General features: G+C 45.7%; 104 protein-coding genes and 2 tRNA genes (2 of these 106 only partly in view). 52 read left to right on the top strand and 54 right to left on the bottom strand.

Going from position 1 to position 115,343, the window contains the following annotated elements; translation table 11 throughout:
* A protein-coding gene (locus HVMH_RS01515) for a phosphoglycolate phosphatase (protein WP_029910651.1) crosses the window boundary here: on the bottom strand, positions 1 to 656 show its 5' portion. 31 nt of this gene lie to the left of the window's left edge; 656 of the gene's 687 nt are visible here — the first part of the coding sequence; the start codon lies at positions 654 to 656; the stop codon falls past the left edge of the window.
* A gap of 197 nt (positions 657 to 853) precedes the next feature.
* Positions 854 to 1,558, bottom strand: a complete 705-nt coding sequence (gene rpe / locus HVMH_RS01510; protein WP_029910655.1) for a ribulose-phosphate 3-epimerase — start codon at positions 1,556 to 1,558, stop codon at positions 854 to 856.
* A 216-nt stretch (positions 1,559 to 1,774) separates the two neighbouring features.
* On the opposite strand from rpe, the gene HVMH_RS01505 reads away from it, so the two are divergent.
* From HVMH_RS01505 to bioD, 3 genes are read left to right on the top strand one after another with little or no spacing between them, the layout of a single operon-like run.
* Positions 1,775 to 2,236 carry a phosphate-starvation-inducible protein PsiE gene (locus HVMH_RS01505; RefSeq protein WP_051623031.1) on the top strand — a complete coding sequence of 154 codons (462 nt, stop codon included), beginning with the start codon at positions 1,775 to 1,777 and terminating at the stop codon, positions 2,234 to 2,236.
* Positions 2,233 to 3,120 (top strand): phosphoribosylaminoimidazolesuccinocarboxamide synthase, encoded by an 888-nt coding sequence (locus HVMH_RS01500; protein ID WP_029910659.1) that lies wholly within the window; start codon positions 2,233 to 2,235, stop codon positions 3,118 to 3,120. The genes HVMH_RS01505 and HVMH_RS01500 overlap by 4 nt, the downstream gene beginning before the upstream one ends.
* A gap of 47 nt (positions 3,121 to 3,167) precedes the next feature.
* Positions 3,168 to 3,863 carry a dethiobiotin synthase gene (gene bioD / locus HVMH_RS01495; protein ID WP_051623032.1) on the top strand — a complete coding sequence of 232 codons (696 nt, stop codon included), beginning with the start codon at positions 3,168 to 3,170 and terminating at the stop codon, positions 3,861 to 3,863.
* Between the two features lie 20 nt (positions 3,864 to 3,883).
* Here bioD and HVMH_RS01490 read toward each other — a convergent pair whose 3' ends face one another.
* The 6 genes from HVMH_RS01490 to tkt all read right to left on the bottom strand — a co-directional run bounded on the left by HVMH_RS01490 (position 3,884) and on the right by tkt (position 11,408).
* A complete protein-coding gene (locus tag HVMH_RS01490) occupies positions 3,884 to 4,102 on the bottom strand; it encodes a hypothetical protein (RefSeq protein ID WP_035629981.1) in 219 nt (72 codons plus the stop codon).
* Between the two features lie 93 nt (positions 4,103 to 4,195).
* Positions 4,196 to 5,260 (bottom strand): class II fructose-bisphosphate aldolase, encoded by a 1,065-nt coding sequence (fba, locus tag HVMH_RS01485; protein ID WP_029910666.1) that lies wholly within the window; start codon positions 5,258 to 5,260, stop codon positions 4,196 to 4,198.
* A 104-nt stretch (positions 5,261 to 5,364) separates the two neighbouring features.
* On the bottom strand, positions 5,365 to 6,807 hold the full coding sequence (pyk, locus tag HVMH_RS01480) for a pyruvate kinase (protein WP_029910668.1): 1,443 nt from the start codon (positions 6,805 to 6,807) through the stop codon (positions 5,365 to 5,367).
* A gap of 185 nt (positions 6,808 to 6,992) precedes the next feature.
* Positions 6,993 to 8,174, bottom strand: coding sequence for a phosphoglycerate kinase (locus HVMH_RS01475; RefSeq protein WP_029910670.1), 1,182 nt, complete (start codon positions 8,172 to 8,174; stop codon positions 6,993 to 6,995).
* 178 nt (positions 8,175 to 8,352) lie between these two features.
* Positions 8,353 to 9,354 (bottom strand): type I glyceraldehyde-3-phosphate dehydrogenase, encoded by a 1,002-nt coding sequence (gene gap, locus HVMH_RS01470; protein WP_029910673.1) that lies wholly within the window; start codon positions 9,352 to 9,354, stop codon positions 8,353 to 8,355.
* Between the two features lie 65 nt (positions 9,355 to 9,419).
* Positions 9,420 to 11,408, bottom strand: coding sequence for a transketolase (gene tkt / locus HVMH_RS01465; protein ID WP_029910676.1), 1,989 nt, complete (start codon positions 11,406 to 11,408; stop codon positions 9,420 to 9,422).
* 354 nt (positions 11,409 to 11,762) lie between these two features.
* Between tkt and HVMH_RS01460 the strand changes: the two genes are divergently transcribed.
* On the top strand, positions 11,763 to 12,203 hold the full coding sequence (locus HVMH_RS01460) for a rhodanese-like domain-containing protein (protein WP_051623033.1): 441 nt from the start codon (positions 11,763 to 11,765) through the stop codon (positions 12,201 to 12,203).
* A gap of 1 nt (position 12,204) precedes the next feature.
* Here the strand turns inward: HVMH_RS01460 and HVMH_RS01455 are convergent, their stop codons facing one another.
* Both HVMH_RS01455 and HVMH_RS01450 read right to left on the bottom strand, forming a co-directional pair.
* On the bottom strand, positions 12,205 to 15,387 hold the full coding sequence (locus tag HVMH_RS01455; RefSeq protein ID WP_029910681.1) for an efflux RND transporter permease subunit: 3,183 nt from the start codon (positions 15,385 to 15,387) through the stop codon (positions 12,205 to 12,207).
* Position 15,388: 1 nt separating this feature from the next.
* Complete coding sequence (locus tag HVMH_RS01450; RefSeq protein ID WP_232087786.1) at positions 15,389 to 16,657, bottom strand: efflux RND transporter periplasmic adaptor subunit; 1,269 nt, start codon at positions 16,655 to 16,657, stop codon at positions 15,389 to 15,391.
* 217 nt (positions 16,658 to 16,874) lie between these two features.
* Between HVMH_RS01450 and HVMH_RS01445 the strand changes: the two genes are divergently transcribed.
* The gene (locus HVMH_RS01445; RefSeq protein WP_029910687.1) at positions 16,875 to 17,453 is read left to right on the top strand and encodes a Tll0287-like domain-containing protein; all 579 of its coding nucleotides are present in this window, start codon (positions 16,875 to 16,877) and stop codon (positions 17,451 to 17,453) included.
* A gap of 13 nt (positions 17,454 to 17,466) precedes the next feature.
* On the opposite strand, the gene HVMH_RS01440 is transcribed toward HVMH_RS01445, so the two are convergent.
* From HVMH_RS01440 to HVMH_RS01425, 4 genes are all read right to left on the bottom strand, one after another.
* Positions 17,467 to 18,447: a cation diffusion facilitator family transporter gene (locus HVMH_RS01440; protein ID WP_232087785.1), complete on the bottom strand. Its 981-nt coding sequence runs from the start codon at positions 18,445 to 18,447 to the stop codon at positions 17,467 to 17,469.
* Between the two features lie 27 nt (positions 18,448 to 18,474).
* Positions 18,475 to 19,746, bottom strand: coding sequence for a multifunctional CCA addition/repair protein (locus HVMH_RS01435; RefSeq protein ID WP_029910693.1), 1,272 nt, complete (start codon positions 19,744 to 19,746; stop codon positions 18,475 to 18,477).
* 132 nt (positions 19,747 to 19,878) lie between these two features.
* Positions 19,879 to 20,073, bottom strand: a complete 195-nt coding sequence (locus tag HVMH_RS01430) for a YgaP family membrane protein (protein ID WP_029910699.1) — start codon at positions 20,071 to 20,073, stop codon at positions 19,879 to 19,881.
* 204 nt (positions 20,074 to 20,277) lie between these two features.
* Positions 20,278 to 21,249 carry an NAD(P)H-binding protein gene (locus HVMH_RS01425; RefSeq protein WP_029910702.1) on the bottom strand — a complete coding sequence of 324 codons (972 nt, stop codon included), beginning with the start codon at positions 21,247 to 21,249 and terminating at the stop codon, positions 20,278 to 20,280.
* Between the two features lie 276 nt (positions 21,250 to 21,525).
* Here HVMH_RS01425 and HVMH_RS01420 point away from each other — a divergent pair, with 276 nt between their 5' ends.
* A complete protein-coding gene (locus HVMH_RS01420; RefSeq protein WP_029910705.1) occupies positions 21,526 to 21,819 on the top strand; it encodes a YcgL domain-containing protein in 294 nt (97 codons plus the stop codon).
* A 176-nt stretch (positions 21,820 to 21,995) separates the two neighbouring features.
* Positions 21,996 to 22,607 (top strand): superoxide dismutase, encoded by a 612-nt coding sequence (locus HVMH_RS01415; protein ID WP_029910708.1) that lies wholly within the window; start codon positions 21,996 to 21,998, stop codon positions 22,605 to 22,607.
* A gap of 78 nt (positions 22,608 to 22,685) precedes the next feature.
* Here HVMH_RS01415 and HVMH_RS01410 read toward each other — a convergent pair whose 3' ends face one another.
* Positions 22,686 to 23,264 carry a TetR/AcrR family transcriptional regulator gene (locus HVMH_RS01410; protein WP_029910711.1) on the bottom strand — a complete coding sequence of 193 codons (579 nt, stop codon included), beginning with the start codon at positions 23,262 to 23,264 and terminating at the stop codon, positions 22,686 to 22,688.
* 603 nt (positions 23,265 to 23,867) lie between these two features.
* Here HVMH_RS01410 and HVMH_RS01405 point away from each other — a divergent pair.
* The 6 genes from HVMH_RS01405 (at position 23,868) to HVMH_RS01380 (ending at position 29,724) form a co-directional block, all read left to right on the top strand.
* A complete protein-coding gene (locus HVMH_RS01405) occupies positions 23,868 to 25,640 on the top strand; it encodes a mechanosensitive ion channel family protein (RefSeq protein WP_029910722.1) in 1,773 nt (590 codons plus the stop codon).
* Between the two features lie 25 nt (positions 25,641 to 25,665).
* Entirely contained in the window at positions 25,666 to 26,223 is a 558-nt protein-coding gene (locus tag HVMH_RS01400) for a thioredoxin family protein (protein ID WP_029910725.1), read from the top strand.
* Between the two features lie 24 nt (positions 26,224 to 26,247).
* On the top strand, positions 26,248 to 26,817 hold the full coding sequence (locus HVMH_RS01395; protein WP_029910728.1) for an NlpC/P60 family protein: 570 nt from the start codon (positions 26,248 to 26,250) through the stop codon (positions 26,815 to 26,817).
* A 159-nt stretch (positions 26,818 to 26,976) separates the two neighbouring features.
* Positions 26,977 to 28,086, top strand: coding sequence for a 3'-5' exonuclease (locus tag HVMH_RS01390; RefSeq protein WP_051623034.1), 1,110 nt, complete (start codon positions 26,977 to 26,979; stop codon positions 28,084 to 28,086).
* Positions 28,087 to 28,102: 16 nt separating this feature from the next.
* Complete coding sequence (hisI, locus tag HVMH_RS01385; protein ID WP_408610131.1) at positions 28,103 to 28,555, top strand: phosphoribosyl-AMP cyclohydrolase; 453 nt, start codon at positions 28,103 to 28,105, stop codon at positions 28,553 to 28,555.
* Between the two features lie 65 nt (positions 28,556 to 28,620).
* Positions 28,621 to 29,724, top strand: a complete 1,104-nt coding sequence (locus HVMH_RS01380; RefSeq protein ID WP_051623035.1) for a GGDEF domain-containing protein — start codon at positions 28,621 to 28,623, stop codon at positions 29,722 to 29,724.
* Here the strand turns inward: HVMH_RS01380 and truD are convergent.
* The 3 genes from truD to HVMH_RS01365 form a co-directional block, all read right to left on the bottom strand.
* Entirely contained in the window at positions 29,710 to 30,750 is a 1,041-nt protein-coding gene (gene truD, locus HVMH_RS01375; RefSeq protein ID WP_232087784.1) for a tRNA pseudouridine(13) synthase TruD, read from the bottom strand. The two genes, HVMH_RS01380 and truD, sit on opposite strands and share 15 nt — an antisense overlap.
* Before the next feature lie 63 nt (positions 30,751 to 30,813).
* Positions 30,814 to 31,260 (bottom strand): hypothetical protein, encoded by a 447-nt coding sequence (locus tag HVMH_RS01370; protein WP_029910745.1) that lies wholly within the window; start codon positions 31,258 to 31,260, stop codon positions 30,814 to 30,816.
* A gap of 109 nt (positions 31,261 to 31,369) precedes the next feature.
* Positions 31,370 to 32,272, bottom strand: coding sequence for a Tim44 domain-containing protein (locus HVMH_RS01365; RefSeq protein WP_029910748.1), 903 nt, complete (start codon positions 32,270 to 32,272; stop codon positions 31,370 to 31,372).
* Positions 32,273 to 32,576: 304 nt separating this feature from the next.
* On the opposite strand from HVMH_RS01365, the gene HVMH_RS01360 reads away from it, so the two are divergent.
* Complete coding sequence (locus HVMH_RS01360; protein ID WP_029910750.1) at positions 32,577 to 32,990, top strand: hypothetical protein; 414 nt, start codon at positions 32,577 to 32,579, stop codon at positions 32,988 to 32,990.
* 126 nt (positions 32,991 to 33,116) lie between these two features.
* Positions 33,117 to 34,073 (top strand): magnesium/cobalt transporter CorA, encoded by a 957-nt coding sequence (gene corA / locus HVMH_RS01355; protein ID WP_029910753.1) that lies wholly within the window; start codon positions 33,117 to 33,119, stop codon positions 34,071 to 34,073.
* 4 nt (positions 34,074 to 34,077) lie between these two features.
* Here the strand turns inward: corA and HVMH_RS01350 are convergent, their stop codons facing one another.
* On the bottom strand, positions 34,078 to 34,659 hold the full coding sequence (locus HVMH_RS01350; RefSeq protein ID WP_029910757.1) for a class I SAM-dependent methyltransferase: 582 nt from the start codon (positions 34,657 to 34,659) through the stop codon (positions 34,078 to 34,080).
* Positions 34,660 to 34,882: 223 nt separating this feature from the next.
* Between HVMH_RS01350 and rep the strand changes: the two genes are divergently transcribed.
* From rep to HVMH_RS01305, 9 genes are all read left to right on the top strand, one after another.
* Positions 34,883 to 36,919 (top strand): DNA helicase Rep, encoded by a 2,037-nt coding sequence (gene rep / locus HVMH_RS01345; protein WP_029910759.1) that lies wholly within the window; start codon positions 34,883 to 34,885, stop codon positions 36,917 to 36,919.
* Positions 36,920 to 36,944: 25 nt separating this feature from the next.
* Entirely contained in the window at positions 36,945 to 38,144 is a 1,200-nt protein-coding gene (locus HVMH_RS01340; protein ID WP_029910761.1) for an iron-containing alcohol dehydrogenase, read from the top strand.
* A 172-nt stretch (positions 38,145 to 38,316) separates the two neighbouring features.
* A complete protein-coding gene (locus HVMH_RS01335) occupies positions 38,317 to 39,237 on the top strand; it encodes an OmpA family protein (protein ID WP_051623036.1) in 921 nt (306 codons plus the stop codon).
* A 25-nt stretch (positions 39,238 to 39,262) separates the two neighbouring features.
* Positions 39,263 to 39,928: a transglutaminase-like cysteine peptidase gene (locus HVMH_RS01330; protein WP_035628944.1), complete on the top strand. Its 666-nt coding sequence runs from the start codon at positions 39,263 to 39,265 to the stop codon at positions 39,926 to 39,928.
* A complete protein-coding gene (locus HVMH_RS01325; RefSeq protein ID WP_029910769.1) occupies positions 39,925 to 41,871 on the top strand; it encodes a bifunctional diguanylate cyclase/phosphodiesterase in 1,947 nt (648 codons plus the stop codon). Before HVMH_RS01330 ends, HVMH_RS01325 begins: the two co-directional genes overlap by 4 nt.
* Positions 41,872 to 41,900: 29 nt before the next feature.
* The gene (locus HVMH_RS01320; RefSeq protein ID WP_051623037.1) at positions 41,901 to 44,081 is read left to right on the top strand and encodes a type I secretion system permease/ATPase; all 2,181 of its coding nucleotides are present in this window, start codon (positions 41,901 to 41,903) and stop codon (positions 44,079 to 44,081) included.
* Positions 44,078 to 45,418, top strand: a complete 1,341-nt coding sequence (locus HVMH_RS01315) for an HlyD family type I secretion periplasmic adaptor subunit (RefSeq protein WP_029910774.1) — start codon at positions 44,078 to 44,080, stop codon at positions 45,416 to 45,418. The genes HVMH_RS01320 and HVMH_RS01315 overlap by 4 nt, the downstream gene beginning before the upstream one ends.
* A 103-nt stretch (positions 45,419 to 45,521) precedes the next feature.
* Positions 45,522 to 46,127 (top strand): response regulator transcription factor, encoded by a 606-nt coding sequence (locus tag HVMH_RS01310; protein WP_051623038.1) that lies wholly within the window; start codon positions 45,522 to 45,524, stop codon positions 46,125 to 46,127.
* Positions 46,128 to 46,136: 9 nt separating this feature from the next.
* Positions 46,137 to 47,480, top strand: a complete 1,344-nt coding sequence (locus tag HVMH_RS01305; RefSeq protein ID WP_029910782.1) for a TolC family outer membrane protein — start codon at positions 46,137 to 46,139, stop codon at positions 47,478 to 47,480.
* Between the two features lie 111 nt (positions 47,481 to 47,591).
* On the opposite strand, the gene HVMH_RS01300 is transcribed toward HVMH_RS01305, so the two are convergent.
* The 3 genes from HVMH_RS01300 to HVMH_RS01290 are packed head-to-tail and all read right to left on the bottom strand — an operon-like array spanning position 47,592 to position 50,083.
* Positions 47,592 to 48,284 (bottom strand): sulfite exporter TauE/SafE family protein, encoded by a 693-nt coding sequence (locus HVMH_RS01300; RefSeq protein WP_029910783.1) that lies wholly within the window; start codon positions 48,282 to 48,284, stop codon positions 47,592 to 47,594.
* A gap of 14 nt (positions 48,285 to 48,298) precedes the next feature.
* Positions 48,299 to 49,831, bottom strand: coding sequence for a YifB family Mg chelatase-like AAA ATPase (locus HVMH_RS01295; protein ID WP_232087783.1), 1,533 nt, complete (start codon positions 49,829 to 49,831; stop codon positions 48,299 to 48,301).
* A gap of 9 nt (positions 49,832 to 49,840) precedes the next feature.
* Entirely contained in the window at positions 49,841 to 50,083 is a 243-nt protein-coding gene (locus HVMH_RS01290) for an accessory factor UbiK family protein (protein ID WP_029910788.1), read from the bottom strand.
* 212 nt (positions 50,084 to 50,295) lie between these two features.
* Here HVMH_RS01290 and HVMH_RS01285 point away from each other — a divergent pair, with 212 nt between their 5' ends.
* Positions 50,296 to 51,363, top strand: coding sequence for a GGDEF domain-containing protein (locus HVMH_RS01285; protein ID WP_029910790.1), 1,068 nt, complete (start codon positions 50,296 to 50,298; stop codon positions 51,361 to 51,363).
* Between the two features lie 5 nt (positions 51,364 to 51,368).
* Here HVMH_RS01285 and HVMH_RS01280 read toward each other — a convergent pair whose 3' ends face one another.
* Both HVMH_RS01280 and argS read right to left on the bottom strand, forming a co-directional pair.
* On the bottom strand, positions 51,369 to 52,100 hold the full coding sequence (locus tag HVMH_RS01280) for an SPOR domain-containing protein (RefSeq protein WP_029910791.1): 732 nt from the start codon (positions 52,098 to 52,100) through the stop codon (positions 51,369 to 51,371).
* Positions 52,101 to 52,110: 10 nt separating this feature from the next.
* Positions 52,111 to 53,892, bottom strand: coding sequence for an arginine--tRNA ligase (gene argS, locus HVMH_RS01275; protein ID WP_029910792.1), 1,782 nt, complete (start codon positions 53,890 to 53,892; stop codon positions 52,111 to 52,113).
* 258 nt (positions 53,893 to 54,150) lie between these two features.
* Between argS and HVMH_RS01270 the strand changes: the two genes are divergently transcribed.
* Entirely contained in the window at positions 54,151 to 55,689 is a 1,539-nt protein-coding gene (locus tag HVMH_RS01270) for a sensor domain-containing diguanylate cyclase (protein WP_029910793.1), read from the top strand.
* 32 nt (positions 55,690 to 55,721) lie between these two features.
* On the opposite strand, the gene topA is transcribed toward HVMH_RS01270, so the two are convergent.
* Positions 55,722 to 58,160 carry a type I DNA topoisomerase gene (gene topA / locus HVMH_RS01265; protein ID WP_029910794.1) on the bottom strand — a complete coding sequence of 813 codons (2,439 nt, stop codon included), beginning with the start codon at positions 58,158 to 58,160 and terminating at the stop codon, positions 55,722 to 55,724.
* Between the two features lie 215 nt (positions 58,161 to 58,375).
* Here topA and HVMH_RS01260 point away from each other — a divergent pair, with 215 nt between their 5' ends.
* Positions 58,376 to 59,272, top strand: coding sequence for an ATP-binding response regulator (locus HVMH_RS01260; protein ID WP_035628946.1), 897 nt, complete (start codon positions 58,376 to 58,378; stop codon positions 59,270 to 59,272).
* A gap of 7 nt (positions 59,273 to 59,279) precedes the next feature.
* Here HVMH_RS01260 and dprA read toward each other — a convergent pair whose 3' ends face one another.
* On the bottom strand, positions 59,280 to 60,398 hold the full coding sequence (gene dprA / locus HVMH_RS01255; protein WP_029910797.1) for a DNA-processing protein DprA: 1,119 nt from the start codon (positions 60,396 to 60,398) through the stop codon (positions 59,280 to 59,282).
* A 109-nt stretch (positions 60,399 to 60,507) separates the two neighbouring features.
* Here dprA and def point away from each other — a divergent pair, with 109 nt between their 5' ends.
* From def to HVMH_RS01205, 10 genes are all read left to right on the top strand, one after another.
* Entirely contained in the window at positions 60,508 to 61,017 is a 510-nt protein-coding gene (gene def / locus HVMH_RS01250; RefSeq protein WP_029910798.1) for a peptide deformylase, read from the top strand.
* Positions 61,018 to 61,025: 8 nt separating this feature from the next.
* Positions 61,026 to 62,003, top strand: a complete 978-nt coding sequence (fmt, locus tag HVMH_RS01245) for a methionyl-tRNA formyltransferase (protein WP_029910800.1) — start codon at positions 61,026 to 61,028, stop codon at positions 62,001 to 62,003.
* Positions 62,000 to 63,319, top strand: a complete 1,320-nt coding sequence (rsmB, locus tag HVMH_RS01240) for a 16S rRNA (cytosine(967)-C(5))-methyltransferase RsmB (protein WP_029910803.1) — start codon at positions 62,000 to 62,002, stop codon at positions 63,317 to 63,319. Before fmt ends, rsmB begins: the two co-directional genes overlap by 4 nt.
* Before the next feature lie 25 nt (positions 63,320 to 63,344).
* A complete protein-coding gene (locus HVMH_RS01235) occupies positions 63,345 to 64,010 on the top strand; it encodes a DUF4390 domain-containing protein (RefSeq protein ID WP_051682472.1) in 666 nt (221 codons plus the stop codon).
* 6 nt (positions 64,011 to 64,016) lie between these two features.
* Positions 64,017 to 66,194, top strand: a complete 2,178-nt coding sequence (locus HVMH_RS01230; RefSeq protein WP_029910809.1) for a sensor histidine kinase — start codon at positions 64,017 to 64,019, stop codon at positions 66,192 to 66,194.
* Positions 66,195 to 66,224: 30 nt separating this feature from the next.
* Entirely contained in the window at positions 66,225 to 67,583 is a 1,359-nt protein-coding gene (locus HVMH_RS01225) for a sigma-54-dependent transcriptional regulator (protein WP_029910819.1), read from the top strand.
* Positions 67,584 to 67,604: 21 nt separating this feature from the next.
* Complete coding sequence (gene trkA / locus HVMH_RS01220) at positions 67,605 to 69,005, top strand: Trk system potassium transporter TrkA (protein WP_029910823.1); 1,401 nt, start codon at positions 67,605 to 67,607, stop codon at positions 69,003 to 69,005.
* A 49-nt stretch (positions 69,006 to 69,054) separates the two neighbouring features.
* Positions 69,055 to 70,506 carry a TrkH family potassium uptake protein gene (locus HVMH_RS01215; protein WP_029910825.1) on the top strand — a complete coding sequence of 484 codons (1,452 nt, stop codon included), beginning with the start codon at positions 69,055 to 69,057 and terminating at the stop codon, positions 70,504 to 70,506.
* A 3-nt stretch (positions 70,507 to 70,509) separates the two neighbouring features.
* Complete coding sequence (locus HVMH_RS01210) at positions 70,510 to 71,121, top strand: class I SAM-dependent methyltransferase (protein ID WP_035628954.1); 612 nt, start codon at positions 70,510 to 70,512, stop codon at positions 71,119 to 71,121.
* 112 nt (positions 71,122 to 71,233) lie between these two features.
* Entirely contained in the window at positions 71,234 to 72,151 is a 918-nt protein-coding gene (locus tag HVMH_RS01205) for a DMT family transporter (RefSeq protein ID WP_029910831.1), read from the top strand.
* 21 nt (positions 72,152 to 72,172) lie between these two features.
* Here HVMH_RS01205 and HVMH_RS01200 read toward each other — a convergent pair whose 3' ends face one another.
* From HVMH_RS01200 to HVMH_RS01170, 7 genes are all read right to left on the bottom strand, one after another.
* Positions 72,173 to 73,093, bottom strand: coding sequence for a lysophospholipid acyltransferase family protein (locus HVMH_RS01200; RefSeq protein WP_051623040.1), 921 nt, complete (start codon positions 73,091 to 73,093; stop codon positions 72,173 to 72,175).
* Between the two features lie 9 nt (positions 73,094 to 73,102).
* Positions 73,103 to 73,792 (bottom strand): tRNA 2-thiocytidine biosynthesis TtcA family protein, encoded by a 690-nt coding sequence (locus tag HVMH_RS01195; protein WP_408610130.1) that lies wholly within the window; start codon positions 73,790 to 73,792, stop codon positions 73,103 to 73,105.
* Positions 73,793 to 74,030: 238 nt separating this feature from the next.
* Complete coding sequence (locus tag HVMH_RS01190) at positions 74,031 to 74,837, bottom strand: heme ABC transporter ATP-binding protein (RefSeq protein ID WP_029910842.1); 807 nt, start codon at positions 74,835 to 74,837, stop codon at positions 74,031 to 74,033.
* A 10-nt stretch (positions 74,838 to 74,847) separates the two neighbouring features.
* Positions 74,848 to 75,879, bottom strand: a complete 1,032-nt coding sequence (locus HVMH_RS01185; RefSeq protein WP_051623041.1) for a FecCD family ABC transporter permease — start codon at positions 75,877 to 75,879, stop codon at positions 74,848 to 74,850.
* Positions 75,876 to 76,775 (bottom strand): heme/hemin ABC transporter substrate-binding protein, encoded by a 900-nt coding sequence (locus tag HVMH_RS01180; protein WP_051623042.1) that lies wholly within the window; start codon positions 76,773 to 76,775, stop codon positions 75,876 to 75,878. Before HVMH_RS01180 ends, HVMH_RS01185 begins: the two co-directional genes overlap by 4 nt.
* Positions 76,766 to 77,806, bottom strand: a complete 1,041-nt coding sequence (locus tag HVMH_RS01175) for a ChuX/HutX family heme-like substrate-binding protein (protein ID WP_051623043.1) — start codon at positions 77,804 to 77,806, stop codon at positions 76,766 to 76,768. The genes HVMH_RS01180 and HVMH_RS01175 overlap by 10 nt, the downstream gene beginning before the upstream one ends.
* 96 nt (positions 77,807 to 77,902) lie before the next feature.
* Positions 77,903 to 79,879, bottom strand: coding sequence for a TonB-dependent receptor plug domain-containing protein (locus HVMH_RS01170; RefSeq protein WP_029910856.1), 1,977 nt, complete (start codon positions 79,877 to 79,879; stop codon positions 77,903 to 77,905).
* A gap of 191 nt (positions 79,880 to 80,070) precedes the next feature.
* Here HVMH_RS01170 and HVMH_RS01165 point away from each other — a divergent pair, with 191 nt between their 5' ends.
* A complete protein-coding gene (locus HVMH_RS01165) occupies positions 80,071 to 80,598 on the top strand; it encodes a HugZ family pyridoxamine 5'-phosphate oxidase (protein ID WP_029910858.1) in 528 nt (175 codons plus the stop codon).
* A gap of 74 nt (positions 80,599 to 80,672) precedes the next feature.
* A complete protein-coding gene (locus tag HVMH_RS01160; RefSeq protein ID WP_029910862.1) occupies positions 80,673 to 81,179 on the top strand; it encodes a ferritin in 507 nt (168 codons plus the stop codon).
* Positions 81,180 to 81,223: 44 nt separating this feature from the next.
* Here HVMH_RS01160 and HVMH_RS01155 read toward each other — a convergent pair whose 3' ends face one another.
* Positions 81,224 to 81,886 (bottom strand): MOSC domain-containing protein, encoded by a 663-nt coding sequence (locus HVMH_RS01155; RefSeq protein WP_051623044.1) that lies wholly within the window; start codon positions 81,884 to 81,886, stop codon positions 81,224 to 81,226.
* A gap of 128 nt (positions 81,887 to 82,014) precedes the next feature.
* Between HVMH_RS01155 and HVMH_RS01150 the strand changes: the two genes are divergently transcribed.
* Both HVMH_RS01150 and HVMH_RS01145 read left to right on the top strand, forming a co-directional pair.
* On the top strand, positions 82,015 to 83,025 hold the full coding sequence (locus HVMH_RS01150; protein ID WP_051623045.1) for a DUF3616 domain-containing protein: 1,011 nt from the start codon (positions 82,015 to 82,017) through the stop codon (positions 83,023 to 83,025).
* Positions 83,026 to 83,156: 131 nt separating this feature from the next.
* Complete coding sequence (locus HVMH_RS01145) at positions 83,157 to 83,840, top strand: outer membrane protein (protein ID WP_029910870.1); 684 nt, start codon at positions 83,157 to 83,159, stop codon at positions 83,838 to 83,840.
* A gap of 50 nt (positions 83,841 to 83,890) precedes the next feature.
* On the opposite strand, the gene HVMH_RS01140 is transcribed toward HVMH_RS01145, so the two are convergent.
* Positions 83,891 to 84,658, bottom strand: coding sequence for a sulfite exporter TauE/SafE family protein (locus tag HVMH_RS01140; RefSeq protein ID WP_029910873.1), 768 nt, complete (start codon positions 84,656 to 84,658; stop codon positions 83,891 to 83,893).
* Between the two features lie 32 nt (positions 84,659 to 84,690).
* On the bottom strand, positions 84,691 to 85,782 hold the full coding sequence (trmA, locus tag HVMH_RS01135; RefSeq protein ID WP_029910876.1) for a tRNA (uridine(54)-C5)-methyltransferase TrmA: 1,092 nt from the start codon (positions 85,780 to 85,782) through the stop codon (positions 84,691 to 84,693).
* Between the two features lie 376 nt (positions 85,783 to 86,158).
* On the opposite strand from trmA, the gene HVMH_RS01130 reads away from it, so the two are divergent.
* The gene (locus HVMH_RS01130; RefSeq protein ID WP_155837672.1) at positions 86,159 to 87,298 is read left to right on the top strand and encodes a YqcI/YcgG family protein; all 1,140 of its coding nucleotides are present in this window, start codon (positions 86,159 to 86,161) and stop codon (positions 87,296 to 87,298) included.
* Positions 87,299 to 87,300: 2 nt separating this feature from the next.
* On the opposite strand, the gene HVMH_RS01125 is transcribed toward HVMH_RS01130, so the two are convergent.
* The gene (locus tag HVMH_RS01125) at positions 87,301 to 88,263 is read right to left on the bottom strand and encodes an AEC family transporter (protein ID WP_029910882.1); all 963 of its coding nucleotides are present in this window, start codon (positions 88,261 to 88,263) and stop codon (positions 87,301 to 87,303) included.
* Between the two features lie 236 nt (positions 88,264 to 88,499).
* On the opposite strand from HVMH_RS01125, the gene metH reads away from it, so the two are divergent.
* The 6 genes from metH (at position 88,500) to typA (ending at position 97,710) form a co-directional block, all read left to right on the top strand.
* Positions 88,500 to 92,210, top strand: a complete 3,711-nt coding sequence (gene metH, locus HVMH_RS01120) for a methionine synthase (protein ID WP_029910886.1) — start codon at positions 88,500 to 88,502, stop codon at positions 92,208 to 92,210.
* A gap of 102 nt (positions 92,211 to 92,312) precedes the next feature.
* Positions 92,313 to 93,755 (top strand): sensor domain-containing diguanylate cyclase, encoded by a 1,443-nt coding sequence (locus HVMH_RS01115; protein ID WP_029910889.1) that lies wholly within the window; start codon positions 92,313 to 92,315, stop codon positions 93,753 to 93,755.
* A gap of 169 nt (positions 93,756 to 93,924) precedes the next feature.
* Positions 93,925 to 94,500, top strand: coding sequence for a rhodanese-like domain-containing protein (locus tag HVMH_RS01110; protein WP_035628958.1), 576 nt, complete (start codon positions 93,925 to 93,927; stop codon positions 94,498 to 94,500).
* A gap of 198 nt (positions 94,501 to 94,698) precedes the next feature.
* Entirely contained in the window at positions 94,699 to 95,187 is a 489-nt protein-coding gene (locus HVMH_RS01105) for a YeeE/YedE family protein (protein ID WP_029910895.1), read from the top strand.
* 11 nt (positions 95,188 to 95,198) lie between these two features.
* A complete protein-coding gene (locus HVMH_RS01100; protein ID WP_081822726.1) occupies positions 95,199 to 95,753 on the top strand; it encodes a DUF6691 family protein in 555 nt (184 codons plus the stop codon).
* A 133-nt stretch (positions 95,754 to 95,886) separates the two neighbouring features.
* Positions 95,887 to 97,710, top strand: coding sequence for a translational GTPase TypA (gene typA / locus HVMH_RS01095; RefSeq protein ID WP_029910906.1), 1,824 nt, complete (start codon positions 95,887 to 95,889; stop codon positions 97,708 to 97,710).
* A gap of 58 nt (positions 97,711 to 97,768) precedes the next feature.
* On the opposite strand, the gene HVMH_RS01090 is transcribed toward typA, so the two are convergent.
* From HVMH_RS01090 to HVMH_RS01070, 5 genes are all read right to left on the bottom strand, one after another.
* On the bottom strand, positions 97,769 to 98,782 hold the full coding sequence (locus HVMH_RS01090) for a c-type cytochrome (RefSeq protein ID WP_081822727.1): 1,014 nt from the start codon (positions 98,780 to 98,782) through the stop codon (positions 97,769 to 97,771).
* Between the two features lie 61 nt (positions 98,783 to 98,843).
* Positions 98,844 to 99,200, bottom strand: coding sequence for a hypothetical protein (locus HVMH_RS01085; RefSeq protein ID WP_029910912.1), 357 nt, complete (start codon positions 99,198 to 99,200; stop codon positions 98,844 to 98,846).
* 83 nt (positions 99,201 to 99,283) lie between these two features.
* Positions 99,284 to 100,324 (bottom strand): zinc-binding metallopeptidase family protein, encoded by a 1,041-nt coding sequence (locus HVMH_RS01080; RefSeq protein WP_029910913.1) that lies wholly within the window; start codon positions 100,322 to 100,324, stop codon positions 99,284 to 99,286.
* A gap of 14 nt (positions 100,325 to 100,338) precedes the next feature.
* On the bottom strand, positions 100,339 to 101,301 hold the full coding sequence (locus HVMH_RS01075; protein WP_232087782.1) for an alpha-E domain-containing protein: 963 nt from the start codon (positions 101,299 to 101,301) through the stop codon (positions 100,339 to 100,341).
* Positions 101,302 to 102,753 carry a circularly permuted type 2 ATP-grasp protein gene (locus HVMH_RS01070; RefSeq protein ID WP_029910918.1) on the bottom strand — a complete coding sequence of 484 codons (1,452 nt, stop codon included), beginning with the start codon at positions 102,751 to 102,753 and terminating at the stop codon, positions 101,302 to 101,304. It abuts the gene before it with no gap.
* Between the two features lie 283 nt (positions 102,754 to 103,036).
* Between HVMH_RS01070 and HVMH_RS01065 the strand changes: the two genes are divergently transcribed.
* Positions 103,037 to 103,645 (top strand): response regulator, encoded by a 609-nt coding sequence (locus tag HVMH_RS01065; protein WP_029910920.1) that lies wholly within the window; start codon positions 103,037 to 103,039, stop codon positions 103,643 to 103,645.
* Positions 103,646 to 103,693: 48 nt separating this feature from the next.
* Here HVMH_RS01065 and HVMH_RS01060 read toward each other — a convergent pair.
* Positions 103,694 to 103,777 (bottom strand) — tRNA-Leu (locus HVMH_RS01060).
* Between the two features lie 4 nt (positions 103,778 to 103,781).
* Positions 103,782 to 103,857 (bottom strand) — tRNA-Phe (locus HVMH_RS01055).
* A gap of 317 nt (positions 103,858 to 104,174) precedes the next feature.
* Between HVMH_RS01055 and HVMH_RS01050 the strand changes: the two genes are divergently transcribed.
* Both HVMH_RS01050 and HVMH_RS01045 read left to right on the top strand, forming a co-directional pair.
* Positions 104,175 to 106,019 carry a methyl-accepting chemotaxis protein gene (locus HVMH_RS01050; RefSeq protein WP_051623046.1) on the top strand — a complete coding sequence of 615 codons (1,845 nt, stop codon included), beginning with the start codon at positions 104,175 to 104,177 and terminating at the stop codon, positions 106,017 to 106,019.
* Entirely contained in the window at positions 106,019 to 106,591 is a 573-nt protein-coding gene (locus tag HVMH_RS01045) for a chemotaxis protein CheW (protein ID WP_029910924.1), read from the top strand. Before HVMH_RS01050 ends, HVMH_RS01045 begins: the two co-directional genes overlap by 1 nt.
* A 201-nt stretch (positions 106,592 to 106,792) precedes the next feature.
* Here HVMH_RS01045 and HVMH_RS01040 read toward each other — a convergent pair whose 3' ends face one another.
* Both HVMH_RS01040 and HVMH_RS01035 read right to left on the bottom strand, forming a co-directional pair.
* Complete coding sequence (locus HVMH_RS01040) at positions 106,793 to 109,252, bottom strand: YbcC family protein (RefSeq protein WP_029910926.1); 2,460 nt, start codon at positions 109,250 to 109,252, stop codon at positions 106,793 to 106,795.
* Positions 109,249 to 110,805 (bottom strand): NADH-quinone oxidoreductase subunit L, encoded by a 1,557-nt coding sequence (locus HVMH_RS01035; RefSeq protein WP_029910929.1) that lies wholly within the window; start codon positions 110,803 to 110,805, stop codon positions 109,249 to 109,251. Before HVMH_RS01035 ends, HVMH_RS01040 begins: the two co-directional genes overlap by 4 nt.
* A gap of 109 nt (positions 110,806 to 110,914) precedes the next feature.
* On the opposite strand from HVMH_RS01035, the gene HVMH_RS11845 reads away from it, so the two are divergent.
* Positions 110,915 to 111,037 carry a hypothetical protein gene (locus tag HVMH_RS11845; RefSeq protein WP_269473357.1) on the top strand — a complete coding sequence of 41 codons (123 nt, stop codon included), beginning with the start codon at positions 110,915 to 110,917 and terminating at the stop codon, positions 111,035 to 111,037.
* Positions 111,038 to 111,124: 87 nt separating this feature from the next.
* Here HVMH_RS11845 and HVMH_RS01030 read toward each other — a convergent pair whose 3' ends face one another.
* From HVMH_RS01030 to HVMH_RS00995, 8 genes are all read right to left on the bottom strand, one after another.
* Positions 111,125 to 112,075 carry a LysR family transcriptional regulator gene (locus HVMH_RS01030; RefSeq protein WP_029910931.1) on the bottom strand — a complete coding sequence of 317 codons (951 nt, stop codon included), beginning with the start codon at positions 112,073 to 112,075 and terminating at the stop codon, positions 111,125 to 111,127.
* 52 nt (positions 112,076 to 112,127) lie between these two features.
* On the bottom strand, positions 112,128 to 112,751 hold the full coding sequence (locus HVMH_RS01025; protein WP_029910933.1) for a BMC domain-containing protein: 624 nt from the start codon (positions 112,749 to 112,751) through the stop codon (positions 112,128 to 112,130).
* Positions 112,748 to 113,401: an RdgB/HAM1 family non-canonical purine NTP pyrophosphatase gene (gene rdgB / locus HVMH_RS01020; RefSeq protein WP_081822728.1), complete on the bottom strand. Its 654-nt coding sequence runs from the start codon at positions 113,399 to 113,401 to the stop codon at positions 112,748 to 112,750. Before rdgB ends, HVMH_RS01025 begins: the two co-directional genes overlap by 4 nt.
* On the bottom strand, positions 113,362 to 113,763 hold the full coding sequence (locus HVMH_RS01015; RefSeq protein ID WP_029910937.1) for a hypothetical protein: 402 nt from the start codon (positions 113,761 to 113,763) through the stop codon (positions 113,362 to 113,364). The genes rdgB and HVMH_RS01015 overlap by 40 nt, the downstream gene beginning before the upstream one ends.
* 216 nt (positions 113,764 to 113,979) lie before the next feature.
* A complete protein-coding gene (locus tag HVMH_RS01010) occupies positions 113,980 to 114,264 on the bottom strand; it encodes a hypothetical protein (RefSeq protein ID WP_029910941.1) in 285 nt (94 codons plus the stop codon).
* A gap of 11 nt (positions 114,265 to 114,275) precedes the next feature.
* Entirely contained in the window at positions 114,276 to 114,536 is a 261-nt protein-coding gene (locus tag HVMH_RS01005; RefSeq protein ID WP_029910943.1) for a 4a-hydroxytetrahydrobiopterin dehydratase, read from the bottom strand.
* Positions 114,533 to 115,081 (bottom strand): ferritin-like domain-containing protein, encoded by a 549-nt coding sequence (locus HVMH_RS01000; RefSeq protein WP_029910944.1) that lies wholly within the window; start codon positions 115,079 to 115,081, stop codon positions 114,533 to 114,535. The genes HVMH_RS01005 and HVMH_RS01000 overlap by 4 nt, the downstream gene beginning before the upstream one ends.
* A 54-nt stretch (positions 115,082 to 115,135) precedes the next feature.
* Positions 115,136 to 115,343 carry the 3' portion of a BMC domain-containing protein gene (locus HVMH_RS00995; protein WP_029910947.1) on the bottom strand. It continues 95 nt past the right edge of the window, so the window shows 208 of its 303 coding nt (coding positions 96-303); its start codon lies beyond the right edge, outside the window; its stop codon occupies positions 115,136 to 115,138.

Here is a 115,343-nt window from a genome sequence, read left to right as displayed (position 1 = left end):
TCCATGAAAGAATCCATGACTGCATCTGGGTTATAGTTACGGATGTCTTCACCATGATTGTACCCGTAAGTCATACAGAAAATATGGAATCCTGCTGCTCTTGCTGCTTTGACGTCTGACTGAGAATCCCCAATCATTAAAGCATTTTCAGGCTCTACGCCCAGCTGCTCTGCGGCATACAGCAACGGCATTGGATGCGGCTTTTTCTCAGCACAAGTATCACCGGAAACCACTACTTCAAAGAAGTCAAAAAGACCTTTATCTTTCAACAGCGGAACGGTGAACGCTTCGGCCTTGTTGGTCACACAAGCCACGCGGTACCCCTGCGCTTTCATCCATTTGATACCGTCAACAACGCCGTCATAAACGCGAGAACGTTGTGAAGTATTGTGTTTGTACAACTCCAAGAAAATCGGATAGGCTTTGTCCATCAAATCCTGATCCGGCATACCTTCCACAGAGTTAATCAAAGCACGTTCTGTCAAACGTTGAACACCGTTACCAACCCAGTCTCTAACCGCATCTTCACCGCGAACCGGCATACCCAGTTGCTTCATCATCTCATCGACACAGTAGGCCAAATCCGGTACGCTGTCAATCAACGTTCCGTCCAAATCAATCAACACAAATCCAGGTTTAATTTTTTCAATCGACATCTTGTTTTCCAAATTATTCGTTAGGTTTGCAACCTACCTCTTATGACTGCTTCTTCTCTGTAAGCAAGTCAGCTGGCAGAACTTTTCTGCCTTGCAAATTCTTTATTGTTTTAATGGCAAAAACGCCAGCAAGGCTGGCGTATCAATAATCCCTTCATACCAAAGGGACGCAATGCGTAGTGAATGCGTTTTGAAAATTAAGCTTTCGCTAGCTCTTCACGCATTTGCTTGATCACCGTGTCATAACGGTTCGCATCAGAAGCATTCGCCTTACCGAAAATACCAGAACCAGATACGAATGTATCGCAACCAGCCGCAGCCACTTCCGCAATATTTTCTACTTTAACACCACCATCGATTTCAAGACGGATGTCACAACCTGACTCGTCAATCATCTTACGAGCCGCTTTCAATTTCTCTAGTGCTTGAGGAATGAATGCTTGACCACCGAAACCAGGGTTAACAGACATGATCAAAATCATATCGATTTTATCCAATACGTGCTCAAGGTAGCTCAAAGAGGTTGCTGGATTAAATACCAAACCTGCTTTACAGCCAGCGCCTTTAATCAATTGCAAAGAACGATCAATGTGCGCAGAAGCTTCTGGATGGAAAGTAATGTAATCTGCACCAGCATTCGCGAAGTCACCAATCAACTGATCAACTGGCTTCACCATCAAATGTACATCGATTGGTGCTTTAACGTCTTCGCGAACCATGAAGTTTTTCAATGACTCACAAACCAAAGGTCCAATCGTCAAGTTAGGAACATAATGGTTATCCATTACGTCAAAGTGAACAACATCCGCACCCGCAGCGATAACGTCTTTTACATCTTTACCTAATTGCGCAAAGTCAGCTGACAAAATGGAAGGCGCAATCCAGTTTTCTTTTTTAGCCATGATTTATATCCTTAGCATTCTAAACTTGTTAAAAAATTGAGCTAATTTTAGCAGAGACGATCAAAATTAACCATGATTTCATGCCCGTTTCGTATAAGTTTCACCCAGGCATTTCAGACTTATGCGATATAAAAGATTCTGATTCAGAAAAACCACCCGATTCCTTTCCAAATTTGTGATAATAAGCGAAAAATTTTTAGGAGCTATGAGAAGCAAATGGAACACTATCCAGGTCTAAGAACCGTCAAGCGCTCAATCCGCATGACGGAAGTCATTGGTCTAATCATTATCGCCATCGCGACCGTTGTTGCAGGCGCGACAGAAGTGATCAGCATGTTTAAAGCCATGAAGGTAACGCTGGCAGATTTGCTACTGATGTTCCTCTATCTTGAGGTTCTGGCAATGGTCGCTATTTATCTTGATTCAGGTAAATTGCCGATCCGTTTTCCACTATACATTGCCATCATCGCTTTAGCGCGCTACCTTATCCTAGACATGAAAAACCTGGAAAGCATGCAAATCATCGCGATTGCGGTGACGATGGTATTGATTGCGGCCACTGTCTTGATTATCCGTTACGGTCATTTGAAACTGCCTTATGAAGACCGTAACAATTTAGAACGCAGCCTTGTGAACAACGAAAAGTCCAAAGACACCCAGCAGGAATCCGACAAATGAAACCTCTGTACGAATCAAACCTAACCAGCCTTCCTTTAATCAACAAAGGTAAAGTGCGCGACCTTTATGATGTTGACGACAAGCACCTGTTGATCGTCACCACAGACCGAATTTCTGCTTTTGACGTGGTGCTGCCAACGCCTATCCCTGGAAAGGGACGCATTCTGACTGAAACTGCGGTTTTCTGGATGAAAAAGGCCGCAGACATTCTTCCAAACCAATTGGCTGATGACGTCACCCTGGCAGATATTCTTACCCCGGAAGAACTTGAACAGATCCAAGGCAGAGGCATGGTTGTTAAAAAGCTTAAGCCACTACCGGTTGAAGCTATCGTTCGCGGCTACTTGGTAGGCTCAGGTTGGAAAGAGTACAAAAAAACGCAAACTGTCTGCGGCATTCCGCTACCGGAAGGACTCAAAAAGGCAGAGCAACTGCCTGAACCACTTTTCACTCCATCAACCAAAGCGGCTGTTGGTGAGCATGATGAAAACATCTCTTTTGAAGAAGTGGTCAAACTGATGGGTGAGGAGCGCGCGCAAAAGGTTAAGGAATACAGCCTAGCCCTTTACAAAATGGCTTCGGAATTCGCTGCCGAACGCGGCATCATCATCGCCGATACTAAGTTCGAGTTTGGTGAAGATGAAAATGGCGTCATCCACCTAATTGATGAAGCATTGACTCCAGACAGTTCTCGTTTCTGGCCAGCTAAGACTTACCAAGTCGGCAAAAATCCAGACAGCTTTGATAAACAGTACATTCGCGATTACTTGGAATCACTAGATTGGGACAAAACTGCACCCGGCCCAGAGCTTCCAGAAGAAATCGTTGATATGACTCTACAGAAATATCAAGAAGCGCAGTCCCGCTTGATGGAAAACCTGTAATTGATAAAAATCTACCAGGTTGGGGTAAAGGCTTAACTGACAAACTCATGAGCAAAACAATCAACCCTACAAATAACAAAGGCTTTTTCATCACGGGCACCGATACCGAAATTGGAAAAACCTTTGTTACTGGCTCGATTGGACACACCCTTTTCACCTATGGCATTCACGCCACACCTCGCAAACCTGTCGCATCGGGTTGTATTGTAAAACCTGATGGAAGCCTCGAATCAGAGGACGCTGCTTTCCTTCACTCAGCCTTCAAAACCACTAACAGTCTAAAGCAAGTCTGCCCTTACCTTTTTGAACAGCCTGTTTCTCCTAAACTGGCAATGGAACTGAACAATTCCTTTTTGACGATTGATGATCTGACTCAGAACTGCCAGACTGACAATCCAGATGAAATGGTTTTTGTGGAAGGTGCTGGAGGGTTCTACTCACCCTTAGCAATAGATGGACTAAACGCTGATTTAGCGGTCAAACTCGGTTACCCTGTAATTCTGGTCGTTGGCGATCGTTTGGGCTGCATCAATCACGCTTTATTGAGCCTTGAAGCAATATCTAGCCGAGGGTTAAGCACTGCTGCAATCATCATCAACCACTTACACCCAACCAATCGTTTTACTCAAGGTATTGAGTCGCTTGTTGAAAGCCCAGTGTTCTACTGCCCTTACTCAGAGAGTCGGGAGCCAAACACGCTAAGCCGTGAACTGGTGAACACTCTCATTCAGAAGAAGCCTTAACTGAAGTTTTAACCGACGCTTTACAGTATTTTCTTCATTTTCAAAAAAATTAATAGCAGCATTATTCCTAGCACTGCCGCCAACAGCATTAGAGGCCAAAGCTGTCCAGCAACTTCCCATCCTGTTGCAATGACAACAGTCTGATTACCCACCTGCTCACTCAACGCCATATCACTCACAACGACATCAGAGTAGTACAACAGTAGAAGTGCCAACGCTAGAACGATTCCAACACACATAGCTTTCCCTTTTTATTTTCCAGAAACAAAAAAGCCCGATAAAATCGGGCTTTTTCAGGCTTAATCAAAAGCGATTAACAAGTTAACCGTTGATTAATTAACGCGTTGATCCAAAGAACCAGAAGCGTAACGAGCTTGCATTACTTCAAGACCAACAGACTTGATCTTAGCAGCATGACCCGCACAACCGAATGCTTCGAAACGTGCTTTACAGATTTCCATCATTGCGTTTTCAGCAGCGTTGAAGAACTTACGTGGGTCGAAGTTAGCTGGGTTGTCATGCAAGTGCTTACGGATCGCACCAGTAGACGCCATACGCAAGTCAGTATCGATATTAACTTTACGAACACCGTGCTTGATACCTTCAACGATAGCTTCAACAGGAACACCATAAGTTTGCCCCATGTCACCACCGTAGTTGTTGATGATTTCCAACCACTCTTCTGGAACAGAAGAAGAACCGTGCATTACGATATGAGTATCAGGGATACGCTTGTGGATTTTAGCGATTTGGTCGATTTTAAGAACATCATCAGATGGCTTAGAAGTGAACTTGTAAGCACCGTGAGAAGTACCAACCGCAACAGCCAAACAGTCAACGTTAGTATCTTTAACGAACTGTGCAGCTTCTTCAGGATCAGTCAAAAGCATTGAGTGATCTAGTTCTTCATCAGAACCGTGACCATCTTCTTCACCCATCTTACCAGTTTCTAGAGAACCTAGACATCCAAGCTCACCTTCAACAGAAACACCGCCAGCGTGAGCGATCTTAACAACTTCAGCAGTGATGCCAGCGTTGTACTCGTAAGAAGCAGGAGTCTTCATGTCAGACATCAAAGAACCGTCCATCATGACAGAAGTGAATCCAGATTGGATTGCACGCAAACAAACACCAACATCAGAACCGTGGTCTTGGTGCATAACAACTGGGATGTGTGGATACATTTCAACCGCAGCTGCAACCATATGACGAAGCATTGGCTCACCAGCATATTTACGCGCACCAGCAGAACCCTGAAGGATAACTGGTGAATCACAAGCATCCGCAGCACGCATGATAGCGCGAACTTGTTCCATGTTGTTTACGTTGAACGCAGGCATACCAAAGCTGTTTTCTGCCGCGTAGTCCATCAATTCACGAAGTGTAATCATCGCCATGTGCGAGACTCCTCTATTAGTTTAAAAGTAAATCGTCGTATTTTAACAAGCTTTATGCCTGTTAAAAAGTTAAAAAAATTAAGGTTAAAACCTGCCAGGCTTTCTTAAGGCAGTTTTACAATTTCCATTTGGTTGGTTCCACCCATTTCGCCTCTTGCTTGACCGCGGGTAAGAATCACTAGATCACCTGACTTAGCAGTGCCTCTAGCAACCAACTCTTTCAAAATGTTTTGCTGAACTTCTTCGTCCGTCATTCCAGTGTAGTCAACACTTGTTGGATAAACACCGCGATACAAAGTCACTTTTCTACGAGTTTCAATGTGTGGTGTCAACGCGATAATTGGAATACCGGAACTGATACGAGACATCAACAATGGCGTGTTACCAGACTCAGTCAGGGTAGCAATACACTTCACATCAAAATGGTTCGCTGCATACATTGCTGCCATTGCAATTGTTTCATCAACAGCAGTGAAAGATTCATCCATACGGTGTGTTGAAGAACGTACGGTACGGCTCTTCTCAGCTTCATGCGCAATGTTTGACATGGTTTGAATAACCAAACTAGGAGAATGTCCTGTAGCCGTTTCTCCAGACAACATCACAGCATCTGTACCATCCATAACCGCGTTAGCAACGTCAAACACTTCTGCACGAGTTGGAATCGCGTTTTCGATCATGGTTTCCATCATCTGCGTAGCAGTAATGGTGACACGGTTCAATTGACGCGCGCGCTTGATCATTTTCTTCTGAAGTGCAGGTAACTGAGCATCACCAACCTCAACACCAAGGTCACCACGTGCAATCATGATGACATCAGAAGCCAAAATAATGCTATCCAATGTAAAGTCATCATTAACTGCTTCAGCACGCTCGATTTTCGAAACGATACTACAATGCAAACCGGCCTTTTCTGCCAAGCTTCTGCAATATTCAACATCGTCAGCAGAACGCGGGAAAGACAGTGCCAAGTAATCCGCTTGAATTTCAGCAGCAGTTAAAATATCTTCTTTGTCTTTATCTGTCAGTGCAGAAGCAGACAAACCACCCCCCAACAAGTTGATACCTTTGTTATTGGAAAGTTTCCCACCAACAACAACAGTACAAAGAACGCGCTCACCTTCAACCGCATCAACATCAAGCACAACACGACCGTCGTCTAGCAACAAACGGTTACCTGGCTTAACATCATAAGGCAAACTCTTATAAGTCAAACCAACTTCGTTTTTGTTACCTTGATGTGGGTCTACATTATTGTCCAATGCAAACTTAGCGCCCGGATCCAAAAAGATCGCGCCTTCCGCAAAACGTGCAATACGAATTTTCGGCCCTTGCAAATCGACAAGTACACCGACTTCTCTGTCCAATTTAGCCGCAAGTTCACGAACTCTTGCTGCTCTTTCAATATGCTCTTGAGGGTTACCATGCGACATGTTGATACGTACTACATCAACACCAGCCTTAATCATTTTCTCCATTTCGCCTTCGCGATCTGTAGCAGGCCCTAAAGTTGCAACGATTTTGGTACGTCTTAATCCAGATGACATTTAATTTTTTTACCTCTTACTTTTGATCCATTTCTATTCAGAAAGCAAGATGACTCGAAAAATACACACCATCCAATCTGATCGAGGTTTATTTTCCGAGACACCCTCTCGCCTTTCTAAAATACCATGGATGCCTAAATGAATGAAAATGGTCAACCGTATTTTCGGTTGACCATACAAAAAAATTACTTCTTAGCTGCGTTTTCCAACATTTCAACAGCTGGCAGTTTTTTACCTTCCAAGAACTCAAGGAAAGCGCCACCACCAGTAGAGATGTAAGAAACTTTATCAGCGATATCGTATTTATCAATCGCCGCCAAAGTATCACCGCCACCAGCAATAGAGAAGGCTGAAGATTCGGCAATCGCCATAGAGATTGCTTTAGTACCTTCACCAAACTGGTCAAACTCAAATACACCTACTGGACCGTTCCAAACAACTGTTCCAGCGTTTTTGATGATTGTCGCCAATTCTGCTGCAGAGTCAGGACCGATGTCGAAAATCATATCATCATCAGCAACATCCGCTACGTTCTTAGTTTCAGCAGCAGCTGACTCAGAGAATTCTTTACCACAAACAACATCAGATGCTAAAGGAATAGCTGCACCACGTGCTTCCATGATTTCGTTCAACTTCTTACAAGTAGGAATCAAGTCAGATTCTGACAAAGATTTACCAACATTGTAGCCAGCCGCCTCGATGAAAGTGTTAGCGATACCACCACCAACAACCAACTGATCTACTTTCTCAGATAAAGACTCAAGAACAGTCAACTTAGTAGAAACTTTAGAACCACCAACGATTGCAACCATTGGACGCGCAGGACTGTTCAACGCTTTACCAAGTGCATCCAACTCAGCTGCCAACAAAGGACCTGCACAAGCTGTATCAGCAAATGCACCTGCACCATGCGTAGACGCTTGAGCACGGTGAGCTGTACCGAATGCATCCATAACGTAAACATCACAAAGTGCTGCATATTTTTTAGACAAAGCTTCGTCGTTTTTCTTCTCACCTACGTTGAAACGTACGTTTTCAAGTAGAACAACTTCACCTTCTGCTACATCAAAGCCACCATCTAGGTAGTCTTTAACCAAGCGAACTTCTTTACCCAATTTAGCGGAAAGATCAGCTGCAACTGGCGCCAAAGAGAATTCTTCAGCATATTCACCTTCGCTAGGACGACCCAAGTGAGACATCAACATTACTTTTGCACCTGCTTCAGCAGCCATTTTAATAGTTGGTAGTGAAGCACGGATACGCGCATCAGAAGTTACTTTCCCATCCTTGACTGGCACGTTCAAATCTTCACGGATCAATACGCGCTTACCAGCTAGGTTTAGGTCAGACATCTTAATAACAGACATAGTGTGTCCTCTTTTAATGTTTAAACATTACCTTCGGTCAAAAAGGCAACATTGGATTTTAATGATAAGTTTGAAATATTAAATTTACATTTCAGCACTCAAAAAAATACTGAAGTGAAAACTCAATAATAGAAAGGCGAGATAAAACTCTCGCCTTTCTGGAGTCTACAACTTTAAATTAGTTGCTTCCTACGTGCTCAACAACGCGCATCATGTTACAAGTGTAACCATACTCGTTGTCATACCAAGCAACTACTTTAACGAAAGTAGAATCTAGAGCGATACCCGCTTTAGCGTCAAAGATAGATGGGTGAGAATCACCACGGAAGTCAGTAGAAACGTTAGCTTCTTCTGTGTAACCTAGAACACCTGCTAGCGCACCTTCAGAAGCTGCTTTCATTGCTGCACAGATTTCGTCATAAGAAGCTTCTTTTTCCAACTCAACAGTCAAGTCAACAACAGAAACGTCAGAAGTAGGCACACGGAAAGCCATACCAGTTAGTTTACCGTTAAGTGCTGGCAACACTTTACCAACCGCTTTCGCCGCACCAGTTGAAGAAGGAATGATATTCTCAAGAATACCACGACCGCCACGCCAGTCTTTAGAAGAAGGACCATCAACTGTTTTTTGTGTTGCAGTTGCAGCATGAACAGTAGACATCAGACCACGCTTGATACCGAAGTTGTCGTTAAGAACTTTAGCAACCGGCGCCAAACCGTTAGTGGTACAAGAAGCCGCAGAAACGATTGCTTGACCAGCGTATTCGTTGTGGTTAACACCATATACGAACATTGGCGTGTGATCTTTAGAAGGCGCAGATTGAACAACTTTCTTCGCACCAGCGTCAAGGTGAGCTTGGCAAGAATCTTCAGTCAAGAAGAAACCAGTACATTCGATAACTAGGTCAGCACCCACTTCATCCCACTTAAGGTCAGCAGGGTTACGCTCAGCAGTGATACGGATAGTTTTACCGTTAACAACAAGGTTACCGTCAACAACAGAAACATCACCGTCAAAACGACCGTGAACAGAATCGTACTTCAACATGTACGCCAAATATTCTGGATCCAACAAGTCATTGATAGCAACAACTTCGATGTTTTTGAAATCTTTTGCTGCAGCACGGAAAGCCATACGACCGATACGACCAAAACCGTTAATACCTACTTTAATTGTCATTATTATTACTCCTAAATTATGCCGACATCATCGCTGATGCCGACCTGAGTTTCATTTAACTAAAATTATTTACCAAGAACCTTGTTCGCAGTCGCAACAACGTTTTCAACTGTGAAACCAAACTCTTTGAACAGATCACCAGCCGGTGCAGACTCACCGAAGCTCTTCATGCAAACGAATCCACCATCTAGGCCAACATACTTGTACCAAGAATCCGCTACACCTGCTTCGATCGCAACACGCTTAACACCAGGAATCAATACAGAATCCTTGTAAGCTTGATCTTGCTCGTCAAATGCATCTGTACATGGCATTGAAACAACACGAACGTTCGCGTTCATTGCTTCAGCTGCTTCAACTGCCAAACCAACTTCAGAACCAGTCGAGATAAAGATAATGTCTGGCGTACCAGCGCAATCTTTCAATACATATCCACCTTTCTCGATGTTTTTAACTTGCTCAGCAGTACGCGGCATAGGCGTCAAGTTTTGACGAGAGAATACCAACGCAGTTGGCGCGTTGCCACGCAACATAGCCAATTTCCAAGAAACTGCAGATTCAACTGCATCACATCCACGCCAAGTTTGGAAATTAGGGATCACACGCATAGTTGCCATTTGTTCTACTGGCTGATGCGTAGGGCCATCTTCACCCAAACCGATTGAGTCATGTGTGAAAACATAGATCGTACCGATCTTCATCAATGCAGACATACGCAACGCGTTACGCATGAATTCCATGAACATGAAGAAAGTACCACCATAAACTTTGAAACCACCATGAAGAACCATACCGTTCATCATGTGAGCCATACCGAATTCACGAACACCCCATGATAGGTAGTTACCGTTCGCATTAGCATGGTTAACTTTAACGGTACCAGACCAGTTGGTCAGGTTAGAACCAGTCAAGTCAGCAGAACCACCGAACATTTCTGGTAGTAGTGGACCCATTGCTTCGATTGCGTTTTGAGACGCTTTACGAGAAGCGATGTTTGGCATTTCTTCTTGAGTCTTAGCGATGAACTTATCCATCTCAACTTCAAAGTTTGCAGGCAAATCACCCGCCATACGACGCTCAAACTCAGCTGCTTCAGCTGGGTATTCAGCACGGTAAGCTTCAAACTTAGCATTCCAAGCCGCTTCATCAGCCGCACCTTGTGCTTTGTGATCCCAACCATCGTAAATCTCTTGTGGAATAACGAATGGCTCGTATTCCCAACCTAGATTTTCACGCGTTAGTTTGATTTCTTCATCCCCTAGAGGCGCACCGTGACAGTCATGCGTTCCACATAGGTTTGGTGAACCAAAACCGATTGTTGTACGAGTACAAATCAATGTTGGCTTACCAGTTTCTGCTTTAGCCGCTTCGATCGCTGCATTAACAGCATCAGCATTGTGACCATCAACATCACGGATAACGTGCCAGTCGTAGGATTCGAAACGACCTGCAACATCACGCTCCATCCAGTCAGAAATGTGACCATCGATAGAAATATCGTTATCATCCCAAAAGGCAATCAACTTACCTAGACCAAGCGTACCTGCCATTGCAGCCGATTCGTGAGACAGACCTTCCATCAAACAACCGTCACCCATGAATACATAAGTGTTGTGATCAACAATTGTGTGACCAGGCTTGTTGAATTGCGCGGCCAAAGTACGTTCTGCAATCGCCATACCTACAGCATTGGTAATCCCTTGCCCTAGAGGACCAGTTGTTGTTTCAATACCATCAGCATAACCGTACTCAGGGTGACCCGCTGTTTTAGCATGCAACTGACGGAAGTTTTTAATGTCTTCCATGCCCAAATCGAAACCGGTCAAATGTAGCAATGAATAGATCAACATTGAACCGTGACCGTTTGACAATACGAAACGGTCTCTATCCGCCCATTTTGCATTGGTTGGGTTAAATTTCATGTGGCTATTCCACAGTACTTCGGCAATATCCGCCATACCCATTGGGGCACCAGGGTGACCTGATTTGGCTTTTTGTACTGCATCCATACTTAGTGCGCGGATAGCATTTGCAAGTTCTCTACGAGTTGGCATTGACAACTTCCCTCAAGTTAAAAAAATTCGGTATTAGCAGGTAATGATTTGAACCATTAAACTTTACGTAAAAATTCGACCTATTCGTTTAATCCAAAACCGCTTTGTAAAAATTTGGACGGACATTTTCGCTCAAAACACAAAAATCATCAAGTTTTCTTATTCATTGGTCAATCTAATTTAATTTATTGACATACCAACAAAAAACCCTGAATCCATCATTTATCAAGGCTACTTAGTTCATGTCACGTATATGTCACAAAAATATGAAGTTTTTTTATCATTTCCACGATTTACGGCAGACCTATTTTTTTGCTAGATTGGTGGTGACCACTCACCCGACAGGAGAACATCATGAACGCATCATTGAAATCATTCGTAGCGGAAGCTAAATCACATATTCGTGAAGTCGATTGCGAAGCGGCAAAAGACCTTATCAACCAAGGTTACAAACCATTAGATGTCAGAGAAGCTGCCGAATATCTGGATGGAACCATCCCAATGGCATTGCATATTCCACGTGGCATGCTTGAACCTATGTGTGATCCCGAATTTGCAGGACACAACCCCAAACTGGGTGATTTGAACCAGCCATGGTTGATTTTTTGCCAAAGTGGTGGAAGAGGAGCCTTAGCTGCCGACACCATGCAAAAGATGGGATACACCGACGTAGTGAATCTTGCTGGCGGCTTTAGCGCATGGAAAGAATCTGAGGGAGAAACTTTCTGTCCTCCTATCGAAAACGGATTAATCCGATGCGACCATCCTTGGAACCCAGGTTCCCCCAACAACTAACCTATGCATCCTGAGGTTTTGGGCGGCTAGTCAGCCGCTCATGAACCTGCTCATACAAAGATAGTACACTTGGAATCACCAATAGAATCAACAGGGTCGAGAACATCAACCCAAATGCAATCGCAGCCGCCATCGGTATCAAGAACTGCGCCTGTAATGAGGTCTCAAACAACAGCGGAGTCAGACCAGCAATAGTGGTCAACGAGGTCAAGAGTACTGCCCTCACACGCTGTACGGAAGCTTCTTCCAACGCCTGATTGATTGCCATTCCCTCTTCCCGAAGCCGCTTATAAAAACTCACCAAGATAATTGAATCATTCACCACGATTCCGGACAAACCAAAGAAACCGAACAACGACAAGATGGTCATATCCAATCCCATCCACCAATGTCCAAGGATCGCCCCCACCAAGCCAAATGGAATCGCCAGCATTACGACCAACGGCCAACCATAGGATCCGAACACCCACGCCAACACAATGTAAATGGTGGTTAACCCGATTAGCAGTCCGATTTTCATGTCACCCAATGTTTTTTGCTGATTGGCATTCTGCCCTTCAAACGAATAGCTGAAACCATATTTAGCGACTAGCTTAGGCATGGTGTTTTGTTCCAACTGCGCCAAAATGCGGTTGGCATTGTTTCGAGTTTTATCAACCTCACCAATGACATTTACCGCCAAACGTCCATCGACATGACGCATGACATCAAACCCTTGCTGGCTCTTCCAATGCACCACCGACTTAAGCAATACTCGCTGACCATCTGGCGCCGTTACCATCATTGAGTCCAATGTCGCCAAGCTCTTTTGCTCATCTCTTGGATATTGAACTCTAACTTCTACCTCATCTTCGCCTTGTGTAAAGATTTGCGACAAGCGCCCCGAGAAGGCATCTGAAAGCTGCTGTCCTAAACCTGTGTAGGTAAACCCTAGCGCTTTACCTTGTGGAGTCAATTCATAAACCAACTGGTCACGACCATACGGCAAATCATCCCGCACACCACTCACACCAGGAATTTGATCCAACACCTGCTGAATTTCCAGCGATGCTTTTTTCAGCTGCTGAGGGGCAACCCCCCACATACGGACATCTAAATCACTACCCGGCGGCCCGGCTCTCGGCGCTTCTATCGACAAGACATCCAATCCCGGAACCGTTCCCGCATTTTTTTGCCACTCTCTGATAAATTGAGCATTTCGAGTTTTACGATGATCCGGCTCTGCCAATTCAACATTCACACTACCGAAATTTGCACCCTTCTCAGTACTTGACTCGTTGTAATGAACAACCGCAACCTTAACAATTCCCCGCTCCAATTCCTGTTCAGTTTTCAAAAGCGCACGATAGACTTGATCCACATAATTCGCCGTCACCTTTGCAGGTGTCCCCGCCACAAAACGAATGTCTGCCGTTAATTTGGTCGATTCAGGCGATGGGAAAAACACAAAGGCCATTCGTCCCCCTGCCAATAAACCTATTACAAAAATCATCATCGCCAGCGTGATGGAAATCGTAATCGCTCGATGGCTTAACACCCAACGAATCACCATTCTGAACTGACGCTCACGAAAATGATCAATGGCACGGTCAAGTCGATAACGAATACTGCCCGGCTCAGCAGGTTTTATTTTCTTGAACGCGTGCTTCAAGTGCCCGGGCAATACCGTAAAACTTTCAAACAAAGAGGCGATGATAACCGCAATAATCACCAGAGGAATCGCAAACAGGATTTTCCCCATCTCTGCGCCAATCATCATCAAAGGTACAAACGCCGCAATGGTTGTGATAGAAGATGCCGTCACTGGTGCGAGCATTCTATGCGCACCGCCTTCTGCGGCTTGTAGATCAGGCTCGCCAGCTTCATGATGCGCCAATGCATCCTCGCCGACCACAATGGCATCGTCGACGATAATCCCCAGCGCCATAATCAGACCGAACAGGCTGACCATATTGATACTGCCGCCAGCCAAATACATGATCATCAAAGTCGCCATGAAAGAAACCGGAATCCCCACGGCAACCCAAAAGGCTACACGACCGTTCATGAATATATACAAAATCAAGATAACCAGCACCAAGCCGCCGACACCGTTATTCACCAACAACATAATCCGCTGATTGACCAACGACCAAGTTTCATCGTAAACCTTGATTTTTACCCCTTTAGGCAAAGCTGGCTCAGTTTTCGCCAACCACTTTTGCATGATCTCAGAGGACTTCAAAGTATCGCCGCTTTCCGAGCGCATCAAACGCAACTCGATTGCTGGGTGCCCATCCACCATCAGGAAAGGCGCATCTTTAACCGGACGTTTTTCCACGTCCGCCAACTGCCCCAATGTGATTTTCTGCGTGTCATTGGAGATTACCGTCATACGGTTAAACTGTGTTTCAGTGCGTCCCTGATGAATTGCACGCAAGTCACGAACACTGTCATCATCTCCCACAGAACCTGCTGGAATATCCTTACTCATGGAAGCAATTCGGCTACTCAACTGATCCAAGGTCAGTCCATACTGCTCCAACTTATCTTTGGAAATATTGATGGCCATCTCATCTGTTGGCAATCCAACAAACTCGACCTTATCAATCCCTTTATCCAATAGTTGACGCTCAAACTCTCTTGCTAAGTAGCGCAACTCTTTCAAATTACTGTTATCACCAATCAGCAGCAACCTAGCAACTGGCTCATAACGGATAATCCGCTCAATAATCGGCTTTTCGGCATCTTGCGGTAAGTTACGCAACTCACTGACCTTTTGATTGACCTGATCAACCGCTTCGATCATGTCAGTGCCTTCCTTGAACTTCAGCGTCACCACCGACACACCTAATGCCGAAGTTGAAGTCATCTCATCCAGATTATCGATATTCCTCAAAACCCGTTCGACAGGATCGGTAATGGAACGTTCAACATCCTCACCATTCGCACCCGGCCACACGACTCTAACCTGGGCGTAATCAAGCTCAAAATTGGGAAAGAACTGTACATTGAGTTTCAACAACGCGACGATACCCATCAAAATCATGATGAACATTAAAAGATTCGGCGCGACTTTATGACGCGCGAACAAACCGATAAAACCGGTGGACTTGAATTTTTCGTGTTTAGGGTGGTAGCCGGAAAAATCCTCAGGATGTTCATCCGGCCTTTTTAGGTGCTCAAATTCCGATGATTGCGTCATGTTACTGCCCCATCACCGACACGTTGAGTCCGGTAATCGCATTTGGCAAATGCGTCGTCGCAAGTTGGTCGCCGTTTGCAACATCACCTTTCAGCAATACCCAAGTTTGCTGATTGACCTTGGTTTCACCCAATACCTCGACCGTTCTACGCTCCAACATGCCATTTTTGACGATATAAATTCGGTTCGAACCATAAAGCGCAGAATAAGGCGCGGCAAACCCATTTGGAATCGCTTCGCGCTGAAGATTGACTTGCAACAAATCCCCTGGTCTTACACTAACAAGGTTGTCCGGCAGTGCGAAATAAGCATCCAAACCACTGGTTGACGCTTCGCCAGCCAAACGTTTCAAAGGCAATTTATAGCGCCCACCATAAGCGACATACTCGGCATAGTATTGATTACCCTGTTGCATGGCGTGATAAATCTTCTTCACTTCGGATACAGGAATTCTGGCTTTCAGCTCCAAACTATTCAGCGCGTAATAACTGACCAATGCCGCACCGACACCAACTCTATCGCCTGCAGATACGGACAACTTGGCAACGCGCGCATCATAAGGTGCAATCACCACACCGCGACTACGATTGATCTCCGCCTGCTTTAAGTTAGCCTTTGCTTTCTCCAACCGTGCTTTTAGTTGAGTGACTTTCAGCTTGTTTTCTTCTACCGATAAATTTGCATTGACCACCGAAAGCTTTTGTTTCAACAACGCTTCTTTGGTGATATCTAATGTGGACTGGGAAGCTAGATTCTTTTTAATCAATTCTTGATTACGCTGCACATCGGCTTCGCGAATCGACAAGACTTTTTTCTCGTTATCCAACTTTGCCTGATTCGACTTATAGGCAAGCGCCTGCAACTGTAGCTGGGCTTGAGTGTCTTCAACATCGGCTTTGGCGATTTGGTAAGGCAACTCAATATCCGCATCTGACAAGGCGACGAGGGTTTGACCTTTTTTCACTTCGTCACCATCTTTCACCAATGCCTGCTCTACAACACCTGCAACTGGAGAAGAGGCCGTTACCAATGCGTTAGATTCAACGGTTCCAAATAATGATTGAACCGGAACAACATCACCCAACGAAATGGTTCTGGCTTCAATCGGCCAGACTTTTTGCTTGATTTCGACAGTAGGTGGTTTGGGCTTAGTACTGACCATGTAACCGACAATCAGAAACACAAATACCAGAATCAGAATCGCTATAATCCCGTTCTTCAAACTTGAATTTTTAATTTTCGGCAATCCCACAGCGACTTCCTTCTTCATCGAACCACATTAACAAAACCGCTAAAACCTACTTTTAGCTATGCTGCATTATAACGATTAATCATCGAAAACCCAGAATTCAAACTTTGGTTTGACTGAATTCCCCGTGTTTCCATAGTGTTTCAAGGATTGAAAAAATAGACTTAAATTATGCTGACTATCAATTAATTAATTTATAGATAAACCGTTCTTCAGTCCTGAAACATAAGGAGTCAGCATGAAAACACAAACCTTCGTCAGTGCAACGCTTATCTCTCTCAGCTTGGCAATCCCTTTTGTTGCCTATGCTCAAACCGACACGCAAAAACTTGACCAACAGAGCCGAGGGCTTGCAAAAGAATTTCTTGGAAAGCTCAAACCTGAACTCATGCACGCCATGAAAAATGGTGGTCCGGTTCATGCCTTGTCTTTCTGCAACACCAAAGCACCGGAAATTGCCGCAAACCTTTCCAAGTCAAGTGGGTGGCATGTCAATCGTGTCAGTTTGAAACCTCGTGGTGCATCAGCGACACCAGACAAGTGGGAAGTGGCGGTTCTAAAGGATTTTGAAGCGCAAAAAATGGCAGGGATTCCTGTCAAACAAATGGAATACAGTGAAGTCATCAAAGTGGATGGCAAACCGACCTATCGTTATATGAAGCCGATTCCAACAGGTGCAGTTTGCTTGACCTGCCACGGCACGCACATTGCGCCAGCAGTCAAACAGAAACTAAATGAACTTTACCCTCATGACAAAGCCGTCGGCTTTAACAAAGGTGATATTCGCGGCGCATTCAGCTTCTCGAAAACCCTTTAATGCAAACCGGCAATCAGGCCTTAGCGCCTGATTGCTCTTCAGTTTGCGACTCTGCTTGACTATCCAATTCTGAAACAAAGTCTTCTCGGTTTTCCATTTCCCACTGGTGATGTTCCGGATCGTCACGAATACTAACAGGCTCTTGGTGAATCAACACATCGGCATTCTCAAAGGCCTCAACTAACGACCGAGTAACTTCTTCAGTAATATGATGGGCATCCACCAAACTCAAGTGATCATCCAACTCCAAATCCAATTGGATAAAAATCGTCGGCCCTGATCGGTAAGTTCTTAAATCGTTAAACCCTTCCACATCTTCATGCGCCAGCACGATATCACGTATTTGATTGCGAATTTCTTCCGGCAGCTCATGATCCAACAACTGGTTTCCAGACTGTTTTGCCAGCACAATCGCCTGCCATCCAATCCAAGCACCAATTAACAACCCTAAGGTGGAATCAATCCAACCATAAACAGACAACAATAGCCCCAATAAAACTGCCAGGTTGGCTATCCAGTCTGAAAAGTAATGCAATGCATCCGCTTCAATCGCTGTGGAGTTGGTTTTGCGAACCACGTACTTTTGGAACATCACCAGCAAAGTCGTCATCAACAACGACAGTAGCATTGCCCATGCACCGAATTGAGGATCCTGCACTTCAACCGGATCAATCAAGCGTTGCAAAGCATGAATCACCAAATAAAGTGCTGAACCGGCAATAAATACACTTTGCGCCAGCGCCGCCAGCGGCTCCGCCTTGCCATGACCAAATCGGTGCTCGTGATCCGCCGGCTCTTGCGCCAAACGCACGGCAAACAAAATCATCAGTGAGGCAACGATATCGACCGCCGAATCCAACAGCGACGCCAAAATCCCTACCGACCCAGTTTCAACCCAAGCCAACGCCTTGATCACTAGCAAAAACACAGCAACAGACACCGACGCATAAGTTGCAATCCTTACCAGCCTATATTCTTTGATCTGTTTATCCAATGTTATTCCCCCCAACCTGGCAGATTTTCACGCGTTTGTAGCACTGTCTACTTTTGCTGCATAATCAGCCATATAGGCTTCAATCAGTTCAATTCTTTTCCGCTCAATGGCTTCTGCAATTTCAGCACCCTGAACACCGGTCGCCAAAATGGCTTGATTGTCGACTTGGCTACCCGCTTTAGCCAACGCCAACCAAAATGCTTTTTGTGGATAAGGCCTGTTTTCAAACCCTAAACGCCCTCTCGCATCCGCTTCACAAGCCGTCAACAACTCCGCCAACTCATCAGTTTGTTTGAAGGCTTTGGTTAAGTTCAACAGCTTCAAACAAGTCTGCGGTTTTAAATGCGGTTTGCCTTCCGAATCCAGCACCTTGTGGGCAATGCCATGATACTCCGTAACCTTCAAGGCAAAGCTCAATGTTTGCTTTGGCAAGCGATAACGCTCCGACATCGCCTTCACCAAAGGCAACCCGGCTTTTTCATGTCCATGGTGTTTCGGCCAAAGTTCTTTAGGGGTAATGCCTTTGCCCAAATCATGAACTAGAGCTGCAAAGCGGACATTCAAACTATCCGACAACTCCGCCGCCACATCCAACACCATCATGGTATGAATCCATACATCCCCTTCAGGGTGATATTGAGCCGGTTGCGTGACATTATGCAGCTGATAAAGCCCGGGGAACAAAACCGCTACAGCACCGACCTCATCCAACACCTCAAAGAAAATACTCGGCTTAGAGGTGTTAAGCGCCTTGGTCACCTCTTGCCACACGCGCTCTGGGGTCAAATCAGACAACTCACCGGAGCGCACCATCTCCTGCATCAAGACACGAGTTTCTTCTGCCAATGTAAAACCAAAGGGCGCAAGCTTAGCAGCGAAACGTGCAACTCGCAGCACTCGCAAAGGGTCTTCTACAAACGCATCCGAAACATGGCGCAGTACTCTGCCTTTTAGATCTTTGACACCACCATAAGGATCAATCACCTCACCTTCATCTGATTTGGCAATGGCATTGATCGTCAAATCCCGACGAATCAAATCATCTTCTAAAGTAACCGAAGGGTCGGCAAAAACTTCAAAGCCGTGATATCCCTTCCCCGCTTTGCGCTCAGTTCGAGCCAGTGCATATTCCTCCTTGGTACTGGGATGCAAAAAGACGGGAAAATCTTTTCCAACCTGTTGAAACCCTTTATCAAGAAGTTCTTGAGGCGACGCACCAACCACAACCCAATCGTGCTCATGAGGTTTCAATCCAAGCAATTCATCTCGAACCGCACCGCCTACCAAGTAAATTTGCATTCGTTACCCTTTATGTCGCAAAGCATTGTTATCTTATTAAATTATAAAGACAAAAAAACCTAGTCATGGACTAGGTTTTTATTTTTTGCCTGGCAACTTAATCTCAGGCAAATAATTTTGCGAATGCCAAGCCTATGACTTGTCTTCCGTTTTACAGGTGCTTGCGCCAAACAATAGATACGCCGGACACCATCCCATAATTCCGGTAATCAATGGAATCAAGCCAATAAGCGCCCACCAGCTGCTCATACCCATACCAATCAACAGTATGATAATACCGACAAGAATCCGTAATTTTCTATCAAGTCCACCTACATTACATCCCATTTTAATGCTCCTTTGGCTGAGACCTTCATCTATTACTTTAATGAAAAAGTGTTCGCGTCAAACACGACTCACCTGTCGTTATCATATACCAAGTTTTAGAAAAGCCTCAACGAAAACCCGATGTCGTTTTATGAATGAACCCTAAAGAAGTAGACATAAAAAAAGCGCCAATGGCGCTTTTTCTTGCTTTAGAAGCTTATCGACTTAAACCAAGTCATCTGTATTTCGCCCAGCTTCCTTACGGAAGAAATGATAACGATCACGAACTTTTGTCGGCAACAAGTATGCTGACAATACTTGCTCTAGGCTACGAGGAACAAATCCGAACCGGCTTGAGAAATCATTATCCGTCACCAAGTCAATTGCCAGCATTTCCAAAGATACCGAGCTCACCGATTTAACAGGTGCCAACATACCGAGCTTCAACATAAACTTCGCATTCAGCTTGCACATTGGGAAGACCAATGCAGATTCTTTCCCCATCAACTCTGCAACCAATTCTGCCAGCTGGCGCACTGACAGACGCTCTTCACCCGCGATTTCTACTTTTTGACCATAAGTAGCACTGTCGTTTAATGACGCTACCAACGCTTTTGCAAACTCATCCACAGCCAATGGCTGCACCATTGAAGAAGCGTTAATCACTGGCAAAATGTTGGTCAGAGTCAATTGCTTACGGAAAAGCGTTGTCACCATATCCCCTTCCCCTAGCAACAGACTGGAACGCAAAATGGTGTTTTGGGTATTGGCAATCGCCAACATAATCGCATCTGACTCGCCCAACTGCTGCAAACGCGTATTTTCCGCGCGGGTAGCATCAGCACCAATTTGAGACAAAGAAACCACTCTTTTTGCCTGAGACAGCTCAATCGCTTTCTTCACTTTTTGATTGGCTACCACTAAGTCCTTACTTGGAAGCGCTTCGACACCCGCGGTCAAATCCGCCAAAAGGTTCACTACGGTATCGCAGTTCTCGAATATGCCTTTCAATAAAGCTTCGTCTTGGTAATCTTTGATGGCAAACAACTTCGTGTTCGGGAACAACGCGTAATCACGGAAACGTTCAGGGCGACGCACGCCGACGCGGACTTCATAGCCTTGCTTCGACAGCTCATTGACAACCGAACGCCCTACGAATCCCGCGCCACCTAATACTACGACCCTTTTCCCAAACATGTTATTTCCTTTGCTCTTAAAACTGACCTTCACTTTTTATAGAAAATCTCTACAAACACCCAACCGAAAACAGCTTATTTTTGTATTCTTTTTCACTGCAGCGGGCAAAAAGCGGCGAATAAGCATAAAAAAATCAAAGGTTAAGGTCAAGAAATTATTCGCTCAAAAACGTCCACAACATTCACTTTTTGGCGCAAGACCGTTAAAATACCGCCTTTGTTTTCATAGAAGCTTGCGTAGAAACTAAGCTCGACCACCAATTGCTAAGGAATGTTCATGACACAAACCGTCTCCGCTTACAAAAGTCCTAAGAAACAGGAACTTTATCTTTACGTGCTAAAAGAAAAAGGGCTGGATGATTTGCCACAAGAGTTTTTTGTGATGTTTGGTGAGCCCGAGCACGTCGTCGACTTTGAGCTTACTGTCGACCGAAAGTTACCTCGCGCGGACGCAAAAGAAGTGCTTGAGCATATCGCTACCAAAGGCTACTACATGCAAATGCCACCTAATGAAGTCGAAAAGCTATCGGATATCGCACCACCTCCTGAACACTTGGACAACATCTTTTAAAGCTCAACTAACGCAGCCACTTATCCATTCGGACAAATAACCAAGGGTTTTACTCGGTTATTTGTCCTGACGATATTTACAATCGAGATTAACTCGCTAAAATAACCAATTAGTCATTCACCTTTGTCTAAAAACTTTAGGCAAGATAAACAAACCAAACAAAAAAGGACAGACACATGGCTTTTACGCTTCCAGATCTACCTTATGATTATGATGCTCTTGAAGTTTCCATCGATGCTCGCACCATGGAAATTCACCATACAAAACACCACAACACCTATATCACCAATCTAAATAACGCGATTGCTGGTACAGAAAACGAAGACAAGTCTCTTGAAGAACTTTGTGCGAACGCTGGCTCTATCTCTCCAGCTGTACGTAACAACGGTGGTGGTCACTGGAACCACTCTTTCTTCTGGAACATCATGACTGGTGACAGCATGGGCACGCCAAAAGGCGCGTTGGCTGATGACATCAATACAACTTTCGGCGGCTTAGACGCTATGAAAGAAAAGTTCAACACAGCTGGTGCAACGCGCTTCGGTTCAGGTTGGGCATGGTTGACAGTCTCTGCTGACGGTAAGTTGGAAATTTCTTCAACGCCTAACCAAGACAACCCGCTAATGGACGTTGCTGAAGTAAAAGGGACGCCAATCCTAGGTCTTGACGTTTGGGAACACGCTTATTACCTACGTTATCAAAACCTTCGCCCAGCTTACATGCAAGCTTGGTGGGATGTTGTTAACTGGGATAAAGTTTCTGAACTTTACACTGCTGCAAAAGCTTAATCGCTTGAGCACCAACAAAAAAACCGGCATTTGCCGGTTTTTTTATGTCTCTCGAAAACTGATGTCTATTGATTTGCACTAGATCGCCAAGTTAGCCATGGTCGTTGCAAAAATCTTTTCCGACAAATAATCTATCTGATGATGTTTTTGCTCCACCGCCGGCAAGTAATCCCTCATGCCATCCACCTGTAAATGAAAAAGAATTAATCCCAGCAAAGATGTGATCACATAATGATGATCTGCATTCGGGTTAATATCCGCCAACACCGCTTCCAATTGTCGACAACTTTCCGATAAAGCTTTTTCCGCCAGGAACTTTAACTTGTCAGGGTCATTCTGCACCAATTCCCTCAAAATTAATCGGCGAAAAGTCATGTTCTCAGACATTCTTTTCACATTTAAGGCAATCATCTTCTTAAGCTTGTCTTCAGGTCTTTCGTCCCCTGAAAGCACCGAACAAACCTCAGAGTTGTGATGATCACAAACCGATTTTAGCGTCGCTTCATAAAGACTTTGTTTATCTTTGAAGTGGTTATATAGCGAAGAAACGGTATGTAACCCTGCTGATCGCGCAATTTCTCTCATTGAGACCGCTTCGTAGCCCTCTTCTGAGAAAAGATCTGTAGCACACGCCAATATGCGATCATAAGCACTCATTCACAATTACCTTTAATTTAAACACTGACATTATTTTACTCGAAACTTTCCCCTGAATGACTTTCGTTGACGCTCTTTAAGAAAGATCCAGTTTTTCTCAAACCTCTTCGCTTTGTTGCACTTCAATGGAAGTAAATAGCGTCTTGTCATAGACCCACTTTATGCCTTAAAAAAAATTTAAATTTTGTTTACCCTTGCAATTTTCCGCCTTAAACGCAAGAATAGAAACGAACGTTTGTTCTTTAACCATCAAAAGGCTTATCGTTATAACAATAATAAGGCCTCAACCTTTACTTTAAGCCATGATGTTTGATGAACAGGCATTTGTTGACTGCAAAAAAACCGCTTCAATCCTGTGTTTGAAGTATTTGCTTTTTTGCACATCAACAAGACGCTGGTTCCCCAGCATCACTATCATTAACATTAGCCGCTGTTCCTGTCATTTCAGCGGTTTTTTTTTTTGCTCTCGCCACACCCTAAAGAAAATCCCAACCAGCCAACGCTGAACTTTCCCGCCTAAAAACTAGACTGAGGAATAAGATTTAAGGTATATTTTGGCTAAGAATACGTGTCATTCTAAACTTTTAGCCAGGCTTAAAACTTATGCAGAAACAGCGTCTTTTTCTTCTTTTAAAATTTTTTGTCGCTGTCATTTTCTTAAGTATTTCACAGCAAGCTTTTTCCGACTCCGAAACCACTATCAAAGAAGCCGTTGAGACCCAACAACGCTCTCAAGCATTATTGAACAAAACCGATAGCGGAAAACAAAAAATCCGCCCAGGCAGCACTCCCTTATCGACGCTCTTAACCATGACCGACCTCGTCAAACAAGGCAAGTACGATGAGGCATCCAAATACCTCGATATGCGCTATCTGCCTCCCAAAGTTAAGAACGTCGGTGCAAAAGAGCTTTTAAGACGTCTTATCATCATCTGGCAACAGCAAAATTTGCTGGATTTAACCGCTATCAGCAATTCGCCAGATGGCGCTCAAAATGACGGACTACCCTCTTACCGAGACCTGATGGGCTACATCAACAGTTCTCAAGGAAAAGTCCCCGTCTATTTACAGAAAATCACTGACCCTACGGTTGGCTACATTTGGAAAATATCCAACCAAACCTTAGTGCAGATTCCTGCTTTGTGGGCAGAGTTCGGCTATCCCGACTGGGCAACATCCGTTTCCAGTTACCTGCCTGAATTCAAAATTTTCCATATGGAAAATTGGCAGTTTGTCAGTGTCGTTGTCATTGTTATTGTCAGTTGGTACCTGATTAAACTACTCACCAATCTGCTTGGTTTTATCTGGTTGAGACTTTACCCTGAAAAAACAGCCTTCCACCACTTCTTAACGGGCGGCCTGCGCTATGCCATGACCATGTGGGCGATACAGTATGGCGTCAGCAAACTCGGGCTATCGCTTCAGGCAAAGGTCATATTTGCATCCGGCATATTAGACTACCTAGCCATCATGTTCCTGATACTGGGCATCATCGAATTAATTGCCCAACGCTTGACCAACAAGCTGAATGAAAAATTCTCACGCGCTCTGATTCGCCCTCTCTCCACAACGGTAAAAGTCTTAGTCGTCATCGTCTTGATTCTAAGCTGGCTAAGTGATGCAGGCTACAGCTTAACCACCGTATTAACCGGGTTGGGAATTGGGTCTTTAGCCATTGCCTTGGCGGCACAAAAAACACTGGAAAACGTTTTCGGTGCCTTTACGCTCTATATCGCCCGCCCTATTAAACCGGGAGATTTCTGTCAGTTTGGCGACATCACCGGCACCGTTGAGGAAATCGGCTTGCGTTCTACCCGCATCCGCAAACTCAATCGCTCCATTGTGCACGTGCCCAACTCAGTTTTCGCCTCGAAAGAACTGGAGAACTTCGCTGAGATTGACCGCAGGCTTTACAAAAGAGAACTACGCGTTCGCCTTGACACCACATCAGAACAACTTCGTCTGTTGCTGATTGCGCTGAGAGAACTAATTATCTCTCATCCAAAAACATTGGATATCGCCGCCAGAGCAAGATTTGAAGAAATCGAACGCGATGCCTTCCTGATTGTAGTGAACGCATACGTCAACACCAAGTCTTTGCCGGAATTCAAAGCAATTGCGGAAGACTTAAACTTCCACATTCTCGACATACTGCACAAACTCAATATTCGCCTTGCCACACCGGAACAACGCATCGTCATTACCAGGGCAGAACCGATTCCAGAAGCCGTTCAAAAAGAAGCCGAAGCGAAAATACAAGCATTGATCGAGCAGGAAAAACTGCCCTTCCCGAACTTCTCGGATGAAGAAAAAGCAGCAATCAAAGACACCTTAGCCTACCCACCGGAAGGCAGCCCGAAAAAAGAACCCGAATAATAAACGATTAACACAGGAGAAACCAATGGTCAGTTTGACGACCCCAGTTTGCGATTTCAACCAACCCGCTATTGATTTCAGCCTACCAGGAACAGATGGTCAGACTTGGACGCTAGAAAAAGCAAAAGGTGAAAACGGACTGTTGGTAATGTTTATCTGCAACCACTGCCCTTATGTGAAAGCCATTCAAAAACGATTGGTGGAAGACACGCGTATTTTGCGTGATGAATACGGCATTAACAGCATTGCTATCATGAGCAATGACCCGAACGAATATGCAGAAGACTCTTTTGAAAACATGAAAGCCATTGCAGAACAGTGGCAGTTCCCTTTTCCGTACGTCCTTGACGAAACACAAGGGGTTGCCAAAGCTTATGGGGCTGTTTGCACGCCAGACTTCTTTGGCTATAACGCCGAGTTGAAACTGCAATACCGAGGTCGTCTGGACGAATCCCGTAAAGAAACTTCTCCTGAAGGGGTACGACGAGACCTGCTTAAAGCGATGATGCAAGTCGCACAAACCGGGCAAGGCCCGCTAGAGCAAATTCCATCAATGGGTTGCTCCATCAAGTGGAAAGCCTAAATGGAAAATACGATGATTTAAACCATGCTGGCACGTTTACCGCACTTCGGAAAACTTAGCGCCCTCCTTGCGCTGGCAGCCTTACAGTCGCTCTGGCTCGCCGGCTGTGCCAGCACACCGCCCAAACAAGTCGGTTACCCGATTCACCACACCCAAAGCTATCCGAAACTCAAAACCAACTTTGCCAATACCCAAGCAGTAAAGAAAAAGCTGCTGCGTGAATACTCCCAATGGAAGCAAACACCCTACCGTTATGGCGGGGAAACCAAGAAAGGCATTGATTGCTCGGCTTTTGTCCAAACCACTTTCAAACAACAGTTCGGCTTAATCTTGCCCAGAACCACCAAACAACAAGTGACGGCCGGGCACTACGTGCCCATGTCAAAACTGCAACCGGGTGACGTGGTGTTTTTCAACATTGGACTCGGCGTTTTCAATAGCGGACACCACAATGGCATTTATTTGGGCAACCACCACTTTATGCATGCTTCCAGTAGCGAAGGCGTCACCATATCCAGTCTGGACAATGACTTTTGGCGGCGACACTACTGGACAGCCCGACGCATAGGCACCTCTCTTGCCCAGAAGCCTTGACCCCAACCTGGCAGATTTTCAATACCTTCTGCAGTAACCTTCCTCGACAACAAAAGGTCACACAAAATTTCATAAAGCTGACACAGACTAAGCGTTTCTCGCCACAGTCGAAACTGGTACAATACGGCCTTTATCTTAAAATCTTTTAACTGAGAAACAATGAACACAGAAACGCCCGCGGCAAAAAGCGCTAGCAGCAATGCGCAACTCATTTTTATCGACAAACGCAATCAACCGATTAAAGAATATATTGTTGCGGTTGCCGCCTCTGACGGATTGGATATCAAGGGTATTCAAATCATTGCTTCGCCAGCTAAGGGTGAAAAAGCGCTATTAAGTGCAAATTTGAGAATTCCATCACTGGAAGCATTGGATTTCAAAGACACGAAAATCGTTGATTCAATCATGCAAAACCTGATTGTCAATGAAGACGTCTTGAGCGTGGAAGCCTTCATTGAACGTGCGAGTGACGATGAAGAAGTTCGTAAATCCTTAACGCGCTCCATCAAAAAAATTCGCAGTAAGTTAGCAGACTTGGTGGGCGAGTTTACCTCTTCAGAAGTCATCAACCTGTTGCAAGAACGTCGTAATGACGCGCAGTTCAAGTTGAAAGAGCAGGATCAAGAACTCAAAGGCAAGAAAGTCTACTGTATTGACATCGAAGCCACTGACGTTTGCACCAGTGATAACGCGGATGTGATTCAGGTTTCCATTTGTGATTTGGAAGGTAACGAGATTCTGAACCAGTTGATCAACCCTGGCTATGACATTCCGGAAAACGAAAAACACAACATCACCACAGAGATGGTGAAAGACGCGCCGTTCCTAGCGCAAGCATGGGACAAAATCCATCAAACACTGATGGATGCGGATGTGGTGTTGGCTTACAGCACAGAGTCTGATTTTGCTTACTTGCAAAAAAGCGCCGAGAAAAAACTGCTGACTTTCGAGTTGGACTATAACTTGTGGTTGGATGTCGCCAAACTGGCAACGGATTTGGTCGGGGCGCTACGCTGGCAGTCGGAAAAAATGTATTGGTTCTACAAAACCCCTAAACTGACCGATGCTTATGAAAAGATTTTAGGCAAACCTTTTCCGGGAGATGCGCATGATGCTTTGGCAGATGCTCAAGCGACCGCGGAATTGTTCAACGCCATGTTGGTGATTGGCCGCAAATCGCAAATTAAAGCCAAAAAACCGGAACCGGTGAAAAACACGATTTCCAACAACCTGTTCGCAGCCGCTTTCGCGCAAGCAAAACGCAAGTAAGCTGGCGAACCGAGGAATAACCATGACGACGACTTTTAAATCATTGGAAAAAGCGCACCAAGGCGATCAATTCGTCTGGGACGACCTCAAGTCTCAACTCAAGTTTGACGATAACGGCTTGATTCCGGCCATCGCCCAGCAGTATGACACTGGTGAGGTGTTGATGATGGCATGGATGAATATGGCCTCTATCGAAGAAACGTTGAAGACAGGTCGCGTCTGTTACTGGTCTCGTTCACGTCAGTCTTACTGGCGAAAAGGCGAAGAATCAGGACAAATCCAACTACTGAAATCCATGCGTTTGGATTGTGATGGCGATACTATTTTATTGTTAGTTGACCAAACAGGGCCTGCTTGTCATACCGGCAGAAAAAGCTGTTTTTATACTGAAGTATCGACGTCATCGGCAACCATCTTGACGGATCCACTGATTAGTCCGGACGAGTTGTACGCCAAACACAAAGAATAAAAGAGCATTACAAGACTAAGCGTTACAACGTAAAATAGACATAAAATTGAAAATAGGCTTCAATCATGCAAACTGAGAATATGACTCCATCGAGTTTTATCGACTTCAAGGTTGGTACGCTGAAGCTGATTCTCATTCTAGCAACCCTAATAAATCTAGGGTTTTCGGCTTTTGTGTTTTTCGGCTTGCTGCCTGATGAAAAGCTGATGGCTTGGACCAACTTAGCCTTCAGTGTTGAAACCCTGTGGCTTTACCACTCTCTGCGCCGTCGCCCAGAAAGCTTACACTCGATATCGACGGTTCTGGCCTTTTCAGGACTCGCATTCTTCTGCTTGATGGCGCTATGGGTGCCTGACAACAGTTTCCGATTGATTTGGTTTCTGCCTCTTACCATTTTCAGTTTTTTCTTTACCAATGCCGTGATTGGTCTGATGATTCTCTTGCTGACCCTATGCTTTATTTTATTGTCGCAAACCTATATTCCTAACTATCTGTCGCAAGATGCTTTGTCTTCCTTGCTGCTATGTCTGATTGCCGCCGCAATTCTTGCACACCATTTCAGCAAACAGATTTATGCTTACGAAACGGCTATTGCTGAGCAAAACCAACAACTTCAGCAACTGGTCACACACGACCAAATGACAGGCGTTCTGAACCGCCAAGGTATGTTGGAAGCCTCCGGACAATATTTCAATCTTGCGAGCCGCCACTATATTTCTGCACTCTGCTTGGTGGTTTTCGATATAGATTTCTTCAAGTCAATCAATGATAACTATGGACATCTAATGGGAGATAAATCCATCAAGCTTGTTGCCAAGCTGGTGACAAAAACCCTAAGAAAAAGTGATTTGATTGCGCGCATGGGCGGCGATGAATTTGTTCTGCTATTACCGGAAACCAATGCACGCCAAGCCGAAAAATTAATGAAGAAAATTCAAATGGTGTTGTCTGACAACCCGATAGCCATCGGCTCTGAAGTCGTGCATATCCGCTTCTCAGCAGGGATTGCCCAGCTTAGCCCCCAACACGCATCCTTTAAAGAACTGTTCAAGTCTGCGGATGAAGCGCTTTACAAGGCAAAAGAAAAAGGACGAAATCAGTTTTGTCTGGCACCGGATAAGACAGAAGACGCTGAAGATGCTACGGCGCAGCAATCAGGAAGCGACTGAGACCACTTCTCTCACCACCATGGTGGCATAAGAACCCGCCGGTAGCGTAAAGGTCAACACTAAATCTGATGCACCTTGCCACTGCCAAGATAAATCTTGCGGCAGCGCACGCAATGCACGTCTCTCCTGATTCAACCCGACCTTTTCCAAGCCCTGCTGCCACGCCGAAAAATCCGCCATGACTTTTTGTTCCAGCGCAGCAACCTGCCCGGTCGCCAAGCTTCTCCCACGCCCGGTCATCATGCCTGTCGGGTGAATATCCAACTCTGCGATTCGACACTGAATATCTGCATCAACTTCATTTACAAAACATTTCTTTGACCCTTGAAGCTGAAAGACATCCCCCTCAATAGCCAGGTTCCAATTACCTTGTCGGATGCGTTCGCTCAGTTCAATATTGAACATCCATGAACGTGCCGCTGACAGATAAAGCGATTTTTGATGACGCTTAGGGCGTATTTCTCCCGAAAACAATCGTGAAACCTGCACAAGATTTTGCATCTCAATACCGAAACGTTGCTCACCAAAATAGTTTGGCACGCCTTGCGACTGTATCGTTTTTAAACGGCCTTCAATAGTGTCTTTATCGCCTTGCACTTCAGTTAAACGCAGTTCAAACCGATTGCCACTCAAGCCGCCTGTTTGCAACTTACGATTATGCCTTACCGCCTTAAGCACCTTTACCCCTGGAATTGCCAGTTTTGAAAAGTCAGGGTCTGCCTTACCCGGTAAGTGACAACTCATCCACTGATAAGTCACCGCTTGACGATCTTTCTTACCTGCCACCCCCATTTCTCGGGAAGTGACGCCAGCAAAAGCCGCCAATTGCTTCATCACCCAATCGGTGTTTTGACCAATCTTTTCAACCCACAACCACAGGTGCTCACCCTCGCCACTTAGCTCGTAGGCGATTTGCTCTTCCACCCTAAAATCTTCTGGAGACCACTTTAAAACAGCTGTTTCCTGAGGTTCACCATAAGCGAAGGCGAGCATTTTTATATCGAATTGAGTAGTGTCAGTTATCAATTTACGTTCCTTTATGACACAAAAAACCCGGCTAAGGCCGGGTTCGTTAACCAGTGTCGGCAATTATAGATTTTTAAACAATGCCTGAGCGATTGGTTTTCCTTTTCCTTCCGGTTTGTCGTCATATACCTGGATAAGTATTTGGCTGATATTGCCTGGCGTCATGTAATCTTTGATCATTTGACGGGCACCCACCGGGGAATCCTTATTGATGTAATTATACAGGTTTCTCAACATACACTTGTTATCAGGATCCGACGCCAGTGGACGTAGCATGTTGCCACCTTCAAGCTTGAAGTTTTGCTGAGTGATGATAATGACTTTGTGATAGTACTCTGAAGTAAGCGGTTTATCGAAACAGATTTGGAGCATACGGTCGAAGTTACCCGAACCACGATCAATATTGTCGACCAACTTTGCTGAAACGATTTTCACCGGATCTTTCGAACAGGCCGTTAAGGTCAGGAACGACAAGGTCAGCAGTAGAAGCATTACCTGTTTTACTTTCATCACGAATCCCTCTTGATAATTCGGTCAAAGCCGCTTGGTTGGCAGCACCGATGTTACCTTAACAAAAAAAACCGCTCTTTTGAATTTTTGATTTGTTTTAGGTGCGTGCTCAGCTTACCTGCTGAATACCCGCGATCTGCCAATCACCTTCGCCTTGAAGCAGGCGACGGATATGCCACACCTCATTGAAAGCATGCGCAAAGCCGCCTTGCTCTTCAATAATAAATCCTGAGAAACGCACACTAACAATGAAGTATTCGTTTTCAGTTGCCATATCCACGATATCGGCACGTAGCTCATCAACCTGAGTGAAATTTCCAGCCATATCCATGCCCTCCATCTCACCCTCAAGCGCGACTGCCAACTCAGGAGAACAATAGGCGCGAATCTCCGTCATATCCTGTACATCCCAAGCTTTTTGAACTTCAACAAAGTGATGTTTGGCATTTTCCATAAAACTGTCTTTGTCAAACCAGCTTGGCGCTTCATCCACTGCTTGAGCATTTTCGGAAAGTGCAGAACCCATTATCGACCCTTGTTGATAAGCAGGTTCTGGAGTTTGCCATTCTTGGTGAGCAGTCTTTTCATAGTGATTTGGCTGATACATTGGCTCATCATACTCCCGCTGCTGACTGCTATACACAGGCTGCTGACGTCTGCGGAACAGGCTCATCAGCACCATTGCAACCAAAATAAACACCAAAATATCGAAAGGCTGGATACCATGGAAGCCGTCGCCAAAAAGCATCGCCGCCAGCAATCCACCGGCTGCAATCCCTGCTAGAGGCCCAAGCCATTTAGATGCGCCCGTTGCCGGTCTTTGACCATAAGGGGCTTGTTGAGGTTTTGCTTGCTGAGCGTTCGAAGAACTTGGACGCTTTTTGTACTGTTGCGGTTCCAGCTTTTTCGAGTAACCGAAATTCCCACCAAAACCGAATCGCTTCGCTTCCGCCACTTGCGCAAAAGCAAGGAAGGAGACAAGTGTCATCATAAGTACCAACGTTTTCTTCATTTTATATTCCTCTTCGAACATCTAGCAGCAGGCTAGCTTACTCGTTTTGCTAACAAAATCTACCAGGTTGGGGGCTTTTTCTAAAAACTGTCATATTTTCCCCAACATCACTTAAGGCTTCATGAAAAATAATACGTAACTTTTCATACAAAAAAACCTATAAGATTCAACAAATTAACACAAAGATACCATAAAAAATGTATGATATATGAATAGAGTTAAAAACTCCGGCCAGTCACAATATAAAAATCTAAATATAACACTACGCACATACGATTAGCGATAGTCATCTATCGAGGTGCTTATGATGGATAGTTTAGAGAAACTCAAACAACTCCGTAAAGAACATACGGACACCATCCCCTTCAAGTCACTCATCCAGTTTGAGAAATGGGCGGATGAAGTTTACCCGCTATTAAAGTTCAACGATCCCTTAGCGCAACGCTTCAATCGGGCACGGCTAAAAGCTGCATTGGATTTACCTTACGGCCCAACACAAAAATCCATTGATCAAGTCAACATCGCTATTGATACCGTCAATGAAGCCATCAAAGAACTCGAAGCCATGCCACATTCTTTTTTCAGCAGAGAAGGTAGTTTTCGAACAAAGTGGCGCGCAAGACTTCATAGTCACCCAATTCTTGTATCATCCACGGTCGGGCTGATATTTTTTATATTAGGTATCGGGGTTATGCTTGCATTTGCTTGCAAAAACTAACATCACCCAGCTTAACTTCACCCACACTCAGCCTTAAATCTGTTTAAATACAGCATGACTTCAACAGTCTAAGATTTTCTAATTTCCGGTTAACCGAAATATTGTGACTTCTTTAGGATTCTCGTTATGCTCCGCTTCTTTAAAATAGACCAAGGTATCATTCGCGACATCACCTTCCAACCTGACACGCCACCAGCCGAACTGGTTGCCACCGCCAATTGGATTGATGCCCATGACCCGACGGATGAAGAACGTGAACTGATTAGTGGCCTACTTAGAATCGACCTACCGGAAAGCGACGAGGTGAATGAAATTGAAGACTCCGCACGTTACTTCATCGACAGCGCGGGGCTCCATGTTCACTCACTTTACCTCAGCCCTTCGGAAGGACGCTACACCACAGAAACCGTTGCTTTTATCCTGCAAAGCAACCGCCTGATCTCTATCCGCGAAGCGGATATCGTTGATTTTCGTCTTTTCCGCCTGCGTGCCCGCAAAGAACAAATCGTGTGCGCCAACGCACAAGCGCTATTCATTACACTGTTGGAACAAAAAGTCGAGAACCACGCAGACTATCTGGAAGACATTCATATTCAATTAGAGAAAGTCAGCTATGCGGTTTTGGAAGAAGGGAGTTCGGAATACGAAGCTTGCATCGGTAAATTGGCAAGACTGGAAGACTCCAACGGAAAAACTCGCCTGTGTCTGATGGATGCACAACGCGATATTTCATTCTTGATTCGCCATCTAAAAACAGAGAAGAGTCAGGATAAAACCCTGAGAGAAATCACTCGAGACATCGATACTCTGATGTCCCACTCCACCTTCCTGTTCGACAAAATCAACTTTTTGATGAACTCTACTCAAGGTTTCATCAACATTCAGCAAAACCAAATTATCAAGATTTTCTCGATTGCCGCAGTGGTTTTCCTCCCGCCTACGCTGGTGGCAAGTATCTATGGCATGAACTTCAAGCACATGCCTGAGCTCGACTGGCTGCTCGGTTACCCTTGGGCGATCGGATTGATGATTTTGGCCGGCTTTGCGCCTTACTTTTATTTCAAGCGCAAAGGTTGGTTATAAGCGATTAAGATTTAACGCAACGGGAAATAGTGTAGTCTTTGCCTTGTTTGACCTTGTCATAGTTGCCGAATACTTCCATGAAGTTACGCTTCATGTATTGTCTCAGTCCATTAATGGTCACCACCACGAACTGACCGCCCGGCGCTAACTGCTGATGCACATCATGCAGAATAATCGATAGCATTTCCTTACCGACTTTTGCCGGAATATTGGACACTACGGTGGTGAAAACCTTATCTTTCGGCACGGCACTTAATCCATTCGATAAATATGCCTTTGCGTGACTCAGACCATTTTGCTGCGCGTTCTTATTGGCATAATCCACCGCAACGAAATCCTTATCGACCATGTGCACTTCGCCTTGCGGCGCACAAGCTGCGATGGTCAGGCCAATTGGTCCGTAACCACAACCGATATCCAACGCCACTTCGTCCGGCTGAATATCCAGGTGTCTCAACAACAAGTCGGTACCCGAATCGATTTCTCGTGGCGAAAAAATGCCCCAAGTTGAGTTAAAGGTCAAACCATGCCCTTTAAGTTCCGCTTGAAACTGAATGTCTTTTTTAAGTTCGTCGATTGTGCTCACTATCGTTGCCCCGATCTGTCCTGATGCAAATAACCATCAAATTCACGCTTAAACTTTGCGCTAGCTGATAAAATATTTACCCATAAAATTCATTGTAAAAACGGTGGCTAAAAATGCCGATTTAATGCCGTTTCCCGAAGTTATCGGAAATTATACAGGATTCATCGTTCACAGCTTGATTCATCGAAATCATCATTAACGAGCTTTTTACTAGTCACTAGGTATGCATTCACTCAATAAACGTCAATTGGAAGCTGTTCTCCATGTCCACACCCCCGCTTTAGTGTTGGCAGGTGCTGGCTCCGGAAAAACGCGGGTAATCACCGAGAAAATCGCGCACCTGATTCGCAAGCATGACATCAAACCTCACAATATTTACGCCTTGACCTTTACCAACAAAGCGGCGAGAGAAATGAAGGAGCGTGTCAGCAAACTTCTGAAAGACGACCCGTCGAAAGGCCTGAATGTATCGACCTTCCATAACCTTGGACTGAATATCATCCGCCAGGAATACAAAGCACTGGGTTATAAGTCAAACTTCTCGATTATGGACGCAACGGATACCCGTCAAATCATCAAAGACTTGCTGAAAAAACAATCGCTAGACGAAGAAGCCTTGGAAAACGCACAATGGGATATTTCCAACTGGAAAAACGCGCATATTTCGCCACAACAGGCGTTGGAGCAAGCTGAAGACAACCTACAGCAAGCACGTGCGATTTTGTATGACCTCTACCAGCAGCAACTCAAAGCCTACAATGCGGTGGATTTTGATGACCTGATTGGATTACCGGTTCGACTGTTTGACGAAAATCGCGAGATTCTTGATAAGTGGCAGAACAAAGTCCGCTATTTATTGGTCGATGAGTATCAAGACACCAATGCGGCGCAGTACGCGTTGGTAAAACAATTGGTCGGTATCCAAGCGCGCTTCACCGTGGTAGGCGATGATGACCAATCCATCTACGCTTGGCGTGGTGCCCAACCGGAAAACCTGTCATTACTGAAAGAAGACTTCCCGAATCTTGAAGTCATCAAACTGGAACAAAACTACCGTTCGTCAAACCGCATCCTGCAATCAGCTAACGCCTTGATTGCCAATAACCCGCATGAATTCGAGAAATCGCTTTGGTCAGAAATGGGGATGGGGGACATGCTTCGTGTCATCGCCTGTAATAATGAAAACCATGAAGCGGAACGTGTTATCTCCGAAATCATCGTCCATAAATTCAAGAACCGCACCCAGTTCAAGGACTATGCAATTCTGTATCGCGGGAATTTCCAATCACGATTATTTGAGCGTGCGTTGCGTGAGCAAAACATTCCTTACAAGCTATCCGGTGGACAATCTTTCTTTGATAAAACGGAAATCAAAGACCTATTGTCTTACCTGAAACTGATTGTAAACCCGGACGATGATGCCGCGTTTTTACGTGTGGTCAACACCCCTCGACGTGAAATTGGCGCCACCACCTTGACCAAACTGGCAAGCTACGCCACACAACGTCATGTAAGTTTGTTTGATGCCACACAAGAACTCGGCTTGAGCACGGTGCTGGATGAAAAGGCACTAAAACGCGTGAGCTATTTTGGCGACCTTGTTCTTAAGTGGATTAAAGACTCGGAAACTTTGGCGGGGACGGAAGTCATCGAGTTCATTCGCAAGCTGAATGAAGACATTGAGTATGACAACTGGTTGCGCGAAACCTCCAACACACCAAGACAAGCGGAAAAGCGCATGGAGAATACGCGCGATTTGTTCCAATGGATTGAGCGCATTATCGACAAAGCCAAAAACGAAGACGACGAAGACATCATGCTCAATAAAATCGTGTCCTACATGACTTTGATGGACATGCTGGAACGGAATGAAGAAGAAGTCGAGCAAAATGAAGTGACCATGATGACCCTTCATGCCTCTAAAGGTCTTGAATTCCCACATGTATTCCTCATTGGTATGGAAGAAGAATTGTTGCCACATAAACAGAACCTGGAATCTCCAGGCTTGGAAGAAGAACGACGCTTGGCTTATGTGGGCATTACCCGCGCGCAAAGAAGCCTGACCATGACCTATGCGAAAAAACGCCGTAAATATGGTGAAGAAATGCGCTGTGAGCCTAGTCGCTTCTTGAGCGAGTTACCGGAAGATTTGCTTGATTGGGAAGGCAAACCGGGTGTTGAAATTTCCGCCGAAGAAAAACTGGAAAAAGGCAATGCCGCACTAGATAGCCTCAAGGCCATGCTGGCCTCAAACGGCTAAACTCAACACGACAGGAGTAGACAAAATGATCGCCCCCTTTCAAATTGCGCAAATTCCTGAAATCCATTTTGGCTGGGGCTGCCGACAAGACTTGGCGAAGAGTTTGTCGGAATATGCATCTGTGGTATTAATTTCCAGCCGCACCCTAGCCCAACCTGGCAGATTTTCAGCGGATTTACTCACTCAACTTCAAGAACAAGGGACACGCGTTGCGTTGTTTCTGGTTTCCGGCGAACCTTCACCGGACATGGTCGACAACATCGTTGAAGGCTGCCCTAAGAATGCACAAGCCGTCGTCGGCATCGGCGGCGGGAGCGTTTTAGATACCGCCAAAGCGGTCGCTGGACTGATTCCCTCTGGCAACTCGGTAATGAACTACTTGGAAGGCGTCGGCAAAGGTGAACCGTTTGATGTGGACACCCTCCCCTTCATCGCCGTGCCGACCACCGCGGGAACCGGCAGTGAAACCACCAAAAACGCGGTATTGTCGAGACTGGGGCAGTTCAAGAAATCTTTCCGAGACAACAAACTCCTCGCTAAAAATGTCTGGCTCGATCCAGAACTTTTGGTAAGTTGTCCACAACCAGTACTCTACAGCACTGGCATGGATGCTTTTACCCAGCTATTAGAATCCTACACTACCCTAAAAGCAAACCCGATAACCAATGCGCTTGCTTGGCAAGGCATGACACTCTTCAAAGGCGCATTCGAATTATTGGAGAGCGCTTCAGACGCTGACAAGGAAACCGGCTATGGCAACCTGATGCTAGCTGCTAGCTTATCTGGAATAACACTGGCTAATGCCGGATTAGGCGCAGTACACGGTTTAGCAGGTCCAATCGGCGCCTTTTTTGAAGCGCCGCACGGTATCGTTTGCGCAAGGTTACTGGCTCCGATTACTACAGCAAATATCGAAACCCTACAACAGCAGGATGATGCATTTTCTCAAGCGACACGCTATAAATATGCCCGAATCGGTCGCCTGCTTTCAAACAAAGATGGGCTTGAACCAACCGCCGCAACCCTTGAAGACGATTTATCGGATTTAATCTTAAACTTACAACTTCTAACAGAACGTTACGCACCGATCTCCTTATCAGAATATGGCATTACGCCATGCCAATTCGATCCGGTCATCGAAAACTGTCGTTCGGGAAGCATGTTAGGAAATCCCGTTGTACTGTCTGATCAACAACTACAAAATGCGCTTTACCAAACACTATGAATAAAAAACCTTATAAATTAAGCATTTACTCAAAAAAATCGCGTAAGATAAAATCACAAATTTATCATTACAAGAAACTTTCTGTGGCACGTTATGCAAAACACTGGATAGCGTTCGTAGTTTTCAGTAGAATTGTGGGCAATATGTCTTTTATTTAGGTATAAAAATAATTATGTTACGCACACTTCCTCTCATCGCCCTCTGTGGGTTACCTTTTTTCGCTTATGCCCAAGATGCTGAAAACAATTATGCCAACACTCCCGCAATGCAAACTCTCATGGATGACGGTGAGCATACGAAAAAAGATGTTGAGGAATATAAGGATTTAGACCAAGACGGCGTACCCGATAAAGACGATTTCTGCGCCAACACCGCCAAAGGCACGAAAGTAGACAAACATGGTTGTGAGCTAGACAGCGATGGCGATGGTATTTATGACAAAACGGATCAATGCCCTAACTCCGCGCCAGGTGTATCTGTCAATTTCCTTGGCTGTGAAGGGGATGAAGATAAAGATGGCGTGCTAGACAGCAAAGATAAATGTCCGGGCACGCCATTAGGCGTTAAGGTCAACCAATATGGTTGTAAGATCGACAATGACAAGGATGGTGACGGCGTTCTGGATTCGATTGATCAGTGTCCTAATACGCCTAAAGGCTATATCGTTAACAAATATGGTTGTCCGCCACAAACGAAGGTTACCATCCAAATCACATTCCCAGTAGGTTCATGGAATATTCCATCAACCCAAAAAGAATTGTTGGAAAGAGAAGCCAGTAAACTGAAAGAGCTACAGCCGGATGAAGTGGTATTAATTTCCGGGTTCACAGACAACAGCGGTAAAGCTGACACAAACATGAAACTGTCTTGGGAAAGAGCCAACAGCGTTAAGGATTACATCCTGAACAACTTCAGCTATCCGAAAGATAAGTTCTATATCATGGGGATGGGGGAGCAGAGCCCTATCGCCTCAAACGCCACCAAGGAAGGTAGAGAGCATAACCGACGCATTGAATTCCAAGTTCTAAAAATGGATAAATTGTCGCCGATAGCTCGTCACGAAATTCCTCCTGAGATGCGTTTGAAGAAGTAATCAATATTGAGGAAAGGCTAGCGGGATGCAACGGTTAATTTTTTGGGTGGGATTGATAGCACTAAGCTTGTACCACATCAAGTTAGCCGACGCATCCGGTGCCCCCAGCGTTGTCAGTAACGCCGAGATTCAAAAGGTTAACCAAAAATACGGCATGCTGGCTGCCAACCGCCTAAAAGCCTGGCAAAACTTGGTTAATGATGCTTATGGCAAACCTGAAAGGCTGCAATTGAGCATGGTGAATAACTTTTTCAATGGTGCCAAATATGTTTCCGATGAAAAAAACTGGGGGAAACCAGATTACTGGGCAACCCCGATTGAAATGCTGATAAAGGACGCCGGTGACTGTGAGGATTACGTGATTGCAAAATACTTCACACTAAGGGCACTTGGCATTTCAGATCAAAAGCTTTATTTGACCTATGTTAAAGCCATTCGACTCAAACAAGCACACATGGTTTTAACCTACTTCAAGACCCCAAAATCTATCCCTCTTGTTCTCGATAACCTCAATACCCAAATTCGAAAAGCAACACAACGCCCTGACCTGCTCCCTATCTACAGCTTTAACGGTAGCGGACTCTGGCTCGCAAAACAACGCGGCAACGGACAAGCAGTGGAAGGCGGTAATAAACAACTCGAACAATGGCAAGCGCTGCTCAAAAAATTAGATAAGAGGAGTTCATCATGAGCTTAAGCAAGCAAATGATTTTATTCATCGCTGGCATGTTGATGATATTGTTGGTAGGCACATTTATCCTAAATTTCAACAACACCAAAACCTTCTTGGAACATCAACTGGTCTCCCATTCACAGGACACTGCTACCTCTCTTGGCTTATCCCTAAGTTCAGTTGCTGATGGTGAAGATACCTCTTCCATGGAAACCATGATTAATGCGGTTTTTGACCGAGGCTACTATTCCATGATCGCGCTTTATGATGTTGATGGCAAAGTGATTTACGAGCGAACCAACTCAGATAGCATCCGAGGCATCCCGAACTGGTTCATACACCTTATCCGTATTAAGGCGCCCATGGCACAGTCCCTAGTCCAAACAGGATGGATTCCTGTCGGAAAGCTAAAAGTTGAAAGTCATCCAGGTTATGCCTATATCGAACTATGGAAAACCACTCTTACTCTAACCATATGGTTCGTTATCGCAGCTGTACTTGCTATCGCTCTAGCGATTTATGCCCTTAGAGTTATGCTCAATCCACTCAAAAAACTGGAACAGCAAGCAGAAGCTATTGTTAAAAAAGAATACTTGTTGCAAGAAGACCTGCCCAACACCACAGAATTCAAACAAGTGGTTTCGGCAATGAACACCATGGTTCATAAGATGAAAGATGTTTTCGACCGTGATGCCAAAATGTCGGAAAAACTACAAAAGATCGCTTATCAAGACAGTGTTACCGGTTTATCAAACCGCTTGCACTTTGAGATGAACATCGACAGCTTAATCGACCCTAAAAGTGAAGCGCTACCAGGCGCTATGGCATTGGTTCGCATTCAAAATCTGAAAGACATCAATGACGAATTTGGTTACCCGATTGGAGACAAATTCGTGAAATTGCTTTCAGCCAAGCTTATCCAACACCTTAATTTCAAGCAAATGCTCAATGCACGTTTGAATGGTACTGAGCTGATATCGGTTATGCCTAACTGCCGTATAGAAATCGTCATCAAACAAACAGAAGCGTTTTTAACTTCCGTAAATGACATTTTATCCGAACTGAACATGCCGGAAGATTACCTCAACATCAACATCGGCATCATTCACTATGAGCCAGGTCAAACCCGTGGTGCACTGCTTACCAACCTTGACATAGCGGTAACCGAAGCTGTGCAGAAAGGTCGAAACACCTATTGTTACACTGCAAACGAGGATGAACATACCGACGAACAGATATGGCATGACATCATTGAGCGAGCAATAAAAGACAATCGCTTCGTATTGTTCCAACAAGGTGCCTACTCAGCAACGCGCCAAGTTCACTCCAGCGAGCTACTCATTCGCATGAAGGATGATAATGGAGAATTACAGTCCGCTGGTTTCTTTATGCCAACGGTTATTCGCCTACATAGAGAGAGTGAAATTGACCGTCTGGTCGCAGAATTGGCAGCAAGTTTTATTACCTCTTGCCCTCACCAAATCGTATCAAGACTGTCCATCAACTTGAGCGGGGCAACATTGGAATCGGCGAAAGAACGCGAAGGCCTGCTCGAACACATCAAAATGCATGATCCTAAGCATTTCTCGTTTGAAGTTGCAGAAGACTTGATTTCGGACAGCAATAGTCAAACACGGGATTTCTTGAAAAACTTGAGTAAACAAGGGTATGAGTTCGGCATTGATAACTTTGGCTCACAGTTCACGAAACTGGCATTCCTTCAAGACTTGCGTCCTGACTTCATCAAACTGGATATGTCATTCACCAACGTCATTGAAAAAGATGAGCAAACCCGCTCTTATGTCGCCAGTGTTGTCGATATGTGTACCAGCTTAGACATTTTGATCATTGCCATGGGAATTGAAAGTGATGCACAGCGACAAGCTTTTGAAGCGCTTGGTGTCACCACTTTCCAAGGATATCTGTATGGCGCGCCTAAACCGCTATTCTCCCCACAATAAAAAAGGTATACTTTAGGACAATCTATACTATGTCGAACACCGGATCGAACGCATTGAAAACGGAACAAACCGAAAGCCAGGATCTAGATTTTCACGATCCCCTGCTTGATTGCTTGGTCCTTTACTGCAAAACGCAGGGACAAAACCTTTCAAGCCATGCTCTCGTAGCAGGTTTACCTATCAGCGACGGCGAACGACTGACTCCAGAATTATTCATTCGAGCTGCCGAACGTGCCCAAATCCATGCGAAATTCGTTCAGCGTGAGCTTGCCGACATTCCAAACCTCGTCATGCCTTGCATTATTAATCTTAAAGACAATCAAGCATGTATCCTGGAGTCCATATCCGGCAGTCAAGCCAATATCATCATGCCGGACATGGGCGGCAGCCTCAAAACAGTTTCGTTAAAAGCGCTGGAAAAAGATTACTTGGGCTATGCCATCTATCTAGGCAAGAAAGTCAGCCAAGCCAACAAAAAAGACAGCTTGGTCAAAAAAAATGAGGGGCATTGGTTCTGGCACACCTTCTGGGACAACAGAACCATTTATCGCGACGTCATTATCGCTTCTGTCGTCATCAATATTTTCATACTCGCTAACCCGCTGTTCGTCATGAACGTATACGACCGCATTGTGCCGAACAATGCCGTTGAATCGCTATGGGTGTTGGCGCTCGGAATCAGTGTCGTGTACATGTTTGACTTGTTGCTCAAGTCACTGCGCTCTTATTTCCTGGAAATCGCCGGAAAGAAAAGTGATGTCATTATGTCGGCTAAACTCTTCGAGCATACGCTTGATTTGACGATGGAGAATCGCCAAGGTTCCATCGGTGCGTTTGCCAACAACCTAAAAGAATTTGACAGCATCCGTAACTTCTTCACCTCCGGCACCATCGCGTCTATTGTTGATTTGCCTTTTGTCATCATCTTCTTATTGGTAATCACCTACATCGCTGGTGCCATCGTACTTGTTCCTATGCTGATTATCATGATTATCCTACTCTACAGTTTGATTATGAAAGATCGCATCATGAGCAGTATTGAAGCGACCTATGAGGCATCTGCACAGAAAAACGCGGTACTCATCGAAACCCTAACCGCCATTGAAACCATCAAGGCTCTTGGCGTTGAAGCACGCTCACAATGGAAGTGGGAACAGGCTGTTGGTGAGATCGCCAAAGCCAGCATCAAATCCAAGATGATGCAAAGCTCAATTGGCAGAATGACCGGATTCATGCAACAAATGAGTACCGTTTTCATCGTACTGGCCGGGGTATATTTAATCAAGAACGGTGACTTGACGATGGGGGGCTTGATTGCAACCGTTATGCTAAGTCAGCGCGCTATCGGCCCGATGGGACAATTTGCAAACCTTACCGCGTCCTACCAGCAAACACGCACCGCCTTGAATTCTCTGAACGACCTGATGAAGAAGGAAACTGAGCGCCCAATTGGCAAGCGTTTCATTCAACACCCTGTTTTCAGCGGGAAAATCGAATTCAACAATGTTACCTTCACTTACCCAGGCGACTCAAAGGAAGCATTACATGAGGTTTCCTTCAAAATAGAAGCTGGTGATAAAATCGGGGTAATTGGTCGAGTCGGCTCAGGAAAAACCACCATTGAAAAGCTGATTCTTGGCTTTTACAAACCGGACAGTGGCTCAATCCTGATTGACGGTATTGATATCACCCAACTTGATCCAGCAGCGTTGAGGCACAACATCAATTATGTCCCGCAGGAAGTAACGCTCTTCAGTGGTGACGTTAGAGAAAATATTGCCTATAAAGCACCCTATATTGAAGACGACTTGATTCTACGTGCTGCAAAACTTGCGGGGGTGGATGACTTCATCAAAACGCACCCGTCTGGATACGGCTTAATGATCAACGAAGGCGGAACTTCATTATCCGGCGGTCAAAGACAAAGCATCGGTGTTGCACGTGCACTGCTATTACCGGCTCCAATTTACTTATTCGACGAACCGACCAACGCGATGGATTCAAGCACAGAAATGACGCTTATCCAGCGCTTAAAAGAAAATACGATTCAGAACACGATGATCGTCGTTACTCATAAGATGAGTATTTTGCAGTTGGTAGACCGCTTGATTGTTTTGGACAACGGTAGACTGATTGCTGATGGTCAAAAAGACACGGTTCTAGAAGCCTTGAAGTCAGGACAATTGAATAAACAACGGGTAGATGCATGAAGATAACAAAGCAACCTGACGTATCTGAATCCGATTTGGAGTTCATGTCCAGCTTGAGCCAAGCTGCACTGGAAAAACCAACCATCAAATCCCAAGTTTTGGTGTGGTTGATCTTTCTGGTGATTGTCTTTTTGATCGTTTGGGCAAGTTTAACAACACTAGACAAAATCGTGAGAGGGGAAGGCAAGGTTGTACCTTCCAGCCAAATTCAGGTTGTACAGAACCTGGAAGGCGGTATCGTCTCCAATATTTTCGTAAAAACCGGTGACAAGGTTCGTAAAGGCGAAACCCTTCTTAAACTAGACAACACCCAGTACGCCAGTAGCTTTGGTGAAGCGGAAACACAAAAATATGATCTTCAGGCACAATCTGAGCGTTTGAAAGCCGAGGCATTTGACCGACCATTCATTGAAAAATACCCTTCTGACGACCCTAGCGTAGTCAGAATGTTTGACCGGGAGAAAACGCTCTACCAGAACCAGCTAAACCAACTTGAAACCAATATACACATTCTTGAGCAGCAGATAGTGCAACACCGCTCTGAATTAGAAGAAGCGCAAAACCAAGCTACACAGCTTAAAAAATCCTACGAACTTCTGGAAAAAGAAATCAAAATCATGGAGCCTTTGGTTCGAGAAGGTATTGCTTCGCAAGTGGATTTATTGAAAACCAGACGCGATGCCAACGATGCTTACACTAAACTGCAATCAACTCAAATTTCCATTCCAAAACTACAATCGGCAGTAAAAGAAGCGGAATCAAAACAAAAAGAAGCTAAGCAGGACTTCCAAAACAAAGCGCAGGAAAAACTGAATGAGGTTTTGGCCAAACTTGAGCAGATTGAAAACTCGCAAACCGCCATTGAGGACAAGGTGCGTCGTACCAATATCCGCTCACCGGTTAATGGTGTGATCAACCAGTTGATGGTTTCAACCATCGGTGAGGTCGTCAAACCGGGTAGTGATATTATCAAGATTGTACCAAACGATGCTTCATTGGTGCTGGAAACCAAAATACTGCCTTCAGATATCGGATTTGTTTACCCAGGCCTGAAAGCGAAAATTAAATTTACCGCCTATGACTTTGCAATTTATGGCGGCTTGGAAGGGACTGTTGAAAATATTTCTGCGGACACTATCGTCGATGATAAAGGTAACAGCTTTTACATCGCCCGCATTAAAACCAACAAAAACCATTTGGGAACGGACAAAAGTCCGCTCTATTTGTTGCCAGGCATGCAGGCAACGGTGGACGTTGTAGTTGGAAAACAAACTATTATGGACTACTTGATTAAACCGATCATCAAAGCTAAAGATCTGGCTTTACGTGAATCTTAAGTTTTTTTAATATACGGATAAAAAAAATCGGTACAATAGGCGCATTTAGTCAAATGATAGTAAAAATACTTAACCCGTAGATTAGAGTCAAAGTAATAGAGACATGACGCACTTACTGCTATATACGACTGACGAAAATATCGTCAACAACGCATCCATTGCAGCAAGCCGTGACTGTGAAGTTGTCTTTGATTTGGAAGAAGTGTTAAGTTATTTGCCGACCGAAGTCATGCTATTAGTGGCATTGAATGAGCGCATGCAGCAAGCACAAATAGAGTCCTTGATTGAAAAAGAATATCCAATTATTCTACTCTCCAACCTTCCTACATCGGAAGAGGCATTGGCATGGTTCGCGCTAGGTGTTAAGGGTTATCTTAATCTATACGCAAATGAAGAACGAATCCGTCAAGCAATTGACGCAGTTCAATCCGGTAGCATTTGGTTGGGGCAGAGTGTAATGCAAGCGCTTATCACGCAAGCTACCAGTCAACCAAAGCGTTCTGAAAGCTGGAAAAAACAAGTGACAGAACGTGAAGAAGAAACATTGAAATTGGTCATGCTAGGCTTAAGCAATATGGAAATTGCAGAGTCAATGCATATTAGTGAACGCACTGTCAAAGCACACATCAGCCATTTATTGGAGAAGTTTTCCGTCAAGGATCGATTGGCGCTGGTACTGTGCATACAAAACTGGCAGGATGAAAATTAGAAACAATCCATGAGATTCCAAAACGCACTTATCTATTTACATCTTGGCTTGTTATCAGCTGGTCTACTCACGAGTCCATCTGCACATGCACTGACCCTAAAAGAGGCGATTGAAGATGCCATCGTCCACAATCCCGAATTCCGTAAAGAAGTCAAAGCCTTCCGCGCCACTCAAGCACAGGTTCGTTCTGCAGAAGGTGGTTACTACCCTAGCATAGACCTCAGTGCCGGGATAGGTTATGAAGAAGTCAAACAAGGCTATTCAGGTGGCATCGACAACCAAGGCAACGGACTTGAACGTCAGGAAGGTTCCATCAAACTGACACAAAACCTGTTTCAAGGCTTTGCGACACAAGAAGAAGTCAGACGTCAAAAATACCGTCAAGATTCTGCCGCTTACAAAGCTCAAGCCGCTGCAAACACGGTCGCATTGGATATGGCAACTGCCTATATCAACCTGCTAAAAGAAAAAGAACTGTTGAAGCTAGCGAAAGACAGCTTGGACACTCACCTTAAAATTCATGATCAAATCCTGAAGCGTAACCAAGCAGGGATTGGTAACCAAGTTGAGGTTGACCAAGCAGAAGCGCGTCTTGCCTTGGCACAATCCAACCTCGGATCAGAACAAAACAATTACTATGATGCTTTGGCAAAGTTTCAACGCATTTTGGGTCGTCAGCCGGACAACTCGCTAATCAAACCAAAATTCAAATACACTCTGCCTCAGTCCTTGGATGCTGCAACCAAAATCGCCATGCAAAACCATCCGACTCTAGAGTCTGCAAATGCGGATGTCGCTGCGGCCCGAGCACAATATGACGCCAGTGATAAGAACTACTATCCAACCATCAACCTTGAAGTGGAAAAGACGTTTAACAACAACCTTTCCGGCATCAAGGGCGAAAACGACTATATGCAAGCGATGTTGCGTTTGAAATATAACCTGTACAACGGGGGGCGCGACTCGTCGGAAGTTAAGAGAACCTCATCGGAATACATGCAAGCAACAGAAGTGCGCAACAACAGTCGTCGTCAGGTGATTGAAAACCTGAGGTATGCTTGGAACGCCTACCAATACATCGGCGATCAAATCCCTTATATCAACAAACACATCAAGCTAACGCATGAGACATTGGTCGGTTACCGCAAGCAGTTCAACTTGGGGCGCAGATCACTACTGGATTTACTGAACACGGAAAACGAATATACCAGTGCCCTGCGTACTTTGATTAACAATGAAGCGGATGAACTGATTGCCAAATATCGCATTTTGGCGGCGACAGGTGAGTTGCTGAATGTCTTATCCATTCAATACAGCTTTGTTGATGCTGAAAAGCAATACGATAACGAATAATCCTTCCCCCCCAACCTGGCAGATTTTCTCGCCTTACCCTTTCGGGCGGCGAGCGCTTCATTTAATCAAAATCTACCAGGTTGGGTTTCTTAGTACGCCATGTGATTTCAGTTATGAAACGTGTACTGACACTGCCAACCAGATTTGCCACGCCCCCATCAGCATAATTAGAAAACCTGCCGCACGTCTCACTCGCTGATTACGCGACAAGCGTGTGAAGAAAAATGCAAAAGACCCCATCAATAGCAGATTTGGCATCGTTCCCAACCCAAATGCAATCATGACAGCGGCACCTTGTAGCGCACCCCCAGCCGAAATCGCCATAATCACCATGCTATAAACCAAACCACATGGCAACCAGCCCCAAATCATGCCATATAGCCAAGCCTGAGGAATCGTTCGCACCGAAGTCATTTTGGAAACCACTGGCTGAAGACGCTTCCAAATGAAAGTCCCGAGCTTTTCAACCACCACCACGCCATTCCAGATGCCCGCAACATATAAGCCCAACGCGAGCATGAATGCACCAGCAAAAATCTGCAATGCTTGCTGTGCCGGCAAGAAAGTCGCTAAAGAAGTTACCGTATGTCCTAACCAACCAAACAAAGCACCGATTAGCGCATAACTCGTCACCCGCCCTAAATTATAGGCGAGCTGATACGGAAACATTCGCCACAGGCTCAATTGCACCTCGGGACGAAGATTAAAAGATAAAGTGCCGACAACACCACTACACATCCCCAAACAATGCACACCGCCAAGGAAGCCAACCATCAATGCGGTGAACAGCAAAGACTCGTGCATCAGCTATTCCCCCTTCATGACAGTTTATCCAGTTTACGGTACGATAAGGCTTCCGCAATATGCTTGATACTGACAATATCATCCTTTGCCATATCGGCTAAAGACAAAGCCACACGCAGCACTTTATGATAACTTCTGGCTGACATACCAAGTTGATTCACCGACTTCTCCAGCAATGCCAAAGACGTGCTATCGGGCTGAAACAGTTCATTCAACTCCTGAGGCGTCAGTTTTGCATTAAGTTTGCCTTGGCGGTTCAGTTGCCTTTGCTGACACTCAACGACTCGACTTTTAACTTCTGCCGAGGTTTCCCCGGACTTTTCAGCCGTTTGACTCAGATGTTGAAACTCGACTGGCGACACTTCCAGGTGGCAGTCAATACGATCCAGCAAAGGCCCGGAAATCTTCTTTAGATATCGGTTAATTTGCTCGGGGGTATCAGTACAACGTCCCAGGGGGTCATCACTGAAAAATCCTGATGGACTAGGGTTTGTCGCACACACGAGCTGAACATCCGCTGGATAAGACACCTGCTGGTTAACTCGCGAGATTTCAACGCGTTTGGTTTCCAATGGCTCTCTCAAAGCTTCAAGCACATTACGATTGAATTCCGTCAGCTCATCCAAAAACAACACCGAGTGGTGCGCCAATGATAAAGCTCCCGGTTTTGCAGTCGCCCCTGAACCGCCCCCCACCATGGATGGTGCCGTTGCCGTATGGTGAGGATGAACCAACATGCGTTTGAAAAAATCTTTACCATTTACAGGCTTGCCTGCCAGAGAACGAACTACCGCAACTTCTATCGCCTGCTGTTGTGTTAAATCCGGCAGGAGCGTAATCAATCGGGACGCCAACATACTTTTACCGGAGCCCGGCGGCCCAACCATCAACAGCGAATGACCACCAGCAGCACAGAGTTCCAGCACACGTTTAGCTTGAAATTGCCCTTGAATATCTGCGAGATCTTCATGATAGTTCCAATCACTCTCGTCAGAGGATGCCATCTCTTGTGGCAAATGGAGATCGCCGGATGCTGTCAAAAATGCACTGACTTCCAATAAATGACTGGCGGCTAAAATCTCCGCGCCTTCTATTACAGCAGCCTCTTCAAGATTGTCCTGAGGAATGATTAACGTTTTTCCAGCTTGCTTGGCTTGAAGTACGGCTGACAAAATGCCGTCAACGCGACGGATTTCACCGTTCAGCCCTAGCTCTCCAATAAGTTCTAATTTGGATAAATCCAATTGCGTATTGAGTTGGCCTGATGCCAATAAAATGCCGGTTGCAATTGGTAAGTCATAACGACTTCCCTGCTTGGGCACATCAGCAGGCGCCAGGTTGACGGTAATACGTTTAGGAGGGAGTTGAAAACCGCTACTCAACAGTGCAGAGCGGACACGGTCTTTACTTTCTTTAACGGCAGCTTCGGGAAGACCAACCAAAGACAACTGCGGCAAGCCGTTGGTAACATGTACTTCAACTTGTACCACAGGCGCTTCCATACCGGAAAGAGCGCGGGTTTCCAGTGTGGCATACTGCGTTAACACAACCCGTGTTTACTCGTTATTTTCGAGTGCGTCGACCTTTGCTTCCAAAGCTTCGAGCTTTTGTCGGGTCTTGGCTAACACGGCAGTTTGGATATCAAATTCTTCTCTTGAAACCAAATCCATTTTTTCAAAAGCACGGCTCAAACTTGCCTTGAAATTTTTCTGAGCCTGTTCCGGCAATTCACCAAATCCCTGTGGCAACACTTTTGAGACGGTTTCCACCAAAGATGCAATTTGTTTCGAATCCAGCATAGTGTCTCCAAATTGAGGATGACGCCGTGAGCAGAATGTCACGACATAGAAACTAAGCTAGAAACTATACTCGAATTTTTCCTCTAATACCATTAGAATCGGCCAACACCTTGACCAATCGTCCCTTACGCAAAAGCGCTCAAATCTGTTTCTATACAAAGCGTTTTGTGTAAAATAGAAACATAAATATTATTCGTAATCTAAGGCACATCATGTTACTTGATATTAACGACGCACCTGAAAAATCGATTCGTATCTTTGGGCAGTTAATCGATATTTTTGAAGAACAGTCGATTAACCCAACGCCGTTGAATTATTTTATCTGGTACGAATATTACAAAGGGGATAATCCGAAATTCCGTCAGGAGATGGATAAAATCCTGAGTGACCCTTTTGGTTATAATGACCGCCTCGGTCGTCGCCTTTATGACGAATATTTCGCAGATGACGACGACTCTGCCGACAACGAATTCGACAAAGCCCTCAAACGCTTAATCAGCCTTGTCATCAAGAAAATGAACATCTGGAGCGACAAGCTCGCCCAGCAATCGGAAGAACTCGATAAATTCGCCACCTCACTCAATGATCCGAACATTGATGCCGCTACCCTGAAAGAGCTGACTCATACCGTTCAAAGCACTGTCACCTCAATGCAGGAATCGAGCGCGGATTTACAAAAAGAATTGATGTCCAGCAATGAGGAAATCACACGCTTACGCAAACAGTTGATTGAAGCACGTGCGCAAGTGATGCTGGACGAGCTGACTGAAGTAGGTAACCGCAAAGCCTTCAATATTGCCATGGCGGAAATGATGGACTCCGCTCAAGCGAGCGGTAACCCTGAAAGTTTAGTATTAATCATGACCGACATCGATCATTTCAAACGTTTCAATGACAACTTCGGGCACTTGGTAGGTGACAGCGTGTTGCGTTATTTCGCCAACACCATGAAGAAAAGCAAACTGGAAAATGAAACCATCTGCCGCTACGGCGGGGAAGAGTTCGCCGTTATTCTGTCGGATTCAGACCTTGAGTCTGCTATGGAACGCGCAGAGTCGATTCGTCACAACATAGAAACCGCAAAATTGAAACGTAAAGATTCCACCAAAGAGCTAGGGTTAATCACTGCCTCTTTCGGGATCGCGACTTACAAAGGTTTGGAAGAGACAGTAGACGAATTCATCAAACGTGCAGATGACGCACTCTACCTTGCCAAAGAACAAGGTCGTAATCAGGTTAAAACTGAACTGGATTTAGAAGCGCAGCAAGCGGCTGAATAGCGCACTTACTGACTATCGGAAGAGGCATCCGCCTCTGATTGATTCCCAGCGGATTTAGCGTCTTTATCCGCTTGGGGATCACTGGTTTGCTTAGCGCGAATCAACAAAGTATCCACCCCCAGCTTTCTCAACTCATTTCGCTTGCGGTTCATCACCAATCGATCGGTAAAAGGCCCCAAACGCAAACGGTAATAGGTTTTACCTCTAGACTGAATACTGGTCACTTGAAGCACCTGATCATACCCAGCCAAACGCTTCTGTTCTTTTAGTGCAGCATCTGCTTCTGTGAAAGTACCTGCTTGAATGTAGTATGGTGCTGGTAATTCGATTGAGATGGGTTCTGCATTGACCACCACTTCAGTTTTTGCCAATCCCTGATAAAAACTATAGTGAATCTTAGGATCATTATCTGCCGGTTTTTCAACCACCGTCGCTTCAAAGACTTTTTTCTCAGCAGATTTTGCAACCGGTTCTTTTTTGATATCTTCTGTTTTTTCGCTCACCACCAACGCTGCATTAGCGCCGCTTGCCTTAGTTTCGTTCGACTTCACGCCTTTATCGGCGAAATGTTGAACGACAAAAAAACCACCCAGCAAGCCTACCGTCACAACCAATGCCATCAACCACACCCATTTCATAGGTGAAGAAACAGGCTCGTCAGTACGAGCCTCCACCTGAGAGCGTCGCTGATAAGGCTGCTTGGCGATATAGTGTTTTTGCTTGTAATCTCTGGCCATGGAAAGCGTATTACATACTTTGTGGCGCGGACACGCCCAATAGTCTCAAACCGTTTCTCAATACTTGTCTAACGGCAGCAATCAACACGAGTCGAGATTGACGCAAAGCATCATCTTCCACCACAAACTGACACGCGTTGTAATAGGAATGAAGGCCATTCGCCAAGTCTTTCAAGTAATAAGCGACTTGATGAGGCTCATAAGCCTGCGCTGCACGTGCAATCACTTCAGGGTACTTCGCCAACTGCGTTGCCAAATCGGTTTCGTGCTCTGATGTCAGCAATGTAAAATCCGCCAGGTTGGGGTCAATAACGACCGAATAGCCTTTTTCCTGCGCCTGCTCAAATACACGGCAAATACGCGCATGGGCATATTGGATGTAGTAAACCGGATTGTCGTTGGATTGGGATTTTGCCAAATCCAAATCAAAGTCCATGTGCTGCTCCGACTTACGCTGTACGTAGAAAAAACGCGCCGCATCCGAACCAACCTCTTCTCTTAACTCACGCAAGGTCACAAACTGACCGGAACGCGTGGACATCGCCAGCTTTTCGCCTCCACGATACAAAATCGCAAACTGAACCAACAAGACTTCCAAGGCATCTGGATTGGTATCCATTGCCTGCATCGCCGCTTTGACACGCGGAACATAACCGTGGTGGTCGGAACCCCAAATATCAATCAACACATCAAATCCACGCTCAAGCTTATTGAAGTGGTAAGCGATATCCGATGCAAAATAGGTTTTCAAGCCATTATCACGGACGACAACGCGATCTTTCTCGTCACCATATTCGGTTGATTTAAACCACAAGGCACCATTCTGCTCATAGACTTTACCGGCAGCCTGCAATTTTTCCAATGCAGCATCAATCACACCAGAATCCATCAGCGAACGCTCGGAGAACCAGTTATCGAATTCCACACCAAACTCACCCAAGTCTTCACGGATATCAGACAAAATAACAGTTAGTGCTTGCTGGAAGACGATTTCATATTTGTCAGCACCCAACAGGCTTTTCGCTTTCATGATCAAATCATCGATATGCTCTTCTTTGTCGCCGGAGACAACATTACCTTCTGCATCCTTGACTTCATCAGCTGCAACGCCATCGAACACGTCACTTGCTTCCACCTTAAAGGCTTCTCCGTGCTGATGCACCAACTCCTGTGCTATCTCGATAATGTAGTCGCCCTGATAACCGTTGCTCGGGAACTTCAATGTTTCACCAACCTGCTGCAAATAACGCAACCAGGTTGATGCTGCCAGAATATCCATTTGACGTCCGGCATCATTCACATAGTATTCTCGCGAAACGTTATAACCAGCTTCCGACAATACATTGGCGACACTTGCCCCATAAGCCGCACCACGACCATGCCCAACATGCAAAGGCCCTGTTGGGTTGGCGGAAACATACTCCAGCAGTACCGAGCGTCCATTACCGACATCACATTTACCGAAGGTGTCCCCTTTTGCCAAAACGTCTGCCACAACATCGAACTTCGCCGTTTCCTGAACGAAAAAGTTGATGAACCCAGGGCCCGCGATTTCTACCTTTTCCACCACATCAGATGCCGGTAACGCCTCGATAATCAGATTAGCGACCTCTCTAGGCGGCTTGCCGACAAGCTTGGTCAACATCATCGCCAAGTTGGTGGCGAAATCACCATGCGACTTGTCTTTGGTGTTTTCCAAGTGAATATTCGGATGGGCATCTTCCGGCAGGACGCCTGTTTGCTTTAAAGTATCAACGACTTGAATCAGTAATTCGATTACCTGTTGCTTCATGGGACAACTCTATAAAATCTCTATCAAAAATTAGTCGATATTTTACTCAAAATAGCCGATTGAAATGCGGCTAAATTCGTTACTACTGCAAGAATTTCACGCTTTTGATCCGAAAAAACGCTTACAAAACACTCCATTAATATCAATAATTTTTATAGTAGTTTCATTAAGTTAAATTATATTCCTTCATGAAAACTCGCTATACTCTGCCCAGTAAAGGAAGGAGTCTGTCTTTTTCCAGAACGGAAACCAAATGCAATGCCGCAAACGACCAAGACACAAAATAAGTTCGTCCTGACACTGATCGTCCTATCAATTTTGATTGCTGCGATGTCTTGGCTGCCCGAAAAGATTTTCGACATCGAAAACCCTTTTACCTCTTTTACCCAATATTCCAACCTGATCTTACTAGTGGCTTTTGCCCTGAGCTATCGAGCTTACCAAGTTACGTCGCAAAAACTTATTCAACAAAATGAAGCGAATCAACTTGAGCTGAAAAAAATGCGCAAGGCGCATAAGAAAGAAAAAGATCGCCTAACTATCATTCTCGACAGTAGCCGAATCGCTTACTGGGAGTGGAATATCAAGAAAAACACTGCCTTTTTTTCCGACTTATGGCAAGAAATGATTGGTTTTCACAACCACGACTTCCCTCAAGACTTACATGCATGGCAAGCACGCATCCACCCATCGGACCAAACTTCCGTACAGAAAAAGATGCTTAAACTGCTCAGCAACCGATCAACCGTTTATGAAGATGTTCATCGATTAATGAATAGTGAAGGCGAGTATATCTGGGTGTACGACAGAGGTCAGACCATTTTCTCGCCACAAGGCGAAATCGAGCGATTGATCTGCGTACGCCTAGACGTCACCCAACAAAAGCAGACCGAAGAAGAGCTGACACTAGATAGAACATTGCTAGATTCGACCAGTGAGTCCATCGCCATTACCGATGCAAAATTAAATTTTATCCGTACCAATCCTGCTTTCCACAAGTCACTTGGATTTTCCGAAGATGAACTGAAACAACTGAATTTGAGAATCCTTTTGGACAATCTTCAGGATGCTCCAGCCATTGATATCATCGGTAAACTGGAAGAAAGCGATGAATGGCGTGGAGAACTCCTACTGCACCACACTAATGGTCGCCTGGCAAGAGCCAGCTTAGTGGATGTCCACAGGGTGCACCATCAGACAACCGATAACATTCACTACACCATGGTCTATACCGACATCACCCAATTGAAGGCAACTCAAATGGAGCTTGACCACCTTGCACATACCGACATGGTGACTGGGCTGCCCAATCGAAATTTCTTCTACAACGCTTTAGAAAACCTGCTAGATGAGGTGAAACACAAAGACGAAAAATTCACCGTGATGTTCTTAGATTTGGACAATTTTAAAACCATCAACGACACTTTGGGTCACGGCGTGGGAGACTCATTACTTCGTTCAGTGAGTGAACTGATTTCTGACCAAATCGCTCAAGATACGATTCTGGCGCGTGTAGGAGGGGATGAGTTTGTCATACTCTGTAGAGCGCACACCAGCAAGGAACAACTGGAGCAAGTTGGACAACATCTGAACAAGCTTTTAGAAAAACCTTTTAATCTTGGCGAACACCAAGTCAATATCGGCTCTAGTATCGGTATGGCAATTTACCCTGACCACGGCGCAACACAAACGGAATTGTTGCAAAACGCCGATCTTGCCATGTATGAAGCGAAGAAATCCGGTAAAGGCCAGCACCGCATTTTCGACCCGGATGACATCCGTCAAACGCTACAGTAGCTTTTATCACATTAGGTAGCGCTTGAACAAACTTAAGACTTTTTAGCTGCCGGTGCTTTTTTGGTCGCCACTTTTTTCGCAGGTGCCTTTTTAGCCGTCGTTTTCTTCGCTGCAGCACGCCCACGTTTTTTAGGCTCAGGCGCTTCGTCCAAACGTTTTTGACACTCTTCCAACGTCAGCTTTTGAGGGTCTTCAGTTTTGGCAATCTTCGCATTTTTCTTCGTCGTCACATCCGTGATATAAGGCCCCCAACGACCTTTTAAAATCACTACATCCGTACCTTCAAACACACGTACGATTTTTTCCGCTTCCGCTACGATTTTGGCCTCAATCAACGCCATGGACTCTTCCAGCGTAATCGCCAGAGGATCGAACCCCTTGATTGGCGCATATTTCTTCGGGCCATACTCCAAATAAGGTCCAAAAGGCCCTTGTTTGGCGATAATTTCCTGACCTTTTTCTACTGAGAAAACGGTACCATCAATGGCAGAAGCACTAAAACCTTCCGGCGCTTCGCCAACCACACGAGGTAGTTTGAACAATTCCAACGCTTCTTCAAGCTTAATGGTGTCCATTTTTTGCCCAGTTACCAAGCTCGCAAAGGTAGGCTTCTCATCATTCTCACCATCACCCAATTGCACGTAAGGACCGAATCGACCGATTTTGACAAACATCGGTTTTCCGGTCGTCGGGTCATTCCCCAATGCACGCGATTGACCCGCTTCTTCACGAGACACGTCTTCAGCGGCTTCCACTCTTGGGTGGAATTGCTGATAGAAATTCTGCAACATCTGCTGCCAAGACTCTTTGCCTTGCGCGATTTCATCGAACTCATCTTCAACATGGGCAGTGAACTGATAATCCAACACATCACCGAAGTGCTTCACTAGGAAATCGGTAACGATACCAGCAATATCGGTTGGGAAAAGTTTGTTCTTCTCACTACCTGCCATCTCGGTCAAGGTCTCGGCATCAATACCGTCTGCCGTCAGTTCAAGTTGACGATAATTTCTTGGCTGACCTTCACGATCTTCTTTCACGACATAACCACGCGCCTGAATGGTATCAATGGTCGGTGCATAGGTAGATGGACGCCCAATCCCCATTTCTTCAAGGGTACGAACCAAGCTGGCTTCGTTATAGCGAGCTGGTGCTCGAGAGTAACTCTGACGCACAACCAAAGCCCCCAAGCTCAAAGCTTGTCCAATAGTCATTGGCGGCAACATACCTTCTTCATTGTCAGCGTCCAACTGATAAACTTTTAGGAAGCCTTCAAACTCGATGACCTCGCCTTTGGCTACTAGCTTTTCCGCCGGCATATTGGAGATGGCGATTTCAACAGTGGTGCGTTTCAGTCTGGCATCCGCCATTTGCGAAGCTATAGCACGGCGCCAGATCAATTGGTAAAGTCGTTGTTCATTTCTTTCGCCTGACACTTCAGACACGGAAAAATCGGTCGGACGAATGGCCTCATGCGCTTCTTGGGCATCGGCTTTTTTGGTTTTATAGCGGCGAGTATGGACAAAAGCATCACCATATTGGCTCGCAATCACTTTCGATGCACTTGCCAATGCTTCTTCCGACAAATTCAACGAGTCGGTACGCATATAGGTGATTTTCCCAGACTCATATAAACGCTGGGCAACCGACATGGTTTGCTTAACGGAAAAACCCAGTTTAGAGGCCGCTTCCTGCTGTAGCGTCGACGTGGTAAAAGGGGGTTTTGGCGATTTTTTCGCAGGCTTTTCTTCCAAGCTGGCAACACTCAACTGACCTTGCGACAACATTTTCAAGAAGCTTTCCGCTTCTTCTTCCGTGTCGAATGCCGCATTGCGCTTCACATCCACTTCACCTACCGTGTTCTGTTGAGTATCCAGCAAACCTAGCTTACCTTGCAGACGGAAAACATACTCGGATTCAAACGCATCAATTTCTCTTTCACGCTCGACAATCAAGCGCACGGCGACTGATTGCACACGCCCCGCCGACAACCCGGTGCGAATTTTTTTCCACAATACAGGCGACAGTTCAAACCCGACGATTCGGTCTAGAATGCGTCGCGCTTGCTGGGCATCTACCAAATCCATATCAACGGTACGAGGTTCGGCAATGGCTTTTTGAATCGCGGTCTGCGTAATTTCGTGAAAAACAATACGCTTGGTCTCGGCAACATTCAGGTTCAGGGCTTCCGCTAGGTGCCATGCGATGGCTTCCCCTTCGCGGTCCTCATCCGTTGCCAGCCAAACCGTTTCGGCAGTCTTGGCCAATTTTTTCAGTTCGGAAACCGTTTTCTTTTTGTCTGGAGAAATCTCGTATTGCGGAGCAAATCCATTAGGGATATCAATCCCCATACCTTTTTTCTGGATGTCACGAATATGCCCGTAGCTTGAGCGTACGGTAAACCCTTTGCCCAAATACTTTTCAATCGTCTTGGCTTTGGCCGGTGACTCCACAATCACAAGATTTGTCATAATACTTTAGTGTCTCGAAATGATGTCTTTTTATTAGAGTGCAAAAAATAAAATTGAAATGCAATATCTAAATTCGCGCGTTAAAAAAATAGCGTATTCTAATATCTTTTAATCATAATCATTTGATTTTTTTATCAATTTATTTTGCCCTCGTAGAATTCTATGGGATTCTATATAATCAAAGTAACGCACACTATTAATAAAGCATGGTTTCAATGAAATTAAAAAACCTATTGCTGGTAGAAGATGAACTGACCAGTCTCAAATTGCTCGAGTTCTTTTTAAAAGATGAGCCTTTCAAGCTAACCATTGCCCGCAACGGCAAGCAGGCAAGTGAAATTCTTGCCAACCACTCTCCGGATCACTTCCAGTGCATTATTTCCGACATCAATATGCCGGAGATGAGTGGTATCGATCTACTGAAACAACTCAAACAAGACCCGGATCGCAAGCATATTCCCGTTATCCTGCAAACAGCCGTATCCGGTGAAGAAGACATCCAGAAAGGGTTAGAACTTGGTGCGTTTTACTACTTGCTAAAACCCATCACCAAAGAAACCCTGATTTCGCTCATCACAGCGGCACTACAAGACTATGAAAACTATCGTGAAGCCGCCCGCTCTTTACATGAAATCAAAGAACCTTCTCCGCTATTGAAAAGCGGTCAGTTCACTTTCAAAACTATTAAAGAAGCCAAAAACCTCGCCCAATTCCTCGCATTGATGACCAATGAACCGGAAACCATCGCCATGGGACTGTTGGAACTGATGGTCAACGCCATTGAGCATGGCAATCTCGGCATCACTTACGACGAAAAAACCCAGCTTGTTGCCACCGGAGAGTTAAAAAACGAAATTTCGCGCCGGCTCACTTCTAGCGAGCACCGAGAAAAGTTCGTCACTGTCGATTTAAACAGAGGTGACGGCAAACTCACTATCAGCATTAAAGACATGGGCAAAGGGTTCGAGTTTGAAAAATACATGGACTTCTCTCTCGAACGAGCAATGGACAACCACGGTCGTGGCATCATGATGGCAAACAAGCTCAGTTTTGATGCCTTAGGTTACGCCGACAATGGTACTACCGCGGTGTGTGTGACCAGCAAACTCTAATGTAAAATTATTTCAACCGTCGCCAGCGCCCTGCTGACATTGCTTCGATACGCCCAGTCACTTCAAGGATCAACAACTGACTTTGGATTTCCGACACTGGCCATTTACTCAGCACTGACAGTTCATCCAAGCTGATGGGTTCGTATTCAATCCACTTTAGCAGCCCCTCTTCAGAAAGCTTCTCCGCTGTTTTTTCCTGATTAAAGGAAGACGACAGGGAAGTAAATTCATCCGATAATGACAACTCGATCAAACCAGACAAATCTTCCAACACATCTTGCCCGGACTCTGCCAATTTTGCACCTTGGCGAATCAATTGATGGCAACCTTTGGAATGCGGGCTATTGATGGAACCTGGCACCGCAAATACCTCACGCCCCTGCTCCATCGCCAAGCGCGCCGTGATGAGTGAACCACTTTTCAACGCTGCTTCCACCACCAACACCCCAAGACTTAACCCGGAAATAATGCGATTCCGCTCCGGAAACTGATGTGCCAAAGGTTTGGTACCTAAAGGATACTCGGACACCAACACCCCAACCTGGCTGATTTTATACGCCAAGTCTCGATTGGATGCCGGATAGACACGGTCCAACCCTGTCGCTACCACCGCAATCGTCGTGCCGGGAAATCGCTCGGAATGCAATGCACCTTCATGTGCGGCTTGATCAATACCACTCGCCAACCCGCTCGTAACCGTCATCCCAACTTTGGTAAAGTACTCCGCAAAATCTTTGGCAATGCTGATGCCATATTTGGTCGCATTACGACTACCGACAATCCCAATTTGCGGGTCACTCAGTAGCTCAACCTTGCCCATCGCATAGAGCAAAATAGGCGGATCAGAAATCTCTGCCAGCATCGGAGGGTAAGCTTCACCTTCGATGCATACAATATGATGATTTTCTTGCTGCGCCCAGGCTTCCGCCTGCTGAAGACGCTCGGACAGCTCATCGTCAAACAAGCGTTCCAACTGACGTTGCGTCAATATGCCGGACTTTTCCCACTCTGCCTGAGAAGCTTCAACCGCTTTATCGAGCGATCCGAAACGGCTGCGAATCGCCTCCAATTGCGTGGCTTTTACTCTAGCAAAGTGTAGTTTTAGATAAGTACCTGTCCGATTCATCTCTACCGAAACTCAATTCCACAAGGTCGCAATCGACTCAAAATAACGCCAAAATTAGGAATAGGCTATAATAGTCGTCAATTGCAAAAAGAAGCTAGTATAACGAATTATGACACCGCTCGACATTGTACTTTACCCTGATGAAGGCCTTCGCGAAGTCTGTGCACCCATCGCGGAGATGAATGATGATCTCGACAAGCTGATCGACGAAATGTTTTACACCATGTACGATGCCCCCGGCATCGGTTTAGCTGCGCCGCAAGTTGCGGTACAACAGCGTTTAATCGTGGTCGATGTTTCTGAAACCAAAAACGAACCACTTGCCCTGATGAACCCGGAAATCATCCAATCTGCCGGTAAAATCACCTGGGAAGAAGGCTGTTTATCGATTCCTGGCATTTACGGCAAGGTGGATCGTCCTTCGGAAATCCTTGTGCGCGGCATGAACCGTGACGGCAAAATCATTGAAGTCGAAGCAAGGGATTTGCTGGCGGTATGTATCCAGCATGAAATCGATCACTTGAACGGCAAGCTGTTTATTGACCATCTTTCTGGGTTGAAGCGCACTCGCGCCATGCAAAAATACAAAAAAGAAATGGTGGAACGAGACAGCGAGTGAACCAGCCAATGACACAACCCCTTCGTATCGTTTTTGCCGGCACACCGGATTTTTCCGTGGCGCCGCTTAAGCGCTTAATGGCATCTGAACATGATGTCATTGCCGTCTACACGCAGCCGGATCGTCCAGCAGGGCGTGGACAAAAACTCACCGCCAGCCCGGTCAAGCAAGCTGCAATTGAATTCGACATCCCTGTTTACCAACCACAGACCCTGCGCTCAGAAGATGCACAAGCCGAATTGGCCGCGCTCAATGCCGATGTCATGATTGTGGTGGCTTATGGTCTTATCTTGCCCAAAGCCGTTTTGGACATGCCTCGTTTCGGATGCTTGAACATTCATGCCTCGCTATTACCGCGCTGGCGTGGTGCTGCACCCATTCAACGAGCCATTGAAAGTGGTGATGCCGAAAGCGGTGTCACCATCATGCAAATGGATGTAGGGTTGGATACCGGCGATATGCTCACCACTTTGAGCACGCCCATCACCGCTGAGGATACCGCGCAAACACTTCACGACCGTTTGAGCAAACTGGGCTGCGATGCTTTGATACAAACCCTGACCGACATCCAAAACAATGCATTAAATCCTATCAAACAAGACGACAGCCTGGTCACCTACGCGGAAAAGCTCAATAAAGCAGAAGCGAAAGTTGACTGGCAACAAGATGCAGAAGTGATTCAGCGCAAAGTGCAGGCCTTCAACCCGTGGCCGGTGGCTTTCACCCAATACCAAGGACAACCCTTGCGCATTTGGCAAGCCAAAGCGCTTAGCGAAGATGAAATGAGAAATCTGCCAGGTTGGGGTAACAGCACGGCGCCTGGAGAAGTGGTGCAAGTAGCCAAGACCGGCGTTGATGTTGCCGCGGGCACGGGTGTATTGCGCATCACCCAACTGCAGCCTTCCGGCAAAAAAGCGATGGCAGCTTATGACTTTGCCCAAGCCAGAAACTTGGTAGGCGAAATCTTCGGAGCAACTTCTGAATGAGCGATAACCAACCCAATAGTCGCTATGTCGCACTGAAAATGTGTCTAAATGTCATTGAACATGGTCGATCACTCAGCCAGACATTAGCAGAAGGGTTGGCACAATTCTCTGACCGCCGCGAGCGTGCCTTTACCCAAAACCTGGTTTTGGGGACACTGCGCTGGCAGGAACGACTCGCCGCCATCCGCGCACATTTACTGAAAAAACCCCTTAAAGCCAAAGATGAAGACGTCAACCAATTGATCTTAATTGGTCTTTATCAAATTCTTTACATGGATACACCTGAACATGCTGCCGTGTCTGAAACCGTCACCCTCACACAAAAGTTGAAAAAACCTTGGGCAAAGGCTTTGGTCAATGGTGTTTTGCGAAATTTTCTACGCGATGCAGAGACCATTCAAGCCGAAGTCGATTTGAAACCAGCTTATAAATTCAGTCATCCGCAATGGTTCACCAAAGCAATGCGCAAGGCTTACCCGGATGATTGGCAAGCTATCCTGACCGCCAATAATGAACCTGCTCCCTTGAGCTTGAGAGTGAACACTCATTTCCAACCATTGGAAACCTTTAAAGCGGCGCTGGAAGCCGAAGGCGTTGCCTGCCAAACGCACCCATACTCACCAGCCGCACTGGTGTTGGAACAGGCATTGGATATCACACAACTGCCAACTTATGACGACGGCGGATTCAGCGTGCAGGACATCGCGGCCCAACAGGCGGCTTACATCCTTAACCCTCAACCGAACGAACGCGTGCTGGATGCCTGCGCTGCGCCCGGCGGCAAAACCACCCACCTGCTTGAACTGGCGAACAATCAACTGGATTTACTGGCCTTGGAAAAAGAGCCGGAGCGTATTGAACGACTATCGGAAAACCTGCACCGGTTGCAGCTGGATGCTGAGGTTGATGTTGGCGATGCCTCTCAGCCCGATGACTGGTGGAACGGCACGCGATTCGATAAAATTCTACTGGATGCGCCTTGCTCTGCCACCGGTATTATTCGCCGTCATCCGGACATCAAGTGGCACCGCACCATGGAAGACATCGAAGCGTTGGTAGAGACTCAGTCCGATATCTTACGTGCACTCTGGCAGACCTTAAAACCGGGCGGACGATTGCTCTACTCGACTTGCTCGGTGATGCCGCAAGAAAATGGGTTACAAATGGAAGCATTTCTTGCAGAAACTGCGGATGCCAAAGAAATTCCTATTGAAAGGGAATGGGGATTTAAGCAGGATTTACCCGGTAAACAAATCCTACCCGGCTCAGAAGGCATGGATGGTTTTTACTACTGCCTTTTGGAAAAGTCCGAGTAGTTGAACGGGAAAGCGGCGGAAGAATATGATGTTACTCGATTCCATCTTTAAGCAATTTCTTCTTTGCCGTCGTACTATCTCTCATGCCATGAGTCGTTTCTTGTGGCTGGGTTGTCTCGCCTGCCTACCGATTTCCGCACAATGCCAGTCCGAGATGACGGAGCAACCTTCTACCAAAGGTATGATACATATCGACCAACTCAGCGACTATCATGAAAACCAACAACTCAAGGTCGATGCACAGGTCAATATCGTTTTGTCCCAGCGCATGCAAGATGCATTGCAACATGAGATTCCACTGACTTTTGAAACCGAGCTACAGCTCAATGAGCGTTTTAACTTTCTCGGTCTGAACCTCACGCGTGACCGTGTGCATATCCTCTACAAAACCAAGCTTTACTACTTCACTTATAACGGTCTTTATTTCATTACGAACTTGCGCAACGGTCAAACCCAGTCGTTTGAAAGCCTGAAAGAAGCGCTCAACACGCTCGGCACCATCGACAACTTCATGCTGACCGACCTTGCCGAACTACACCCCAATACACGCTATACACTCAAGTTACGGCTGAAATTCGACCCATGGAACTTACCTTCCCCCCTGTTGATAGAAACCCTTATCTCTCAAGACTGGCACTTGTCTAGTGGCTGGCATGACGTTACTATTCAATCACCGAGTAGCTGGTATTAATTAGTCATGGCAAATCGTAAGAAATCCCTATTCATCAAACAATATGGCTGGCTAGCAATCATCAGCAGTTTATTGCTTATTTCCTTGACGGTGATGAGTCAAATCCTGCAAAACGCCTCTCAGTTCGCACAGGTTTATACCTCTTTGCTATTCGCCAGTTTCGTCGGAATTGCCGTGCTTTTCACCATGCTCGTGAAAACATTACAACGTTTGAAGCGCAATTACCGCAACCAGATTCCTGGCTCAAAAATGACCAGTCGCTTGACCTTCTTGGTCAGTTTGATTATCGGGGTTCCACTGCTGATCACTTACTTTTTCTCAATTACTTTTGTTAACAAAGGTATCGACCAATGGTTTGATATCAAAACCGATGTAGCTCTGACCAATGCAGTCAAACTGGTAAAAATTACGCTGGACGACCAAACACGAAACCACCTAAAATCCACATTACAAGCAGCCGACCAATACCAAAACGCATTATCAATCACGCCCGTTTTGACCATCAATAAACTGCGTAAACAGTTCAACATACGGGAAGCGGCGCTCTATACCCTAAATGGCGAATTAGTTGCCTACAGTAGCCAAACCAATGATACTGATTTACCTAAAACCCCTTCCGCAGGGATTTTCCAGCAAATCCGAAATGACCGCACCTATGCCGCAATCGAGACCTTGGCAAGCGTGAATCAAAGTTACCAAATCATTCGTATCATGGTGCCGGTCTATGATATTTTCACCAACAAGAAATATGCTTTGCAGGCGGTTTACCCTATTCCCGATCAGCTCAGTAGTTTGGCAGATACGGTAAGATTGTCCGCCAGCCAGTACAAAGAGCGCTCGTACCTGAAAACGCCGCTTAAAACCAGTTTCACCGTTGTTTTAACCTTATTGCTGTTACTGACATTGGTGAGTGCGATTCTCTTTACCATTCAAATGTTCGAAAATATGGTTCGCCCGCTACAGACCTTGGCAAAAGGGACTAAAGCGGTTGCTGAAGGCGACTACTCCATCGCCATGCCAGTAGAGCAAAACGACGAGATGGGACAATTGGTTCAGTCGTTCAATGACATGATTCAGCAAATCGCACGGGCACGAAACGAAATCAAGTTCGGTCATCAGCAAGCTGAAGTACAAAAGCTTTATCTACAAGCCATCATTAAAAACCTGAAAAGTGGTGTACTGACGCTGGATAAAAACATGCGATTGAAAACCATCAACGATGCCTCCAACTATATTCTGAATGCAGACTTCTACAAACACCTCGGCAAACCATTGAGTGAAGTACTGCAACGTGATGATTCGGCGCACTTGAATCACTTTTTTGATGAGATCATCCCTTATTTCAACAAAGACACCAAAGCCTGGAGCGAGCAATTCACCTTCAACTGCAAAGAAGGCGAAAAGATTCTTTTGGTACATGGCTCCACCTTACCCAGCCTTGATCAGAAACTGGGGGGTTATGTCATTGTGATAGAAGACATTACCGCACTGGTACAGGCACAATTGCATGCCGCTTGGCGAGATGTTGCAAAACGTTTGGCGCATGAAATCAAGAATCCGCTAACGCCGATACAACTCTCCGCAGAGCGCCTTCACTACAAGCTGGAAGACAAGCTTGATGCCGACGACCAAAAGCTGCTTGGTCGCATGACCGATACCATTATTGAACAGGTCAATGCCATGCAAAACATGGTTCAGGCCTTTACGGAATATGCCGATACGCCCGATTTGGAAATCAGTCCTTTTGACATCAATGCCTTGATAAAAGACATCACCAGTATGTACCAAGATCCGAAATCAAACTGGCAAGTTCGTTACGACATTGACCCTAACTGCCATATCATCCACGCTGATGCCTACAAGTTAAGACAACTGCTGCACAACCTGATCAAAAACGGCATTGAGGCGACTGAAAACACCGATAAGCCGTTGATTCTTGTCACCACGCAATGCTTGGAAACTCGGGTACTTATCAGCGTCAGCGACAATGGGCCGGGGATTCCGGAAAAAACCAGGAATTGGATTTTTGAGCCCTATGCGACCGACAAACCAAAAGGTACTGGGCTTGGACTTGCCATCGTTAAGAAAATTGTTGATGAACATCAAGGTCAAATTCAGGTAGAATCTGAGTTAGAGCAGGGCACAAAGTTCATCATTACTTTGCCTTTAAATCCAACGTTTTAAGCTATAAACGCAGTAGGCCACGAAAAACGCATGAAACCTGGCAAAATCCTGATCATAGATGACGAAAAAGATATTCGTAACCTGATGGAAGAAATCTTTACCGAAGAGGGCTATCAGGTAACGACTGCAGCCAATGGTCAACAAGCACAAAAAGCCTGGCGAGAGCAATCGGCTGACTTGGTTTTTCTCGATATCTGGATGCCTGACATCGATGGTATCACCCTGCTAAAACAAATGATTGACGAGCAAGTTCTGGAAAACAGCTGTGTGGTCATGATGTCCGGCCATGGTACCATCGAGACAGCCATTGAAGCGACTCGCCTCGGTGCTTACGACTTCTTGGAAAAACCTCTATCGCTTGCCAAACTGTTAATTACTGCCGAACGTGCGATGGAGCACATCCAGCTTCATCAAGAAAACCGCCACCTAAAACAAAAAATTCCAGACCAAATCCTACCAATCGGCAAAAGCAAAGTCATCGCTGAATTGCGCAATACTATCAAACGTTTATCGAAGTACACCATGCCTGTGCTGGTGGTGGGGGAATCCGGTACCGGAAAGCACCGTCTGGCGGAAGCTATCCACAAAATCAGTGACCGTAAAGACCACAAAATCGTGGAAATCAATGGCGCAGACTTTGATGATCAGGAGCGTTTACTGGTAGGGGAAGAAAGTAATGGTCATATTTTTCGAGGGGAATTCGACCGTGCAGATGGCGGCACGTTGATTGTCTCTAACTTTGAGTCTTTAAGTTCTCACGGACAAGACTGCCTGACACAACTCATTTATGACAATAGCTACTCGCGCCTAGGATCGGATCGAAAAATCCAACTCAATGTCCGAGTCATCGTCTTGACCGAAGTTGACCCTGAAGAGCTGGCAAAATCCCGTTATATTCGCGAAGACCTGATTAACCGGCTTAATGTTATGCCGGTTTATGTTCCTTCATTAAGACAACATACTGAAGACATTCCAGAGCTAATTGATTACTTTGTCGATTTCTTTTTGACTACGGAAGGCTTAAACTATCGGGAATTCGATTTGTCGGCAAAAAATGTCTTGAGACAATACAGCTGGCCGGGCAACTTCAAAGAATTGAAGAACTGCATCCAACGCTTGTTGATTCTTGGTGATGGCGAGGTCACGGATGTGGAAGTCAAAAAGCTGCTGGAAAGTAACAAACAAGACAGCAGCCTGCCGTTGGCAACAGTGGACACTTCCATCAATTTGAAACAGGCAAAAGAGCGCTTTGAAGCTGCCTATTTGAGCCAGATGCTGCGCGAAACAGGTGGAAATGTTACCGAAACGGCTAAACTTTCCGGTGTAGAACGCACGAATCTTTATCGCAAGTTGAAAACACTGAATATCGACCCGAAAAACCCGAAATAGAATGAACGAATTCCAGAAACTATGAATATTATCATCTTAGGCGCCGGACAGGTCGGCACATCACTTGCAGAGCTACTCTCCGACGAAAACAACGATGTCACAGTCGTCGATTTGGATCAGGGACGCCTACGACAACTTCAAGATCGTCTTGACATTCGCACCATCACCGGACACGCCTCCGACCCGGATATTTTGTTGCAAGCGGACATTGAAGAAGCAGACATGCTGATTGCCACCACCCAAAATGATGATACCAATATCGTCGCCTGCCAGTTGGCGCATGTCATGCACAAGACACCCACCAAGATTGCGAGGGTACGAAGCCCAAGCTTCCTGAACCATCCTGAGCTGTTCGACCGCAATCAAAACACCGATGCTATTCCAATCAACGTACTCATTAGTCCGGAAAGTTTGGTGAAGGACTATATCCTACAGCTGATCGCCTATCCTGGATCGTTACAGGTCGTCGATTTTGCCGACTCAAAGGTACGAATCCTTGCACTTCGCGTGCGTGCTGGCAGTCTACTGATCAATAAAGAAATTCGCGATATCAAAAACCACTTACCTGCTGGCATAGAGACCCGGATTGTTGCCATCTACCGTAAAGGTGAAGTAGTGATGCCAACGGGAAGTGTTCGCCTTAGAGAAGATGATGAGGTCTTTTTCATGGCAGTTCCAAATGCCATCCCAACCATCATCAAAAGCCTGCGTCAAAGCAAATTGCGCCCAACCCGTAATATCATGATTGCAGGTGGCGGAAACATTGGCTACAACCTAGCTAAAGAATTGGAAAGACAGAAACATAAGGTCAAAATCATCGACCACAACATCGAACGCGCTCGCATTATTGCCGAAACGTTGGACGAAACCATCATCATTCACGGTGACGTGTCGGATAAATCCTTGTTGGTTGAAGAAAACATCGATGAAATCGATCTTTTCCTTGCCGTCACCAACTCGGACGAGGCCAATATTATTTCGGGTATGTTGGCGAAGAAGCTGGGCGTTAAACGTGTTATCGCATTGGTCAACAACCAGTCTTACATTGACTTGATTCACCTGAACAGTATTGATGTCGCTATCTCTGCTGACCAGATCACCACCAGCCACTTGCTGCACTATATGCGTCAGGGAGACACGGTAAAAGCCTTCACCCTGAGACGAGGCGCGGCAGAAGCGATGGAAGTAATCGTTCACGGCAGTGAAAACACATCCAAAATCATCGGCAAGCGCATTGGTGAAATTGATTGGCCGACGGACATCACCATTGGTTGCGTCATCCGCGAAGACCATGTGATGATTGCCCATCGTGATATCACCATCGAAGCTGAAGACCATGTAGTACTTTTCTTGACCGACCGCTCTCGCGCCAAGGATGTTGCAGAACTCTTCATTCCAAAAGAAAAGACCAGTTGGCTATAAGATGATTGGTTATACGATTAATCACGTTAAAACCCTCTAAGAATCGACAATGCATAAAAGACTCATTATAAAAATTCTTGGTCTGCTGTTGATGGTCTTCAGTTTGACGCTGATTCCACCTATATTGATTGCATTCATCTATCAGGATGGCGGTCTGGAGGACTTTGTCAAATCCATGATCGGACTCTTCGCGCTAGGTGTCGTTATGTGGTATCCAACGCGCCACAATCACCATGAGCTCAAGATACGCGACGGCTTTCTGATTGTTGTCATGTTCTGGACGGCTCTAGGCTTTGCCGGTGCCATTCCGATGTACTTTGCATCCAACACCTTTATGCCGCCAACCGATGCGATTTTTGAATCCTTCTCGGCTCTAACAACCACCGGGGCGACTGTCTTAACTTCTTTGGACACGCTGCCACACTCCATTCTCTGGTATCGCCAACAACTACAATGGATGGGCGGTATGGGGATTATCGTCTTAGCAGTCGCCATTCTACCGATGCTGGGCATTGGTGGCATGCAGCTCTACCGTGCTGAAATGCCGGGGCCACTGAAAGACTCCAAACTTGCGCCACGTATCTCCGAGACTGCAAAAGCCTTATGGCTCATCTATCTCGGGTTGACGCTTGCTTGTGCTGTTTCCTACTGGTTTGCTGGTATGAACTGGTTCGATGCTTTCGCTCACAGTTTTTCCACGGTGGCAATTGGAGGCTTCTCAACCCATGATGCCAGTATCGGCTACTACCATAACGTCAATATTGAAATTGTCTCAATGGTGTTCATGTACTTGGCAGGGATAAATTTCGCGCTCCATTTCACTGCCTTCAGAAGTTTGTCGAACAAACCTTATCTGTTAGATCCTGAGTTTAAGGTTTACACCTTCATTCTCATCATCGGGATAGCCGTAACCACCTTTTATTTGCACTACAAAGGGTTTTATCACGATTGGCTTGAAGCGCTACGGTATGGCGCATTCCAAACAATTTCAATTGCCACCACCACAGGCTTTTCCAGCGCAGAATTCACTATTTGGCCGGCATTTCTGCCTGTCATGTTGATTTTCATGAGCTTTATCGGCGGCTCGGCTGGCTCAACAGCAGGTGGGATGAAAGTCATTCGTTTCTTGCTCTTGGCTAAACAAGGAAGCCGTGAAATCAAACGCCTGCTACACCCTAACGCCTTGATGCCGGTTAAGCTCAACGGCAGAGCCGTACCCGATCGGGTCATCACCTCTGTCTGGGGATTCTTCTCGCTGTATGTCGTCTCTTTTATCGGGCTGATGATGATATTGATGATGCTCGGAATGGATCAGGTCACCGCCTTCTCAGCCATCGCGGCAACCATCAACAACTTAGGGCCGGGATTAGGGGATGTTTCGACTAACTATCAATCGCTTACCTCCCCGATGAAATGGGTGCTGACCTTTGCCATGCTGTTAGGTCGTTTGGAAATTTTCACCCTATTGGTACTCTTTACCGCTTCCTTCTGGAGATCATAATCCATGACCAGTGTGGCACAGAAGTGGGACGAAAAATACCAACAACAAGACCTGAAGCAACCCGTTTCACCGGCATGGGTTTTGCAACAACACCCTGAGCTGCTTCCATTAAAAGGAAAAGGGCTCGACTTGGCTTGCGGCCTTGGCGGCAATGCCCGCTTTATGGCGCAATGCGGCTTGTCTGTGGAAGCTTGGGATATTTCCGATGTTGCCTTAACCGAGCTCAACAACTGGGCAGCGGTAAACCGACTGCCGATACAACCAACCCTGTGCGACTTAACGCAAATGTTACTGCCATACCAACGCTTTGACGTCATTACTGTTGGCCTCTATCTAGATAGACAACTCTTCCCGCAAATAGAGCAAGCTTTGAAACCGGGCGGAAAACTGTTTTATCAAACCTATCTTGCGCCTATTCAAGTGAATGCACCGAGCAATCCTGACTTCTACCTCAAGTCGTCGGAGCTCAGTAAAGCGTTCCCTTCGCTTACTACCGAAATCTATGGTGAAGGACTCTTACCTAGCGTACAAGCAGAACAAGACTCTCCCAACCGCGACAAAACCCCCAATACCACCCGTCAAGCATGGTATATTGGAAGCAAACCGTTAAATTAACCCCGTCTCACGCACTGCGCACAGACACTCTCCTAAGAATAGTTAAAATCTGCCAGGTTGGGGTTAGACGGTTTTTCTTTGCACTCACTTTTCAACCTACGGAAGCATCATCATGCAATTACAATCGCCGCAAATCTTGGTCGGCTTTTTTTTAGCTATTGCCGGCACTGCCTTATTTTCGCTTAAGTCAATTTTCATCAAACTGGCTTATGCGCAAGGACTGGATACCGACAGCGTGCTGATGCTCCGTATGGCTATTTCCCTACCAATTTACCTTGCCATAATGATCTGGTTGGCTCGCTACCAACCCTTGGAACGCACGGTTTTGAAAAATCGTTTCGTCAGTATCCTGCTGCTTGGCTTTATGGGGTATTTCCTATCGTCATGGTTGGACTTGAAAGGTTTGGAATACATCACCGCACAATTGGAGCGTTTGACCCTATTCACTTATCCGATTATCACTGCCATTCTGGGTGCTTTGTTTTTCAAAACGCCCCTGACCCGAAAAGTGATTTTGTCCTTCATCATCACCTATAGCGGTTTGTGGGTGGTCTTCGCCGAGGAGTTAAAAGTCTTTGGAGAGGAAACCATCTGGGGAACATTATTTGTCTTCTTGGCGGCGGTGAGTTTTGCCATCTACGTGTCGTTCGGGAAACAGGCGATTACCGCTATCGGTAGCTTATGGTTCACCAGTTTGGCGATGACCGTGTCGAGTGTGTTTGTGTTGGTTTACTATTTCACCTTTTTCGACTTCTCCGCACTTGTTATCACGCAAGAAGCCTGGCTATGGCTGGTTTTACTGGCGATTTTCAGTACAGTGATTCCCAGCTTTATGATTGCCGAAGCGATACATCGTATCGGTCCAGCGCAGACAGGTATTATCGGAACACTCGGACCGATTATGACAATCTTTCTGGCCATTTGGATTTTGCACGAACCCTTCACCATCTATCATGCTATCGGTATGATTTTGGTAACACTCGGGGTGACTTTACTGACGTTCAAAAAATCTGAAGCGAAAACTTTATGATTTTAATAAACAGCCGGATGACTATTTATAGATATCGTTTACACCTTGCGGTGGATGACGGTAGCGTTTGTAATTCCAATGATATTGAGTCGTAGAAACTGTCTCGATCAGTTGTTCTATTCCTTTGTTCAATGCTGCAGTGGCCGCAAGCTCATCCTCTGCAGCAATCGCTTCCCTATCTGCTGGCAAGATATGAATATGAAACCCTTCCCCATTTGGCAAACGCTCAGCGGACATATAAACGAGTTCACAACCGGTTTTAGCTGCCAACTTGGAAAGTAAAGTCATGGTTCTCGCCGGATGGCCGAAAAAAGGTGCATAAACGCCACCCACTTCTCCGGGGTCTTGGTCAGGCAAAATCCCTGTAACGCCATTGTTTTTTAGCGCTTTAATCAATTTCATCACACCACTACGATCGGTTGGTGCTAATTTAGCGCCTGCTCGTCCCCGAACCTCAACAATAAAACTTTCCAATGATGGAATATTCGGTGGTTCATACAAATTGGTCGTTTCATAGCGTTCAGACAAGTACAAACCAACAATTTCCCAACTGCCTAAGTGCGGGCAAATCACAATAACACCTTTATGCTGTGCAAAGGCTCTATCAAGTTCTTCTTGACCTGACACACTTTTGATTAACGATAGGATTCTGTTTTTATCCCACAGCCACAAAGGACCCAACTCTGTCGCCGTTTTTCCAAGTTGCATCATATGCAATTTGACCAAGGACTGAATTTCTTCTGATGACAGTTTAGGGTAAGCGGTCTGAAGATTGATCCGAGTAACGCGCTTTGCCCCACTAATAGACTCCGGAAGCCACCAAAGCAGGTAACCAATGGCACTTCCTAAACGATGGTTAACCGGGAAAGAAAACCATGAAAAAAACTTCAAAAGTCCAATAAAAACACGACCTTTCCAATCCATTTTTGCGTATTCAGCCATTGTCTACCCTTAACTCAGCTCGGCCTCGCCAGCATGGTTATCATCAGCAATTAAAGGTTGCATGGCTGTCCACAGATTGGCATAGAGATGTTTGTTATGCTTTTCTTCCGCCAACAGCAACTCTTTCATGCGTTGACGCTCCTGCGGCTTGGCATAGCAAGCCGGGCAGTTATCCGGAATCACCGGCAACTCTGCTGAGCGGGCAAAATCTCTGGTTTGATTTTCGCGCACACGAACAAACGGGCGAATAATACGGATGTCTTTTTCATTGTTCAGATAATGCGCCTTCATGGTGCGCAATTCACCGGCATTGAATGCCGACATAATGAAACTCTCCGCCAAGTCATCCAAGTGCTGCGCCAACGCCAACACGTTGTAACCCTCACGACGACAGACAGTATAAAGCTTGCCTCGCTTCTGGCGTGCACAAAAACTACAGAAGGAATTCCCTTTCATATGTGCATTGGCGAGCGCCACCAAGTCTTCCGCTTCATAGAAATAAGGAATACCCATCTTCTCAGCAACCCATTGTTTCAATGGCGACGGATCGAATCCGGGAATTTCAGGATCAATGGTACAAGCCGCCAACTCGAACTTCACTGGCGAGTGACGTTGCATATACTTCAATACCGCCAGAAGAGCAAGAGAATCCTTACCGCCAGATAAGCCTAATAGGATTCTATCCCCTTCCTGAATCATCTTATACTGAGCAATCGCTCGACCCACTGGTTTTAGAATCGCTTTCGGCGGAATAATCCAGTCTTTGGTGCGTTCTTTTTTAGACAGTTTCGGCTCAAGCACTTCCGCAGCGATTTCGGACAAGGCTTCAACAGACAATTCATTTGGTAAAGGTTCTGACATGATCGACTCGTTTCATTAAATCCGCGTATTTTACCGCAAACGATAGCGAAAATCTGCCAGGTTGGGGTATCGGACGTTAATAACTCAAAGGCAACACCAACGGCCAATCATTCACTCCCGCTTGCGGTGGTAAAACCTTCACTGGAAAATCATAAATTTCCTGCACCACCGCTTTGGTCAATATCTCCATCGGCGAGCCTTGATAACGGATTTCACCTTGCTTCATCAGCACCAGTCGGTCAGCATACTGAGAAGCGAGATTCAGATCATGCAAAATCATCAGCACGCCCATCCCATGGTGATCCGCCAGCTGTCTTGCGACTTTAAACACCAAGTGTTGATGGGACAAATCCAAACTCGAAGTACATTCATCCAATAACAGATACCCCGGTGCGACCTGCTTGAATTCCATGGCCGCCAAAAGCTGCCCGACCACTCGAGCAAGCTGCACACGTTGCTGCTCTCCACCGGATAACGTCAAATAATCGCGATCTTTCAGGTGTTGTACGTCAAACATGCTCAGCGCTTTATCGACGATCTGTTGTAGCTCGATGGTTGATAGGGCATGACGCTGCCCCATTTCCACGACTTCCGTCACCGAAAAAGGAAAGTCCAACTGCACCGACTGCGGCATCACCGCACGGCGTAATGCGAGATCTTCCGGCGCCAATAAATGCAGTGGAACCGCATCCATCATCGCACAGCCCTCAGACGGCTTCATTTCACCGGATAAGCATTTCAACAAGGTGGATTTCCCCGCACCGTTGGGTCCAAGCACCACCATCAATTCGCCTGCGGATACATTCAAAGAGACTTTGTTCAGAATCGTTTTACTGCCCTGTTTGGACTCCAAGGCCAGTTGTAAATCAATCGTTGACAACATGATTAATCCCCTACAGTCTGATGCGTGAACGGTGCTGCATCAGCAACCATAAGAAGAAAGGTCCACCGATGGCGGACATCAGAATCCCAATTGGCAACTCTGCCGGAGACAATAACGTTCTTGCCAAAATATCCGACACCAGCACCAGCATCCCGCCCATCAAGGCACTACCGGGAATCACCCAACGATGATCCGGCCCGAGAATCAAACGTACCAAATGGGGAGCGACCAGCCCGACAAAGCCAATCAAACCACTCACCGACACCGCAGCACCAACCGCTAAAGCCGTCAGAGCAATGGTGACTCGCTTCAATTGCTTAACATTAAACCCACTTTGATAGGAAACCGACTCCCCCATCAAAAAGCTGTTTAAAGCACGCGCAAAAAACGGCAATATCGCCAGCGCCAATAGCGTGGGAACGGTCACAATCGCAACATCCTGCCACGTGGCACTTGCCAAAGAGCCCATACTCCAGAAAGTCAGCGATCTCAGGGCTTCATCACTGGCGACATAGGTCAAGAGTCCGGTTGCAGAGCCGGCAATCGCGTTGATAGCGATACCACTCAACAACATCAGTCCGACATCGGTGCGCCCATTTCGGGTCGAAAACTTGAAAATAATTATGGTAACGAGGATGCCGCCTAAAAAGGCTGCCAGAGGAATCGCCAATGAATCCAACCAACCCGTCCAGGACTGTAACCAGGTACCACCTAGTACAATCACCGTCACCGCCGCCAACGCTGCACCGCTGGACACACCAACCAAGGCAGGATCAGCCAACGGATTGCGAAACAGCCCTTGCATCACCGCACCCGAAATCGCCAGTGCTGCGCCGACCATGACACCGAGCAACACTCTTGGCAGGCGAATATCCATCACCACCAAATCAGTTTGCTGATCGACTGCTTGCCCGAAAATACTGCCCAATACGTCGCTAACGCTTAAATTCATGGCACCAACACTCAAGGAGATCGCGCAAAACACGATCAAGCCTATACCGAGTAGACCTAGCGCCAGTTTAGGGTTTATGGATGTTCTCAATCTTCTGTCCTATTCGTCTCTATCTGCCCGTAAACCTTATCGGAAAGCTTACGAATCACTTCCGGTAAACGCGGCCCAAAACTCAGGTCATCGCCAGCCAACACCATGAAATGCTTTTCCTTGGCTGCTGAAGTCATTTTCAACGCAGGTTGCTCCAACAAGGATTCGAGATGCTGCTCGCTCATTTGTGTTTGCAGGGCAATGATATAGTTGGGATTATACTGAATTGCGCCTTCCGCCGTCAGAGGCTTGTAGCCCTGCATGTCTTTCGCCGCCGGATTTTGGATGGCTGCTAACCGCAAAACCTCATCTGCACGGGTTTGCGTACCGGCGACCAACAACTGATTGCCCCGTGCATTCAACAGAAACAGTGCCTTGCGTTCACCGTGTTGAGAAACGCGTTCTTTAGCTAGTGCAATCGCTTTATCTGCTTTTTGCTGAAACTCCGTTGCCAGCTTTTCACCTGCCGATTCATCATTCAAAGCGCGCGCCACCGTCAGAATTTTCTGCTTGACACCATCAATGGAGTAAGTATTCGGTACGATTTGAATATGCACCCCTGCATCTTTAAGACGCTTCAAAACACTTTGCGGCTTGGCGTCGGATGTTGCCAGCACCAGTGTCGGCTTCAGCGACAGAATCCCCTCAGCAGAAAGACTGCGCATATACCCCACACTAGGGAGTTTTTCAGCATCTTTTGGATACAAGCTGGTGACATCCCTTCCTACCAAACTCTGCTCTTTGCCCAGTGCATAGATAATCTCGGTAATTGACCCATCTATAGCAATAACTCTATGAAAGTTTGCCATAGCATTACTATAAAGCAATACTAAAGCCATCAATAGAAAGGTCGCAAAACCTGTTTTTAACATGTTCTTCATCGTCATTACTTGCATGACTCGGCCTCCCACTCATCTAAAAATGCATTCCAAGATGCTTCTTGTGGAGTGTTTGCCATTTCTGGTGCGAAGTACACCATCATCACACTTTGTTGGTCGGCATCAAATAACTCTACAGAACGAGAATTGACCTGTCCGTCCAGATACTTACACACCAACCAAACTTGCGTCACCAAAGTTGCATTCAGATGAAGATTGAATTTAGGATCCAACACATTCAACCAAGGTCCCATTTCAACGATTTTAGCGACTGTTCCACTGTGCACCTGCGTTGCAATGCCATTTGGCGTAAACATATTCAGTCGCCATTGCTGCTCTGAGGCTTTTTCAAGCAAAGTCTTCAGTCCATCTTTATCAAGTTGTATGGCATCTTCACCTAAGCGCTCATAAACCTGCGGACGCGTTAACCCATAAGCCTTTAACAGTGCGTTAACATGATGCGAATCTTCAATGGAACGCCAGTCCTTTCTCAACGCCTGTACATCGACTTCCGGAAGTGTAACTTCGGTCTCCACGGGCATTTTGAGGCGTTTAATTTCTTCAAAGCAATCCGCTGCTTCAAACTCTGCAATCAACTCTAAATAGGCTTCAAAGTCACTGTGCTCCGTCATGTAAATTTTGTGTGCGGCACGGCCGTACTGGTCGAAAAACTGCAAACTGTGTCTGCCGTTTTCATCCACAGCAAAGCCGAACTGCCAGGCATTGATTCGCAACCGCAGGTCAATCAAAGAGTCGGTCGACGAAAATACCAACAATCCTTTGCGCATTGCCGCACCGGCATACTTACCGTGATGTTCCATGACAGCAGCATCATTTCTCGTCAATGCCATAACGTCACCAATCAGCGGCACCCCAAGCAGGATTTCGGTAATGCGCGCCATATTAAGTGCCTGCACCCCCTCGCCACAATCCAATGCAACATATTCGGCTTCGGAAATACCGAGGGTTTTGGCGGCTTCCCGCGCCCGTGGTGGCCTTTCAGACTGAGCAAGTTCGAGCTTTTTCTGTTTTAACGTTTCTCGATCCATTATTTACTCCCTGTTTTAATGTGGATTCGGAGTTTTCTCTTGTGTGTTAACGTGTTTTCTTTATCTTTGCTGCACAAGCGAACTTGGGCAGATGGGTTATGGATTCACTAATTGCCACTTGGCACCGACATAAACATAGCGCCCTTCTTCCGGTCTAAAGTCATTGGTATCGCTAAAGGTACGCTGCTCATCAAATGCGTTGTTCACCCCTGCATAGACCGACCAATCTCGGTTAACTTCGTGATTCAGGCGAAAGTCCCAAGTCGCATAGCCCGGGCTTTTTGTGGTGTTGCTACTGTTGTTGTAGTGATCCGACTGATAATTCATTTGTGTCGAGAACACTGTGTTTTTCATCAGATTAACATCCACACCCATTTTGGCTTGGTGTTCCGGGCGATCTGTCAGCTTCTTGTTGGTTCTCAAATCAACCGCATCCAGATAGGTATAGCTCAAATTGAAATTCACCGCAGACGTCAGGTGTTTGCGAAACACCGTCTCAACCCCTTGCGTTCTGGTACGTTCGATATTTTCATATTGATAAGTCGTCGATGAACCGACCTGAACGGTATCAATCAAGTTATCAATATCATTGTGATATAGATTGACTTCAAGACTACCATCCTGAAGGAAAATCCACTCCGCTCCCAACTGATAGTTGGTGGAACTTTCCGGTTTCAGGTTTTCATTACCTATGACTTTATAGAAAGTCTGGTCAAAATAATAGTAAAGCTCTTTAAGGCTTGGCGTTCTGTAGCCATTACCGACACTTGCTCGGAAGTTCAATCTTCCCGGTAGCCAATCCGTTCTACTGTAAAGCGTGTTGATGGACGGTGAAACATGGTCACCAAACTTGGAGTCCTTTTCGGCACGCACCCCGGGAATGACTTCAAAGTTTGGGGTAACAAACCAACTATCCTGAGCAAAGAGTTCCTGAGAGTCTTTGGTTTTGTTGTCGACTTCCTTGTTCTTCTTGGTCAGGTTGTTTCTGTCCATCTTTTCATAGTTTGCCTTCACTCCCATGGTCAGCAAATGACTTGAGTGAATTGCCCAATCATATTGAAACCCCAGCTCACCATGATTCGTTTTGGTTTCACGCTTCACCGTGGTGGTCGAGTTATTGTGGAAGTCTTCCCACATACCTTGTAGCTTCCAACCCTTACCATTTTTCATTGGCTGTTCCAGTATGGAGTTCAGGGTCTTGGTATCCGTCAGTGAGTGATAGGTGTAGTAATTTCCCGAAGATTTCTGGACATTTTTTGCATCCTCGTCATAAATTCTCGGCATCAATGAAAGTTTCAGCCCACTGTCGAAGTCGTAAGTGTATTTACCGGAAAAATTGTTTTTGTGCCCGTCATAACCGTAAGTAATTGGACTGGAGGCATCCGGTCTAAAACTTGAAGACTGGTTCAAATCAGCAATGACCTGACCTGACCATTTTCCCTGTTTGGTCGATAACTCAATATTTGCATTCTTATGCGCTAACGGGTTATCCGGTTTGCTTTCATTGCCCCAGTTTCCGCCGGAAACATCAACTTTTGCTTTCAATTTATGGGGTGGGTTTTTGGTAATGACGTTGATCACACCGCCCATGGCAGACGTACCATATAAGGCTGAAGTCGCCCCTTTCACCACTTCTACTCGCTCAATATCGCCCACAGAAATTTGCGTTAAATCAACGGTGGTTTCCGAGCTAGGTGTCACTGGGCTACCGTCAATCAGGATCAAAACGCGGTTAGAATCAAATCCCTGCATTTGAACACCTTTACCCCCCGTGTAGTTTCCCGTTGGGGACGTTAAACGCAAACCTGGAACATCGCTTAAAACATCCGCTAGATTTTGTGCGTGTTTTGCTTCAATTTCCTGCTTTGAAACCACCAATGTTCTCACCGGGGTTTGTGCTAACGGCACTGGCGTTTTCGTGCCCGTGACCACCTGAATTTCTTCCAGTTTGTTGGTTACTTTCTGAGTGTCTTTTGCATCATCCGCATAGGCATTCATGCTATTCAATCCAAATAAGCTGCCTATTAAAAAGGGGAGCAGCTTCATGCCATTTCTTTCCATGTTCGTGTTCATAAGAGAAGTTTCCTGTGTGTTTTTGTGTGTGCAAATTTGATAATTCTAATTTAATTGATAATGATTATCATTGATGCTATTATTTACATCAATTAATTTATGTCAAGAGTCTTTTAAGGAAATTGGCATTTTTTTAACCTAGACAATCAACGATTGTTGACTACAATGAAACTCATAAAGGAAACAACAATATGACTGCAAACTCTGAAAGAAAACCCCTTCAGTCCATCTATAAAGAATGCATGACATTCATTGATGGTTTTCAAACTGTCGTGCTGGCAACGCTCAACAAAAACAGCGAGCCAGATAGCAGTTACGCGCCCGTCTTTCAGGAAAATCAACGCTTCTATATTTATATTTCAGAGTTGGCGAGCCACACGTTCAACCTCTTGGAAAATCCAAGAGCAAGCATGCTATTCATCGAGCCGGAAGAAAAAGCGGATCACCTCTTTGCCAGACAACGCGTCACGATTAGAGTAAACGCTGCGACGGTAGAAAGAGATTCCGAACAATGGGCGGATATCTTGAATAAGATGGAAGGTAAATTCGGAGAAATCATCCAGATGTTGAGACCTTTGGAAGACTTCCACCTGTTTGAACTCACCCCTGAATCCATCAACTACGTTCGTGGATTTGCACAAGCCTATACGCTGACGGGTGACGACTTGGATGAAGTCACACACCTGAGAGACCGCGGTCACGGTAAGAAACGCGCTTAAAGCTTTGCAACGGCAGTGAAACTGTCTTGTTTTTCAATGTCTCCCAGAGACAAACAAGCTAAAAGGAGAAGGTCATGCTTACACCGGAAATAGCTGAGTTATTGAACAAGCAGGTCAACGCGGAGTTTTATGCCTCCAACGTTTATCTACAATTGAGTGCCTGGGCGGAAAATGCAGGACTGGAAGGTTCCGCCAAATTCTTCCGCGGTCATAGTTTGGAAGAACGCACGCACATGGATAAGATTTTCGACTATATGTGTGAATGCAATCTGTCGGTCACCATCGGGCAAATCGATGCACCACCAAATAACCATGCAAATTTGATGGATGCCATCCATGCCGCTTACCAGCATGAGGTGAAAGTCACAGCGATGATTAACCATATTGCCAAAACGGCTTTTGAGCTACAGGACTACACCACTTTCAACTTTATTGAGTGGTTTATCGCCGAGCAGCATGAAGAAGAAGTTTTGTTTGGAAAAATTCTGAGCAAGGCAGAAATGCTTGGCTTCACCGGACAACCGGGGCAACAACTACACATCATGGATACTTATCTGAAGTTTATCAACCCAGACAAATAATCCGTGCAGGCAAGTCTCCAAGCAAAAGAAACTGCCAAAGAAACTTAAGGCTGTTGGTTTTCCAGTAATTTCGTTAACTCTTGTCGCCAGGCACTCGACAACGCCGGGTGCTGCACGGCAAGCGCTAACAACTCCAAATCACCACTTTGCGCATTGCGGCTTTGTACACGGTGCTTTGCCAAAAACAGTGATTGAATCGAAATTGCAGGGTGCTCATTATCCACTTCCGGGTGAAGCAACGAGACCTGTTCGTTTCGTTCCAATGTTCCCGGCTGCAATACTCGGCAATAAAACCCTACCCGACCACTATCGGCATAACGTTTTAAAAACTGCGAATCCTGAGTGATTTCATTAAGCTTCCAACATGGCGAACGTGGCTGTGTCACTTCCAACACTGCGCTTCCAACCTGAAGCTGGTCGCCAAGCTGAATTTGCGTTTCATCCACATCAGACAAGGTCAGGTTTTCACCCAAAAAGCCAAATCCCTGATGAATCTCAAACAACGCATAATTACTTTGAGGGATGCACAGTACAGCTTTATCTTCCCCACCATGCACTCTCAAGTCCGCCTGCTCATCCCCTTCCAATCCTAAAGTGGTGACAGCAACCCCGTTACCTTCAACAGGGCTTTTCAAAATAGCGGATTCCGTTCCGTTACGCCAAGGGTAAGGACGTGTTTGCCCAATATTTACGGATAATATTTTCATGTCTAGCGCAATTCCAAAGTCTTACAAAAAACGAACGGCAGATTTTCGGTGACGAATTCGGCTTCTCTGTTATGATGATTATCATACAAAAACCCCATCTGGTTGTGAGCTTTTTCAGGAAGTTTGTCATGTTCAGCCCTCTTAGATTCGCCTTTCACACAATACTCCTGCTCGTCGTTCTACTGCCTTTAGCTGTTCAAGCACAGACCAGCTCACAAAACCCAGCCTTGTCGATTATCGGTAAACTCGGCATCAATGCGGTCAATATCAGCGGTATGGTCAAGACCGACCAATTTCTAGCGCTCGCCACCGACGAAGGAACGCAAATACAAATTCTCCCTCAATCCAGTCAAGGCTATGTTGCTACCAATAGTGGCGTTATCGACCTCAACCAAACTCAACGAGCCATCAAAGAGTTTGACCTGGAAGCCATGGCTTGGCAAAAACCTTATCTTTATGTCATTGGCTCTCATTCCAAGAAACGCAAGAAACTTAAGCTTGACTGGAGTGTGAAAAAAAACATGGAACGCATCACCCCCGTGATTGACGAACCGGATCGCAGGGTTTTGTTCCGCGTAGAATTAAGTGAGACACTCAAGCCATTGCACATCGACAAAATCAGTCTTTTGAACGAAATCAAAAACGACCCGATTCTCTCACCATTTCTAGCGATTCCCAGCAAGGAAAACGGTATCGATATCGAAGGACTCGCGGTTCGTGAACATAATGGGAAAACCCAACTGTTCGTCGGCTTTCGGGGGCCAGTATTACGCGGAAACTTAACGCCAATTCTCAAACTGACCTTGAGAGCCAAGCGGTTTGAGGTGAAAAAGTCGAAATTATTACTGGTCAACCTTGGCGGTTTCGGCATTAGAGATATGCAGGCAATGGAAGATGGCTTCCTGCTACTGTCCGGTCCGGTCAACGCTGTGCCGAACCGTTTTAGCCTTTATGCTTGGGACGGTAAAACTCAACTCTCGCCGACGCATGAAAAGCTGGCGCTTCCAACCCAGCAAAACGAGGGTAACCCGGAAGCCATTGCCACACAAAACCTGCCAGGTTGGGGGCAAGGTATCTGGATGGCGAAAGATGGAGCAGAAAACGGCGACATCCGTTTTTATCCATTCACCCCAAAATAGCGCCCTTAAAACCCTATTAAAAATAGGTTATTCGTTTCTAAGTCATTAAATTTGTTGTGATTTCGCAACAGTTTGCATTTTCTATTTTTTGTCATCAACATTTCATTGAATTCTTAAGCAAGACTTCTAAAATGAAATTCCTCAACTTGGCTTACCTGGAACCACTGAAAATGTCTGAATGGCAATTTACCAAGCAAAGCAAATCCTCGGCAAAGCTGTCGAAGCTGCTTGTTTCAATCTTTTTGGGCATAGTCACAACTTCAGTCTGGGCAAACGATATAGACCATTTAAATTTCTCGATTCCATCGAAAGCCAAAGCGGTTCAAAGTAAAAAAGACGCTGACAGTTCTCCAAATTACTTCTACCAACAGCAAACCCGGCAGGAAATAACCACCTTCTCCAACTACGAACTGAACAACTGGTTTGATTTGGAGCTGGATATGAAAGCACTGAAAACCCGCAACGACCCAACGCAAACCCTGTTGAATCCTAAGTCTTATTCAGCATTTGCCAACTTTGGACACTCCATTGACGTGTCAAGAGAGCGTTTCCGTCCATTCGCCAAAGTTGGGTTAGGTTATGATGAAAATCGAGCGACCTATTTCAATCCTAACTACATAGAAAGTGATCGGGTCAATAAAACCCAATTGCAATTTGGGGTGGGTGTCCGCTATTCGCGTCAAAACTGGAAGAGTTTTGGCGTGAGCTTCAGTTACCAATCCAACTCGCCATTAATGAACCAACAACCAACTTCTTCACCAAAAGGGTTTGAGAAAAAAGATTCCATTGATTTGAAATTCGACTTCGGCTTCTAGCTTAACCTTCTAACCGAAGCGTACATTTCTAAAACAGGCTTAAAAAAGACCTAAAAAAGGTTAGGAACGTTTTTATACAGAATGAAAGCGCCGATCAGCACCAAAAATACCGCAAAGATTTTTTTCAATTTCTCCTGATCAATTCGCTGGCTAGCGAATTTTCCAACCCAGCTTCCCACAATACCGATTAGAGTAAATACCAGGATCACATGCCAGTCCAATGACAGGTGACGCGCATCTAACACGCGCAAGTGTTCGGCAAACCCGACAAAAGAGTTCAGAGAAATAATCGCCAAGCTCGTCCCCACGGCCAGTCGCATCGACAACCCACCCAGCAACACCAATGCAGGGATAATCAAAAAGCCACCACCGACCCCGACCAATCCGGTCACCATCCCTACCAACAATCCGTCGGTAGCAATTTTGTAAAGTGCGCGTTCTACATGAGGCTCATCCGCATCTTCCATTTTTATCGGTTTGAACATCAGGTAAGACGCTGACAACAACAGAACCGAAAACACCAACATTTGGAACACACTGGAAACGAAATGTCCTGCCCAAGCACCGATGAACGCACCCAACATACCCGGCACACCAAACAACATGACCGTGCGCCACTGAATCAGACTATGGCGCGAGTAACTCATCACAGAGGCAACGCTGATAATACCCACAATCAGCAGCGAACCTGCCATCGCTACTTTTGGATCTTGTCCGACCAGATACACCAAGACAGGCACCGTCAAAATCGAACCACCAGAACCCAACAGCCCTAAGCTCAATCCAATAAACAATGCGCCTATCCATGCCAACGTCATTACGTTATCCCTTTAATTGATTTAATCTAGTCTTATTTTCTTTTCAAAAACACACCGCTTTCGATGTGATGGGTATAAGGAAATTGGTCGAACAATGCAGATTCGACGATTTCATGAGTTTTTTCGATTTCCACCAAATCCCGCGCCAATGTTTCCGGGTTGCAGGAAATGTACAAAATGTTGTCAAACTCAGCCACCATGCTTCGCGTCAGGTCATCCAACCCGGCACGCGGTGGGTCGACAAAAATGGTTTTAAAATCATAGCTCGCCAAATCAACATCCGCCAAGCGATTGAAGCTTTGCCCTTGTAGAGCTTGCGAAATCTCTACCGCGGCCATTTTCACCACTACCAGATTCTCCACCTGATTGGCTTCGATATTGAACTGTGCCGAATGCACTGAGGTCTTAGAGATTTCCGTTGCCAACACGCGATTGAAGTATTCGGACAAGGCGATAGAAAAGTTACCGTTGCCACAATACAACTCGATCAAATCTGACTGAGGATCCACATAGGTTTTCGCCATCAACCTTGCCCAATACAGCATTTTCTGTGCGACGCCGGCATTCGGTTGGGTAAAACTGTTTTCCACTTGCTGGTAGACAAAGGTTTTGTCGTCCACCGCCAGGCGTTCTACCACATAGTCTTGATCCAACAGAATCTTTTGTTTGCGTGCGCGACCAATAACCGACGTGATGCCCAAATCGTTTTTCAAGGCTTGCGCCGCGTCATGCCAAACATCATCTTCAGCAATGGATTTTCGGTAAATCAACGTTACCAGCATTTCACCGCTCAAGGTCGCCAGAAAATCCACTTGAAACAATTTTTCACGCAACACCGGTACGGCGATAATCGCCTGCATCAATGTCGGCATCAAGGCATCAATCGCCGCTACCGCCATTGGACAACGGTCAATGCGAACCTTTTCCTTGGTTTCCGAATCAAACATGATGTAAAAGGTTTCATCCCCCTCATGCCAAACGCGAAATTCCGCACGAGCGCGATAGTGCTCCGAGGAAGACTCAAAAACGGACAGTTCTTTTAAATGGGGTACCAGCGCCTGCAACCGATCTTTCTTTTCGGTTAATTGTGCCTGATAATTTTCGGGAAAAACCTGACAAAGCATTGAAGTTAACTTGAAATTCTCTGTAAAGCGCGAATTATAACAGATTGATACCGGCATTGAATCCGGTGGTGGTTGCAATATCGACCAAAAACATTGAGAATCTAAAAGCATAGCTGAACGATTCAAAAGCCAACGGCGGTGATTTTCGAGTCTCAACTCTTTCATTTTTATGCAACTCGTCCTGTGAAAAAAGCCGAGAAACTTGCTATCCAAAACGCAATTTCGTTATCATCCCCGCCCAAAGCAGCAAACGACTTCATCAGGCACGGGAACACGGATGCGCCACAGCCTTAGTAAAGCCGACTTATAAAGCCACCTTAAGGACAGAATCCCGTTCTGAATTAAGTGAGCCAAGTTAAGACAAGGACATGTGGAAGTGATTAACCTACTCAAACAATTCGTGATTGCGCAACGCCGCGCCGAGGCCTTTGCCACCGAGCAGCACTTGCAGCTCAACAACCAAACCACCATCAACCTCATCGAATATTTGGTGCAACAACTCGAACAGTACAGCAACTGGCGAGACCAAGGTGTCAAATCCCTGCTCAGCTTTGTGATTTTGCAAACCGCCTATCGCCATTACGTCTTTGCCGATCGCCTTCTCAACCACTGCCAAAAGCCGGAGCATGCGGAAACTTTTGAGGAAGAAAACCTGCTCCCAACCTTAAAACAGTTGGCTGAAACCCTGCGTTTTTATGACTCGATACACATCCAAAGCCCTATTCCGGAAAACCATTTACCGAGCGTTCAAGACCTGACCAATCGGCTGTTTGCCATGTTGGCAGTCAACTTCCCTTCTCAGTTAAAAGATTTGGAAGCGCATTGGGCAGGGAGTATGACGACCTTACAAAAGTTCGCGCGTGATGAAGCCCCGTACGAACCGGTGTTTTCTTCGACCCATCGTCAGTTTTTAGGTGCGGTTGACAAAACCCAATGCATCTTCGCGCAAACAGGTAAATACTGGGGAGCGGATAAATGGCATGACAACCTGACTTTTGAACAGAATGTGCAGCGTTTCGCTGAAGGTTTTTTCCGTTTCATGACCGTCAGTAAGAAAGAAAAACTTAAAGGCTACGCCTTGAGGATGCCGGCTTATTACAGTGACACTGTTGACCAGCTGGCGCAAACGGTTGCTCGCTTTCTAACCGCTTTGAATGACATTGACCCCGTCCATTCCGACTGCTTACAACAAGACATTGAAGCCGACGGCTGGAAAATGTCTTGGGCAGGTGAACCCTTCTTCTTGACCGCTTTCGGTACTTGCTACCCGCTAAAGCACCCTAGAAACCCGTATGGGTTTGACTACACCTACTTCTTTTTCCAACCGGATTTCGTATTGCGTCACCATCCGGGTTTGACCGACGGCAAGGAACAGCAATCACGGGAGCGCATCTTGCAAAACTTCACCCGCAATGAAATGGCCTATAGCAACCAAGGCAAGGAAAAAGAAGTGGAGCGATTCATTCGCCCCATGCTTGCCGAAGAACCGGCTGTGCGCTGGTGGCAATACCTTTAGCGCTATTTGATAAACGCTAGTAGGACCGATAAAGTCAGCAAGGAAACCGCCGTAGAAAACAGCACGGTTTGCGCGGTCACCACCGCTTCACGCCGGTAATACTCTGCCAACATAAAAGGCCCGGTGCCTGTCGGCAAAGCCGCCAGGAGAATCGCCATCATTGCCAATTCGTGATTCATGTCAAACACATAAAGCGCCAGCCAAGCCACCAATAGCGGTTGGATAATCAGCTTAATAAACGTTAGCGTCCAAGCCGTTTTACTCGAAGAACTACCACCATGATTTTTTGCAGCCGTCGATTGAGCTACCATGGCGTCCGCCAAAAACAACCCTAAACTCACCAGTGCTACAGGACTCGCCGCACTGCCCAAAAGTTTCAAAAAAGTTTCCACACCTTGTGGCAAATGGATAGACATAGCCGCCACCGCAACCCCGGCGATTGGAGACAAAATCAACGGATTGAGGAACACCGCTTTAAGGACGTTTTTCGCTTTAATATGCAAGGCGACTTCTGCCTGAAGTCCTACCTCAATCAAAATTATCGCCATTGCGAAAACAACACTTACGACAATGATACTGGCGATGGTCGTCGGCACTTGCCCAGCTGCACCGAACACCAAAAACAACAGAGGAAAACCGACATACGCCGCATTGGAATAGGCCGCCGACACACTATCGATACTCGCATCCGCCAAGGGACGTCCCTGCTTAAGTCGCCATACAAGCACCAGTAAAAAAGTCATCACCGAACCAATCAGGTAAACACTGATGAAGTTCGGCAGATACAGCTCAGACCAATGGCTGTTCGCCATGATGTCGAACAACAATGCCGGGAGTGCCAGCCAAACAACGAAACGGTTGAGTTCACTGGCAGCGGTCGCCCCCAAAACCTTGGTTTTGCGACTCAAAAATCCGGCAATAATCAGGCCGAAAATAGGTAATAGAATAGAAAAAGTGCCAAGCATGGAAATAGATTTACATTCAGAAACAGATTAGAGAGAAACAAGTTAGCACGCAACGCAAAATCACGCAATGCAAGGCGCGACAGCAAACGCCAATCGTCCGATTAAGCCAACCCCCAACCTGGCAGATTTTATCAATTATCTTGAGCAAACATACCAACAAGTAAGCAAGATTAGGAACTCATCGGCTATTCGGGTAAAATACGCGGTTTATCGATGACTGAATTGAATAACCGGCAATGACAACAAGAACAGACAGACTTAACCTCCTCAAAACTCTACTTAACGAACGCGTCGTGGTGCTTGATGGCGCAATGGGAACAATGATCCAAGGCCTGGAGTTAACCGAAGAGGAGTTTCGCGGAACGCGCTTTGCCGACTACCACATGGATATCAAAGGCAACAACGACATCCTTGTGATGACCCAACCGGAAGTTATTCGCGATATTCATCTACAGTTTTTGCGCAATGGCGTCGACATCATCGAGACCAACTCCTTCAACGGCACCACCATCGCACAGGCCGATTACGACATGCAGGATTACGTCTCCGAGCTAAACCTAGCTGCCGCCAAAGTGGCGCGAGAAGCCTGCGACATCGCCGAACAGGAAGATGGTAAACCGCGTTTCGTTGCCGGGGTGCTTGGGCCAACAAACCGTACTGCATCGATTTCACCTGACGTCAATGATCCGGGCTTCCGCAACACGTCTTTTGATGAACTTGTCGGAGCCTACAAGCAGGCAACTCACGCTTTGCTTGAAGGCGGCGTCGACACCATCCTGATTGAAACCATCTTCGACACACTGAATGCCAAAGCCGCGATTTTCGCCGTCAAAGAAGTGGAAGACGAAGTCGGTTATGAAGTACCGATCATGTTGTCCGGCACCATTACCGACGCTTCTGGTCGTACGCTTTCCGGTCAAACCACCGAAGCGTTTTATAATGCGGTCGCGCATGCCGAACCATTATCGGTTGGTCTGAACTGTGCCTTGGGGCCAGAAGAACTTCGCCCATATGTCGAAGAATTGAGCCGAGTTTGCGAAAGCTATGTGTCTATCCACCCGAATGCCGGTCTGCCGAACGAGTTTGGCGAATATGATGAAACCCCGGAACAAATGGCGGCTGAAATCAATGTTTGGGCAGAAAAAGGCTGGATCAACATTATCGGTGGCTGTTGCGGTACTACGCCGGATCACGTTGCTGCCATGGCGGAAGTCGCGCAGAAACATCCTCGCCGTCAACTGCCTGAAGTGAAAGCAGCGTGTCGCTTGTCTGGCCTCGAGCCGCTAAATATTGACGAAAGTTCACTGTTCGTCAACGTCGGAGAGCGTAACAACGTCACCGGTTCTGCAAAATTCAAACGCCTGATTATCGAAGACAACTACGACGAAGCGATTGAAATCGCCGTTAAACAGGTAGAAGAAGGCGCACAGATTATCGACGTCAACATGGACGAAGGCATGTTGGACGCCAAAGCTTGTATGACCCGCTTCTTAAACCTGCTGGCCTCCGAGCCGGAAGCGTCCCGCGTACCGATTATGATCGACTCTTCCAAATGGGAAGTCATTGAAGCCGGCTTGAAGTGCATTCAAGGCAAAGGCATCGTCAACTCTATTTCCTTGAAAGAAGGCGAAGAAAAGTTCATTGAACAAGCCAGACTGGTGAAAAAATATGGTGCAGCAGCCATCGTCATGGCATTCGACGAAGTTGGTCAGGCAGACACGCTGGAGCGCAAAATAGAAATCTGTTCTCGCTCATACAAAGTGCTGACTGAGAAAGTCGGTTTCCTGCCGCAAGACATTATTTTCGACCCGAACATTTTCGCCGTCGCCACCGGGATTGAAGAACACAATAACTACGGTTTAGATTTCATCAATGCCGTGACTTGGATTAAACAAAACCTACCACACGCAAAAGTGTCCGGTGGGGTGTCCAACGTGTCCTTTTCCTTCCGTGGTAACAACCCGGTTCGTGAAGCGATTCACTCGGTATTCCTTTACTACGCCATCAAAGAAGGCATGGACATGGGGATTGTGAATGCTGGGCAAATGGCGATTTATGACGACCTACCGGAAAAACTGCGTTTGGCGGTAGAAGACGTCATCCTCAACAAAGACCCGGAAGCCGGAGAACGCCTACTGGAAGTGGCCGAAGAATTCCGTGGCGATGGTTCGGCAGCGAGCAAAGTTGCCGATTTATCATGGCGTGAAAACCCTATCGAAAAACGTTTGGAATATGCCTTGGTGAAAGGCATCACCGACTATATCGAAGATGATACCGAAGAAGCTCGCCTCAAACTTGGTGCGCCGATTAATGTCATTGAAGGTCCATTGATGGACGGCATGAACGTGGTCGGCGACCTGTTCGGATCCGGGAAAATGTTCCTGCCACAAGTGGTTAAATCCGCGCGCGTCATGAAACGCGCCGTAGCCTATCTTGACCCATTCCTGGAAGCAGAAAAATCCGAAGGCCAGGTGCAAGGCAAAATCGTCATGGCGACCGTTAAAGGTGACGTACATGATATTGGTAAGAACATCGTCGGCGTGGTACTGCAATGTAATAACTTCGAGGTCATTGATCTTGGCGTGATGGTGCCTGCGGAAAAGATTCTTGATACCGCCACTGAACAAGGCGCGAATGTCATTGGTCTATCCGGTTTGATTACCCCTTCTTTGGAAGAGATGGTCAATGTCGCCAAGCTGATGAAAGAGCGCGGCATGAACCTACCTCTGTTGATTGGTGGCGCCACCACTTCCAAAGCGCATACTGCGGTAAAAATTGAACCACAATATGAACATCCGGTGGTTTACGTCAAAGACGCCTCTCGTGCCGTCGGTGTTGCACAAAGCTTGATTTCTCCGGATTTAAAAGTCGACTTCGCAACAAAAATCCGCGCCGAATACGAGCAGGTGCGTGAAGAACGTAAAGCACGTGCCAAGCAGGTCAAGCGCATTCCAATCAACAAGGCACGTGAAAACCCATCACTTACTACAGATGCATGGCAAGACTACACGCCGGGCAAACCGAGTTTCCTCGGCACCAAAGTCCTGGAAGATTATCCATTGGAAAAACTGGTCGAGCGTTTCGACTGGTCGCCTTTCTTCCAATCTTGGGAATTACACGGCTTGTACCCTCGCATTCTTGAGGACAAGGTCGTCGGTGAAGAAGCGAAGAAACTCTTTGCCGATGCACAAGCCATGCTACAAAAAATTCTGGATGAAAAATGGCTGACCGCAAAAGCCGTCTATGGTTTCTTCCCTGCCAACCGCGTAGGTGACGACATTGAAATCTATACCGATGAAACCCGCAGTGAAGTGGCGCATAAACTGCACCACCTTCGCCAACAGGCAGAGAAAAAGCGTGGTGGTGCCAACGGCTGTCTATCTGATTTCGTTGCGCCAAAAGAAAGTGGCGTTGCTGACTATGTCGGTTTGTTTGCGGTGACAGCAGGCATCGGTATCGACGAGCATGTCGAGCGTTTTGAAAAAGCCCACGATGACTATAACGCCATCATGCTGAAAGCGCTTGCCGACCGTTTTGCCGAAGCCTTTGCAGAGAAGCTACACGAAATCGTCCGTAAAGAAGACTGGGGGTATGCCTCAGATGAGAACCTGGATAACGAAGATTTGATCAAAGAGCGTTACCAAGGTATTCGTCCAGCTGCTGGCTATCCTGCTTGCCCAGACCATACTGAAAAAGGCACCATTTGGGAAATCCTGCAACCTGATGCCAAAATCGGCTTAGAGATTACCGAAAATTTTGCCATGACGCCAACTGCGGCGGTTTCGGGAACTTACTTTGCACACCCTGAATCGAGCTATTTTGGTGTTGGTTCGTTGGGTCGCGATCAAGTCGAAGACTATGCACAGCGTAAAGGCTGGAGCATTGAAAAAGCTGAAACCTGGCTGGCGCCGAACTTGGGTTACGACCCGGAAGACTTCGCCAATTAATTCCCCAAAATCTCCCTATGATTTTTGAGGTCTTTGAGGAGGTTATTTGGCTATAATTGTGAAAGTTTTTTTCTAATCAACGAACCAAGGTTTCATTTGGCTGTGAAAGTCGATTCCAATATTAAAATTGTTGCTGCAATCTCGTTATTGCTGGTATTTTTATCGATTTCAATATCTCTGATTAACTTTTCTGTTTCGCTTAACGCTAAACAAAAAGAGCTGAAAACCCGTTCTCTTCCCCTGTCTGTCGACAACATTTCAACTGAAATTCAACGCAACATTGTTCAGCCTAACCTGATTTCATCGATCATGGCGCATGACACCTTTGTGCAACACTGGTTATTGCATGATGAAGACGACACCACAAAAATCAAAAACTATCTGGAAACCATCCAGAAGAAATATGGCATGTTCCTCACGTTTTTGGTTTCTGAAGACACGCTCCGCTATTACTCGCAAAAAGGGTTTGTAGAAAAGTTGAACCCGGATAAACCGGACAACCAATGGTATTTCCGATTTAAAAACGAGAAACAAGGTCATGAGATCAATCTGGACTACAACGACAAGTTCAGCAACAGCATGATCATGTTCATCAACCACAAGATTACCGGCTCAGATGGCCGACTGCTTGGTGCGACCGGAATAGGCATGAGAATGTCTTATATTGACGATATTTTGAAACGCTTCCGTACCCAATATCAGTTCACCGTATTCTTCATCAACAAGACCGGGAAGGTGATTTTGCGTGAGCGTGAAGTCAACAAGCTGAAGAATATCTCGGACATCCCTAACCTGGATCACATCAAAAACCAGATATTCTCCAAATCCAAAAAAGTGCTGGAGTATTCCAACAAAGGTCAGCGCTTTTTATTGAACACCCAATATATTCCCGAATTGGACTCGTACTTGATTGTGCAAGCAAAGTTGGATGATTTCACCAAGCAGGTACGCCGTACTTTCTATTTGAACTTATCAATCTCTTTGGTCATCACACTGATTGTTACCTTATTTGTACTTGCCATTGTGCGCCGCTACAACAGTAAATTGGAGTATTTCGCTCACAATGACCCGGTAACGAAATTGAAAAATCGCCGTTCATTCAATGAGTACTTTGATAGCTTGCTCCCTCAATACCAAAGGCACAATCATCATGCGCTTAGCCTGATATTTTTTGATGTCGATGACTTCAAGAAAATCAACGATGAACTTGGGCATCAAGTGGGCGATAACGTGCTGGCTAGAATCGGACAGATTCTGCTTTCCAACTTTGGCGATAGTAACCTGATTGCTCGTTGGGGTGGCGAAGAGTTTATCATCGCGCTAAACGACACGTCCTTAAATGAAGCTAGTGCAATAGCGGAGAAACTATGCACGAAAATCGAACTTGACCCTGTCCTCAATGAACTTGGCGGCAAACCGATTACCGTCAGTATCGGTGTCACCACCTGCAAGAAAAGTGATACGCAAGACAGTATTTTCCACCGTCTTGACGATGCGATGTATGCCGCCAAAAAAGGTGGAAAGAATAAAGTTGTCTCAGATTAACCCTGTCGCGAACTAGCAAACCCTAATCCCCATCACAACTATCAAACGCTTTTATAAGTGCAAAAAAAAATTTCTTAGCGCTTAATTTTAAGAGTTGCTACTATGCTTATGTTCTCGGACATTCGAGTCATGAACTTTACTATAAAAATAGTTATCTAAGGATATGATAATGAAAAAACTATTACTTACCTTCGCAGCAGTAACTTTCGCTTTATCTTCTGTTTCTGCTTTTGCGGCTCCAACGCCATCAAGCAAGAAGAAACAAACAACTCTTGGCCTATATGCATCTCCACATGAAGCATATGAAATGAAAAAGAAAGGTGGTGAAAAGGTTCTTTTCATCGACGTTAGAACACCTGCAGAACTAGAATTCGTTGGTGTACCAACTGATATCGACAAAAACATCCCTCTTGTTTATCGCGATTTCTCAAAATATGACGCTAAGAAAAAACGTTTCGCGACGGTTAAAAACAAAAACTTTGTAAAAGACGTTGAAGCTTTGGCTAAAACGCACGGTCTTGGTAAAGATGGAACAATCATCTTCATGTGCCGCTCTGGTGACCGTTCAGCTGTTGCTGCAAACATGATGGCTAAAGCGGGTTACACTCATGCTTATACACTAGTTGGTGGTTTCCAAGGTGGTCCAAACAAAGCTGACCATGGTAAGCGTAACAAAGTAGGCTGGATGAACGACAACCTACCATTCACGCAAAAACTAAACAAAGACGTTCTTGACCTACAATAATTCAAGATCACTGCGTTTAAAAGGGAGCCAATGGCTCCCTTTTTTATTATTAAGAATATACTAATACTCTAATACGAATAAATAATAATTTTATTCCATTAAATTTTCTTATGGCGAAGCAAAAAACCTCATTTTGCAGATGGATTTACCTAGCCATAAAATAGCAGCACTTAGTTGATTTTTTTAAGGTAAAAACGCATGGAAATCGTGGTTTGGAGTCCTTGGATTGCTGGTTTAGCAATCGGGCTATTTGTTATCTTTCATTTCTGGCTCATGGGGAAGCCTGCCGGTTGCTCAACAGGGTACGGAAATTTCTGCGGACTGATCTTCAAAAAGGTTGAATACTTCCGTGTTGGTGAGTACTCCAACCTGAACAATTCAAGACTGTGGTTTTTGATTGGCATTCCATTCGGTGGTTTTTTGAGCACCCTTTCCTCACCCGAGCCTTGGCATTTTTCTTTCGACATGGGGATGTATGACACCATCTTCCCTCAAACCGATGCCGGTAGAGCAATTTGGCTAATCCTAGGTGGCGCACTGTTAGGCTTCGGCGCGCGCTTGGCAGGCGCCTGCACAACAGGGCATGCTCTTGTGGGTGGTGCAATGCTGAACCCTCCAAGCCTTTTAGCTGGCACAATCTTCTTTGTCAGCGCCTTTATTACCACACGTTTGCTGTTCGGAACCTAGGAGAGAATACGATGCACGAATTACCAGTAAAAGATGGCATCCGTAACTATGTGGTTTCGTTTGTATTTGTTTATCGAAACAACTTTTTCGGACTGCTAACAGGCATTATTTTTGGGCTTCTGATGAGCCATGCAGGTGCGACCACCTATGACTTTCATGCCAAAATGTTTTTGTTTGAAAACTTCCAGTTGATGATCGTCATCGGCACCGCGGTAACGGTTGCGATGGTTGGGGTTCTGATCTTGAAACGTCTCAAAGTACGCGCAATCGCTACAGGAAATGAAGTAGATTTCGTCAAAAAGCCTTACCAGAAAGGTCTGATGGTTGGCGCACTGCTCTTCGGTATCGGCTGGGGAATGAGCGCATCCTGTCCGGGCACAATCCCTGCAATGATCGGAGAAGGGAAAATCGGCGCGATTTTCGCTTTGATCGGGCTGCTCATCGGCACCATGGCATACGGCCTGTTACAAACTTACTTGATGATGGCTCGCCGTCATAAAGCCTTGAATTTGGACGACGAGAACAAAGCCAAGCTTCATTGCCCAGATAACAGTTGCGACTCCTGAAGCGACTTTTCGTAAAAAGGCGGCATTTTTGTCGCCTTTTTTATTTAAAAGACCAATTATTTCAATCAATTAAAAAAAACGGTTCTGCTTTTCAGTATAATACGCTCTTTTAATTTTCCAGAGAGCGTTCTTCATGAAAGCAGATCATATCCGCAATATTGCGATTATCGCCCACGTTGACCATGGTAAGACAACCCTTGTCGACCAGTTACTTAAGCAGTCAGGTACTTTCGACGATGTTCGAAAAGACCTGGGTGAGCGCGTCATGGACTCGAACGATCTGGAAAAAGAACGTGGTATCACCATTCTTTCAAAGAACACTGCGATCAACTGGAACGACTACCGTATCAACATCGTAGACACCCCGGGCCATGCCGACTTCGGTGGTGAAGTTGAGCGTATCTTGTCGATGGTTGACTCTGTACTGCTGCTGGTTGATGCGGTTGAAGGGCCTATGCCTCAAACGCGTTTCGTAACCGAAAAAGCACTACAACAAGGACTTAACCCGATTGTAGTCATCAACAAAATTGACCGTCCAGGTGCGCGCCCTGACTGGGTACTGGATCAAACTTTCGATTTATTTGACCGCCTAGGTGCAACAGATGAACAGATGGATTTCGATGTTATCTATGCTTCTGGATTGAACGGTTTTGCAGGACATGATGAATCTGTTCGCGAAGGGGATATGACGCCTATTTTTGAAACGATTGTTGAAAAAGTAAGCCCGCCTGATGTCGATTTCGAAGGCCCTTTCCAAATGCAATGTATTTCCCTGGACTACGACACCTATAAGGGTATTATTGGAACCGGACGTATCAAACGTGGCTCAGTCAAAGCAGGTATGAGCCTCTCGATTATCGATAAAAACGGTGCTAAACGTAATGGAAAAGTGGGCGAAATCTTTGGTTACCTAGGCCTTGAGCGTATCAATGTAGATGAGGCTCACGCTGGTGACATCATCGCATTCTCTGGTTTGGATCCTCTGAACATTTCAGACACACTTTGTGATCCTAATGCCGTTGAAGCATTACCGCCATTAACGGTTGACGAACCGACTGTTAGCATGACTTTCCAAGTCAACAATTCTCCGTTCGTAGGACAAGAAGGTAAGTTACTGACTTCTCGCCAAATCCGCGAGCGTCTAGACAAAGAACTGCTAACCAACGTTGCGTTGCGCGTTGAAGATACTGAAGACGCGAATAAATTCCGTGTTTCTGGTCGTGGTGAACTTCACTTGTCCGTACTGATCGAAACCATGCGTCGTGAAGGATTTGAGATGGGGATTTCACGCCCTGAAGTTATCTTCAAAGAAGTTAACGGTGAAATACAAGAACCTTATGAGAACCTAACCGTTGATGTCCCTGAAGACGCGCAAGGCACCATCATGGAAAAACTAGGGCAACGTAAAGCTGAAATGCAAGACATGGTGCCAGATGGACATGGTCGCGTGCGTATCGACTTCATCATCCCTTCACGTGGTTTGATTGGTTTCCGTACTGAGTTTATGACGGCAACCCAAGGGAACGGTTTGATCTTCTCAAGCTTCTCTCATTACGGTCCTAAGTTTGCAGGCACTTTGGGTGAACGTACCAATGGTGTGTTGATCTCTATCGGTCAAGGTAAAGCATTAACCTTTGCCCTATTCAACCTACAGGATCGTGGTCGTCTGTATATCGGTCATGGTGAAGAGGTTTATGAAGGTATGATCATTGGTCTGCACAGTCGCGCAAACGACCTAACGGTAAACCCTCTAAAAGGGAAGCAGCTGACCAACATGCGTGCATCAGGTACAGACGAAGCACAAGTTCTAACACCGCCAATTCGCTTTTCTCTTGAACAAGCGCTTGAGTTTATCGATGATGATGAGTTGGTTGAAGTCACTCCAGAAAGCATTCGTATTCGTAAAAAGCTATTGACCGAAAACGAACGTAAAAAAGCAGGTCGTTCTAAAGAATAAAACTACCTGCTCAATAAAAAGCCCGCATAAAGCGGGCTTTTTTGTTTCTGGACTTCCCTTATTTGTCGTAAGGACCATATTTCGCTTTTTCGAGCGCCGCTTTATTCCCTTTGAAATAAGCAGGAACCGGATAGTCGTCTGGACGGAACTTCGGATTCGGGAAGTCATGCTCTCTGCCAGCCTTTTTTGGTCTTGGCAACGACTCAACATAGGCCGCAATGTCATAAGCCTGACTGACCGTCAACACAGGTTGGTCGGCATGAGTCCCCAACGGCATATTGCCATAAATAAAGCGCGTTGCCGTCTTTAGGCGACTCATACCCGCACCATCATTAAAGGAGTCCTTTCCTGCCAGTGGTGGAAAAGTGTATGTGCCGTCTTGAGCATAAGTCGGAGACTTCAACCCTGCCCCACCTGCAGCATGGCAGCTCATACAAAATTGCCCATAAAGCGTCTGCCCCACTTTCGGATCGGCTTTTCTATCCGGAAACTTAACGTTAATCAGTCCCGTACCTTTCATGGCTTGACCCGATTTAGTATCTTTCGCCAACCAAGTAAAATAGGCAATGATCGATTTCATCTGTTTCGAGTCGTTCGGGAAAGGATGTCCCGCACCTTGGCTTCTTGTCATACAGCCATTGACCCTATCCTCCGGTGAACCAATCGACATACTTCTTGAACGAAAACTCGGGTAGTCATTCATAACATTCACCAATGGAATACCATAGGGAACTGTTCCCGGCAAACCGGCATTGTTCGCCAAGTGGCAACTCGTACAATTCAATGAATTTCCGGAATAACGCATTTTGACATCAGCGACCTTGGGCCCAACCAGCTTCACCGTATTAGACAACAAGGCTATACCATAGCGAATCTCATCCGCGTTAGGTTCATGTTCATAACCTCCGTTAGGCAACACCCAGTCTTTCTTGGAACGACTTTTCGCTTTCTCGACTAAAGCCTTCGCCTGTTTTGCGTCAAGCTTCTGTCCAACATGATAAGGTGATACATCCATTGCATTGGCAGCGGTAGCCACCCCTAAAAGAGCAAACAAAAGATACAGCGACTTCATAGACTTCCCCTTTGAGCGGAAACACCACAGAGCAAAGAAAGGTTATTACTGAGGCATTGTGTTAATTGGATGGAAAGTAAACATTCAGAACAAAGATCAACGCAACTAGGACAACAACTGCCAAAATAGACATCGTCATACGCATCTTGTTTAAGACGGGAACACGCTTTCTAAGCTTTTTAGGGAAAGGCAACTCCCCTTTATAGATTTTGACTGCCTTGATGAATTCTTGAGATACAGGTGGCTGCAAAGCTTCAGCAATTCGTTCTGCTTTCCAGCTTGGATAATCTGAAAGGGCTTTTGCCAGAGAATGTAAGTCGCAGTGTTTCACTTCCATACGACGGCGCTCCAGTGGCATTTTAGCTAGAATACCAATCCACTCTCTATCCAAATCCGTATCGAAGCGTTTTTTAGCCATAGTCATTTTCCGAAAGTTCACTTTTTAAGTGTACAGAATTCACACTAATTTATCGGCAAAAAATTCGATAACTCAATCTTAATTCAAGTATTTTTCTTTTCGGAAAAACTGTCTACAACCTTGTCTATAAACTTCAATTTACTTTTAACAATGTCCGTCAATACAAAAGGATAAGCATCCACGTGCCCCATACTACGATTTAAAGCATTCATCACCTGTGCAACTCTCGCCCACTCAGAATACCAACTGTTGAAATCGTTTACTTTCGGCTTGTAAACACTTAGACCGTAACTCACCGCGGTTTCCAGAGTATCGACTATATGCATATAGTGCGCCCAGGTTTCCGCCCAGTCTTCAAATGGATGGCTGCTGGCGTACATGGAAATATATTGATGACTTCTGAACTCAGGCGCACCGTTTTCATAATAACGTTGAAGTGCCTTGTCATAATCCTTGCGCTCATCGCCAAATAGCTCTCGGAAGGCTTCCAATCGTTCTGGCGAATTAATGAGTTTATCCCAGTAATAATGACCGATTTCATGTCGAAAATGCCCTAGTACCGTACGGTAAGGTTCCCCCATTTCTTCTTTCATCGTGTGCAGGAAGCCCTCATCAGCTTCAGCAGCATTTAGCGTAATCTGCCCATGAGAGTGCCCCGTCAGGACATGCTCCAAATCAACATTCGGATTGGTTCGCTTATCTTCCAAAAAGTCGAAAACCAGCCCATTCTCAATTTGTCGATAATTCCGTATTGGCAAGTTCAGCAATAACAATGTTGTAAAAAGATGCCTTTTGGAGCGTTCAAGAATACGCCATCTTTGCGGGTTCTTTGGTGCTGACAAATCAGGAATAGTTCTTGTCGTCTGACAGGATACGCACTGACATGCATTTTCATCGGTCACCAACCAATTACAATTGACCGGGTAACTTCGATTCTCACAAGTCTTCATGGGGGCGTGAGCATCATCACCATCTTGAGAATGAGGCACAAACCCATTATCCGTCAACTCACCGCTCCACATGGATTGAATCGACGGATCATAGGCCAAATCACGACCACAGCTTTCGCAAAACAGATTGTTTAAAAAAACCTCTTGCCCACATTGGCAAAAAAAACGCTTCACCGCGATAACACTCCTTATTGAACGCTTCCTGAAACCGCTTCCACTTCCGGGTAGAACCATGTGCGGTAACAAGCATTGTGAATAGCAGAAATTTTCAACTGTAGCACGTCAAGATAATCATGAAGCGTGGTAGACCCGGCTTCCATTTCCGGCGGCTGATCAATCAAATCCTGTAGTTGCTTGATGACTTTCAGAACTTCTCTTGAGTTAGGCAAAATATTCGCCAACTCATGCATTTTGTTTGCACAATACTTGATGGAACGGAATTGCCTGTCATCATACACCAAAAACTCTATAACCGAATTCCCGTTAATCTCTATCTGCACCGCCTGACGGTACATAAAATAGATACCGATGGATTTCAAAATATTCGCCCACAAAATACTGCCATATTGTTCGACTTCTTCCGGATTATATTCTTGTGCTGCGAAGTAACCACCCACATCCAAAATACGAGACGTCATATCGGCTCGTTCAATCAACTGCCCCATCATCAGAAATCGAAATGCCGCATTATCACTCATGGTTCCCATCAACATGCCGGATATTGCCTGGCATGTACGAATGACTTTTTCCAACAATGCATTACGTCGACTTCTCACTTGAAGATCATCAATATTATCTTTCACATAAAGGTAGATTTCATTGATATAAACCCATGCTTCCCTCGGCAAAGAATCGCGTGTGGTACGAATGTTTTCGCGTGCCCACCATAATGAGGAAATCAAAGATGCCGAGTTGTTCCTGTCTCCCAGCAACATCCACATGCAATTTTTTTCGGTACGTGCATCATAGTGCTCGTCGAAATAATCTTCATTACTGGTAATTTCCACTAGGGTATACCAATTCAATTTGACCGATTTCGGCAAGTCGAACATCAACTGCGAGTGAATTTTTGACAGCCTTGCTGTATTTTCGACACGCTCAATATATCTTGCCAACCAATAAAGGCGCTCTGCAACTCTAGACAACAACATTTATGCGCCCTCCTTTTTGACAATCCAGGTATCTTTACTGCCGCCACCTTGTGAAGAGTTCACTACGAGAGATCCTCTCACCAAGGCGACACGTGTCAAACCACCTGCCGTCACATAAGACTTACTCCCTTGCAGGATAAAGGGGCGCAAATCGACATGTCTTGGCTCAACCCCTTCGTCGCACAAGGTCGGCACGGTCGATAAACACAGCGTCGGCTGGGCGACATAATTTCTCGGGTTATCTTCAATCAGTTGGCGAAACTGCTCGATTTCTTCTTGAGAGGCTTTAGGACCAATCAAAAGTCCATAGCCGCCGGACTCATTCGCAGGCTTGACAACCAGTTCTTCTAGATGCTCCAAAACATACTTTCGGTCTTCTTCTCGGCTACACAGATAGGTCGGTACATTTGGCAAAATCGGCTCTTCATTCAGATAAAAACGGATGATTTCAGGAACATAGGCATAAAGCACCTTATCATCCGCAACACCACAGCCAGGCGCATTGGCGATGCCGACATTGCCAGCTTTCCATGCGCGAATCAATCCCGGAATTCCCAGCACAGAATCAGGATTAAACGCTTCGGGGTCAATGAAAGCATCATCAATGCGTCGATAAATGACATCCACTTTCTGCAGACCATCTATGTTTCTCATGTAAACACAGTCATCATCACCGACCACCAAATCACTGCCCTCAACCAATTCCACCCCCATTTCATGTGCTAAAAACGCATGCTCATAGTAAGCAGAATTGAAAATACCCGGCGTTAGCACCACCACTTCGGGGTGAGGGGTATCTGTTGGACAGATAGAACGTAGCATCGACAAAAGTTCATAGGGATATTGATTCATTGGCAGGATGGAGATGTCTCTAAACGCATCTGGCATCACACTCTTCATGACCGCGCGGTTTTCCAGCATGTAGGAAACACCTGAAGGAACGCGAAGATTATCTTCCAACACATAGAAACTACCGGAATCGTCACGTACCAAATCCGTACCGCAAATGCATGCCCAGGAGTGGTGCATGAGTTTCATCCCGGCGCATTCAGGGCGATAATCCTTGGAGGACAAAATAATTTCAGCGGGGACTATACCGGCTTTTAAAATCTTTTGATCATTGTAAATATCTTCGATAAACAGGTTGAGCGCCTTCAGCCTTTGCTTCAACCCCTCGGAGACCTGCTTCCATTCTTCTGCATCGATTACCCTTGGCAATAGATCAAATGGCCATAGGCGATCGATATTACCTTCATCACTGTAAACCGTAAATGAAATCCCCAACTGAGCAATCGTTGCTTCGGCATTCTTCTGTAATTCCTTTACATCTGACAGTGATAGGGTATTAAGATGATTCACCAGCTCTGATGCTGCTGACGTCGGCTGACCGGAATTACCAAGAACTTCATCATATCCAGTACCGACTTTGTACTCTTTGAGTGCCGTACGCATTGCCTTTACTCCTCATTGAACAACCCATTAAAGTAAAGCAATTTTCAGGCTAACCAATAGAAAACTTAATTTAACAATCAGTTAAATCATAATAAGAAAAATTACTAACCAAAATTTATTAAATTTGCACCAAACTAGAAGAAACTGACTCAAAAAGGTATTTGCGCACATATACCCTGCACAGCCATTCCCTTATAAAAAGTAATATTTAAATTATTTGCACAATACGAACAAAAAGAATAATATATCTCTACACACTAAATTAAGAAATAAGACAGTAAATATGCAGCCTAACGAATACACAACCACCACCGAAGCCTGTGAGATCATCGGGGTTTCAAAAACCGTCGTCAAGCGCCTTGCTGATGAAGGCATTTTAAAAACATGGAAAACACCAGGTGGGCACCGCAGGTTGCTTCGCTCTTCCGTTAACGAGTACATCCAGAAGTTTAATAATAAAGCCTCACCAGACCAGACCGAGTCCATAGAACAGACTGGAAGCTACAGCCCCTTTAAAGTAGTGATTGTCGATGATGATCCTCTTACCCAACAACTCATTAGCAGCATCGTACAGAGATTAAATCTAGACATCCTTGTCCATGTTGCCAATGATGGCTACGAAGGTTTGATGATGATCGGTAAAATACAGCCACAAATCATCTTTGCAGATCTTATGATGCCAAACATGAACGGGTACGACATGCTAAAGGCGCTACGCAATAATGAAGAAACCGCAAACACTACCATTATTGTTGTTACAGCAGTACCGCAAGAGCAAGTAGATAGAGAACGTCTACCCAAAGATATCGTGGTCATTCACAAGCCAATTCAAGCCGATATTATTCGCAGTTTCATCAACTACGAATACAATCTAAAATCGAACAATTCCTGAAAGACGGGCATAAAAAAGCCCAAGTAGAAACTACTCGGGCTTCGAATGTGGTGCGAGCGGAGAGACTCGAACTCTCACACCAAAGGCACCAGAACCTAAATCTGGCGTGTCTACCAATTCCACCACGCTCGCAATGTGGTGGCCACACCTGGAATCGAACCAGGGACACAAGGATTTTCAATCCTTTGCTCTACCAACTGAGCTATGTGGCCGTTTTTTGAATTTGCGTATTATAGAGATGGGTTCAAAGGCTGTCAAATACAATTTCAAATTTATTCAAAATATCTTTTCGAAACCAAATCTGGTGGTTTTTCATACCCATTCTGTCTTCTATATCAAATCCACTCCCCCCTCTTTCCTGCGATCACTCAAAGTCTCAAACAAACAAAAAACGAATAAATCGCACAAAAAGGTTTAAATTGATTTTTTTGAATGCTAAAATATACCCAACTAAGATATAAAAAACTTAAATTCGGGTTTTTACGCCCATTTATGGATAATCTCCCAACTTAATAAGGAGGGACAAACCATGTTCTGCCAAAAATACAAAGACCAATTAAATGACGCTCAAAATACCATTTTTGAACAAAACGCATTAATCGATGCCATTAGTCGATCTCAAGCAATGATTGAGTTTGATGTAGATGGCAACATCTTAACTGCCAATGAAAATTTCTTGAAAACAATGGGCTACCAAGCCGCTGATTTGGTTGGTCAACATCATCGTATGTTTGTCAGCGCAGAAGAAAATAGCCATCCGGATTACCAAAAATTCTGGCGTTCCCTGAAAGAAGGGCGATTTGTTTCCGGAAGATATAAACGTATCGATAAAAACGGCAATGAAGTTTGGTTGGAGGCCTCTTACACTCCTTTATTTGATAAGCACGGCAAAGCCTATAAAGTGGTGAAAGTTGCTTCGGATATAACCGCCGAAGTACAACAGGAAATCATCAATCAAGGTCAAATTGATGCCATCAATCGAGTAATGGCTGTGATTGAGTTTGATTTGGATGGTCACATCCTCAATGCCAACGATAACTTTATGGCAGCAATGGGCTACCAACTTAGCGAAATTCAAGGGAAGCACCATAGACTGTTCGTTAAACCGGACTATGCCGAAAGTGAAGAATATAGAACCTTCTGGCAGGATCTGAAAGCAGGTCAATATAAATCAGGCACTTTCCAACGCGTTACTCGACACGGGCAGGACATTTGGCTTGAAGCAAGCTACAACCCTATTCTTGATGAAAAGGGCAACGCCATTAAGGTCATCAAGTATGCTGTGGATGTCAGCAAAAACGAAAACACCTTACTGCTTCAAAACGTTATCGATGATGCCGGAAGTGTTCTTGAACACTTTGCAGAAGGCGATTTAACCGCTCGTATGAAGCAACACCTTAATGACAGACAAGTTAGCATGTTTAGACCACTAATCGAATCACTGACTTTTAACATTCAGGATATGTCCGAAAAACTTCAGGGCGTAATTGTCAGTGCAATCAGCTCTTCTCAGTTTGTTTCTAATGCGTCGAATGAAGTTAAGCAAGGTGCGCTTGATTTGAGCGAACGTGTTCAACAACAAGCCGCTGCGCTTGAAGAAACCAGCGCGACTATGGATCAAATGAACTCTGCCGTACAAGCAAATACCGAAAATGCCCAAAATGCCTCTAAAGTGTCTACTGACGCTCAGAAAAAAGCGAACGAAGGCACAGAGGTCATGAATCAGACCATTGAAGCCATGAATGCCATTGAGGAATCCAGCCATAAAATCGCTGAAATCGTCACCTTGATTGACGGTATCGCTTTCCAGACCAACTTGTTGGCACTGAACGCTGCGGTTGAAGCCGCTAGAGCTGGCGATCATGGTCGCGGGTTTGCAGTAGTGGCAGGGGAAGTCCGTTCACTGGCACAAAAATCTGCCGAGGCCGCTAAAGACATCAAAAAACTGATTGATGAAACCTCGGATAGAGTGAAACAAGGCTCGAACCTAGCAAGTGAATCGGGTGAGATGTTAGGCAACATTAATTCTTCGATTGAGTCTATCACGCAAATGATTGGGCAAATCGCACAGGCATCTTCCGAGCAGGCGACCGGCATCAGCCAAGTACACCAGGCGATTTCTCAAATAGACGAAGTGACTCAACAAAATGCCGCTTTGGTGGAAGAGACTTCGGCCGCAGCAGAAAGTATGAGTGACCAGGCTAACCAATTGAGTCACGACATGGCATTTTTCAAAACCGGCCGCGAAATCAAGCACACACCTCATTTGCCAAAAAAACCTGAAGTAAAACCTATTGCTGCGCCAGTCAAAGCGGTTGCTAAACAAGAGCCTTCAGCGAACAAAGCTGACAGCGATGAATGGGGGGAATTCTAATGGACACGATGAATAACCTGGACAACCAAATCGCTGAGGAAAACTCACCCTCCCACACCCAGTTCCTGACGTTCATTCTCGGCAATGAACTTTATGGGTTGGATATTCTTAGGGTGCAGGAAATCCGGGGCTGGGAGAAAACCACGCAATTGCCGGAAATGCCTAATTTCATCAAGGGCGTCATCAATATCCGTGGCGCCATCGTACCGATAATCGATCTGCGAAACCGTTTCCAGATAGGCAAAGCCACTTATGACGACAGTACAGTGGTGATTATCACCAGAATGTCGATGGAGCAGGATGAAGCCGGAAACTATAAAACCGTTGGTTTGGTGGTGGATGGCGTCAGCGATGTGGAAAACATCAATATAACAACCCTTCAGGGCGTACCAGCGTTTCAGGGCAATGAGGGTATCAGCGATCAATATATACAAGGCGTCGCCAACCTTCGCAAGCAGGACCACGAAGATCTGATGGTCATCGTCTTGAATGTCAATGCGCTTTTAGGGCAAGGGATTTTCAATTATTTGGAAACCGCCGCTCAAGAAGCGCCACAGCTTGCGCAGGCATAAACCCCCAACCTGGCAGATTTTGACAGTGAATTAAAAATCTACCAGGTTGGGTTACTTACCTTAGTTATCTTGGCACCACAGCATCCTCACAACGAATTAATTAAAAAAATGGCGTGCAGCGCGAAACACTGATAGCAGATAGAGAGTCTTAAGAATGGAAAAGACCAGAAGAGCGGGCGCCCTTCTAGCCATAGATAAGCCTTAAGCTTTCGAGCTTAAGAACCTTTCGACAGAACCGTCATGATCCCAACGGAAGCAATAAAGCCACTCATTATCAATCAACTGACGGACAACCTCATTATTTGCTGCAACTTCAGCAATCGCTTCCAGCGGTGCATCAATATAGACGCTCAAACGCAGAGGTTCGTGCATCCAAGTATTTCCGTTGTGCAAGGATTGAAGCGGTAGACCGATTCTCAAATCACCACCATTTCCTTCGAAAACACCGATACAACCATCAACAACGTTATGCAGTACCTTGTTACCGCTACCGTAAACCAAGTTGTCGCAAACCGACGCGTAGTACTGAAGATTGATCCAGTTCGCAACAACCATAGGCGCGGTCATGATTTGTGTCAGCAAAGACAAATCCTTATCCTGCTGCCAGTCATAATCATGCAGGAAGCTTCGCCCTTCGAAGTTCACATGTCGTGTACGGTGTCTTGGCGCAACGATAAAGGCGGCGTTATTGGAAAGCCCCCACTCAGGTCTTACTTGAGACCAGTCTTTTGCACGTCGTTTGATGCGCTCATGAACTTCGTTTTGCTCAAGATGAGACAGACCCAAACGAATCGCACGCTCCTGTCTTGCCAGTACCGTCGCTTGAGACAACCATTCCTTAACGGTTTCGCTCACTTTCTCCGGACCGAATGACGTGAATTCATCCGTCGTGGTGTTGTGCATCGCTGCAATAAAACGGGTGTTGGCTGGAATCTCAATCCCTTTTTTCTTCAAGGTCTCACGCACAGCGCTGTCATTGAGCAGGAAAGCCAATACACGAACATTGATTTCGCCCGTTTGACCACCACAAGCCCCACAATCAAGACCTGCGGCATGAGGGTTGTTGCAGCTGCTGCTTCCATGTCCTACCAACAACACCGTTTCCGCGAAGTTTCGATCCAAGCCCATTGCGGTAAGAATCCCTGCTGCCAAATCTGCTTTTTGCTCATTTGAAAGCTCAGATTCACCTTGAGTCAGTTCAAAACTATCGGATGTCGGTAAATGGTTCACCGGATGCTCATAGTCATGCGGGAACAAACTGTTACGCAACAGTTTAAAAGCATATAACAACCCGGTTGCCTCAACCATACTGAAGGTTGCCGGCGCAGCATTACCCCACTCAATCCAACGCGCTTTTTTGTTAAGCTTGGCGCTGGCATCTAACTTGGTCAGCGCCGGCAGTACCGGCGAAACCTTAATACCAGATTTCAACAAACCCGGCAATTGCGAGCGAGACACGTCGGTGCCAACTGGATGATACTCGATCGGCAAACCAAAGAACCCCGCTACCCCAATGGTTTCAATGTGTGAATCCTGGCTCTCCAACGCTCTACGGATAACTTCCGAACGAACATCAATACAGAACGCCGCCTGTAAAACAGGCTGTGCTTCTGATGGCGTTTCAAACTCCGCTCTATCCGATGAATGTTTCAGCTGTTGACTGACATTGGTCTGATAGGCGATTTCACTCGCGCGTTGCCAAACCCACAGTTTCTCCTGAGCCGCTTCATGCATTCTGATCAACTCAGGAAGAATGTTCATTTGATGTAACCACATGACTTTCAATTCATTGAAAACACTACGATCTCTGTCGCGTTGATGACGCCACAATACCAACTCCCAAGCAACGCGAATCGCCAGGAATTCAATCATCAACTGGTTGTCATAACCGTTGAGACGATCTTGCCAACGCAAATACGCAACCCAAGACGCCCAACCGTTTACATCCATTAACAAAGCTTGCATGTAGTCCGTTACCACGTCATCAGACACACGCAACTCGACCAGTGCCGTTGCCAATAACGTTTCCGGATCTTCCGGCAAATCAAGAAAATGCTGGGTCAAGCCGTCTTCCGCCATAAGGATTTCTATCCCCATGTCTTGACGGGTGGTGCCTAGCCATTCTGAATACAGCCCACTATAGATTGTTCCATAACTGCCTTCATTCGCTTTGAAACGGAAGAAGTCCGCGCAAAACTGGCTGACCTGATGCGTAATTTCATCACGCCAAGCCATTTTGTATTTTCTGTCACGACCACTGTCGACCAAATCACTGATATTGTGCCAGTGAGAGCGCTCGTCATCTTCAATCAAATAGCGCTCCAGGGTTTCAACCGAAAAGTCTTTACCTAAATCCTGTGCCGCCTGCTCCAAATGATCCGGCAACAAAGTCTCCATCCAAACTTCCTGAAAGTAGGACTTAGACATCAAGCATTGCGCTTTTCTCAAGGCACTGACTTTTGCCGACACCTTGGTAAAGGGCATATCGCGCATTTCCCACCAAGGGTTAACGGCAATCAACTCATCCAACGGCCATGTCGGCGCGATCAGTTCGCAAGCCTTCATCACCGCTTGTTTTTGATTATCAGACAAATGAGATTCAACGGCTTGTGCCAAAATCGTCTTCGTATCCGATTTCGATTTTCGTATTGAACGCATCATTGATATAACTCCTCTTTCGGAATTTGCAGCTTCTTAGGCTGGACTCTCATCGGTAGACGAGTCGGGTAAAGTCTTAAGTTCATTCGAGTCACCCACTCGTCAAGATAGAACCCTGCATAAAGCGCACGTCTAAACTTAATGACCGAAGGGCTATCGGCTTGATAGTGGACCAGCAGATAACCTGATACGAATAGGACAATCAGCAGACTGATCCACAGGTCTCCTATCCAACCAAGACTGGCTTCCATCGGCGGTAAAATGAATCCGACCCCAGATTTCTGAATAAAGTAAACAAATAGCAGTGCCGCCGCCAGCGAGAACATATCCAGAAAAGAAACGATTTTTTGTTTCCCATTACGCTCGGCAATCAGCAAAGTTAACGCGACACCTAACAACAACCATGGGCTGTAAGGGCCTGACAAACCAAGCAAAGCGACAAAACCATAGACCAATACAAAAGATGCTAACGCTGCACCAATCCACTCTTTGAGGCTTGGCGTTTCAGACAAAGACAGTCTGCGTTTAAGGCTTGAGTCCACTTCCGAACCAGAGTTCAAGAAGGCGTAGGCCTTGTAGCATGAGTGAGCAATCAAATGTAGTAGCGCCAACTCGAACAAGCCTAGACCACACTCAACGAGCATCAGCCCCATTTGCGACATGGTTGACCAAGCCAACCTCACCTTGACTGAAGCACGCGTCATCATAATCAGAGCGGCCAACACCGTTGTAACCCCACCGACAATCAGCAGCAGCCACTGTGCGGCATCCGAAGCCATAATCAACGGCGCGAAGATAATCAACAGATACCCCCCCAAGTTGATAATGCCGGCATGCAACAACGCAGAAACCGGTGTTGGTGCTTCAACCACTTGAATCAGCCAGCCGTGCAACGGCAATTGCGCACACTTGACCAGTGCGGCCGCAGCTAACATGAATGCTGCCACCTTATCGGCTTGGCTCAACACAGGGTTATCCAGCCATTGCTGGCGAATATCACTGATAAACCAGCTGCCATGCTGATAGTAAAGAATCAAAATGGCTGCCAACAAAAAGGCTTCTGCCACTCTGGCAAAGATAAATTTCTTGTGCGCTGCCAACGCCGCTCTTTGGCGGTTTGGGAAAAACACCAACAATCTATGCAGACTGAAGCTGATGGCGATCCACGCTGCTACCAAAACCAACATGTGGTTGGTGATAACTACGGTCAATACACTGCCAAGTGTCACCAGCAGCCATCTCAAATAGCGTGTTTCCTCTTCGGTATTTCCCGACATATAAACACGCGAATAACCAACGTTGATAAAGCCAATAAAACTAACCAGCCCCAAAATAAGCAGACTGGCCGGTGACGTAATGGTCCAGCGTTCGCTACCATCCAGTGAAACCCATCCGAAAAACAGCGAGACACCTAAGAAAACTGCCACAACCAAACCCATTAGGCTGACACCGCGTGCCAACTGCCAACGCGCTTTTCTTTCGTTCATCATGGCAACCGCGAATAAGCTTAATGGTATAAACCAGGTCAACAAGGTTCCGATCCATTGCAAGCTCATAAAAACTCCTTTCATCTAAAACGTGGTTTTTGACGACTCGTCACAAAACCATTTGATGGTCAGAAAAAACTGACTTAAAAATTCAATTTAAATATTATGGGAAGTTGCTATGAATGAAAAATTGGGAAATCGTATGCTACCCATAGACTATTTGAAATGGTTGCCAGAAGCGGATTGTCGTCAGAAAAAACATCAGACAGGAGGTAGCCTTTACCAGCCAAATAACAGGTAAATGAAACAAGGAAAAAGCAAATAAAATAAGAGCGTTCAAACACTGAATCGAAGCAAGTCCGATGCGTTTGAACGCTGTTGGCTAGGGTTACAACCCTTCAAGTTGGATGTAGTTGGTTCCTTCTTGTTTCAGAAAGTCGAGGAAAGCTGCAGCCAGCAATGAACGCTCTTTACCTGCCGGGTAAACAATATTCCACTGCTTTTCTATCGGAAACCCTTCTACATCAAGTTCCACGATAGGCCCTTCGCGCTTTTCAAGATAAAGCGCATGTTTGGAAACACATGCCACTCCAAGCTCGCCCACAACGCAATGCTTGATGTCTTCATTGCTGTTCATCGTCAAGCGTTCGTTGATCTTCAGCCCTCTTTCCGCGAACATGTTCTCGATAGTCATTCTGATACCGGAACCTTCTTCACGCATAATAAAAGGCTCTTTGGACAAGCGCTTCAAGCTGACTTTTTTCCCTACCAAAGGGTGATTCTTATTCGCAATGATAATCAACGGATTCGGTGCAAACGGGTGCACTTCCAAATCCATGTTGCTTGGCGGAATCTGCCCTAAGATATATAAGTCATCCAGATTTTGGTTGATTCGCTTAATCAGCGTCTCTCTATTGGCAATGGTCATTTTCAAATCGATATCAGGATACTTCTTACAGAATTTTCCTAATGCGATCGGCATGAAGTACTTCGCCGTGGTCATAACTGACACACTCAAGCGACCTCTTTTCATACCGCGAAAATCATCCAACATGATTTCTAGATTCGAGAAGTGATTCAAAACCTCTCTACAGCTACAAGCCACTTGGTTACCGACTTCGGTTAAGTAAATGTTTCGACCGATTTGCTCATACAAAGGCATACCAATCGCCTCGACCAGGCTTTTCACCTGTGCCGATACAGTTGGTTGCGTCAGGTATAGCTCTTCTGCCGCTCGGGTAAAGCTCAAGTTGCGTGCAACAGACTCAAATACTTGGATTTGCCTTAACGTCGCATGCCTGATTAAAAAGTTATTTTGTGGTGGTAAAACATCACTCATAACATCACCCTATTTTGACTCCGATAACCTGGAGGTACCTTTAAAAAATTTGTTACGCTTCGCCACGACAAGTCAGACGCTCTAAGGCTTCTGTTGCCGCTCTTGCAGCTTCGTTAATGTCAGATTCTTTTCCACACATCAACAAACGACCATAAGCACCAACCGCTCTTGCTTCTACTAGCGTGACGTTGGCTGCCTTTTCGGCTTCGTTCGCTGCCAGAATGATGTAACCTGCCGGCTCAGTCTCCATGATAAACATGCTTTGACCCGGCAAAATCATCGATCCCTTGCGGTTATCCCTATTGATAAGGGTTGCATGGTCAGCCGTGACGCCGCGAATAATCTCATTCCACATGATCACACACTTCTGACGGTCGAACTCACGCGTGTTGAGGTGGTTCAAAATCTTTTGACCCGCTTCCAATACGTCGCTTTGATCACGGTGATGGACAACCATCGATCCATAAGCACGCTCGACAATCTGCTGACCCAGGCGGACATTGGATGCTTTCAAAGCAATATCCGACATGCGGTGAACCGCCATCCCCGGTGCAACCTCTATCCACAGCGAAGAATCGCCCGGTACCGGCAAGAAGCCCAAAGAGGCTGTTGCCATGTATGATGCCAACTGTGGCTGAAGTGAATCCAAAAACACATAAGTACGCAACTCGATCATGCTGGCTGCCCCTTTTGTTTCAATTGATTCAATACCGACTGGACAGCTTGCGCTCTATGACTGATTCGGTTTTTGATTTCCAAAGGAACCTCCGACACAGCCTTTACCAAATTCGGTATCCACATCACATCATCGTAACCAATACCCTGGCCACTTCTTCGCTGCATTAAAATCTCTCCATACCAATGCCCGATACCGACTAACGGCATCGCATCTTCTGCATGCTCAACATAAACCACCGCACAGCTATAACGTGCTTTTCGCTGTGCATAAGGCAGTCCTGCCATTTGCGCCAATAATTTCTCGACATTCTCTTCGTCTGAAGCTTCACCGGCCGTGCCCGCGGCATAACGCGCGGAAAAAATGCCAGGTTGGCCTCTAAGGGCTTCAACTTCCAAACCGGAATCATCGGCGATTGCCGGCAATCCAGTTTGTGCACTCGCATATCTCGCCTTCTTCAAGGCATTTTCCATAAAGCTCATGCCGTCTTCTTCGACACTGCCATGGAAAAAAGACTGCTGTGGTCGGCAATCAAACCCTTCCGAAAAAATCATCGGAGAAATTTCAGCAACCTTGTGCGGATTGTTTGTCGCCAAAACCATCATTTGGGTCAATCCTCCAAACGAATTTGGAACAAGGCTTCCGAGCATGAAATATTTTCCTGTTCTTCTTTAGTCAAAGACTGGTTCAGATCTGTCTTTAGCTTCGGGTAGGCTTCAGCCTTTACCGCAATCATGAAAACCAATCTATTTTCAAATTCTTCGTCCTGCAGTTGAATATTGGCAATAGAAACTTCTTCATCGTGAATGACGTAGTTTTCTAAGCCATTACTCTGCAACACGGAAATAATCTTTTCCTGTAGGTCATTTGTAGCCAAAATCTGGATCATCTTTTCATCACCATCAAGCGATGACACCGATTGATCAGCTTCATTTGGTTCTACCTTCTGTTTTTCAGTCTTGAAGTGCCACTTTTCTTCGCGGCCATCTTCTTTTTCAATCCAACCAATCACTTCAACCGACCTTCCAAGAATTTATGCTTGTTTAAATGATAGGCAAACCAACCATTTAGAACAAATCGAATTACAAATACCTATCATAGACATTTGTCTATGATTTAGCACTTGAATCCCCACCCTTCGATGTTTCACCCTCTCAAAAAGAGGTAAAAAAAAGGCAGACCACCGTCTGCCTAACTATGACAAAGACCTAATGCCATAAGAGGTGAATTAATCTGGCCAAACTCGTCTACGAGAAAAGCCTTTAATTTGGTCTGCAATATGTGCCGATGCCGACTGTTCCGCTTTTGGTGCAGGAGAAGATACCTTTTTTTCTACTGTCGCGGTTTCGGTAGCGGACGTTGCAGTTTCAACCTTAGCTGTCCGGGCGTTTGCTTGAACGCTAGACTTGGCTTCTGGTTTAGCCGCACTGCTTTTGGCGGTGCTCGCTGTGGACTTGCTTTGTGCTGCAGGACGTTTTGCAGCAGCTGGCTTATTCGTATTCTGTGCGGTCATATACAACCTCCTTAAGAATTGTTTGAAAAACGCTGGTAAGCTTCATCCATACCTTTCGCCAAGGAGTAATCTACTTCTTGGAGTTCATCAGCTTGCGAATAGATAATCACTGAGACGTGCTCTCTTCCGAAACTGATGTTTGGATGATGCTCCAGCTGATCGGCTTGTTCGGCCAAATCATCTAAGAAACTTCTCAAGTTATTAAAATTATCAAACTCAAACCGAGCTTCTAGGCTGGCTGGTTTGCTTTTCACTTTCCAGCGTTCATTCATACAAAGCTCCTATGTGGCTGTTGCTGCATGGTTAAAGATCGATAATACTCATCCAACCAGGTTTGCACTCTCATCAACTGAGATTGCTCTTCCTCAAGTAGTCGATTGAATAACATCAAATCTTCATGCGCACCAAAATTAGCGCAATATTGTGAAGCTTCAGAGTAAAGCTGAATCAAAGCAACTTCTCTTTCTTCACAACTTCTAAGCGCTTCAACCATATTGGTTGCCGGTCCAGCTGGACGAAGGATGCTTCCCGCAGGAAGAGCGCCTTGTGCCACCATACGATCGGTAATCAAATTAGCGTGTTGAAATTCTTCATTTGCCAAAATTACAAAATTTTCGGCATATGCAATTTCTTGACGAAATTTCGCCAGAGAAGCCTGTGCGAGGTAATGCTGACCGGCCGAAAACTCCAAGCTCAGTGCTCTACCCAAGTACCCAAGAATCTGGCTGTTTGCAGCAACCGTCTGAGCTTGAGGAACTTGTGGGTATGCGCCTGCTCCTGGCATCACCGAACCGGGCATTCTAGGTGAATAACGCATGTTTCCCTCCTAACTTCAACATCGAGGGTTAACGAATTAACCCTCTCATTCCAATTAGCTACGGGTTGCACCGTTACCAATTGTCAAAACTGGTTCAACTTCTTTGTGTGGGCGAGCGATGATGTGCGCTGCTACTAAACCGTCACCAACACGTTCACAAGCATCTGCTCCTGCACGTACTGCTGCGTTTACCGCACCGGTTTCGCCACGCACCATTACTGTTACGTAACCACCACCAACGAATTCACGACTTACCAAACGT

Origin of the sequence: Hydrogenovibrio marinus (genome assembly GCF_013340845.1) — a bacterium.
In the GTDB taxonomy this organism is placed as follows: Bacteria; Pseudomonadota; Gammaproteobacteria; order Thiomicrospirales; family Thiomicrospiraceae; genus Hydrogenovibrio; species Hydrogenovibrio marinus.
This window is presented reverse-complemented; position numbering and strand designations above follow the sequence as displayed.

Excerpts from the sequence above, each read along its gene's own strand:
- rpe (WP_029910655.1), bottom strand. The coding sequence starts at position 1,558 with ATGGCTAAAAAAGAAAACTGGATTGCGCCTTCCATTTTGTCAGCTGAC.
- HVMH_RS01505 (WP_051623031.1), top strand. The coding sequence starts at position 1,775 with ATGGAACACTATCCAGGTCTAAGAACCGTCAAGCGCTCAATCCGCATG.
- HVMH_RS01500 (WP_029910659.1), top strand. The coding sequence starts at position 2,233 with ATGAAACCTCTGTACGAATCAAACCTAACCAGCCTTCCTTTAATCAAC.
- bioD (WP_051623032.1), top strand. The coding sequence starts at position 3,168 with ATGAGCAAAACAATCAACCCTACAAATAACAAAGGCTTTTTCATCACG.
- HVMH_RS01490 (WP_035629981.1), bottom strand. The coding sequence starts at position 4,102 with ATGTGTGTTGGAATCGTTCTAGCGTTGGCACTTCTACTGTTGTACTAC.
- fba (WP_029910666.1), bottom strand. The coding sequence starts at position 5,260 with ATGGCGATGATTACACTTCGTGAATTGATGGACTACGCGGCAGAAAAC.
- pyk (WP_029910668.1), bottom strand. The coding sequence starts at position 6,807 with ATGTCATCTGGATTAAGACGTACCAAAATCGTTGCAACTTTAGGGCCT.
- HVMH_RS01475 (WP_029910670.1), bottom strand. The coding sequence starts at position 8,174 with ATGTCTGTTATTAAGATGTCTGACCTAAACCTAGCTGGTAAGCGCGTA.
- gap (WP_029910673.1), bottom strand. The coding sequence starts at position 9,354 with ATGACAATTAAAGTAGGTATTAACGGTTTTGGTCGTATCGGTCGTATG.
- tkt (WP_029910676.1), bottom strand. The coding sequence starts at position 11,408 with ATGCCAACTCGTAGAGAACTTGCAAATGCTATCCGCGCACTAAGTATG.
- HVMH_RS01460 (WP_051623033.1), top strand. The coding sequence starts at position 11,763 with ATGAACGCATCATTGAAATCATTCGTAGCGGAAGCTAAATCACATATT.
- HVMH_RS01455 (WP_029910681.1), bottom strand. The coding sequence starts at position 15,387 with ATGACGCAATCATCGGAATTTGAGCACCTAAAAAGGCCGGATGAACAT.
- HVMH_RS01450 (WP_232087786.1), bottom strand. The coding sequence starts at position 16,657 with ATGAAGAAGGAAGTCGCTGTGGGATTGCCGAAAATTAAAAATTCAAGT.
- HVMH_RS01445 (WP_029910687.1), top strand. The coding sequence starts at position 16,875 with ATGAAAACACAAACCTTCGTCAGTGCAACGCTTATCTCTCTCAGCTTG.
- HVMH_RS01435 (WP_029910693.1), bottom strand. The coding sequence starts at position 19,746 with ATGCAAATTTACTTGGTAGGCGGTGCGGTTCGAGATGAATTGCTTGGA.
- HVMH_RS01430 (WP_029910699.1), bottom strand. The coding sequence starts at position 20,073 with ATGGGATGTAATGTAGGTGGACTTGATAGAAAATTACGGATTCTTGTC.
- HVMH_RS01425 (WP_029910702.1), bottom strand. The coding sequence starts at position 21,249 with ATGTTTGGGAAAAGGGTCGTAGTATTAGGTGGCGCGGGATTCGTAGGG.
- HVMH_RS01420 (WP_029910705.1), top strand. The coding sequence starts at position 21,526 with ATGACACAAACCGTCTCCGCTTACAAAAGTCCTAAGAAACAGGAACTT.
- HVMH_RS01415 (WP_029910708.1), top strand. The coding sequence starts at position 21,996 with ATGGCTTTTACGCTTCCAGATCTACCTTATGATTATGATGCTCTTGAA.
- HVMH_RS01410 (WP_029910711.1), bottom strand. The coding sequence starts at position 23,264 with ATGAGTGCTTATGATCGCATATTGGCGTGTGCTACAGATCTTTTCTCA.
- HVMH_RS01405 (WP_029910722.1), top strand. The coding sequence starts at position 23,868 with ATGCAGAAACAGCGTCTTTTTCTTCTTTTAAAATTTTTTGTCGCTGTC.
- HVMH_RS01400 (WP_029910725.1), top strand. The coding sequence starts at position 25,666 with ATGGTCAGTTTGACGACCCCAGTTTGCGATTTCAACCAACCCGCTATT.
- HVMH_RS01395 (WP_029910728.1), top strand. The coding sequence starts at position 26,248 with ATGCTGGCACGTTTACCGCACTTCGGAAAACTTAGCGCCCTCCTTGCG.
- HVMH_RS01390 (WP_051623034.1), top strand. The coding sequence starts at position 26,977 with ATGAACACAGAAACGCCCGCGGCAAAAAGCGCTAGCAGCAATGCGCAA.
- HVMH_RS01380 (WP_051623035.1), top strand. The coding sequence starts at position 28,621 with ATGCAAACTGAGAATATGACTCCATCGAGTTTTATCGACTTCAAGGTT.
- HVMH_RS01370 (WP_029910745.1), bottom strand. The coding sequence starts at position 31,260 with ATGAAAGTAAAACAGGTAATGCTTCTACTGCTGACCTTGTCGTTCCTG.
- HVMH_RS01365 (WP_029910748.1), bottom strand. The coding sequence starts at position 32,272 with ATGAAGAAAACGTTGGTACTTATGATGACACTTGTCTCCTTCCTTGCT.
- HVMH_RS01360 (WP_029910750.1), top strand. The coding sequence starts at position 32,577 with ATGATGGATAGTTTAGAGAAACTCAAACAACTCCGTAAAGAACATACG.
- corA (WP_029910753.1), top strand. The coding sequence starts at position 33,117 with ATGCTCCGCTTCTTTAAAATAGACCAAGGTATCATTCGCGACATCACC.
- rep (WP_029910759.1), top strand. The coding sequence starts at position 34,883 with ATGCATTCACTCAATAAACGTCAATTGGAAGCTGTTCTCCATGTCCAC.
- HVMH_RS01340 (WP_029910761.1), top strand. The coding sequence starts at position 36,945 with ATGATCGCCCCCTTTCAAATTGCGCAAATTCCTGAAATCCATTTTGGC.
- HVMH_RS01335 (WP_051623036.1), top strand. The coding sequence starts at position 38,317 with ATGTTACGCACACTTCCTCTCATCGCCCTCTGTGGGTTACCTTTTTTC.
- HVMH_RS01330 (WP_035628944.1), top strand. The coding sequence starts at position 39,263 with ATGCAACGGTTAATTTTTTGGGTGGGATTGATAGCACTAAGCTTGTAC.
- HVMH_RS01325 (WP_029910769.1), top strand. The coding sequence starts at position 39,925 with ATGAGCTTAAGCAAGCAAATGATTTTATTCATCGCTGGCATGTTGATG.
- HVMH_RS01320 (WP_051623037.1), top strand. The coding sequence starts at position 41,901 with ATGTCGAACACCGGATCGAACGCATTGAAAACGGAACAAACCGAAAGC.
- HVMH_RS01315 (WP_029910774.1), top strand. The coding sequence starts at position 44,078 with ATGAAGATAACAAAGCAACCTGACGTATCTGAATCCGATTTGGAGTTC.
- HVMH_RS01310 (WP_051623038.1), top strand. The coding sequence starts at position 45,522 with ATGACGCACTTACTGCTATATACGACTGACGAAAATATCGTCAACAAC.
- HVMH_RS01305 (WP_029910782.1), top strand. The coding sequence starts at position 46,137 with ATGAGATTCCAAAACGCACTTATCTATTTACATCTTGGCTTGTTATCA.
- HVMH_RS01300 (WP_029910783.1), bottom strand. The coding sequence starts at position 48,284 with ATGCACGAGTCTTTGCTGTTCACCGCATTGATGGTTGGCTTCCTTGGC.
- HVMH_RS01290 (WP_029910788.1), bottom strand. The coding sequence starts at position 50,083 with ATGCTGGATTCGAAACAAATTGCATCTTTGGTGGAAACCGTCTCAAAA.
- HVMH_RS01285 (WP_029910790.1), top strand. The coding sequence starts at position 50,296 with ATGTTACTTGATATTAACGACGCACCTGAAAAATCGATTCGTATCTTT.
- HVMH_RS01280 (WP_029910791.1), bottom strand. The coding sequence starts at position 52,100 with ATGGCCAGAGATTACAAGCAAAAACACTATATCGCCAAGCAGCCTTAT.
- argS (WP_029910792.1), bottom strand. The coding sequence starts at position 53,892 with ATGAAGCAACAGGTAATCGAATTACTGATTCAAGTCGTTGATACTTTA.
- HVMH_RS01270 (WP_029910793.1), top strand. The coding sequence starts at position 54,151 with ATGCCGCAAACGACCAAGACACAAAATAAGTTCGTCCTGACACTGATC.
- topA (WP_029910794.1), bottom strand. The coding sequence starts at position 58,160 with ATGACAAATCTTGTGATTGTGGAGTCACCGGCCAAAGCCAAGACGATT.
- HVMH_RS01260 (WP_035628946.1), top strand. The coding sequence starts at position 58,376 with ATGAAATTAAAAAACCTATTGCTGGTAGAAGATGAACTGACCAGTCTC.
- dprA (WP_029910797.1), bottom strand. The coding sequence starts at position 60,398 with ATGAATCGGACAGGTACTTATCTAAAACTACACTTTGCTAGAGTAAAA.
- def (WP_029910798.1), top strand. The coding sequence starts at position 60,508 with ATGACACCGCTCGACATTGTACTTTACCCTGATGAAGGCCTTCGCGAA.
- fmt (WP_029910800.1), top strand. The coding sequence starts at position 61,026 with ATGACACAACCCCTTCGTATCGTTTTTGCCGGCACACCGGATTTTTCC.
- rsmB (WP_029910803.1), top strand. The coding sequence starts at position 62,000 with ATGAGCGATAACCAACCCAATAGTCGCTATGTCGCACTGAAAATGTGT.
- HVMH_RS01235 (WP_051682472.1), top strand. The coding sequence starts at position 63,345 with ATGATGTTACTCGATTCCATCTTTAAGCAATTTCTTCTTTGCCGTCGT.
- HVMH_RS01230 (WP_029910809.1), top strand. The coding sequence starts at position 64,017 with ATGGCAAATCGTAAGAAATCCCTATTCATCAAACAATATGGCTGGCTA.
- HVMH_RS01225 (WP_029910819.1), top strand. The coding sequence starts at position 66,225 with ATGAAACCTGGCAAAATCCTGATCATAGATGACGAAAAAGATATTCGT.
- trkA (WP_029910823.1), top strand. The coding sequence starts at position 67,605 with ATGAATATTATCATCTTAGGCGCCGGACAGGTCGGCACATCACTTGCA.
- HVMH_RS01215 (WP_029910825.1), top strand. The coding sequence starts at position 69,055 with ATGCATAAAAGACTCATTATAAAAATTCTTGGTCTGCTGTTGATGGTC.
- HVMH_RS01210 (WP_035628954.1), top strand. The coding sequence starts at position 70,510 with ATGACCAGTGTGGCACAGAAGTGGGACGAAAAATACCAACAACAAGAC.
- HVMH_RS01205 (WP_029910831.1), top strand. The coding sequence starts at position 71,234 with ATGCAATTACAATCGCCGCAAATCTTGGTCGGCTTTTTTTTAGCTATT.
- HVMH_RS01200 (WP_051623040.1), bottom strand. The coding sequence starts at position 73,093 with ATGGCTGAATACGCAAAAATGGATTGGAAAGGTCGTGTTTTTATTGGA.
- HVMH_RS01195 (WP_408610130.1), bottom strand. The coding sequence starts at position 73,792 with ATGATTCAGGAAGGGGATAGAATCCTATTAGGCTTATCTGGCGGTAAG.
- HVMH_RS01190 (WP_029910842.1), bottom strand. The coding sequence starts at position 74,837 with ATGTTGTCAACGATTGATTTACAACTGGCCTTGGAGTCCAAACAGGGC.
- HVMH_RS01180 (WP_051623042.1), bottom strand. The coding sequence starts at position 76,775 with ATGCAAGTAATGACGATGAAGAACATGTTAAAAACAGGTTTTGCGACC.
- HVMH_RS01175 (WP_051623043.1), bottom strand. The coding sequence starts at position 77,806 with ATGGATCGAGAAACGTTAAAACAGAAAAAGCTCGAACTTGCTCAGTCT.
- HVMH_RS01170 (WP_029910856.1), bottom strand. The coding sequence starts at position 79,879 with ATGAACACGAACATGGAAAGAAATGGCATGAAGCTGCTCCCCTTTTTA.
- HVMH_RS01165 (WP_029910858.1), top strand. The coding sequence starts at position 80,071 with ATGACTGCAAACTCTGAAAGAAAACCCCTTCAGTCCATCTATAAAGAA.
- HVMH_RS01160 (WP_029910862.1), top strand. The coding sequence starts at position 80,673 with ATGCTTACACCGGAAATAGCTGAGTTATTGAACAAGCAGGTCAACGCG.
- HVMH_RS01155 (WP_051623044.1), bottom strand. The coding sequence starts at position 81,886 with ATGAAAATATTATCCGTAAATATTGGGCAAACACGTCCTTACCCTTGG.
- HVMH_RS01150 (WP_051623045.1), top strand. The coding sequence starts at position 82,015 with ATGTTCAGCCCTCTTAGATTCGCCTTTCACACAATACTCCTGCTCGTC.
- HVMH_RS01145 (WP_029910870.1), top strand. The coding sequence starts at position 83,157 with ATGAAATTCCTCAACTTGGCTTACCTGGAACCACTGAAAATGTCTGAA.
- HVMH_RS01140 (WP_029910873.1), bottom strand. The coding sequence starts at position 84,658 with ATGACGTTGGCATGGATAGGCGCATTGTTTATTGGATTGAGCTTAGGG.
- trmA (WP_029910876.1), bottom strand. The coding sequence starts at position 85,782 with ATGCTTTGTCAGGTTTTTCCCGAAAATTATCAGGCACAATTAACCGAA.
- HVMH_RS01125 (WP_029910882.1), bottom strand. The coding sequence starts at position 88,263 with ATGCTTGGCACTTTTTCTATTCTATTACCTATTTTCGGCCTGATTATT.
- metH (WP_029910886.1), top strand. The coding sequence starts at position 88,500 with ATGACAACAAGAACAGACAGACTTAACCTCCTCAAAACTCTACTTAAC.
- HVMH_RS01110 (WP_035628958.1), top strand. The coding sequence starts at position 93,925 with ATGAAAAAACTATTACTTACCTTCGCAGCAGTAACTTTCGCTTTATCT.
- HVMH_RS01105 (WP_029910895.1), top strand. The coding sequence starts at position 94,699 with ATGGAAATCGTGGTTTGGAGTCCTTGGATTGCTGGTTTAGCAATCGGG.
- HVMH_RS01100 (WP_081822726.1), top strand. The coding sequence starts at position 95,199 with ATGCACGAATTACCAGTAAAAGATGGCATCCGTAACTATGTGGTTTCG.
- typA (WP_029910906.1), top strand. The coding sequence starts at position 95,887 with ATGAAAGCAGATCATATCCGCAATATTGCGATTATCGCCCACGTTGAC.
- HVMH_RS01090 (WP_081822727.1), bottom strand. The coding sequence starts at position 98,782 with ATGAAGTCGCTGTATCTTTTGTTTGCTCTTTTAGGGGTGGCTACCGCT.
- HVMH_RS01085 (WP_029910912.1), bottom strand. The coding sequence starts at position 99,200 with ATGGCTAAAAAACGCTTCGATACGGATTTGGATAGAGAGTGGATTGGT.
- HVMH_RS01075 (WP_232087782.1), bottom strand. The coding sequence starts at position 101,301 with ATGTTGTTGTCTAGAGTTGCAGAGCGCCTTTATTGGTTGGCAAGATAT.
- HVMH_RS01070 (WP_029910918.1), bottom strand. The coding sequence starts at position 102,753 with ATGCGTACGGCACTCAAAGAGTACAAAGTCGGTACTGGATATGATGAA.
- HVMH_RS01065 (WP_029910920.1), top strand. The coding sequence starts at position 103,037 with ATGCAGCCTAACGAATACACAACCACCACCGAAGCCTGTGAGATCATC.
- HVMH_RS01050 (WP_051623046.1), top strand. The coding sequence starts at position 104,175 with ATGTTCTGCCAAAAATACAAAGACCAATTAAATGACGCTCAAAATACC.
- HVMH_RS01045 (WP_029910924.1), top strand. The coding sequence starts at position 106,019 with ATGGACACGATGAATAACCTGGACAACCAAATCGCTGAGGAAAACTCA.
- HVMH_RS01040 (WP_029910926.1), bottom strand. The coding sequence starts at position 109,252 with ATGATGCGTTCAATACGAAAATCGAAATCGGATACGAAGACGATTTTG.
- HVMH_RS01035 (WP_029910929.1), bottom strand. The coding sequence starts at position 110,805 with ATGAGCTTGCAATGGATCGGAACCTTGTTGACCTGGTTTATACCATTA.
- HVMH_RS11845 (WP_269473357.1), top strand. The coding sequence starts at position 110,915 with ATGAATGAAAAATTGGGAAATCGTATGCTACCCATAGACTATTTGAAA.
- HVMH_RS01030 (WP_029910931.1), bottom strand. The coding sequence starts at position 112,075 with ATGAGTGATGTTTTACCACCACAAAATAACTTTTTAATCAGGCATGCG.
- HVMH_RS01025 (WP_029910933.1), bottom strand. The coding sequence starts at position 112,751 with ATGATCGAGTTGCGTACTTATGTGTTTTTGGATTCACTTCAGCCACAG.
- rdgB (WP_081822728.1), bottom strand. The coding sequence starts at position 113,401 with ATGCTCGGAAGCCTTGTTCCAAATTCGTTTGGAGGATTGACCCAAATG.
- HVMH_RS01010 (WP_029910941.1), bottom strand. The coding sequence starts at position 114,264 with ATGACCGCACAGAATACGAATAAGCCAGCTGCTGCAAAACGTCCTGCA.
- HVMH_RS01005 (WP_029910943.1), bottom strand. The coding sequence starts at position 114,536 with ATGAATGAACGCTGGAAAGTGAAAAGCAAACCAGCCAGCCTAGAAGCT.
- HVMH_RS01000 (WP_029910944.1), bottom strand. The coding sequence starts at position 115,081 with ATGCGTTATTCACCTAGAATGCCCGGTTCGGTGATGCCAGGAGCAGGC.